The organism is Nocardioides jiangxiensis, from assembly GCF_030580915.1.
Taxonomy (GTDB): domain Bacteria; phylum Actinomycetota; class Actinomycetes; order Propionibacteriales; family Nocardioidaceae; genus Nocardioides; species Nocardioides jiangxiensis.
On the sequence record NZ_JAUQTA010000002.1, the window covers coordinates 279400 to 391353 of the forward strand.

Sequence of the window (111954 nt, forward strand, 5' to 3'; positions counted from 1 at the left end):
CCTCCTGCGTCGCGGCGAGCCAGAAGTTCTGGATCGAGCAGACCGCCGAGTAGAGGCCCGCGTCCGCGATCGCGTGGCGACCGAGGGGGTTGGTGCCGCCGCGGGTCGGGTCGTAGCCGACGACGACACCGAGGGTCGACTCGAGGATGCCCTCGACCTTGATCTTGCTGAAGGTCTCCGAGCGCTCGCCCTCGAGGGAGCTGGCGAAGACCTCGCGCTCGGCCATCACGTGCTCGCGGAAGGCGCGACGGGTCTCGTCGGAGCGGACCAGGATGTAGTCCCACGGCTGGGTCATGCCCACGCTGGGAGCGGCGTGCGCCGCGGAGAGGACCCGGGTCAGCACCTCGTCGTCGATCGGCGCGCCGTTGAACTCGGCACGGGTGTCCCGGCGACGGTTGATGGCGTCGTACAGCTCCACGGTCTATCCCTCCAGCGTTTGCGCCGCGCAACCAGGTGCGTCGACGCGGCGGCACAACCTACCTCGCAGACGGTCCTCATCCGGCACCGGGCGCGGGTGGCGGACCGTCCCGCCACACGCCCTAGGCTCCTCCCGTGGCCACCCGCACTGACCTGACCTGGTTCCGCGCGCCCAGCGCCGACCGCCCCGGCACGACCAACCTCTGCTACCACGCGCTCGACCGCCGCGTGATCCGTGGAGAGGCGTCGGAGATCGCGCTCACCACCGCCGGCCAGGCCTACGACGTCGCGGCCCTGCTCGCCGAGGTCGGCGCGCTCGGAGGCGTGATGCGCAGCTTCGACCTGGCGCCCGGGCAGGTCGTGGCGATCGGGCTCGGTGATCCCGTGACGCGCGCGCTCGCCGTCCTGGCGACCCTGCGCCTCGGTGCGGTCGTCGCCGACACCACGGACGACGCAGCGATGGTGCTGACCGACGGCTCGCTGGAGCCGCTCGCGGGCGTGCCCGCGCTGCTCCACGGCACCGCCTCGCAGGACCCTGTCTGGCAGCTGGAGTGGGAGTTCGCGCTCAGCGCCGGCCGCACCGACCCGGCCGCCGTGGTCGACGTGGCCGGGGACGCTCCCGCGCTCCGGCTCGACGGGATGACGGTGCTGACCCGCGACGTCCTCGACGACGGCTCGGAGCCGGCACGGCTCGTCGCGGCACTCGGTGCCGGAGAGGTCGTCGTGCTGTGACCCGGCGCGACATCGTCGTCCTCGGTTCCACGGGCTCGATTGGCACCCAGGCGTTGGACCTGGTGCGGGCCAACCCCGACCGCTTCCGGGTCGTGGCGCTGACGGCCGGCGGGTCCAGCGTCGAGCTCTTCGAGCAGCAGGTCGCCGAGTTCGCCCCGGCGTTCAGCGGGCTGGGGGAGGAGGCCTCGACCGAGGCCGCGGCCCTGCCCTGCGACGTCGTCCTCAACGGCATCACCGGCGCCGTCGGGCTGCGCCCGACCCTGGCCGCGCTCGAGGCGGGCAACACCCTCGCGCTGGCGAACAAGGAGTCCCTGATCATCGGTGGTCCGCTCGTCCTCGAGCGCGCCAGGCCGGGCCAGATCGTGCCGGTCGACTCCGAGCACTCCGCCATCGCCCAGTGCCTCCGGGCCGGTCGTGCGCACGAGGTACGTCGCCTGGTCCTGACGGCGAGCGGCGGCCCGTTCCGCGGGAAGACCCGCGAGGAGCTGGCCGGCGTCACCCGGGAGCAGGCACTCAACCACCCGACGTGGGACATGGGCCCGGTGATCACGGTCAACTCCGCCACCCTGGTCAACAAGGGCCTCGAGGTGATCGAGGCACACCTGCTCTTCGGCCTGCCCTTCGACCGGATCGACGTGGTGGTGCACCCGACGAGCGTCGTGCACTCGATGGTCGAGTTCGTCGACGGCTCGACGATCCTGCAGGCGAGCCCGCCGACCATGATGATCCCGATCGCCCTCGGCATGGAGTGGCCCGACCGGGTGCCGGACGCAGCGCCGGGATGCGACTGGACCCGCCCCGAGACATGGCAGTTCTTCCCGCTCGACGACGAGGCGTTCCCCGCGGTGTCCCTCGCCCGGGACGCGGGCCAGCGCGGGAGCACGGCTCCCGCGGTCTACAACGCCGCCAACGAGGTCGCCGTCGACGCGTTCCTCAGCGGTCGCCTGCCGTTCGTCGACATCGTCCCGACGGTCGCCCGCGTGCTGACCGCCCACGACGTACCCTCGAAGAGCGCCCTCACCGTCGACGACGTGCTCGCTGCCGACGCGTGGGCCCGGACGACGGCGCGCACGCTCATCGAAGGATCCTGATGGCCCTGCTCTACTACACGCTCGGCGTCCTCGTCTTCGTGGTCGCCATGTTGGCGTCCATCGCGCTCCACGAGGTCGGCCACATGGTCCCGGCGCGCGCGTTCGGCGGCAAGGTCACCCAGTACTTCGTCGGGTTCGGCCCGACGGTGTGGAGCAAGCAGGTCGGCGAGACCGAGTACGGCGTCAAGGCGATCCCGCTCGGTGGCTACGTCAAGATCATCGGCATGCTGCCGCCCGGCGCCGCGCAGCTGGCCGACGCGGTGGAGACCGATGCCGACGGCAACCAGGTGCTGAAGGTCCGCAAGTCCAACACCGGCCTCTTCACCCAGCTGATCTCCGACGCGCGCGCCGCCGAGTGGGAGCTGGTGCAGCCCGAGGACGAGCCCCGCCTCTTCTACAAGATGACCTGGTGGAAGAAGGTCGTGGTCATGGCCGGCGGCCCGACCGTCAACCTGGCCATCGCTTTCTTCCTCTTCTGGGGTGTCTTCGCGACGGTGGGCAACGACGCGGACCGTGCCGTCAGCCCGGTCGTCGCGCAGGTCTCCGGCTGCGTCGTGCCTGCCGCCCAGGACCAGCGTGCGTGCACCAGGGCCGAGCTCCGCGAGCACCCCTCGCCGGCAGCAGCCGCGGGCCTGAAGGCGGGTGACCGCTTCCTCTCCTGGAACGGCGAGAGGATCACCTCCTGGGAGCAGGTGCAGGGCCTGATCCGCGGCAACGGCGCGAAGACCGCGACGCTGGTCGTCGAGCGTGACGGCGAACGGGTGGCGCTCCAGGTCACCACCCAGGTCACCCCGCGCCCGCTCGACGCGGAGCACCCGACGAAGCTCGAGCCCGTCGGCTTCCTCGGTGTCGTCCCGGTCAGCGAGGCCCGCCACGGCGGCCCGCTCTACACCCTCGGGCAGATGGGTGGCATGGTCCGCGACTCGGCCCACGCCATCGCCGTCCTCCCGGTCAAGGTCTGGCACGTCGGCATGGCCCTGGTCGGGCTCGAGGAGCGCGACCCCAACGGTCCGGTCAGCATCGTCGGCGGCGGCCGCTTCGCCGGTGAGGTCGCGGCACAGCAGGACTTCCCGCTGCAGGACAAGATCGTGTCGCTGATCTCCCTGGTGGCCGGCTTCAACTTCTTCGTCGGCATGTTCAACTTCGTGCCGCTGCTGCCGCTCGACGGCGGCCACATCGCGGGCGCCCTCTGGGAGGGCGTACGCCGGGGCTGGGCCCGGGTCTTCCACCGCCCCGACCCCGGCCACGTCGACGTCGCCCGACTGCTGCCCGTGGCCTACGTGATGACGCTGGCGTTCGTGCTCATGGGCGTCGTGCTCATCCTCGCGGACCTGATCATCCCCGTGAAGATCTACGGCTGACCGGCTGCAGCCGGTCAGCACGTGTTCCCGCGCGGGGCGGTGGTGCGGTGGTGGCTCGCGTGCGCGGCACGCCTTCCTCACCGGGGACGAATGTCCGCTCACGCACCGGGTGCTTCCGCCGTGGCGGACCACCCACTGCCCGTACGCACGCGGTGTGTGCGTCCTCCTAGACTGGCCCCATGACGTCGATCAGCCTCGGGATGCCCGAAGCCCCCGCGCCGGTGCTGGCGCCCCGCCGCCAGACCCGCCAGATCAAGGTGGGCAAGGTCGGAGTCGGCTCCGACTCGCCCGTGAGCGTGCAGTCGATGACCACGACGCTGACCTCCGACGTCAACTCGACGCTGCAGCAGATCGCCGAGCTCACCGCTGCCGGTTGCGACATCGTGCGCGTGGCGTGCCCGAGCCAGGACGACGCCGACGCGCTGCCGGCGATCGCACAGAAGGCGCAGATCCCCGTCATCGCCGACATCCACTTCCAGCCGAAGTACGTCTACGCGGCGATCGACGCCGGCTGTGCCGCCGTCCGCGTCAACCCCGGCAACATCCGAGCCTTCGACGACCAGGTCAAGCAGATCGCCCAGGCCGCCGCCGACCGCGGCACGAGCATCCGTATCGGCGTCAACGCCGGCTCGCTCGACAAGCGCCTGCTCGAGAAGTACGGCAAGGCCACCCCGGAGGCGCTCGTCGAGAGCGCGATCTGGGAGGCCAGCCTCTTCGAGGAGCACGGCTTCCGCGACTTCAAGATCTCGGTCAAGCACAACGACCCCGTCGTCATGGTCCGCGCCTACGAGCTGCTCGCCGAGAAGGGGGACTGGCCGCTGCACCTCGGCGTGACGGAGGCCGGCCCGGCGTTCCAGGGCACCATCAAGTCCGCCACCGCCTTCGGTGCCCTCCTCTCCAAGGGCATCGGCGACACGATCCGCGTCTCGCTCTCCGCGCCGCCGGTCGAGGAGGTCAAGGTCGGCATCTCGATCCTGCAGTCGCTCAACCTGCGCCCGCGCAAGCTCGAGATCGTCTCCTGCCCGTCCTGCGGCCGTGCCCAGGTCGACGTCTACAAGCTCGCCGAGCAGGTCACGGCGGGCCTGGAGGGCCTCGAGGTCCCGCTGCGCGTGGCCGTCATGGGCTGTGTCGTCAACGGTCCGGGCGAGGCCCGTGAAGCGGACCTCGGTGTCGCGTCGGGCAACGGCAAGGGCCAGATCTTCGTCCGTGGCGAGGTCATCAAGACCGTCCCGGAGGCCAGGATCGTCGAGACGCTCATCGAGGAGGCCATGCGCCTGGCCGAGGAGATGGAGCCCGTCGAGGGCGCGGAGGCCTCCGTCACCGTTTCGTGATCCCGGCGGGTTCGTGTGCCGGATACAGTCACATCGTGTTGTCCACGACTGCCCAGGTGCGCGTGCTCGGGTCGGCCGATGTCCCGGCCTTCCTCGCGCTCGCCGAGCGCGACCCGGTCGTCAACGTCTTCGTGGACTACCGCGCCCGGATGACCCGGCTCGACCCGGCCTGGCTCGGTGGTGAGGTCGTCGGCCGGTTCGTCGACGGCGCGCTTGTCTCGGCCCTGCACGTCGGTGCCAACCTCGTACCCGTCGAGGCGGGGCCGGTCGACCTGGACGACTTCGCCCGCCACCTGCGGCGCCTGCCGGCGACGTGGTCGACGCTGGTCGGCCCGCATCCCGCGGTGGAGCGCCTGTGGGGCCTGCTGCAGGACGACTACGCTCCGCCGCGCGAGGAGCGGTGGCGCCAGCCTCACCTCGAGCTGCGCGGCGCTCCGGCGGTCGCCGGCGACCCGCTGGTCCGGCGTACGACGGAGGCCGACATGGCCGCGCTCTACCCGGCCTGCGTGGCGATGTACACCGAGGAGGTGGGTGTCTCGCCGGAGACCGGGGGAGGCGGGCCGCTGTATCGGGCCCGCGTGCGGCAGCTCGTCAGCCGTGGCTGGTCGTTCGCGCGCTTCGACGACGCGGGCCGGGTCCTCTTCAAGGCCGAGGTCGCGAGCGTGACCCCGCACGCCGCCCAGGTCCAGGGTGTCTGGGTCGCTCCCGAGGCGCGTGGCCGTGGCCTCGCGGCGGCGGGGATGGCGCGGGTGGCGGAGATCGTCCTGGCGGAGATCGCGCCGACGGTCTCCCTCTACGTCAACGAGTGGAACCGGCCGGCCCGCGCGGCCTACGCCCGTGCCGGCTTCGTGGAGACCGCGCGCTTCTCGACGATCATGTTCTGACCGTTCCCACCGGCCCGGGCGCAGCAGTAGCGTTGACCCATGGCCTCCCTCCCGCTCGGCGCCAAGCTCGTCTCCGGCGCCTTCCTCGCCTCCGGCACGCTGCACCTCGTCAAGCCCAACGTGTTCGAGCCGCTCATGCCGGACTTCGTCCCGGCTCACCGCGAGATCATCATCGGCTCGGGCGTCGCCGAGATCGCGTGTGCGCTGGGGATGCTGTTCCCGCCGACCCGTCGTGTCGCGGGCCTCGCGAGCGCTGCGCTGCTCGTCGGGGTCTTCCCGGGCAACCTGAAGATGGCCGACGACGCCCGACGCCTGGGGAGCCCGACGTTCCGGGCGGTCGCCTACGGCCGGCTGCCGCTCCAGGTGCCGATGATCAAGGCCGCGCTCAACGCGGCGAAGTCCTGATCGCGGGTCAGGTCAGGAACCGGCCGCGGGTCCGCTGCCACCACTCGCGCTGGCGTCCGTAGGCCTCGAGCACCGAGGTCATCGACGGTGCCAGTGACGTCCGGCGCTGCTTCTCGGGCCGGGCCTCGTACGACGGCCGGTCGCCGTCCCACCAGACGGGCGCCGTGAGCGCGGTCAGCAGCGGGTCGAGCGCGGCCATCGAGGCCTCGCCCCAGCCGATCGCGCGGTCCATGCCGGCCCGGTTGGGTGCGAGCGTCACCGGGCTCAGGGTGGGCTCCATGCGCTCGAGGTGGTCGGCGTACGGCGCGTTGCCGATCATCTGCACCGCCACCGCCTGGGTGACCGGGGTCATCCAGAGGTGCTTGGGGTCCCACCGCGGGTGCATCGAGTCGAGCGCGATCACGACCCCGTTGCGGGTGCCGATCCGGCCGTCGCGCAGCCGGCGGTAGGCAAGCTCGATCGGCACGTTGGCCGCGGCGACGCCGTCGACGAGGGCCGCGACCTTCTTCTGCTCCAGCCAGGCGTCGACGAGCCCGATCATCCGCTCGCTCTTCACCTCGTGGTGGAGCACGCCGGGGATCGCGGCGGAGAACGACTGCGCATCGACCACGTCGAACTGACGGGTGAGGTCGTCGGCGCCGATCACCATCGGCTTCACGACGCGGGAGTCGATGAACGACGCGATCTGCCAGAGCCGGCTGTTCATGACGGGGCCGATGCTGATCGGCCGGAGGGGGAGCGCGCGTCCCTGCACGTTGGCCAGCTGCTGGCGTCGGAAGCGGGCCGGAAGCCGGGAGAAGAGGTCCTGGTGGACGCCCGAGACGACGCAGTCGAACGGGATCGCCAGGTCCGCCATCCGCATCTGCTCCCCATCGGGGCGCCGGAAGAGGTCGGCGGCGAACTCGTCGTACCGGAGGGAGAAGAGGCTGGTCAGGCCGTGGCGGCGGTAGCGCGGTTCCGGGCCGAGGATGCCGCGGTAGCTCAGGCTGTGGGCGAAGTCGATGTACTGCTCGATCGGCACCGGCGTCTCCCGGGCGAAGATGCCGCCGAGGATGGCGCCCATCGAGCCGCCCATCATGTAGTCGGGGACGCGGCCGGACTCCACGAGCTGCTTGAGCGCACCGATGTAGACGAACCCCGCGCCGCCGCCTCCACCGAGCACGAGGACCAGGCTGCGCAGCCCCACCTCGGCGTCGAGCTCCGCGGCCGAGAAGTCGTTGCGGTGCCGGTCCAGCAGCGCCTGGCGCTGCGCGGTCTGCTCGTCCTCGAGGGAGCGCAGCACCTCGCGCGCGAGCTGGAGCCGTACGACGCGGTCGCGCTCGCGCCGCAGGGAGTGGGCGAAGGCGTCGATGACCTTGGCCCGCCAGGGATCGAGCTCCTCGCTCACGTCGACGTCGCCACGTCCCCGCGGTCCGCCGCCCGCAGCACCGGGCTCGAAGATCGTGAGGCGGGCGAAGCTGATGAGGTAGCGCAGCCGTCGCAACTCCTCGGCGGTGAGCACATCCGGGTGGGCCAGCGCGCTGCGGACCAGGCGACGCTCCATCCGCTGCAGGCGGTAGATCGGATCGTGGGCCCGCTCCGCGCTCGCCGCGGCCGCCTCGGCCGGGAGGTCGGCCAGCTCCGGGGGGAGGAAGGTGTCGCTGCGGCGGAGGGGGATGCGCATGGTCGGACCCTAGGGGCAAGGGGTCCGGCGCGGCATCCACTTCGGGGACGACCCGCCGTCGCGGATAACCTTGCGCCCATGCCCTCGTCGTCACACGCCGCTACCCGCGTCATGCGCATGTCCCAGACCTTCGTCCGCACGCTGCGGGACGACCCCAACGACGCCGAGGTCCCGAGCCACCGCCTGCTGGTCCGCGCCGGCTACATCCGCCGTGCTGCGCCGGGCATCTACACGTGGCTCCCGCTGGGGCTGAAGGTCTACCGCAACGTCGAGCGCATCGTCCGCGAGGAGATGGACGCGATGGGCGCGCAGGAGCTGCAGTTCCCGGCGCTGTTGCCCAAGGAGCCCTACGAGGCGACCAACCGCTGGGAGGAGTACGGCGACGGCATCTTCCGCGTGAAGGATCGCAAGGGTGCCGACTACCTGCTCGGTCCGACCCACGAGGAGATGTTCACCCTCGCGGTGAAGGACCTCTACTCGTCCTACAAGGACCTGCCGGTCTGGCTCTACCAGATCCAGACGAAGTACCGCGACGAGGCGCGTCCGCGCGCCGGTCTGATGCGCGGCCGCGAGTTCGTCATGAAGGACTCCTACTCCTTCGACACCACGCACGAGGGCCTCGAGGCGTCCTACGCCGCCCACCGCGCGGCGTACATCAAGACGTTCGACCGGCTCGGCTTCGACTACGTCATCGTGAAGGCGACCGCGGGTGCGATGGGTGGCTCGAAGTCCGAGGAGTTCCTCGCGCGGCTCGAGGTCGGCGAGGACACCTTCGTCCAGTGCACGGCGTGCGACTACGCCGCCAACGTCGAGGCGGTCAGCGTCCCGACTCCCGCGCCGGTCGCCTACGACGACGTGGCGCCCGCCCACGTCGAGCCGACGCCCGACGCGGCCACGATCGCGACGCTGGTCGACGCGCTCAACGCCGGCCACCCCCGCGCCGACCGTCCGTGGACCGCCGGCGACACGCTCAAGAACGTCCTGATGATGCTGGTCCACCCCGACGGCACGCGCGAGCCCCTGGCCATCGGCCTCCCGGGTGACCGCGAGGTCGACCAGAAGCGCCTCGAGGGCCAGCTCGAGCCGATCGGCGTCGAGCCCATGACGGAGGAGGAGCTCGCGCAGTTCCCCGACGTCGTCAAGGGCTACATCGGGCCCGGCGTCCTCGGTGAGGAGTCGAAGACCGGCATCCGCTTCCTGGTCGACCCGCGGGTCTCCGAGGGCACGGCATGGGTGGCCGGCGCCGACCTCCACGGCCACCACGTGGTCGACCTGGTCGTCGGCCGGGACTTCACTCCCGACGGCACGATCGAGGCCGCCGAGGTCCGTGCCGGCGACGCCTGCCCGAACTGCGCCGACGGGGTCCTCGAGACCGCCCGTGGCATCGAGATGGGCCACATCTTCCAGCTCGGTACGAAGTACGCCGAGGCGCTCGACCTCAAGGTCCTGGACGAGAACGGCAAGCTCGTCACGGTCACCATGGGTTCCTACGGCATCGGTGTCTCCCGCGCCGTGCCGGTCATCGCCGAGGGCAACCACGACGAGCTCGGCCTCTGCTGGCCGCGCGAGATCGCGCCGGCCGACGTGCACATCGTCGCCGCGGGCAAGGACGCGTCGCTCTTCGAGGCTGCCGAGGCGCTCAGCAACGAGCTCGCCGCCCAGGGCATCGAGGTCCTCTACGACGACCGCGCCGGCAAGGTCAGCCCCGGCGTGAAGTTCAAGGACGCCGAGCTCCTGGGGGTGCCGACGATCGTCACGGTCGGTCGCGGCCTGGCCGACGGCCTGGTCGAGATCAAGGACCGCCGTACCGGCGACAAGCAGGACGTCGCGGTCGCCGACGCCGCCGCCACCATCGCCGCGATCGTCCGGGGCTGACGGGGCCGGCTGGGCGGGGGAGCGTGCCGTGTCGATCGAGGCGGTCATCTTCGACTGGGGCGGCACGCTGACGGCATGGCATGACGTCGACTTCCACGAGGAGTCACTCGCCCTGGCCGAGGCCGTCGTCGGTGCCCACGGCTCGCTCGACGTGCACGCTGCGCGCCTGCACGAGGCGGGTGCGCGGGTGTGGGGCTGGAGCCGGGACGAGCAGCGCAGCGCCACGGTCGCCGACCTCTTCACCGAGGCCGGGCTCGAGCACGACCCGTCGCTGCTGTCTGCCTACTACGACTTCTGGGCGCCGCACACGCTGACCGACCCCGAGGTCGGGCCTCTCTTCACGGCTCTGCGCGACCGCGGGGTCAAGGTCGGCGTGCTCTCCAACACGATCTGGCCGCGAGCCTGGCACCGCGGCTTCTTCGAGCGGGACGGGGTCGTCCACCTCATCGACGGCGACGTCTACACGAGCGAGATCGCGTGGACGAAGCCGTCGGCGCGGGCCTTCGCCGCGGCCATGGAGGCGGTCGGTGCGACCGACCCTGCACGCTGCGTCTACGTCGGCGACCGGCTGTACGACGACGTGTGGGGTGCCCAGTCGGCGGGGATGCGGGCGATCCACGTCCCCCACAGCACGATCCCGGCCGACCAGGTCGGTCACACCGACGGCGTACCGGATGCGGTCGTGCAGCGCATCGGCGAGGTCGTCGACGTGGTCGACGGGTGGCGCTGACCGGCTGGCAACACGTGTTGCAGGTTTGTGCATTGCAGAAACCTGCAATACATATCGCTGCGCAGGTTCAGGCCTGATGTTGCAGGATCTTCCCGTACCCCCTGCTCGGACAGGCGGTCAGCGGTTCGCCAGCTCGCTGGTTCCGGGGAAGATCTCGGGGCTCCCCCGGAACCGCAGCTGGCGGATCGAGCACTCGACGAGGGCGGTCACCGCCCAGCTCCGGTCGGAGCCCGTCGCATGTGCCACCAGGTCGGCGTAGACAGCGGCAGCCCGCTGCTCCACCTCGAGTGCGGCGGCGTAGGCGGCAGAGGTCGAGCTGACGTCGCCCAGCGTGTAGCCCGGCTCGGCCGGCACGGCCACGCCCCCCAGGGCGGTGATCCGGGCGACGAGGTGGTCCCGCTGGCTGCGGTGCACGCGGAAGGCGTCCGTCACCCGGTCGCGCAGGGTCGAGTCCTCGGGCGCCTGGGCGCCGATGACGCCCAGGACCCAGACGGCGGCGTGCTCCCCGGCGACGGCGGTCTGCAGGGGAGTGATCTCGGTGCTCACGCGGCACCGCCCTTCGGGGTCGGCGCGGCAGCCAGGTGCATGGCGACGCCGGCGGCCATCGAGGCGATCGCCCGGGCCAGTGGGCCGCTGGCCGCCCCCTGGGCCCCTGCGGTCAGGGAGCGCTGGAGGGTGGCCTCGCCGCGGCGTACGGCCGAGAGGGCGGCATCGGGGGAGGGCGCGACGGCGACGGCCGCGGCGGTGACCGGGTCCTTGGTCAGCACGGCGAGGTGGGCGCGGTGCATCGCGGTCAGCGGTGCCAGCGTCGTCGCGAGACCGACGTGCCTGGTGGCGGTGTCGGCGACGAGCTGCGCCTGGGCGGCGATGGCGGTCGTCAGCTGGTCGACCGTCGTCGCGTCGGCGTCGCGCTTCGCCGCGGGTGCCGCGACCGAGGTGGGGGGTCCCCACTGGCAGCCGGCGACGGTGGCGGCGACGGCGGCGCCTCCGAGGAGTGTCGCGCCCCGGACGGCCGACCGACGGGAGACGGTGATCACGGTGTCAGGCACGTCGGGAACCCTAGCGGCAGGTCGGCGCAGGGCCGTGGACCCGCTAAGGTTGGCGCCGACAACAGCACAAGGAGGTCGCACTGTGAGCAGTTCCGGACTGGACGCCACCAGGGCCCGCATCGAAGCAGGGCTCACCGACCCCCTGGCCGCTCTGGGCCTGGACCTGGAGGCCGTCGAGCTCTCCAAGGCCGGCCAGCGCCGCATCCTGCGCATCGCCGTCGACTCCGAGACCGGCGTGACGCTCGACGAGATCTCGGCGGCGACCAAGGAGGTCGACGACTTCCTGGAGTCCTCCGCCGTGATGGGCGAGGAGCCCTACATGCTCGAGGTCACCTCGCGCGGCGTCGACCGCCCGCTGACCCTGCCGCGCCACTGGCGCCGCAACGCCGGCCGTCTGGTCAAGGCGACGCTGGTCGAGGGTGGCGAGGTGGAGGCCCGCATCGGCGAGTCCGATGACGAGGGCGTCACGCTCCTCGAGGACAAGCGCGCCAGCAAGGGTGCCAAGCCCAAGATCGTGGAGACGCGCGTCGCCTACGCCGACATCAGCAAGGCGCGCGTGCAGATCGAGTTCAACCGCAAGGCCGCCTTCGAGGAGGCCGACGACGACACCGCCGACTTCGGCGACGAGGGAGACGACGACTGATGGACATCGACCTGAGCATCCTGCGGATGCTGGAGCGCGAGAAGGAGATCTCCTTCGACGTCCTCGTCGAGGCGATCGAGCAGGCGCTCCTGCAGGCGTACCACAAGACCCCCGGCGCCCAGCAGCGCGCGCGGGTCGTCGTCGACCGCAAGACCGGCCACGTCAACGTGCTGGTCCGCGAGCAGGAGGAGGACGGCACCTTCTCCGAGGAGTACGACGACACCCCCGACGGCTTCGGTCGCATCGCTGCCGGCACCGCCCGTCAGATCATGTTCCAGCGCCTCCGCGACGCCCAGGACGACATCACCTTCGGTGAGTTCTCGGGCAAGGAGGGCGACATCATCTCCGGCGTCATCCAGCAGGGGCGCAACCCCGACGACGTCATGGTCGACCTGGGCAAGCTCGAGGCGATCATCCCGCTCGGCGAGCGCGTCCCCGGCGAGAACTACGAGCACGGCACCCGCATCAAGGCGCTCGTCGTGTCGGTGCGCAAGGGCATGCGCGGCCCGCAGATCACCCTGTCGCGCACGCACCCCAACCTGGTGAAGAAGCTCTTCGCGCTGGAGGTCCCGGAGATCGCCGACGGCACCGTCGAGATCGCGGCGATCGCGCGCGAGGCCGGTCACCGCACCAAGATCGCGGTGAAGTCGACCGTCCCCGGCGTCAACGCCAAGGGCTCCTGCATCGGCCCCATGGGCAGCCGGGTGCGCAACATCATGAGCGAGCTGCACGGCGAGAAGATCGACATCGTCGACTGGTCCGACGACCCCGCGGAGCTGGTCGCCCACGCGCTCTCGCCGGCACGGGTCTCCTCGGTCGAGATCGTCGACGCGGCAGCCCGCGCCGCGCGCGTGATCGTCCCGGACTTCCAGCTGTCGCTCGCGATCGGCAAGGAGGGCCAGAACGCCCGTCTCGCCGCCCGCCTGACCGGCTGGCGCATCGACATCCGCTCGGACGAGGCCGCCCAGGCCTGACGGACACCGACAAGTGGTGGGTTCCTCGTCACCAGGTGACAGGGAACCCACCGCTTGTGTCGGGCGGAGTCGCCCGAGCCTCCAACGGAGACTTCTCGTCACCTGCTGACGACGAGTCTCCGTTGTCATCTCCGCGCATGGTTCAGTCCGCCATCGGCCGCACGACGGCCGTCGCTCCTGCGCCACGCAGCCTGGCGGCGATCAGTTCTGCCGCATCTTGGCTCCTGCCGCTCACGAGCGGGAAGTGTGGTTCGGCCGTCGCGTCCTTCGCCTCGCTGAGGGTCATGCCGGTGGCCTCGCGCAGTGTCTTGATCACGGATATCCATCGGTCACCGAGCACGGTCACGACGACCTCGTGACGACCGGGCTCCGCCAGCCCGCCTCGATCCGCCACGCCGGCGCGGCCACCTGGAGCGCGGGGCCGGGGATTCGCATGCGCTGACCACAGGCGTTGCCGGGGGAGCGGTACGCCGGTTCGCTCCGTCACACGCCGACCCGGTAGAGTTGCTCCTCGGTGGCTCGCGAACTGAATTCCCCTGCACGCACGGCAGCAGTGCCGGTGCGCACGTGCATCGGATGCCGCGAGCGGGCTGCCCGTCACGAGCTCCTGCGGATCGTCGCAGGGACCGGTGAGGACGGCCGCCCGGCCGTCGTACCGGATCCCTCGAAGTCCGCGGCCGGTCGTGGGGCGCATCTGCACCCGACGATCGCGTGCTACGACCTCGCGGTCCGGCGGCGAGCCTTCGCCCGAGCCCTTCGGCTCGAGCAGGGGCTGGGCGCTGAGCCGGTCCGGTCCTGGCTCGAGGCACACACGTCATGACCGACTACAGGAACTGGAGCATCCGCTCATGAGCACTCGATGAGTACTTCGCGATGAGCATGCACACCCACTGACGGTTCGACCCCACAACGCATTCCGGGGCGGGCCGAGAAGGAGTAACACAACCCCGTGGCCAAGCCCCGCGTACACGAGATCGCCAAGGAATTCGGCGTCGAGAGCAAGTTCGTTCTCGAGAAGCTGAAGGAGATGGGCGAGTTCGTCAAGTCCGCGTCCTCGACGGTGGAGCCCCCCGTCGCGATGCGTTTCAAGAAGCAGTTCGGCGACGAGCTGCGTGCTGCCGGTGGCGCTGCCGCCGAGGCGCCCGCCGCCGCTGCCCCGGCTGCCGCCCCCAAGGCGCCTGCCGCCAAGCCCGGCCCGAAGCCGGCTCCCAAGCCGGCCCCGGCTCCCGAGGCCCCGGCCCCGTCGGCCCCCGCCGCTGCTGCTCCCGCCGCTGCTGCGCCGGCCGCCCCGGCGCCCGCCGCGCCGAAGCCGGCTCCCGCCGCTCCGGCGCCGAAGGCTCCGACCCCTGGCCCCAAGCCGGCTGCGGCAGCCCCCGGCCCCCGTCCGGGCGGCGCTCGCCCCGGCGCCCCGCGTCCGGGCAACAACCCGTTCGCGTCTTCGCAGGGCATGGGCAAGCGCCCGACCGAGCGTCCGGCCCCGGCTGACCGTGGTCCGGCCCAGACCGGCGGCGGCGACAACCGTCCGCCGCGTCCGCCGGCCGCCGCCGGCGGCGCTGTGCCGCGTCCGGGCATGCCGCGCCCCAACCCGGCGATGATGCCCAAGTCCCCCAACGCCTTCGGTGCCCGCCCCGGCGGTGGCCCGGGTCGCCCCGGCGCTCCCGGCCGTCCCGGCCCGGGTGGTCGTCCCGGTGCTCCGGGTCGTCCCGGCCCCGGCGGTGCCGGCGCCGGTCGTCCCGGTGGTGGCCCCGGTGGTCCCGGCGGCGCTCCCGGCGGCTTCGCCGGCCGCCCCGGCGGCGGCGGTGGTCGTCCCGGTGGTCCGGGTGGTCGTGGCCAGACCCAGGGTGCCTTCGGTCGCCCGGGTGGCCCGTCGCGTCGTGGTCGCAAGTCGAAGCGGGCGCGTCGCCAGGAGTTCGAGCAGATGCAGGCGCCCACCATCGGTGGCGTGCGCGTCCGCAAGGGCAACGGCGAGACCGTGCGTCTTGCCCGTGGTGCGTCGCTGACGGACTTCGCCGAGAAGATCGGTGTCGACCCCGCCTCGCTGGTGCAGATGCTCTTCTCGCTCGGCGAGATGGTGACCGCCACCCAGTCCGTGGGTGACGAGACCCTCGAGCTGCTCGGCGAGGAGCTGAACTACGTCGTCCAGGTCGTCTCCCCGGAGGACGAGGACCGCGAGCTCCTCGAGACGTTCGACCTCGAGTTCGGTGCCGACGAGGGTGACGAGTCCGACCTCGTCGTGCGCCCGCCGGTCGTCACCGTCATGGGTCACGTCGACCACGGTAAGACGAAGCTCCTCGACGCGCTGCGCAACGCCAACGTGGTCGACAAGGAGGCCGGTGGCATCACGCAGCACATCGGCGCCTACCAGGTCTACACCGAGGTCGACGGCAACGAGCGTGCCATCACCCTCATCGACACCCCCGGTCACGAGGCGTTCACCGCCATGCGTGCCCGTGGTGCCCAGGCCACCGACATCGCGATCCTCGTGGTCGCGGCCGACGACGGTGTCATGCCGCAGACGGTCGAGGCGCTCAACCACGCCAAGGCCGCCGGCGTCCCGATCGTGGTCGCGGTCAACAAGATCGACAAGCCGGAGGCCGACCCGGTCAAGGTCCGTGGCCAGCTCACCGAGTACGGCCTGGTCCCCGAGGAGTACGGCGGCGACGTCATGTTCGTCGACGTCTCGGCCAAGTCCGGCCTCAACCTCGAGGGTCTCCTCGAGGCGGTCGTCCTGACGGCTGACGCGTCGCTCGACCTGCGCGCCAACCCGAACCAGGACGCTCAGGGTCTGGTCGTCGAGGCGCACCTCGACCGCGGTCGCGGTCCGGTCGCCACGATCCTCGTCCAGCGAGGCACGCTCCGCGTCGGCGACTCGATCGTCGCCGGTCCGGCCCACGGTCGCGTCCGCGCCATGCTCGACGAGCACGGCGAGCCGATCGAGGAGGCGTACCCGTCGCGTCCGGCCATGGTTCTCGGTCTCTCCGGCGTGCCGGGTGCGGGTCAGAACTTCCTCGTCGTCGAGGACGACCGGATGGCCCGCCAGATCGCCGAGAAGCGTGAGCACCGCGAGCGTGCGGCCATGCAGGCCCAGCGCCGCGTGCGTCGTACCCTCGAGGACTTCATGGCCTCCATGGAGAAGGGCGAGAGCCAGGAGCTCAACCTCATCCTCAAGGGCGACGTGTCCGGTTCCGTCGAGGCGCTCGAGGACTCGCTGTCCAAGATCGACGTCGGCGACGAGGTCTCGCTCCGGGTCATCGACCGCGGCGTCGGTGCCATCACCGAGACCAACGTCATGCTCGCTGCGGCCTCCGACGCGATCATCATCGGCTTCAACGTCCGCCCGCAGGGCAAGGCGACCGAGCTGGCCGACAAGGAAGGCGTGGAGATCCGCTACTACAGCGTCATCTACCAGGCCATCGAGGAGATCGAGGCGGCCCTCAAGGGCATGCTCAAGCCGATCTACGAGGAGCACACGCTGGGCCAGGCGGAGATCCGTGCGATCTTCCGCTCGTCCAAGATCGGCAACATCGCCGGTTGTATGGTCACCAGCGGCCTGCTCCGTCGCAACGCCAAGGTCCGCATCATCCGCGACGGCAACGTCATCGCGGACAACCTGGACCTGGCCGGCCTCAAGCGCGAGAAGGACGACGCCGCCGAGGTCCGGGAAGGCTTCGAGTGCGGTCTGTCGCTCAAGAACTTCCAGGACATCAAGGAAGGCGACATCGTCGAGGCGTTCGAGATGCGCGAGATCCCGCGCGGCTGATCGCCGTACGTCGGAAGCGGGGCTGGCCTTCGGGCCGGCCCCGCTTTCGTCTGGTCACGCGCCGGCCGGTGGCCGTGCGTACCCAACTAGACTCACCCACGCGGTGGCCCGAGCCGGGCGGCCGCATGCTTCAACGAACAGGAGACCGTGATGGCCAGCCCTCGCGTTCGCAAGGTCGCCGACCGGATCAAGGTCGTCGTCGCCGAGATGCTCGAGCGACGGATCAAGGACCCGCGCCTCGGCTTCGTCACGATCACCGACGTCCGCCTGACCGGCGACGGCCAGCAGGCGTCGATCTTCTACACCGTCCTCAACGGCGACCTCGACGAGACCGCGAAGGCGCTCGAGTCGGCCAAGGGCCTGATCCGCAGCGAGGTCTCCAAGCAGCTCGGCACCCGCATCGTGCCGACCCTGACCTTCATCGCCGACGCCCTGCCCGAGACCGCGCGCGTCCTCGACGAGGCGCTGGCGAAGGCGAAGGCGGCCGACGAGGAGCTCGCGGCAGCCCGTGCCGGTGCGCAGTACGCGGCCGGCGACGACCCGTACAAGAAGCCGCGTGAGGTCGACCTCGACGAGGACGACTGGGACGAGGACGAGTGACCCAGCCGGTCACCCCCGGTCTCGTCATCGTCGACAAGGCGGGCGGGATCACCTCCCACGGCGTCGTGGGTCGGGTCCGGCGACTGGCGGGCACCCGCAAGGTCGGCCACGCCGGCACCCTCGACCCGATGGCGACCGGCGTGCTGGTGCTCGGCGTCGACCGCGCCACGCGGCTCCTGGGACACCTGATGCTCACCGAGAAGGCGTACGACGCGACGATCCGCCTGGGTATCGCCACCACCACGGACGACGCCGAGGGCGAGATCACCGCGCGGGCCACCGCGGGGCACCTCGAGGAGGCGACGATCCGCGACGCCCTCGCCCGCTTCGTCGGTGACATCGAGCAGGTCCCGACCGCCGTGTCGGCGATCAAGGTCGACGGCAAGCGTGCCTATGCGATGGTGCGGGCAGGCGAGGAGGTCGAGCTCGCGGCACGTCCCGTCACGATCCACGAGCTGGTCGTCCACGACGTCCGGCCCGGTGAGCTCCACCCGGAGGAGACCGTCGACGTCGACATCTCGGTGCGCTGCTCCAGCGGCACCTACATCCGTGCCATCGCCCGCGACCTGGGCGCGGCGCTCGGTGTCGGTGGCCACCTGACGGCACTCCGGCGGACCGCCGTCGGCCCGTACACGCTCGACCACGCGAAGACCCTCGAGCAGCTCGAGGCCGGGTTCGCGGTGCTGCCGATCGCGGAGGCGGCGCGCGCGGCGTTCCCGTCGTACGAACTGGACGCGGGGCAGGCGCAGGAGGTCCGCTACGGGCGCCGGCTGGCGCTCGCGCTCGACGAGCTGACGGCCGTCTTCGCACCGGACGGCGAGTTCCTCGCGCTCTACGAGCCGGCGGGGGAGGCGGCACGTCCGGTGGCCGTCTTCACCGGCTGAACCGGGCCTGTGGGAAAGTAGCGCCGTGCGAGTGTGGCGTGACCTGAGCGACGTGCCGGCCGACCTGGGCCGCACGGTGGTGACCATCGGCAACTTCGACGGCGTCCACCTCGGGCACCAGCACGTCGTGGCCCGGGCGCGGGAGATCGCGGCTCTCCGGGGCGCCGACCAGGTCGTCGCGGTCACGTTCGACCCGCACCCGATGGCCGTGCTGCGTCCCGAGCACGCGCCGGTCATGCTCACGACCCTCGAGGAGCGGCTCGCCCTGCTCGACCGTGCGGGCGCAGACGACGTCCTCGTGCTGCCGTTCAGCCGCGAGATGGCAGCCTGGACACCGGAGGAGTTCGTCCAGCGGGTGCTCGTCGACGCGCTGCACGCGAAGGGCGTCGTCGTCGGTGCGAACTTCCGCTACGGCTGCAAGGCGGCCGGTGACGTGCACGACCTGTCCGCCTCGGGGGAGCAGCACGACTTCGTGGTCGATGCCGTCGCGCTCGACGGGGGACCGCAGGTGTGGTCGTCCACCTACGTCCGGAGCTGCCTGGCCGCCGGCGACGTGGCCGGTGCGGCCGAGGCCCTCGGCCGGCCGTTCACGGTCCGCGGTGTGGTGGTCAAGGGTGACCAGCGTGGCCGCGAGCTCGGCTTCCCGACCGCCAACGTGCCGACGCCGGTCGACGCCGCCGCTCCCTGCGACGGCGTCTACGCCGGCATCCTGACCCGCCACGACACGGGGGAGTCGTATCCCGCGGCGATCAGCGTCGGGACGAACCCGACCTTCGACGGCGTCGTCGGGCGCCGCGTCGAGTCCTACGTCATCGACCGCACCGGCCTCGACCTGTACGGCGTCGAGGTCACGGTCGAGTTCGTCGACCACCTGCGCGGCATGGTGAAGTTCGAGGGCGTCGAGAAGCTCGTCGAGACCATGCACGACGACGTACGCCGCGCCCGCGAGGTCCTCGGGGCCTGACCTTCGCGTCAGGCCTCGCGTCAGGCGTCGAGGTCCTGTTCGACGAGGGCCGCGATCGTGGCGACGGCTGCTGCGTCGTCGCCGGACACCTCGACGGTGTCGCCCTTCGCGGCGCCCAGGGTCATGATCATGAGGGCCGAGTCGGCGTCGACGGGCTCGTCGCCGGGCAGGGCGAGGTAGACCTCGACCCCGAGCTCCTCCGCCTTCTCGGCGATGAGGGCGGCGGGGCGGGCGTGGAGGCCGGCGGCGGAGCCGACGACGGCGGTCTGGACGGGCATCTGCTTCTCCTTCGGAGGGGTGGAGGTGGGGAACGGGCCGCCCGCCCGAGGTGCGGGCCGGGCGGGCGGACCGGGTCTGTCAGGCAGGGACGGCGGCCGGCTCCTCGGCAGGCTGTGTAGCGGCTCCGCCGAACGACTTCAGCGTGATCACGCAGGCGGCAGCGGCGACCACGCCGGCAGCGAGGGCGATGGCGAAGCCGAGGATCCCGTCGACGGCGAAGAGCACGAAGACGCCGCCGTGCGGGGCGCGGAGGCTGACGCCGAACGCCTCGGAGAGGCCGCCGGTGATCGCGCTGCCGACCATGATCGACGGGATCACCCGGAGCGGGTCGGCCGCCGCGAACGGAATCGCCCCCTCGGTGATGAACGAGGCACCCATCAGCCAGGCCGCCTTGCCGTTCTCGCGCTCGGCGGTCGAGAAGAGCCCCGGACGTACGACGGTCGCGAGCGCCAGGGCGATCGGCGGCACCATGCCGGCGAGCATGACCGCGGCCATGATCTTGAGCTGCGGCGCGTCGCTCGAGGTCGCCGCCGCACCGAGGCCCGCGGTGGCGAAGCCGTAGGCCACCTTGTTGAGCGGGCCGCCCATGTCGAAGGCCATCATCAGGCCCAGCACCACGCCGAGGACGACTGCCGAGCCGCCGCTCATGGAGGTCAGGCCGTCGTTGAGGTGGCTCATCAGCGACCCGAGCGGGCGGGCGAGGAGGACGAGCATCACCAGTCCGGCGACGACCGTCGTCAGCAGCGGGATGACCAGCACGGGCATGAGGCCGCGGGCCCAGGCCGGGACCTTGCGGCTGGCCAGCCAGTGGGCGACCAGGCCGGCCAGCACACCGCCGACGATGCCGCCGAGGAAGCCCGCGCCGATGACGCCGGACACGGCCCCCATCACGAAGCCGGGAGCGATGCCCGGACGGTCGGCGATCGCGAAGGCGATGTAGCCGGCGAGGGCCGGGACGAGGAACCCGAAGGACAGGGCGCCGAGCTTGAAGAGGAGCGCACCGAGGTAGAGGGCGAGGCCGCTGTCGCCCAGCGTGTGCACGCCGTAGTGGGCCACGTCGGGGAGGTTGGTGATGCTGTTGTTGGCGATCACGTCGTCCGCCGTGGAGGCGCTTCCCTTGGCGAACGGCAGGGCGACGTCGTAGCCGCCGAGGAGGAAGCCGATCGCGATCAGCAGGCCGCCGGCGGCGACGAACGGGATCATGTAGGAGACGCCGGTCATCAGGATCCGGCGGACGCGTGCGCCCCATGACTCCTCGGCGCCGGTCTGCGCCTGCGCGTCACCGGCGGTGCCGGTGACGCGCGGGGCAGCCGGGTCGTCGGCGTACCGGAGGGCTTCGGCGATCATCGCGTCGGCGTCGTCGACGGCGCGCTTGACGCCGGAGGCCACGACCGGGAGTCCAGCGAAGCGGCCCTTGTCACGGACGCCGACGTCCGTGGCGAGGATGACCGCCGAGGCGGCCGCGATGGTGGAGGCGGGGAGCGGGGTGCTGCCGGCGGACCCCTGCGTCTCGACGTCGATGCGGACGCCGGCGCGCTCGGCCGCCGCCTGCAGCGCCTCGGCGGCGAGGTAGGTGTGGGCGATGCCGGTCGGGCAGGCGGTGACGGCCACCAGTGTGCGCTGCGCGGGGGAGGCTGCAGGAGCCGCCTCGGCAGGGGCCGGTGCCGGCTCGAGGACCCCGCGGACCAGGTCGACGACCTCGGTGACCGAGGTCGCGGTGCGGAGCTCGGCGGCGAACTCCTTGCGGACCAGCGCGCGCGCGAGCTTGGTGAGGATGGTGAGGTGGTCGGCGTCGCCGCCGTCGGGGACGGCGATCAGGAAGGCCAGGTCGGCCGGCCCGTCCTTGGCCCCGAAGTCGACGGCCGGGTTGAGCCGGGCGAAGGCCAGCGTCGGCTCCGAGACCCCGGTGGTGCGGCAGTGGGGGATGGCGATGCCGCCCTTGAGGCCGGTCGGCGACGTGGCCTCGCGGGCGAGTACGTCGCCCTCGAGCTGTGCCTGGTCGGTGCTGCGTCCCGTGGCCGCGACGAGCCCGACGAGGGACCGGATCACGGCCTCCTTGTCGGGACCCGGGGCCACGTCCAGCACGACCAGGTCGTGGTTGATGAGCTGGTTCATGAGGGGCTTCCTTCTGCGATGTCGAGCTTCGTGACGTGCACGAGGCCGGGGCGCACCTGTGCGGGGGTGGGGATGGTCGTGCCGGGGAGCGCGGCCGCCGCACTGCCGTAGGCCACGGCGAGTGCGAGTCGTTGGTCGGCGCGCAGGCCCTGCTGCTCGCCGAGGAGGTAGCCGAAGAGGCTGCAGTCGCCGGCCCCGACGGTGGAGACCACCGTGGTCGGCGGGGGAGTGGCGTGGAGTGCGACGTCGCGTGTGACGAGGACGGCTCCCGCGCCGCCGAGGGTCGCCAGCACCGCGTCGACGCCGCGGTCGACGAGGGTCCGTGCGGCGCGCGCCGCTGCGGCCGGGTCGCCCTCGAGCCGAGTGGGGTCGGCCCCGGTGATCGAGGCGAGCTCGTCGGTGTTGGGCTTGAGGAGGTGCGGCGCGCTGGACTCCAGGTCCGCCACCAGTGCGGCAAGCGGGGCGTCGCTCGTGTCGACGGCGACCCTGGCCGGCGTACGACGCAGGGCGCGCGCCACCCGGGCGTACCAGTCGTCCGGCGCTCCCGGCGGTAGCGACCCGGCGAGGACGACCCAGCCGTCGTCGGCGTGCTGCAGCACCGCATCGGCCAGGGCGTCGAGGAGGGCGGGGCCGGCGGGCACGGCCGAGGCGTTGAGCTTCGTCGTCGTGCCGTCGGGCTCGGTGAGCGTGAGGTTGACGCGGATCGGTCCGCCCCCGGCGACCGGGACACAGGTGACGCCCGCGGCCGCGAGCTCACGCACGAAGGAGTCCTCGGCCTCTGCGGGGAAGACCGCGACGGTGGGCAGACCCGCGGACACCGCGGCCCGCGAGATGTTCACGCCCTTTCCTGCTGCCTGCGCGCCCGAGGAGGTGACGCGGAGGACGGTGCCGCGCTCGAGCGGACCGGCGAGGACGACCGTGCGGTCGAGGCTCGGATGCGGGGTCAGGGTGGTGATCATGCGATGACCACCTCGGGACCGGCAGCCGCGATCTCGGCCTGGTCGCGCGGGTCGATGGCGCCGTCGCTGATCACCACGTCGACGGCGTCGAGGTCGGCGAAGCTCTGCGCGGCCTCCTGGCCGATCTTGCTCGAGTCGGCGAGGACGACGACCCTGCGGGCTGCGCGGACGAGGGCGCGCTTGGCGGCGGCCTCCTCGAGATCGGGCGTCGACAGGCCGTGGCCCACGGTGAGGCCGTTGGTGCCGATGAAGACGACGTCGGCCCGGATCCGGGACAGCGCTGCGACGGTGTCGGCGCCGACCGCGGCCTGGGTGGAGGGGCGGACCCGGCCGGGCAGCAGATGGAGCTCGACGTTGGGCAGGCCGGCGAGCCGCGCCGCCACGGGCACCGCGTGGGTGACGACGACCAGGCGGCGGTCCGACGGGAGCAGCGAGGCGAGCCGTGCGGTGGTGGACCCGGCATCGATCACGATGGTGGCCTCGCCGCGGGGGAGGTGGGCCAGCGCGGCCCGGGCGATCTGCTCCTTCGCGCGCTGGTTGACCGTGTCGCGCTCGCTGAGCGCGGCCTCGATGCCGGCGAGCGCTCCAGCCGGAACGGCACCACCGTGGACCCGGTGGACGAGGCCCGCGCGCTCGAGCAGGGAGAGGTCGCGGCGGACCGTCTCGGTGGTCACGTCGAACTCGCTGGCGAGCTCGACCACGGCCACCCGCCCGCGTTCCCCGACGAGGCGGGCGATCGCCTGCTGGCGCTCCTCTGCGTACACGTTCCTGCTCCTCCGATGAATCTGTGTTTATGTTGTTTTACTCCCGAACCTGTTGACTGTCTAGGGGGTCGAGGGGTTAATTTGTGACCGTGGTCACGGAGACAGCGCAGCAGACGAAGATCGAGATCCAGGGCACCCCGGTCGTGCCCGGAGTCGCCTACGGCCCCGCCGTCCTGGCCCGGGAAGAGGTGCCGGCGGCGTCCATCGAGGCGTTCGCATCGGTGACGTTCCCGGACGCGGCGGCCGCCCTCGCGGCGTACGACGCGGCGGCTGCTGCGGTGGCCGACGGCTTCGCCGCCAAGGCGATGTCCGTGTCGGGCGCCGCGGCCGAGGTGCTCGCAGCGAGCGCCGGGCTGGCCCGGGACAAGGGCCTGCGCTCGGTGGTGCGCAAGCAGCTCAACGCCGGCGAGCCCGTGCTCCGGTCGCTCCAGGTCGCCGTCGAGCACTTCGCGGGCATGTTCACCCAGATGGGTGGGCTGATGGCCGAGCGGGTCGCCGACCTGCGCGACATCGAACGACGGATCACCGCGCGCCTCGTCGGCGTCCCGGAGCCCGGGGTGCCGGTGCCCGCGGAGCCATCGGTGCTGCTGGCGAAGGACCTCGCGCCGTCCGACACCGCGCTGCTCGACCCCTCACGCGTCCTCGCGCTCGTCACGGGCCTGGGTGGTCCCACCAGCCACACGGCGATCATCGCCCGGCAGCTCGGCATCCCCTGCGTGGTCGGTGCGAGCGGTGCCGGTCGGATCGCCGACGGCACGTGGGTGCTGGTCGACGGCGCTGCCGGCCTGGTCGTGACGGGTGCGGACCCGGAGGAGGCGCGCCGCCTCGCGGCAGCCGACGCCGCCGAGCGTGCGACGGTCGCGGCCTGGACCGGCCCCGCCACGACCGCCGACGGCGTCCACGTGAAGCTGCTGGCCAATGTCGCCGACGTCCCGACGGCCGAGAGCGCGGCCCAGGCGCCCGTCGAGGGAGTCGGGCTCTTCCGCACCGAGCTCTCCTTCCTCAACCGCGCAGACGAGCCGTCGGTCGAGGAGCAGGCCGGCATCTACGCCGGGGTGCTCGCTGCCTTCGGCGCGGGGCGCCACGTGGTCGCGCGCACGCTCGATGCGGGCTCGGACAAGCCGATCGCCTTCGCCACGCACAAGGGGGAGGAGAACCCTGCCCTCGGGGTGCGGGGTCTCCGGCTCTCGTTCGACAACCCGGGTCTGCTGGACCGCCAGCTCGACGCGATCGCGGCCGCGGCCGCCTCCTCGGGCATCGAGACCTGGGTGATGGCGCCGATGGTGGCCACCGTCGCGGAAGCGGCGGCGTTCGCCCGGAAGGTGCGCGACCGCGGCCTGAGGCCGGGCGTGATGATCGAGGTGCCGAGTGCCGCCCTCCAGGCGGCTCGCATGCTCGCCGTCGTCGACTTCCTCTCGATCGGCACCAACGACCTGACCCAGTACACGATGGCCGCCGACCGGATGGCGACGGACCTCGCTCACCTCACCGACGCGTGGCAGCCGGCGGTCCTGCAGCTGATCGCGCTCACCGCGGACGCGGGCGTGACCGCACGCAAGCCGGTCGGCATCTGTGGCGAGGCTGCGGCCGACCCGCTCCTGGCGTGCGTGCTCGTCGGCCTGGGGATCACCTCGCTGTCGATGGCGCCCGCGGCGGTCCGCCCCGTCGGGGCGCAGCTCGGCCGCGTGACCATGGCGGACTGCCGCCGGGCCGCGGAGGCGGCGCTCGCCGCTCTCGACCCGGAGGCGGCGCGCGCCGCCGCCCGCGCGGCTCTCGCCCGCTGACCCTGACTTCTCCGTTCCTGACGGATCGGAGATCTCAGGGTATTTCCTGATGCGGTTGTCGGTGCGAAGCGGCAATGTGTGCCTCATGCATCGACACGTAGCGGGCGCCCTGACCGGGCGCTACACCAAGTGGGCGGTCCTGGTCTTCTGGATCGTCGCCGTCATGGGCCTCGGAGGCTTCGCCGGCAAGCTGACCTCGGTCCAGAACAACGAGGCCTCGTCCTGGCTCCCCGCATCCGCGGAGTCCACGGCGGGCTTCAAGAAGATGGAGCCGTTCCAGGACCCCAACACGATCCCGACGGTCATCGTCTACGAGCGCACGACCGGCCTCACCGCCGACGACAAGGCGGCGGCGGCGGCCGACGTCGCGTCGTTCGCGAAGCTCGACGGAGTCGAGGGCGAGATCACCGGGCCGATCCCGTCCAAGGACGGCCAGGCCCTCGAGACGATCATCAAGTTCAACCTGGGCAAGGACGGGTGGAACAAGATGCCCGACACGGTCAAGGAGATCCGCAAGATCGCCGAGACCGACGGCATGAGCGTCCACGTCGCCGGCGCTGGCGGACAGGCTGCTGACGCGGTCGAGGCCTTCGGAGGCCTCGACTCGACGCTGCTCTTCGCCGCACTCGGCATCGTCATCCTGATCCTGCTGGTCGTCTACCGCAGCCCCACCCTGTGGTTCCTGCCGATCTTCTCCGCCGTCGTCTCGCTCGGCACCACGATGGGCCTGGTCTACTTCCTGGCGAAGTACGCCGGGCTCACCGTCAACGGCCAGAGCCAGGCGATCCTGAGCATCCTCTGCATCGGCGCGGGCACCGACTACGCGCTGTTGCTGGTCGCCCGTTACCGCGAGGAGCTCCGCAACTACGCCGACCGCCACGAGGCGATGGCGCACGCGCTGCACCGGGCGGCTCCCGCCATCCTGGCGAGCGCTGCGACCGTCATCCTGGGCATGCTGTGCCTGACCTTCGCGGACATGAGCTCGACCGCTGGCATGGGCCCGGTCGTCGCGATCGGCGTCGCCATGACCTACCTGGTCATGGTCACCCTGCTGCCGGCGCTCCTGGTCATCACCGGCCGCTGGATGTTCTGGCCCATGCGGCCGACCTTCGGGTCGGTCGAGCCGACCCAGTCGGGCATGTGGGCACGCATCGGCAAGCGGATCGCGATCCGTCCCCGCACGGTGTGGGTGGGCACGACGGTCGTCCTGGCGATCGCCTGCCTCGGTCTCTTCCGGCTGGACGCCAACGGCCTCTCGACCGAGGACACGTACACGAAGGAGTTCGACTCCATCAAGGGCCAGAAGGTGCTGGCCGCCCACGACCTGGTCGACCAGTCCAACCAGCTCCTCGTCGTGGCCAACGCCGACAAGCTGCCGGCGGTGGCGACGGCGCTCGAGGGTGTCGACGGCATCGTCGACCAGAAGCTGCCGGGTGGCGGCACCGTGAAGGTGGTTCCCCTCGGGCAGCCGAAGGACGGGGTCGGTGCGCTGAGCGTCGTCATCGGGTCGGACGTCAGCTCGCAGGCGTCGTTCGACGTCGTCAACCGGACGCGTGACGCCGTCCACGCCGTGAAGGGCGCCGACGCCCTCGTCACCGGTGGATCCGCGATCTACCTCGACACCAAGGTCGCGTCCCAGCGCGACGACAAGGTGATCATCCCGCTCGTGCTGGCTGTGGTCCTGCTCGTGCTGATCGCCCTGCTGCGGGCTGTCGCGGCGCCGCTCATCCTGCTGGGCACGGTGATCCTGTCCTTCGGAGCCGCACTCGGCATCTCCGTGCTGCTGTTCGAGTACGTCTTCGGCTTCGCCGGATCGGACCCGAGCTTCCCGCTGTTCGCGTTCGTCTTCCTGGTCGCCCTGGGCATCGACTACAACATCTTCCTGATGACCCGGGTCCGCGAGGAAGCGGCCAGCCACGGCACCCGCCGGGGAGCGCTCGTCGGCCTCACCTCGACCGGCGGCGTGATCACCTCGGCCGGCGTGGTGCTGGCGGCGACCTTCATCGTGCTCGGCACGCTGCCGCTGGTCTTCCTGGCGGAAATGGGCATCGCGGTGGCACTCGGTGTCATGCTCGACACGATGATCGTCCGCTCGATCCTCGTCACGGCGATCAACATCGACCTGGGCGACAAGATCTGGTGGCCGAGCAAGCTGGGCCAGGGCAGGACAGACCCGGAGCCGACTCCGGAGCTGGTCGAGGCCTGACCTGCGAATTGGGGCACCGGGCAGGGCTGCGCTAGCCTTGCCCGGTTGCCCATTTCGGGCAGCACCGCCGTAAGAACGGCCGCGGAACCAGAGTGCCCCGGTGAACAGGCCCGGGCGCGCCGCGCAACGAGTAGAAGGAGGACCGCGCTATGTCGATCGGTACCGACGCGGAGACCAAGAAGAAGATCATCGCCGAGTACGGCAAGTCCGAGGGTGACACCGGTTCTCCGGAGGTCCAGATCGCGCTGCTCTCGCACCGCATCTCGCACCTCACCGAGCACCTCAAGCAGCACAAGCACGACCACCACTCGCGTCGTGGCCTGCTGCTCCTCGTCGGCCAGCGCCGTCGTCTGCTGAACTACCTGCAGAAGACCGAGATCGAGCGTTACCGCTCCATCATCGAGCGCCTCGGCCTCCGCCGATGACCTGAAGAGAGCCGTCGCCCGACACGGGCGGCGGCTCTCTTTCATCACGCCGGGCCTCATCGGTAGGCTCGGTCACGACAACTCCATACAGCCATTCACCCGGAGCGACCCGCGCACACGTCGGCACGGTCCTCGGTAGTGGCCTTCAGAACTGCCCTCGTGGGCATCGCTGCGGGCCTCGATCGAAGACCGGCCCCCTCACATGAGGGACCAGGCGGGACTCATTCGCAGCACCCCGCCGCATCGAGAGGCGGACGTGGATCGCTCCACGTACAGAAAGGGTTCGCCTTGTCCGAGGCAACCATCTCTGCCGTCGAGACCGTTCTCGACAACGGCAAGTTCGGCACCCGCACGATCAAGTTCGAGTCGGGTCTCCTCGCTCGTCAGGCCGCCGGTGCCGTCACCGCGTACCTCGACGACGACACGATGCTCCTCTCGGCGACGACCGCCGGCAAGACGCCGAAGGACCACTTCGACTTCTTCCCGCTGACGATCGACGTCGAGGAGCGCATGTACGCCGCGGGCAAGATCCCCGGCTCCTTCTTCCGCTCCGAGGGTCGTCCGGGTGAGGACGCGATCCTCACCTGCCGCCTCATCGACCGTCCGCTGCGCCCGACCTTCAAGAAGGGTCTCCGCAACGAGGTCCAGGTCGTCATCACCGTCATGGCGCTCAACCCCGACACGCCGTACGACGTGCTCGCGATCAACGCCGCGTCGGCCTCCACGCAGATCGCCGGCCTGCCGTTCTCCGGCCCGGTCGGTGGCGTCCGCGTCGCCCTCATCGACGGCCAGTGGGTCGCCTTCCCGCGCCACTCCGAGCTCGAGCGAGCGGTCTTCGACATGGTCGTCGCCGGCCGCGTCACCGAGACCGGCGACGTCGCGATCATGATGGTCGAGGCCGAGGCCACGGAGTCCACCTGGGACCTCGTCCAGTCGGGCGTCCAGGCTCCCTCCGAGGAGGTCGTCGCGACCGGCCTCGAGGCCGCCAAGCCGTTCATCAAGCAGCTCTGCGAGGCCCAGGTCGAGCTGGCCAAGGTCGCCGCGAAGCCCGTCGAGGACTTCCCGATCTTCCTCGACTACGAGGACGATGTCTTCGAGGCCGTGGAGGCCGCTGTCGGCGAGCAGGTCCGCGACCTGTACTCGGTCGGTGGCAAGCGCGAGAAGGTCCTCTCCAAGCAGGAGCGCCAGGAGGAGGACGACAAGATCAAGGCGTCCCTCCTCGAGCAGCTGAGCGAGCAGTTCGCCGGCCGCGAGAAGGAGATCGGCGCGGCGTACAAGTCCGTCACCAAGGCCGCCATCCGCCAGCAGGTGCTGCGCGACAAGGTCCGCATCGACGGCCGTGGGCTCGCCGACATCCGCGCCCTGAGCGCCGAGGTCGAGGTCATCCCGCGCGTCCACGGCTCGGCCCTCTTCGAGCGTGGCGAGACCCAGATCCTCGGTGTCACCACCCTCGACATGCTCAAGCTGGAGCAGCAGCTCGACACGCTCTCGCCGGAGACGTCGCGCCGCTACATGCACAAGTACATCTTCCCGCCGTTCTCCACCGGCGAGACGGGCCGCGTCGGCTCGCCGAAGCGCCGCGAGATCGGCCACGGTGCGCTCGCGCGTCGTGCCCTCCTCCCGGTCCTCCCGACCCGCGAGGAGTTCCCCTACGCGATCCGCCAGCTCTCCGAGGCCATGGGCTCCAACGGCTCCACCTCGATGGGCTCGGTCTGTGCCTCCACGCTGTCGCTGCTCCAGGCCGGTGTCCCGCTCCGCGCCTCGGTCGCCGGCATCGCGATGGGCCTGATCTCCGACACCGTCGACGGCAAGACCGAGTACGTCGCGCTGACCGACATCCTCGGCGCCGAGGACGCGTTCGGCGACATGGACTTCAAGGTCGCCGGCACGCGCGACTTCGTGACGGCCCTTCAGCTCGACACGAAGCTCGACGGCATCCCGGCCGAGGTCCTGGCTGCGGCCCTGACCCAGGCCCGCGACGCCCGCCACACGATCCTCGACGTCATGGCCGAGGCCATCGCCGAGCCGGAGGAGATGTCGCCGCACGCGCCGCGCATCATCACCGTCAAGGTCCCCGTCGACAAGATCGGTGAGGTCATCGGCCCGAAGGGCAAGATGATCAACCAGATCCAGGACGACACCGGCGCCTCGATCTCCATCGAGGACGACGGCACCGTCTACATCGGTGCGACCAACGGCGAGGCTGCCGAGGCCGCCCGATCGGCGATCAACGCGATCGCCAACCCGACGATGCCCGAGGTCGGCGAGCGCTACCTCGGCACCGTCGTGAAGACGACCAACTTCGGCGCCTTCGTGTCCCTGCTCCCGGGCAAGGACGGCCTGCTCCACATCACCAAGCTGCGTGCCCTCAACGACGGCAAGCGCGTGGAGTCGGTCGAGGACGTCGTGTCGGTCGGCCAGAAGATCCAGGTCCAGATCGCCGAGATCGACGACCGCGGCAAGCTCTCGCTCGTCCCGTTCATCGAGGACGAGGGCGAGTCGGCCGAGGCCGAGCGCGTCGAGGACGCCTCCGTCGAGGCAGACGCCTGAGCGTGATCCCGCGTCGCACGAAGACGACCGCCCGGCAGGAATCTGCCGGGCGGTTGTCCGTTCCCCAGAAGATCGGCTCCACCCGTACCGTCCTCGTGGAGAAGGACGACGCCGGCCGCGTCGTCTCCCGGGTCCGCCGCACGGTGCTGCCCGGCGGCCTGCGCGTCCTCACCGAGGAGATGGCAGGTGTCCGCTCCGCCAGCATCGGCGTGTGGGTGGGCGTCGGCTCCCGCCACGAGACGCCCAGGCTCCACGGTGCGTCGCACTTCCTCGAGCACCTGCTCTTCAAGGGCACGAAGGAGCGCTCCGCGCTCGAGGTCTCGATCGTCCTCGACGAGGTCGGCGGCGACTTCAACGCCTTCACCGCGAAGGAGTACACCTGCTTCCACGGCAGGGTGCTGGCTGAGGACCTGCCGCTGGCGATCGACGTCCTCGGCGACATGATGACCAGCTCGGTCATCACCGACGCCGACGTGGAGGCCGAGCGTGAGGTGATCCTCGACGAGATCGCCATGCACGACGACGACCCCGAGGACGTCGTCCACAACCTCTTCGCCGCCCAGGCCTGGGGCGACAGCCCCCTCGGGCGGGGCATCGCGGGCACGGAGGCCTCCATCGAGGGGCTGACCCGTGCGCAGATCAGCCGCTTCTACGCCAAGCACTACCGGCCGGCCAACATGGTCGTGTCGGTCGCCGGCAACGTCGACCACGCCACCGTGGTGCGGCAGATCCGCGCGGCGTTCGGTCGTGGTGGCTTCCTCGACGTCGTGGAGGAGCCGGTCGTGGCGCCGCGGGTCGCTGCGGCGAAGAAGGTCATCGCGGGGGAGTCGCGGGCAACGCGGCCGCTCGAGCAGGTCAACGTCGTGCTCGGGGTCCGCGGCGTGACCCGCAGCGACCCGCGGCGCTATGCGCTGGGCGTGCTCAACACCGTGCTCGGAGGTGGCGCGTCGTCGCGCCTCTTCCAGGAGGTGCGCGAGCTGCGAGGGCTGGCCTACTCGGTCTACTCCTTCGCCAGCCATCACGTCGACGCAGGCCTCGTGGGGGTGGCTGTCGGCTGTCTCCCGGCTAAGCTGGACGAGACGCTGGCCGTCGTCCGTGCCGAGCTGCGCAAGGTCGCGGCGGACGGGATCACCGCGGAGGAGCTCGCGCGTGGCAAGCGGCAGCTCGCGGGCAGCATGATCATGGGCCTGGAGGACTCCGGGGCACGGATGTCCCGCAACGGCAAGGCCGAGCTGATCTACGACGAGCTGATCGGTCTGGACGACGCGCTCACGCGCATCGACGCCGTTACCCTGGACGACGTCGCGGCCCTGGCCGCCGACCTCTTCAGCGGGCCGGAGATGCTCGCGGTGGTCGGTCCCTGACGGGCCCGCTATCTGGGTAGTTCTGCCCATTCGCAGCTGTGCCCGGGCGCCCTAGCGTTCCCACCGTCGGGTGGGCCCGCAGGGCGCCCGCCGCGTTGCAACGGAGGACTCGTCATGGTGGCTCTCGAGACCCGGTTCGGGCTCGCATCGGTACTCGCGACGGTCGTCGCGCCTGTCGGGCTCGCCGTCGGTGCTGCGACGCCGGCCCAGGCCTACCCGATCATCTGTGACCCGGGCTCCAGCTGGACCTCGGTGGGGACCCCGAGCAGGGTGAACCAGGTGACCCATGAGGTCATCAAGGAGAACTACACCGGCAGCAGCGCCACCCGCACCTACTCGGCCTCCCGCGTGAGCACCATCGAGGCGAGCGTGTCCACGAGCTACACGGTCTCGGCCGAGGTCTCGGCCAGCATCTTCAAGGCCTTCGCGGCCAAGGTCAGCTCGACGTTGAACGCGACGGTCGCGGCCAAGGGGTCGACGACCAAGACGACGGCGGAGTCGGTCACCTGGACGATGAAGTCGGGCGACACCTACGTCTTCTACGCCGGGAGCCGCAAGGTCACCGCGACCTGGGCGCGGAAGCGCTGCAACAGCAACGGCACCGTCATCTCCACCGTCGCCACCGGTACCGCGAAGTCGTTCTACAACACCGTCGAGGGCGGCGTCGGCTGCAAGCAGGACCCGCCTGCCGGCACGATGGCCTACACGGCCAGGCACAAGTACTGCTGAGCGCTACTTGCGGCCGATGATCCCGACCATCGCGGGCCGACGGCTCTGCACGGCGGAGACACGGAACCCGGCCTCCGCGAGGGCGTGCGAGGACTTCTCGACCATGAGCCGCACCTCGTCGAGCTTCGTGGCCTCGTAGAAGAGGTGCACGGTGCCGCCGGGGGAGAGCTTCTCGTGCAGCAGGGCGACCTCGTCGCGGCAGTCGCGGATCCAGAAGAGGTTCACGTTGACCGCGAACGCCTTGTCGAGCCGCTTCACCGGCACCCGCAGGGTGGCCAGGTCGATGTGGCGGACGGTGAGGCGCCCGGACTCGACATGGGCGGCGTTGACGCGCTTGGTCCGGTCGACGGCCGCCTCGGAGCGGTCGATGACCATCAGCTTGCCCTTGCCGAGCCTGCTCGCGACGAGGCCTGCCGCCTCGCCCGCTCCGCAGCCGATCTCCAGGACGTGATCGTCGGGCTGCACGTCGAGTACGTCGACAGCCCAGCGGATGCGCGCGGGGATGGTCTGGATGGACATGGGCACAAGAGTGCCAGTTGTCGTCCGCGAGGGCAGCAGGGACACCCTGTGATGTCTGCGTTGAAGTACGGTTGCGACCGTGGCTGAGTCGAAGATGAAGGTGGGCGTCCTCGGGGCGCGGGGCAAGGTCGGCGCCGAGATGTGCGCCGCTGTCGAGGCCGCAGCGGACCTGGAGCTGGTCGCCTCCATCGACGCGGGCGACGACATCAACGCCCTGGTCGAGTCGGGCACGCAGGTGGTCATCGACTTCACCCACCCCGACGTGGTCATGGGCAACCTCGAGTTCTGCATCAAGCACGGCATCCACGCTGTCGTCGGCACCACGGGCTTCGACGCCGGGCGCCTGGCGCAGCTGGAGGCGTGGCTCGCGGACTCGCCGCAGACCGGCGTGCTGATCGCCCCCAACTTCTCCATCGGCGCGATCCTGATGATGAAGTTCGCGACGATCGCCGCCCCGTTCTACGACTCCGTCGAGATCATCGAGCTGCACCACCCGACCAAGGCCGATGCCCCGTCGGGCACCGCGGCCCGCACGGCTGCGCTGGTCGCCGAGGCGCGCCGGGCGGCCGGTTCGCCGCCGTTCCCGGACGCCACCTCGCAGGAGATCGAGGGCGCGCGTGGCGCCGACGTCGACGGCGTGCGCGTCCACGCGCTGCGGATCCGCGGCATGATCGCCCACCAGGAGGTCGTCTGTGGTGGCCCCGGGGAGACGCTGACGATCCGCCACGACTCGATGGACCGCGCCTCGTTCGGACCCGGCGTCCTGACCGGCGTCCGCCAGATCGCGGCGCACCCCGGCCTCACCGTCGGACTCGAGCACTTCCTGGACCTCTGAGTCGACGTACCCGGTCGACGACGAAGGCCCGCTCCCTCCGGGGAGCGGGCCTTCGTGGTGTCGGTGGGTCAGCGGTAGACGTCGGGAAGCTGCTGACCGATCTTCACCTGCGGCTTGGGCAGGCGCAGGATGCGCAGCTGGAGCGAGCGGACGATCGCGTAGTAGGACACGCCCTTGAGCGGCTTGTCGGGCAGGCGGCGGCGCACCTCGCGCCGGACCTTGAAGCGGATCCACAGGATGTCGCAGACGACGAGGACGACGGCCATCAGCCACATGCCCTGGCCGAGGACCGGGTTGATCGCGCTCGTGACCAGGATCAGCACCAGCAGGGGAGCGAAGAGCTCGGCGAAGCCGATGCGGGAGTCGACGACGTCGCGGACCAGCCGCTTCACCGGACCCTTGTCGCGCTCGGGGAGCTTCGACTCGTCGGCCGTGCGGTAGCCCTCGCGCAGGTCGGCCATCGCCGCCTTGCGCTGCGACTTCTGCGCGGTGCGGCGGGCCTTCGGGTCCGCGGCGTTGCGGGCGCGGGCACGCGCAGCGGCCTCGGCCTCCTTGCGCGACGGGGTCGGCCGACCCTTGCCTTCAGTACTGCTGTTGCTCACGTGGCCAGCCTACCGGCCTCGGTACGCTCGCCCGCGTGACGATCACCATCGAGGAGATCCAGGTCGGGGACGATGCCGCAGCCTGGGCAGCAGCGGGCTTCGCCGTCGTCGGAGACACCTGCCGCGTCGGCGGTGTCGATCTCCGCCTGGTCGGTGCCGCGGGGCAGCGTGGCGTCCACACGTGGGTGCTGGCCGGGGCTGACGACGCGGCCGCCGGTGCCTTCGCCCGGGCCGAAGGAGTCCCCACCGTGGTCGCCGCTGCACGGGCCCAGCGCCCCGCGGGCGAGCACCCGCTCGGCGTCGCCCAGGTCGATCACCTGGTCCTGATGACCCCCAACGTCGACCGCACCACTGCCTCGCTCGAAGCCCTCGGCCTGCCCGTACGCCGGGTGCGCGATGCGGAGCTGGCCGGTTCACCGGTGCGTCAGGTGTTCTTCCGGCTCGGCGAGGTCATCCTCGAGGTGATCGGCGCTCCGACCGGTACGGGCGCGGGGCCGGCGACGTTCTGGGGGATCACGCACACGGTGTCCGACATCGACGCCGCGGCGGCGTACCTCGGGGAGAGGTGCGGCCGGGTGAAGGAGGCGGTGCAGCCGGGGCGCCGGATCGCGACGGTCCGCACGCGCGACCTGGGCCTGTCGGTCGCCACCGCCCTGATCTCGCCGCAGCCGCCGCGGGAATGACGAGAGGGCCGTCCCGCGGTCGCGGACGGCCCTCTCCGGGTGGCTCAGGCCTTCTTGACGACCGAGCTCTTCAGCTGCATGCGTCCGAAGCCCTCGACGGTGGCGTCGATGTCGTGGTCTCCGACGCCGTCGGAGATGAGCCGGATGCCCTTGACCTTGGTGCCGACCTTGATGGTGCCGCCGCCGGCGCCCTTGACCTTGAGGTCCTTGGCGATCACGACGTCGTCGCCGTCACTGAGCACGTTGCCGTTGACGTCGCGCACGAGCGCGGCATCGGCGGCCTCGGCCGCCTCCGAGGGCGACCACTCGTGGGCGCACTCGGGGCAGACGATGAGCTCGCCCATCTCGTAGGTGTACTCGGAGCCGCACTGGGGGCAGGGAGGCAGGGTGTCGCTCATTCGCTTTCCGATCTGATCATGTCTTCAAGTGGAGTGCGTGAGAAAGCGCTCCGGCCGATGACCGGAGCGCTTCGCTCAGTCCTTGTGGCTGCGACCCGGGAGGTCGAGCATCCGCTGGAGGGCGATCTTCGCCCAGTGCTCGGTGTCGGCGTCGACCTCGATCACGTTGGGCACCTCGCCGTCGACCAGCGACTCGAGCGCCCACACGAGGTGCGGCAGGTCGATGCGGTTCATCGTCGAGCAGTAGCAGACGTTGCGGTCCAGGAAGACGATGGTGAGGTCCGGGCGCGCGTCGGCCAGCCGCTTGACGAGGTTGAGCTCGGTGCCGATCGCCCAGCTGGTGCCCGCGGGGGCGGCCTCGATCTGCTTGATGATGAACTCGGTCGAGCCGACGAGGTCGGCCTTGGTCACCACCTCGTACTGACACTCGGGGTGCACGATGACGTTGAGGTCGGGAATCTTGGCGCGGAGCTCGTCGATGACGTCGGGGGAGAAGCGGCCGTGGACGGAGCAGTGGCCCTTCCACAGGATCATCTTCGCGTCGCGCAGCTGCTCGACGGTGAGGCCACCGTTGGGCTGGCGCGGGTCCCAGACGACGCACTGGTCGAGGGTGTAGCCCAGCTTGAGCACGGCGGTGTTGCGGCCGAGGTGCTGGTCGGGGAAGAAGAGGACCTTGGTGTCCTCGCCCTTCTGTGCGAACGCCCACTCCAGCGCGACATCGGCGTTGGACGACGTGCAGACCGCGCCGTCGTGCTTGCCGCAGAAGGCCTTGATGTCGGCCGAGGAGTTCATGTACGTGATCGGGACGACGACGTCGGCGACACCGGCGTCCTCGAGAGCGGCCCAGGCGTCCTCGACCTGCGAGAGGCGGGCCATGTCGGCCATCGAGCAGCCGGCGGCCAGGTCCGGAAGGATCACCTTCTGGTCCGGCGTGGTCAGGATGTCGGCCGACTCCGCCATGAAGTGCACGCCGCAGAAGACGATGAACTCGGCCTCCGGGCGGGCGGCGGCGTCGCGGGCGAGCTTGAAGGAGTCGCCCGTGACGTCCGCGAACTGGATGACCTCGTCGCGCTGGTAGTGGTGACCGAGGACGAAGACCCGCTCACCGAGGGCTGCCTTGGCGGCGGTCGCCCGCGCGACCAGGTCCGGGTCGGAGGGAGCGGGCAGGTCGCCCGGGCACTCGACACCGCGCTCGGCGTCCAGGTCCTTGCCGCGCCCGAGCGGGAGCAGGGGGAGGTCGACAGTCGTCATGCGTCCATCCTAGTGACCGCGGCGCCCCTCGACCGGGGCGCGTCCGAGCGGGCAACCGCACCCTCGGTGAGGTTGTTCCCGGCAGGATGCCCGCATGCGGATCCTGATCGCGCCCGACAAGTACGCCGGCACCCTGACCTCGGGCCAGGCGGCCGCGGCCATCGCCGCGGGCTGGCTCCGTACGGCGCCGGCGGACGAGCTCGACCTGGCCCCGCTCTCCGACGGCGGGCCCGGATTCGTCGAGACCATGCACGAAGCACTCGGCGGGTGCCTCGAGGCGGTCACGGTGCGCGGTCCCCTCGGTGAGCCGGCACCGGCGGCGCTCCTCGTCGTCGGCTCGGTGGCGTACGTCGAGTCGGCCCAGGCCTGCGGTCTGGCGCTGACCGGGCGTGAGGGTCCCCGCCGCGCCACCACCCACGGTGTCGGAGAGCTGCTCCTGGCCGCGATCGACGCCGGCGCCACCGAGGTCGTGGTCGGTCTCGGCGGCAGCGGCACCACGGACGGCGGTGCGGGCCTGCTCGCCGCCCTCGGCGCGACGGCCGACCGCCCGCTGGACGCGGGCCCCGACGGGCTCGCCGGCGTGACGGAGGTCGACCTGACCGCAGCTCGTGCCGCCGTGGCCGGCATCTCGCTGGTGGCGGCGAGCGACGTGGACAACCCGTTGACCGGCCTCTTCGGGGCCGCGAAGGTCTTCGGTCCGCAGAAGGGCCTCGCGGACGCGGACCTGCCCGCGGTCGACGGCGCCCTGCAGGACCTGGCCGCGGCGACGGACCGCAAGGCGGCCGCGGGGAAGGGCGCCGGCGCTGCCGGCGGACTCGGCTTCGCCCTGGCACTCCTGGGGGCCGTCCGCCGGCCCGGCTTCGAGGTCGTCGCGGAGGCGACGGGTCTGGCCGGCCGGGCAGCTGTTGCCGACCTGGTGGTCACGGGGGAGGGGGCGTTCGACTTCACCAGCCGCGGAGGCAAGGTCCCGGCCGGTGTCGCGGCGCTCGCCGGCGAGCACGCCAGGCCGTGTGTCGTGCTCGCGGGGCGCGTCGAGGTCGGCAGCCGTGAGATGCGCGCGCTCGGCGTGGAGTCGGCGTACGCGATGGTGGACCGGGCGGGGAGCCGCGCCCTGGACGAGCCCGCCGCGGTCCTGGAGGAGCTCGCCGCCCACGTCGCGACCCAGTGGTCACGGTGACGCATCACATGTGGGGAATAACCGCGCGTGTGCGACCATTGAGGACGTCGAACAACGACCAAGACTTCAAGGAGTGACCATGGGCGACGCTTGCTGCGGCGGCGGTGGCGGACACAGCCACGGCGCGCCGGCCGCGACCCTCAACATCGAGGCTCCCCGCGACTTCGAGACGCGTGCCGACCAGATCAACCTGAGCCCGGTTGCCGCGGGCAAGGTGAAGAGCCTGCTCGAGCAGGAGGGTCGCGACGACCTCGCGCTCCGCATCTCGGTGCAGCCCGGTGGCTGCTCGGGCCTGCGCTACCAGCTCTTCTTCGACGAGCGCACCCTCGACGGTGACGTGACGACGGACTTCGACGGCGTGACCGTCGTCGTCGACCGGATGTCGGTCCCGTACCTCAACGGCGCGGTCATCGACTTCGTCGACACGATCGAGAAGCAGGGCTTCACGATCGACAACCCCAACGCCTCCGGCTCCTGCGCCTGCGGCGACTCGTTCCACTGAGCCGACCTCGTCGGACAGACGAAGGCCCCCGCACCGAGTCACGGTGCGGGGGCCTTCGTGCGTCGTGGGTCAGGCGCGGTCGAAGAAGGCGTCGGCCATCTTCGCCAGACGGTCGGAGACCGCGATCGCCGGCGCCTTCACGCGCACCGGCGTGGCGGCGGAGAGCGCGGTGGTGATCGCCTGGGCGCGACGCGGCAGGGGCACGCGCAGGTTGCGCTTGGCCTCCTCGCAGTCACCGTGCATCTCGGTCGGGGAGGTGGCGTCCTCGTAGGGCACGTGGTCGGGCTGCTTGATCGTCATGCCCCGACGCTAAGTACTACTCATCGGTACCTGAACCCCTACCCGACGGTAGTGTTCCGCGCATGTCGCTGCTGATCACCGGTTCCATCGCCACGGACCACCTGATGACCTTCCCGGGCAAGTTCGCCGACTCGCTCGTCGCCGAGAAGCTGGACAAGATCTCGGTCTCGTTCCTCGCCTCCGACCTCGAGGTACGCCGCGGCGGCGTCGCGGCCAACATCGCCTTCGCGCTGGCCCGCCTCGGCGAGCGCCCGGTGCTCGTGGGTGCCGTCGGCGAGGACTTCGCGGAGTACCACTCCTGGCTCGACCGCCACGGCGTCGACTGCTCGTCGGTGCACTACTCGGAGACGCAGCACACCGCGCGCTTCACGTGCACGACCGACACCGAGATGAACCAGATCGCCTCGTTCTATCCCGGTGCGATGGGCGAGGCCCGCGAGATCGAGCTGCTCCCGATCGTGGAGCGGGTCGGCCACCCGACGTACGTCCTGATCGGTGCCAACGACCCCGACGGCATGCTGCGGCACACCGAGGAGTGCAAGCAGCGCGGCTACACGTTCGTCGCGGACCCGTCGCAGCAGCTCGCGTTCGCCGGCGGCGACCTGATCCGTCCGCTCGTCGAGGGCGCCGACATCCTCATCTCCAACGAGTACGAGGCCGAGCTGATCGTCTCCAAGACGGGCTGGAGCACCGACGAGGTGCTCGCCCGGGTCGGCACGTGGGTCACCACCCTGGGCAAGGACGGCGTCCGGATCCAGGACAAGGACGGCCTGCTGATCGAGGTCGGCGTGCTCGACGGCGTGACCCCGGTCGAGCCCACGGGCGTCGGCGACGCCTTCCGGGGCGGCTTCCTCGCAGCGCTGAGCCGCGGCCTGGGCTGGGAGCGTGCGGCTCAGCTCGGCTGCACCATCGCGGCGTACGTCGTCGAGACGGTCGGCACGCAGGAGTACACCGCCACGCGCGACGAGATGCTGAGCCGCCTCGGCGCCACCTACGGCGACGTCGCGGAGAAGGAGATCCGGGAGGCCCTCTCCGCCTGACCCGAGGCCCGGCCCCGGCAAGACGCCCTACAGGAGGCGGCGCACCACGTAGACCGGTGTGCCGTCTTCTGCCATCTCCGCGGCGACGTACTCCTGGCCACGCATGCGGCACCAGGCCTGGACGTCGACCCGCGCGGCGACGTCCGTCGCAGCCACCGCGATCTCGTCGCCGACCTCCACGGTCGGCAGCGCCTTCGCGAGGGCGATCACCGGAGCGGGGCAGCGCAGGCCGCGGCAGTCGAGCTCGTGCCTCACAACCCGACCTCGGCCCGGATGCCGTGCACGACCTGGGGCAGCACCGCGAGGAAGGAGTCGACCTCGGCGGCGGTCGTGGTGCGCGTCAGCGACAGGCGCACGTTGCCGTGGGTGAGGACGCCCATCGCCTCCAGCACGTGGCTCGGCGTGAGGGTCGAGGCGGTGCAGGCAGAGCCCGAGGCCACGCCGAAGCCCTTCTGTGCCAGCCGGGTCACCAGTGCCTCGCCGTCGACGTACAGGCAGGAGAAGGTGACCAGGTGGGGCAGGCGCGCGTCGGGTGCGCCCACGACCTCGACGTCGGGGAGGGCCGCGACCGCCTCGCGGACCCGGGCGACCATCGCGTGCTGGCGCTGCGCGAGCTCGGTCTGCTCGGCGACGACGGCCTGGAGCGCCGCCGCGGCAGCGAGGGCCGCGGGCACGTTCTCGAAGCCGCAGCCGCGCTCGTCGGCGCGGTCGTCGACCGGGTACGGGTTGCGCCACGCCGAGCCCTTGCGCACGAGGAGCACGCCGACACCGGCCGGACCACCCCACTTGTGCGCCGAGCCGGCCGCCGCCGCCCACCCGCCGGGGAGGGGAACCCGGCCCAGCGATGCGCACGCGTCGACGAAGAGGGGCGTGCCCCTCTCGGCCGCTCGTGCGGCGATCTCCTCGAGCGGCTGGAGCGTGCCCACCTCGTGGTTGGCCGACTGCACCGCGAGCATGGCCGTGCCGGTCGTCGCGGCGAGCGCCTCGCGCACCGTGGCGGGGGAGAGCCGGCCCTCACGATCCACCGGCAGGGACTGCGCGCGCGTGTCGAGCATCGTCGCTGCCCACGCGGCGGCGTGCAGGACCGAGGAGTGCTCGACGGCCGAGTGGAGGAGCGTCGACCCGCGCCTGCGTCCACCGAGGAGCCCGAGGACGCCGCGGTGCACCGCGTCCGTGCCCGAGGAGGTGAAGGTCAGCTCGTCACGTCGTACGCCCAGGGCGGCGGCTGCGGCTTCCCGGGCGTTGTCCAGGATCAGGCGTGCGTTGCGTGCCTCGGCGTGCAGGCGGCGTGGGTCCGCCCAGCCCTTGTCGAGCGCTGCGAGCAGCGCGTCACGGGCGGCCGGATGGAGCGGCTCGGACGACGCGGCGTCCAGGTACCCGGCGTACGGGTCGGAGGGCAATCTCACACCGTGAATCTATCGGGCGGGCTGGGGCGCAAGTGGCCCCGGTGTTCCGCTAGAGTCCGGCGTATCCGTGAAGTCTTAGAGGAAGGCTCGTTGTGGGTCTGCACATGACCAGGCGCGCTCGCCGTACGGCGCTGGGTGCGCTCGTCGGCGCCAGCTTCCTTCTCCTCGGGGCCTGTGACCCCGAGACCGAGAAGCAGTGGCACCACTGGGCCATGCCCAGCAACTCCCCGGGCACCGTCCAGGGCCAGGACATCTTCGAGCTGTGGAAGGGCGCGTGGATCGCTGCCCTGATCACCGGCGGCATCACCTGGGCGCTGATCTTCTACGCGTCGTGGCGTTTCCGTCGCCGCAGCGACGACGAGATCCCCGTGCAGACGAGGTACAACCTGCCGCTCGAGATCTTCTACACGATCGCGCCGATCATGATGGTGATCGTGTTCTTCGCGCACACCGTCCGCGTGCAGGAGGCCGTCCTCAACGAGACGCCGGCACCGGACAACTGCGTGCAGGTCGTCGGCCAGCAGTGGTCGTGGACCTTCAACTACAACGAGTCCTGCGACAACGACAACGGCCCGGTCGTCTACACCGCCGGCACCGGCTCGCAGATCCCGACGCTCGTCCTCGAGGAGGGCAAGACGACGGAGTTCAAGCTGTCGTCGCCCGACGTCATCCACTCCTTCTGGATCACGGGCTTCCTCATGAAGATGGACATCATCCCGGGCCAGACCGGCGATGACCGCAACCACTTCTCCGTCACCCCCGACAAGGTGGGCGACTACCGGGGCAAGTGCACCGAGCTCTGCGGCGTCTACCACTCGCGCATGCTCTTCAACGTGAAGGTCATGGACTCCGCGGACTACGACGCGTACATGGCGAAGCTCAAGGCTGACCCGGAGCACGTGTCCGACCACCCGCTCCTGGGTGGCTCGCACGCATCCACCACCGCCGGCCTCGCGGCCGACGAGACCGAGACCGGAGGCAACGAGTGAGCGCGGCAACTGCGCCCCTGACCGCCAGCGGCCGCAAGCCGCTCGGCACGAACATCTTCCGTCTCCTGACGACCACCGACCACAAGCTGATCGGCAAGATGTACCTCGCGACGTCGTTCGCGTGGTTCATGTTCGGTGGCCTCCTGGCGCTGCTCATGCGCTCGGAGCTGGCCTTCCCGGGCACCCAGGTCGTCAGCGACGAGACGTTCAACCAGCTCTTCACCATGCACGGCACGATCATGCTGCTGCTCTTCGCGACGCCGCTGTTCTTCGGCTTCGGCAACGTCGTGATGCCGCTCCAGATCGGTGCTCCCGACGTCGCGTTCCCGCGACTGAACATGCTGAGCTACTGGCTCTACCTGTTCGGTGGCCTCATCGCCGGCGCCGGCTTCCTGACGCCCGAGGGCGCGGCCGACTTCGGCTGGTTCGCCTACACCCCGCTCTCCAGCGCCGTCCGCTCGCCGGGCGTCGGTGGCGACATGTGGATCATGGGCCTCTGGATGGGTGGTCTCGGCACCATCCTCGGTTCGGTCAACTTCATCACGACGATCATCTGCATGCGTGCCCCCGGCATGACCATGTTCCGGATGCCGATCTTCGTGTGGAACACCCTCATCACCTCGATGCTGGCGCTCCTGGTCTTCCCGATCCTCGCCGGTGCGCTGCTCTCGCTCGAGGCCGACCGTGCACTCGGTGCGCATGTCTTCGACACCAACCACGGTGGCGCCATCCTGTGGCAGCACCTGTTCTGGTTCTTCGGCCACCCGGAGGTCTACATCATCGCGCTGCCGTTCTTCGGCATCGTGACCGAGATCCTGCCGGTCTTCAGCCGCAAGCCGATCTTCGGCTACGTCGGCCTCGTCGGCGCCACGCTGGGCATCGCGATCCTGTCCGTCGCCGTGTGGGCCCACCACATGTTCGTCACCGGTGCGGTCAACCTGGCGTTCTTCTCCGGCATGACGTTCCTCATCGCGGTCCCGACCGGCGTGAAGTTCTTCAACTGGATCGGCACGATGTGGGGTGGCTCGATCAGCTTCGACACCCCGATGCTCTGGTCGGTCGGCTTCCTGACGACCTTCCTCTTCGGTGGTCTCACCGGCATCATCCTCGCGTCGCCGCCGCTCGACTTCCACCTGTCCGACTCGTACTTCGTGGTGGCGCACTTCCACTACGTCGTCTTCGGCACGGTCGTCTTCGCCATGTTCGCGGGCTTCTACTTCTGGTGGCCCAAGATGACCGGCAAGATGCTCAACGAGACGCTCGGCAAGGTCCACTTCTGGATCCTGTTCATCGGCTTCCACCTGACCTTCCTCGTGCAGCACTGGCTGGGTGTCGAGGGCATGCCGCGCCGCTACGCCGACTACCTGCCGAACGACGGCTTCGAGACCCTCAACCAGGTCTCGACGGTCGGTGCCTTCCTGCTGGCGTCCTCCACGATCCCGTTCATCCTCAACGTCTGGCTGACCCGCAAGTCCACGCCGGTCGAGGTCGATGACCCGTGGGGCTGGGGTCGCTCGCTCGAGTGGGCCACGAGCTGCCCGCCGCCGCGGCACAACTTCCACACGATCCCGCGGATCCGTTCGGAGTCCCCGGCGTTCGACCTGCACCACCCTGAGATCGCGGCCCTCGAGGTCGAGGCCATCGAGCGTGAGGAGCTCACCAAGTGAAGGCAGAGGCCTGGGTCTTCGGATCCGTCACCGCGTTCTGCGCGCTGGTGACCCCCGCGTACTGGATCATCACGGACAACTCCGCCAAGGGTGGTGACTGGACCGGCACGTCGGCCCTCACCATGACGACGCTGCTGTTCGCCATGTGCACGCTCTACCTCGGCTTCCACGCCTCGCGCATGGATCCGCGTCCCGAGGACCGCAAGGACGGCGAGATCGCCGACGGCGCCGGCGAGCTGGGCTTCTTCCCGCCCTACTCGTGGTGGCCGCTGTGGTGCTCGCTCACCCTCTCGGTGATCGTGCTCGGCGTCGTCCTGGCCTGGTGGCTGTTCGCCATCGGCGTGATCCTCGGCCTCCTGGCCGTGCAGGGCTGGATCTTCGAGTACTACCGTGGAGAGCACGCTCACTGAGCCTCCCGGCACTCTCGACGAGGGCCCCGTCCCGCGGTGACATGCGACACCGCCGGGATGGGGCCTTCGGCGTTCCCGGACAAGTAATCTGGCTCCTGCACATCTTCTGCGATCCGGAGCCTGCCCCATGACCGTTGGCCTCTCCCTGTCCGCCCGCGTGGCGACGGGTCTCGGCGCCCTCGCGCTGCTCACCGCATGCAACGCGGTCCCTTCGGCCCTGGGGGGTGGCTCCTCCGACTCGGCCTCGCCCAGCAAGGACGTGCCGGTGCCGACCCTCACCACCACCGTCAGCGGCAGCTCCGTCCCGCTGGACGCGCGGGTTGCGACGAAGGTCGCCGACGGCACGCTGACGAAGGTCCGCATGCAGGCACGCTCGGGCGAGACCAAGGGCGCCTTCGTCGCCGGAAGGCTCGCCGAGGACGGCACCGGCTGGCGCGCCACCGGTCCGCTCGAGCCGGCCACGACGTACGTCATCTTCGCGAAGGCGACCGACGAGGGTGGCACGACCGTGCCCGTCCGCAGTCGCTTCACCACCGTGGCGCTGGACGACGCCCACGAGGCGTTCCCGTCGATCGCGCCGCTGGCCGGCGAGACCGTGGGCATCGGCATGCCGGTGATCGTCTCGTTCGACGCCCCGGTGGAGGACAAGGCCGCGTTCGAGAAGCGCATGAAGGTCACCAGCTCGCCGGCGCAGGACGGCGCCTGGCGCTGGCTGAGTGACCGCGAGGTGCACTGGCGCCCCGCGAAGTACTGGAAGCCGGGCACGGACGTGCACGTCGACCTCGACCTCAACAGTGTGCCGGCCGGCAACGGCATCTACGGCCAGGAGTCGCGGACGATCGACTTCCACATCGGCGACGCGCACGTCTACAGGGTCAACGCGAAGACCGACCAGATGCAGGTCTACTCCAACGGCGCCCTCCTGCGGACGCTCCCGATCACGACCGGCATGCCGGGCTTCACGACGCGATCGGGCACGAAGGTGATCATCGAGAAGGCTGCGAAGCACACGATGGACTCCGAGACCGTCGGCATCGGCAAGGACAACCCGCTCTACTACCACGTCGACGACGTCCAGTGGACGATGCGTCTGACCTACTCGGGTGAGTTCATCCACGCAGCCCCGTGGTCGGTCGCCTCGCAGGGCCACGCCAACGTCTCGCACGGGTGCACCGGCATGTCGACGGCGAACGCCGAGTGGCTGTTCAACATGAGCCGCCGCGGCGACGTCGTCGAGACCACCGGCACTGACCGGCCGATGGAGCTGACGAACGGCTATGGCGACTGGAACCTCTCCTTCGTCGACTGGAAGGCCGGCTCGGCGCTGCGCTGACGACGCCGCGAGGCCCTGTGCTCCCCCATGGGGAGTACAGGGCCTCCGCGTTCTGCGCCGAGACGGGGCTTGTGCCGCTCCGGGCCGTGTGAGCCATACGAGCGCTGGGGCTGGCGCTCAGGCGGCGCTCGGGGCCGTGCGGCGACGCTGCGCCCGTCGGATGCCTCGCCGGAGGACGTGTTCCCAATCCTGGTGTGCGCCGAAGAGGTTGTCGCGACGGAGCACATCGATGATCCATCCGTCAGCCGCGAACCACGCGCGTCGTTCGGCGTCGTGCTCAGCCTGCTCCGGTCCGTGGAACTCGCTGCCGTCGTACTCAGCGCCGTACTTGATGCTCGGTACGCCGAGGTCCAGGAATCGGAGGCCGTCCGGCGTCGTGACCGCTACCTGTGGTGTGGGTGCGGGCAGGTCTGCGCAGTCCTGCCAGCGCAGCCTGAGGATGCTCTCGGGCGTCGACTGAGACCGGCTGTCGATGCGCGGGGCCAGGTCCCGTAGCTGCCGTACGCCGCGGAACCCGCGGTAGCGGGATGTCAGCGCCATGACCTGCGTCGGCGTCACCATTCGGCTGGTAGCCGCGAGGCTGTCCAGGACGGCCATGGCCTGCTCACGCGGCAGGAGCCTGCCGACGTCGCAGGCCGTCCGGAGAGCCGTCGTCACGTGCAGTCCATCGATCAGCATCACGTCGTCGGCGGCGAGGGTGCGTGCACCACTGTGGGTGACCTTGTTGGTCAGGCGTGCGTTTCGCGGCAGGAAGACATCGACGGGTGGGGGAGCCAGCTGGCCGTTCGGCGGCAGTGCCATCTCGGCGCCGTGGAGCCAGGCCGCGCTGCGGTCGCAGACCACTGCATCGCAGGGCACGACGAGGCGCAGTGTGGCGATGCGCATGGCGAGGCTGTCGGTCGAGGAGGCCATCCGGTAGACGGACCTGACGTCACTGACGAGGAGGCCACGACGGTGGAGAGTGCTGACCGCGTGCCGGCCGCCTAGGGCGTCGCGCGCCTCGGCGTACGTGAAGGGCCTGTCATGGGGGAGAGGCAGGTCCGACGGGAGGAGATGGTCCAGGAAGGCGGGATGCATGCTCCCTTCATGCCCGCTGGTGCCGGTCAGCCGCGACTCCGGGTTCGCGCAGCTGTGGAGAACGTGCGGCACGGGCCCCGTCTCGGCACGGGCCCCGTCTCGGCACGGGCCCCGTCTCGGCGTAGAGAAATGAGGAAGGGCCGCCGTTCCCGGTGGGGGAGCGGCGGCCCTTCGTCAGAGCAGTGCCTCAGTGGCGGAGGGTGTCACCCTCGACCTCGTGGCGGCCGTCGTACTGGTGGCCGTCGGCGGCGTGGTCCAGGCCGGCCTCGAGCTCGTGCTCGTGCTCGGCGTGGTGGTGCGCCTCCTCGAGCTCCTCGGCGGTCGGCTTCTGGACGTTGTCAGCGAACATCCAGGTGGAGAGCTTGGCGCGGACGTTGTCGGCGCGCTCGCCCTTCCCCTTGACGTCGCCGGCCTGCGGAGCCTCGACGACCTGGTCGCGCGGACGCGCCGTGAGCGCGTACGCCGTGTCGTTGCTGATCGGCAGGTGGCGCTCGGAGTAGCCGCCCTCGGGGGACCGCATGATGATGCCGGTCTCGTAGCCGTGGAGCAGCTTCTCGCTGTCGTGACGCTGGAGCGCGATGCACCAGCGCTTCGTGATGAGGAAGACCAGGACCGGCACGACGAAGACCGCGACGCGCATGAAGCGGGTGATCCACTCCATGTCCATCGAGAGCTGCGTGGCCAGGAGGTCGTTGCCACCGGCGGCCCAGAGGAGGCCGTAGAGCGAGATCATCGCGGCCAGGAACGCGGTGCGCGTCGGGGCGTTGCGCGGGCGGTCGAGGATGTGGTGCTCGTTCTTGTCACCGGTCACCCAGGCCTCGAGGAACGGCCACGCCATCATGATGCCGAGCAGCACCATCGGTGCGACCTCGCCGGGCAGGAAGATGTTCCACGACCACGTCGTGCCGAAGATGTGCCACTCGGTGAAGTGGCCCGGCATGATGCGGAGGAGACCCTCGGCGATACCCATGTACCAGTCAGGCTGCGAGCCAGCGGTGACCTTCGACGGGTCGTAGGGGCCGTACTTCCAGATCGGGTTGATCGACAGCAGGCCACCCATGAGGGCCGTGACGCCGAAGACGATGAAGAAGAAGCCACCGGCCTTGGCGGCGTACACCGGCATCATCGGGTAGCCGACGACGTTCTGCTCGGTGCGGCCCGGACCGGCCCACTGCGTGTGCTTGTGGTAGACGACGAGCAGCATGTGCGCGGCGATCAGGGCCAGGATGAGGCCCGGGACCAGGAGCACGTGCGCGATGTACAGGCGGGGGATGATCGCCTCGCCCGGGAACTCGCCGTCGAACATGAAGAACGACATCCAGGTGCCCACGACCGGCGTGGACTTGACCAGGCCGTCGGCGATGCGGAGACCCGTGCCGGACAGCAGGTCGTCGGGGAGCGAGTAGCCCGCGAAGCCCTCGACGACACCGAGCAGGATCAGCACGCCACCGATGAGCCAGTTGACCTCACGCGGCTTGCGGAAGGCGCCGGTCACGAAGACACGCATCATGTGCACGAGCATCGCGGCGATGAAGATCATCGCGGCCCAGTGGTGCATCTGGCGGAGGAGGAGACCACCGCGGATGTCGAAGGAGATGTCGAGCGCCGAGGCGTAGGCCTGGGACATCTCGACGCCACGCAGGTGGTCGTAGGAGCCCTGGTACTGGACCTCGGTCATCGACGGGACGAACCAGAGGGTCAGGAAGACACCGGTGATCAGCAGGACCACGAAGGACCACAGCGCGATCTCACCGAGCATGAACGACCAGTGGTCCGGGAAGACCTTCCGGATCATCTTCTTCTGCGAGGTGGCGAGACCGAGGCGGTCATCGGCCCACTTCACGAGGGCGGAACCCTTGGCTGCGGCGCCCGACCTGGGGGCAGCCGCAGGCGTGGTGCCGTTGGACTTGGCGACGTTGTCGGTCACTTGGAATCACGCTCCCAGTAGCTCGGGCCGACCGGCTCGAGGAAGTCGCTCTTGGCAACGAGGTAACCCTCGGCGTCCACCTCGATCGGCAGCTGCGGCAGCGGCCGGGCGGCGGGACCGAAGACGACGCGGCCCTTGTCGGCCAGGTCGAAGGTGGACTGGTGGCACGGGCAGAGCAGGTGGTGCGTCTGCTGCTCCCACAGCGCGATCGGGCACCCGACGTGCGTGCAGATCTTGGAGTAGACCGCGATGCCCTGGTGGGCCCACGCGGCGGTGGCGGAGGACATGTCCTTCGGCTCCATGCGCACGACGATGACGGCGGCCTTGGTCTTGGCGACCTGCAGCTCGGCACCGTGCGGGGCGGAGGCCTGGATCTTCTCCTGCTGCTCCGGGGTGGCACGCGGGTCGAACGCGTCGACGAGGCCCTCGGGCTCGGCGTTGACGAGCTGGCCGATCTCCATGTCGGAGGCCTTGATCCAGCGGCCGGTGACGTCGTTGACGACGCGGGTGCCGGCCTTCCAGAAGGTCTTCTCGAGCGTCTTCTTGATGTTCGACGGGGTCGCGTCAGGACCGAGGTCGTTGAGGGCGACGACCGCCGGGACGCCGAGGAAGCCGAGCGCACCCAGGAGCGTGTTGCGGACCAGCGGGCGGCGGCCGATGCCGGACTCCTCGAGACCGAGGGCCAGGTCCGCGAGGACCTTCTCGCGGTCCGACTCGTCGGAGGCAGCGGGGTGACGCAGCTCGGAGATCTCGTGGTCGACCATGAGCTTGCGGCTCCACTGGATGACGCCGACTCCGATGAGGAGCAGCGCGCCACCCAGGGTCAGGCCCAGGAAGAGGTTCGACGAACCGAAGCCGAGGAACGTGTCCCAGCTGTCCTTGATGTCGAACGTGTAGTAGCTGACCACGAAGAGCACGGCGCAGATCATCGAGGCGATGAAGAGCGAGGCCACCTGGCGCTCGGCACGGCGCTCGGCCTTCGGGTCGACGTCGGTCGGCCGCGGGAGGTGGGCGGGGATGCCCGGGTCCGCGATCGGCTCGGCCGGCACGGCCGGCGAGAGGTCGGTGTGGTCGGTCACGCGTCTTCCTTCTTGTGCGAGCGGGCAGTGTGGGCCGCGATCCAGTAGGCGAACGCCACCAGACCACCGATGCCGACGAGCCACGCGATGAGGCCCTCGGCGACCGGGCCGAGGCCCTTCATGCCGAAGCCGCCGTACGCCGGGGTCTGCTCACGGTCGTTGACCGAGTAGATGTAGGCGATGATGTCGCGCTTGTCCTCGGGGGTGAGGACGTTGTTGGAGAAGACCGGCATCTGCTGCGGGCCGGTGAGCATGGCCTCGTAGATGTGCTGCTTCGCGACGCCCTTGAGCGGCGGGGCGTAACGACCCCACGGCATGGCGCCGCCGGAGCCCTCGAAGTTGTGGCACGCGGTGCAGTTGGTCAGGAACAGCTTGCCGCCGCGCACGATCGCCTCGCGCTGCTCGTCGGCCGAGAGGCCCTTGACGGCGTTGAGGTCGTACTCGGTGACGGTCGGAGCGGACGGGCCCGGGGCGAGCGAGGCGACGTACGCCGCGAGGGCGTCGACCTCGTCCTGCGTGAAGGCCTCCGGCTTGCGCGGGGCCTGCTTGCCGGTCTGCACCATCGGCATGCGGCCGGTCTCGAGCTGGAAGTGGGCAGCAGCCGCACCGACGCCGACGAGGGACGGGCCGAGGTTGGACTTGCCGTCCTCGGCGACGACGCCCTCGCCGTTCTGGCCGTGGCAGGTGGCACAGGAGAGGAGGAAGAGCTTGCGGCCCGCCTCGATCTTCTCGGCCTGGGTGAGGCTGTCCGCGCTCTTCTCCGCCGTTGCGGAGGACGAGAAGGCGGCGAAGAGGCCGCCGGCCATCAGCAGTCCGAGCAGGATGACGAGCAGGCCGGCGACCGGACCGCGGCGGTGCCGCGACAGTCGACCTGCGGAGCGATTCAGGAGTCGCACGTGATTCAGTCCTAGATCTGTCAGGGAGCTACTGGGGACTACTTGATGAGGTAGATGGTGGCGAAGAGGCCGATCCACACCACGTCGACGAAGTGCCAGTAGTAGGACACGACGATTGCGCTGACGGCCTGCTCGTGGGTGAAGCGGCGTGCCAGGTAGGTGCGGCCGAGCACGAACAGGAAGGCGATCAGACCGCCCGTCACGTGGAGGCCGTGGAAGCCGGTGGTCAGGTAGAAGACCGTGCCGTAGGCGTCGGACGGGATGGTCAGGCCCTCGTGCACCAGCTTGGTGTACTCGAGCGCCTGGCCGCCGACGAAGATCGCGCCCATGACGTACGTGAGGATGAACCACTCACGCAGGCCCCAGCCCTTGACGTTGAGAACCGAGCCGGTGCGCCCGACCTGGCCGCGCTCGGCGGCGAAGACGCCGAGCTGGCAGGTCAGCGACGACGCCACGAGGATCGCGGTGTTGGCGCTGGAGAAGGGGACGTTGAGCAGGGCCGTCTTCACAGCCCACAGGTCCACCTCCTGTGCGCGGATCGTGAAGTACGACGCGAAGAGGGCCGCGAAGAACATCAGCTCGCTGGAGAGCCAGATGATCGTGCCCACCGAGACCATGCTCGGACGGTCGTGATGCCCGTGCAGACGGGATGCCGGAATCGCTGTTGCAGTCGCCACGGACGGGATTATGCCGGTCCGCGGGCCGGAGGGCACCCCGACCCCCGCATGTTGGGCGTCATAAAGTTCACAGCGTGTTCTTCCCCCACGGCGTCGCGGCGCTGACGACTGCCCCCGACCTGCCCCGCTTCACGCTCGGCAAGGTCTTCACCGCCTGGTCCCTGGACCCCCTCCTGACCGTGGTGACGGTCTGGGTTGCCGGCCTCTACCTCTGCGGTGTGCTGGTCCTGCGCAGCCGCGGCGACCACTGGCCGCTCGGCCGCACCTTCTCGTTCGTGGTGCTCGGCATGGGCTCCTTCTTCGTCGCCACCTCGTCGGGCATCTCGACGTACGACACGACGCTGCTGAGCGTGCACATGGTCCAGCACATGGTCCTGTCGATGTTCGTGCCGCTCGCGCTGGCGCTCGGGGCGCCGGTCACGCTCGCGCTGCGCACGCTTCCGGGCACGAGCACCCGCGGACCGCGGCGCTGGCTGCTCGCCGTGCTGCACTCGAAGGTGGTGGCGGTGCTCTCGTTCCCGCCGCTCACGCTCGCCCTCTACGTGATCTCGCCGTGGGCGCTCTACTTCTCGGGCTGGTATGACGCGTCGCTGCGGTCGGCGTACGTGCACGAGATGATGCACGTGCACCTCGTGCTCGTCGGCTCGCTCTTCTTCTGGCCGCTCATGGGCATCGACCCGGTGCCCGGCCGCGTCGGCTGGCCCTTCCGCCTGGTGATGGTCTTCCTCACGCTGCCGTTCCACGCGTTCCTCGGCGTCACGATCATGGCGCAGGACTCGATCATCGGCGCGTCGCACTACGCCGCGCTGCGCGCGGGGCCGATGGGCGCGTGGCTGCCCACCATGGCCAGTGACCAGAAGCTGGCCGGCGGGATCCTCTGGGGTGCGGGCGACCTGGTGGCGCTCGTCTTCTTCGCGGTGCTCTTCGCCCAGTGGGTGCGCGACTCGATGAAGGAGGCCGCCCGCGAGGACCGGCGTCTCGACATGCTCGAGCGACGCGAATCGCTCGAGGCGCTCCGGCAGGCACAGCAGCCGGAGTAGGGTGCCTGCGTGACCGAGAACACACTGCGGGTGCTCGTCTACTCCGACGACGCGACGGTGCGGCGGCAGGTGCTGCTCGCACTCGGCTCGCGGCCCCACCCGGACCTTCCCGAGATCGAGTACGTCGAGGTCGCGACCGAGCCGGTCGTGATCCAGCAGATGGACGGCGGGCAGATCGACCTGGCGGTGCTCGACGGCGAGGCCGTCCCCGCAGGGGGGATGGGCATCGCACGCCAGCTCACCGACGAGCTGGCGCAGTGCCCGCCGCTCGTGGTGCTCACCGGGCGGCCGCAGGACGCCTGGCTCGCGACGTGGTCGCGCGCCGACGCCGCGGTCCCGCAGCCGATCGACCCGATCCAGCTCGCCTCCGTGGTCACCGGCCTGCTCCGCTCCCGCGTGCCGGCGGGCTCGTGACGGGAGCCGGCTGATGGACGCCGCGGCGCTGCGGGAGGCGCAGTCCGGGGTCAAGGCGCGCTACCGCAACGACCCGGCGTCCGCGTCGACCACGATCTCCGCGGTCGGCGACTGGAGCGAGCCGGGCATCACCGCCACCATCGAGGGCTTCGCCGGTCCGGTGCGGGCCGGGCTCCACACGGCCACCGGCGGCGACGGGTCCGACGCGTGCAGCGGCGACATGCTCATGCAGGCGCTGCTCGGCTGTGCCGGTGTCACGATGCGCAGCGTCGCGACCGCCATGGGCATCGTCGTACGCCGGGCGGAGCTGGTCGCGGAGAGCTCGTTCGACGCGCGGGGCACGCTCGGGCTGGACCGCTCCGTCCCTGTGGGGATCGGCCCGGTGACGGTGACGGCCGTCCTCGACACCGACGCCGACGAGGCCCAGCTGGCCAAGCTCGCCGAGCTGACCGGCCGCTACTGCGTGGTCGGCCGCAGCCTGGTCCAGGAGCCGACCATCGAAATCCGCCGCGCGGGCAGGCGCGCTGCCCGATAGCCTGCGGGCCATGACGCACACGTGGCCCGACGTCCTGACCGCCCTGGTCACCCGCACCGACCTCACGGCGGAGCAGGCTGCGTGGGCGATGGGGGAGATCCTCGCGGGCTCCGCGACGTCGGCGCAGGTCGCCGGTTTCGCGGTGGGGCTGCGGACCAAGGGCGAGACGCTGGTCGAGATCGACGGCCTGCTCTCGGCGATGTACCAGCACGCGACGCCGCTGGAGATCGGCGGGCGCACGCTCGACATCGTCGGCACGGGCGGTGACCGCTCGCACTCGGTCAACATCTCGACGATGGCCGCGATCGTCGCCGCTGGCGCGGGTGCTCCGGTCGTCAAGCACGGCAACCGGTCGGCCTCGTCGAAGGCCGGCTCGGCCGACGTCCTCGAGGTGCTCGGTGTGCGCCTCGACCTGACGCCGGCGCAGGTCGCTGCGGTCTTCGACCAGGCCGGCATCACGTTCGCGTTCGCCCCGACGTTCCACGGCGCGATGCGTCACACCGCCGAGGCGCGCCGCGAGCTCGGGATCGGCACGGTCTTCAACTTCCTCGGCCCCCTGGCCAACCCGGCCCGGCCCGCCGCGCAGGCGATCGGCTGTGCCGACGCGCGGATGGCGCCGCTCATGGCCGGCGTCTTCGTCGAGCGCGGCGTGGACGCGTGGGTCTTCCGGGGCGAGGACGGCCTCGACGAGATCACCACGACCACGACCACGTCGGTCTACCGCGCCCATGACGGCTTCCTGCAGACCACGACGCTCGACCCCGTCGAGCTGGGCCTCCCGCTGGCGACGGCCGAGGACCTGCGGGGCGGCGACGCGGCGCACAACGCCGACGTCGTGCGCCGGCTGCTGGTGGGTGACACCGGGCCGGTCCGTGACGCGGTCGTGCTCAACGCCGGCGCGGCGCTCGCCATCCACGACACCGAGGGCGGCGAGATCCTCGCCAAGATCGAGGCCGGCATGAAGCGCGCTGCCGACGCGATCGACTCGGGCGCTGCCCGGGACACGCTCGACCGCTGGGTCGCCGCCTGCCAGTCCGTCTGACCGCGCCCGGATAAACCGACGGGACCGACCGGGTCAGGCGTCGAGGACCCAGCTGTCGCCCTCGCGACGGAAGCCGACGTTGCCGTAGTAGGCGTTCACCATGCGCGGCGAGGTGATGACGTGGCGCACGCCCTTGGTGGCGAGCATGCCGCTGCGGCGCCAGACGAACTCGCCGGGGGAGAAGTCGCGGTACTTGGGTGTGACGTAGTCCAGGCGCACCTCGGCGGTGTCGCCCTGGATCTCGAGCACGACGACGCCGACGGTCTCGTCCGCCTTCTGGACCAGGTAGATCACGCACCCCGACGTCTGGCCGAGGGTGCTCGGGTCGAAGTCGGGCTGGAACCGGGCGATGTCGGCCGCGTGGACCTCCAGCACGTGCGCCAGGTAGCTGTCGTCGTGCTGGACCGGGAAGACCTCGAACGCCGCGGAGTCGCTCATCTCGCGGACCAGCCGCGCCACGAACCAGGTGTTGACGACGACCAGCAGGAGGTTCAGCGCAGCCATCGGCCACACCTGCAGCGCCGTGTTGAACGCGACCAGCACGGCACAGGCGACCAGGTTCAGGACGCGGAACCGCAGGACGCGGTGCTGGAGCAGGGAGACGACGACGAGCGCCGATCCCACCCAGCCTGCGATGTCCCACGTGTCCACGGGCGAAGGCTACGGCCTCGGGTCACCCGACGCGTAGCGACCACGACGTCGTCGCGAGACGGTTGCCGGCACGATCCGTGATCGACGACGTCAGCGTCACCACGTAGGTGGCCCCGCGGCGGAGGTTGTCGGTCGGGTTGAGGACCGCCTGCCTGCCGTCGCTGCTCAGCGAGACCGCCGCGCGCAGGTACGTGCTGGTGCCGCTGCGCCGAACCTTGAACGTCGACGTGGTCACCCCGCGCACCGGCTCGCTGAACCTGGCGGTGAACGACGACGTGCTCACCGGTGACTTCGGGGTCAGCGACGTGACGGTCGGGGCGGTCGAGTCGACGGTGAACGTGCGCCACGCGGAGGTGCCGAGCACGGCGGCCGGTGTGCCCGCGTCGAGCGCGACCACGCGCCATCGTGAGGTGCCGTCCGGGACGCGGGAGACGGTGGCCCACGCCGTGGCCGGCGTGGTCTTCGGCGTACCGCTCAGGGAGGTGCCCGAGGGGGTCGTCACCTCCACGCGGTACGCGGCAGCGCCCGGAGCGGGGGACCAGGAGAACAGTGGCCCGTTGGCGGGCTGGGCGGCACCGTCGGCGGGGGCGAGCAGCGCCGGCGCAGCCCCGCCGGCGTGGAACCGGCCCCACGTCGACCAGGCGCCGGGGTACCTGCCGGTCGTCGCGTCGCGGCGACGCACCCGCCAGACGTAGTCGGCCGCCGCGGCGGGGAGTGGAGAGGACGGAACCCAGGCGGGCTGCTTCGTCGACGCGGCGAGCACGCGGTTCACGGTGCTCGCCGCGGTGTCGGCGTCCTTGTACACCTCGATGTCGTAGCTCCCGGTCCACGGCTGGGGCGTCCAGCGGAAGACGGGGGTCGCACCGGCGGACGGCAGCAGGGACGGCGCGGCCGCGAGCTTCGTGACGCTGCGCGGGGCAGACCAGGTCAGGCCGTTGCCCTCCGCATCGATGGCCTGGACCCGCCAGAACAGCACGCCGTCGGGGTAGGTCCGGTCGGCCGCGGTGTAGGTGGGCTGGTCGACGACCACCGAGTCGAGGGGAGAGGTGAACGTGCTGTCGTCGTCCACCTGGACCCGGTACGCCGTCGCCGACTGGTGCGGGTGCTCACCCGTCGTCGGCCAGGTGGCCGCCAGGTTGGTGTCGAGGTAGTCGTGCCACGACAGCCTCAGCTCCGGCGTGGCGACGCTGGCACCGGCGGCCGGGCTGGTCAGCGCGATCGCCGGCGAAGCCTTCCGGAACTTGTTGGTGGCTGCGCCCGCCTGCGACACCGGGTTGTCCCCGCAGACCGTCCTGCTCTTGCAGGGACGCACGAACCAGTAGTAGGCGCCGCCGGCCTGGCTGTCGGGAAGGGCTGCCCGCAGCGACGACATCGTCGGCGTGTAGCGGGTCGAGATGGTGGCGCCGACGGAGCGGACCGGCTCGACCAGGTTGCTGAAGGAGGCGTCCTCGGACACGTAGACGATGTAGAAGCTCGCGCCCTCGACCGGGTCCCAGTCGAAGACCGGGGTCGCCGGGACGGCGTCACAGATGTCGTCCGCGTCGCCGATGCGGTGCGTGCAGGGCTCGCCGCCGTCGAGCGACGCGCCGTCGAGCGCGAGCCGCTGGCCGGTGGCGGCCGGGAGGTTGGCGATCGCGAACGTCGCGATCGGCCCGCTGCCGAGCGTCGCGCCGGCGGCGTCGTACGCCCGGACGAACCAGTCGTAGCTGCCCGGGGTGAGGAACCGGCTGCCGGTGTCGGTCACGGCCGGATAGGGCAGGGCCTTGCCGAGCGACTCGTCGGACGTGGGGGTGAAGAAGGCGTCGGCACCGTGCGGGCGGGCGAAGAGCTGGTAGGTCTTCGCGCCGGGCATCGGCACCCAGCTGAGCGCAGGCGCCCGGGTCGTCGGCGTACGCGTGTCGTTGCCGGTCAGGGGAGTGAGCGCGACACCGTCGACCGCAGCAGGGCTCGCGGAGACCTGGAACGTGCCCTGGTGGGTGACCGACCCGACGCGGTCGTTGGCGGTGATGGCCGAGATCCGCCACGTGAACGGTCCGGCTGCCGGGCTCAGGGCGGTGACGTCCACCGGCGTGTACGACGTCGACGCGGTCGTGATGCCCGTCTTCACGGACTTGCCCGCGGCGTTGTAGATGCTCAGCGAGTACTTCACCGCGCCCGCGACCGGTGTCCAGCGCAGCGTCGGGATGTCGACGGTCTCGCCGTCGGCCGGCGACATGCCCGCGTCGGTGAGCACTGGGTCGTCGTAGACGAACGTCTGCGGCTCCGAGTACAGGCCCTCGATGGCCGTGCTGGTGCCGAGCCGGTCGAGCGGGCGCACGCGCCAGTGGTAGACGGTGCCGGGGACGAGCCAGCAGCCCTCGTTGGTGCGGATCGTGCTGGTGCCGGTGACGTGGTCGATCCCGAACTCGCCGGGGACGTAGGTGGTGCCGGCCACCTGGCAGTTGGTCGTCGTGCCGGGCGAGAAGTCGGCGTCCGTGCCGACCTGCAGCTCGTAGGAGCTGGCATGGGGGACCGGCGTCCACTGGAAGTAGGGGTCGCCGCTGATGTGGCGGATCCGGTCCGGATCGGTGCTGGTGAGGGGATGGACAGGGGACGGCCGGTCGTTCCAGACGCGGTCGAACTGGGCCTGGATCTGCGACCACGGCGCTGGCTGGCCGGCGGTGTCGACGGCGCGCACGCGCCAGTAGTACTGGTTGTTGTCGTACGTCGTCGCCGGTGAGTAGCGGGTGCCGTAGACGCGGGTCACCGTCGCCGTGGACCGGGCGGGGTCGACCAGGGTGTTGAAGTCGGTGTCGGTGGAGACCTGCAGCTCGTAGTAGGCCGCTCCGGCGAGCGGCTCCCACTGCAGGACCACGTCGGTGACGGGGAAGTCCGGGTCGTCGGCGGGCGAGGTGATGGTGACCGCCGGCAGCTCGTCGACGCCGAACGCGGCGGGCGCGGACCAGGCCGAGGTGACGCCGCTGGCGCGCGTGGCCTTGACCCGCCAGAAGTAGCTGCCCTTCGGCAGCGGCCCGGCGACGTACGACGTGAGGTGGGTGTCGGCGGTGGTCAGCGGACTGATGAAGTCGTCGGTCTCGTCGACCTGGACGGTGTACCCGCTGGCGCCGGCGACCGGCTGCCAGGTGAGGAGCGGCACGTCGGCAGGCGGCTCGAGCACGTCGCCGAGCGGCGCGACCGGGGTCGGGACCGTGACGGCCTCGACGTCGATCTCGGCGGTCGACCAGCTCGAGGCCGTGCCGCTGGAGGTCACCGACCGCACGCGCCACCAGTGCGTGCGCTGCGGGAGGACCTTGTCGGCCACGAAGCGGGTGTTGGTCGTGCGCGTGTTGATCACCGGTGAGCCGAAGGCGCTGTCGTCGTCGACCTGGATGTCGTAGGTGGCGGCTCCGGACGCCCGCGACCAGGCAAGCGTCGGGGTGTTCGAGGCCGGGCCTCCGGTCGGAGAGAGCCCGGTCGGCGCGGCGACCGCTGCCGACGCGGGTGCCGCGGGCAGCACCGTGAGCGGTGCCGTCAGCACCGCGAGAAGGACGGCGGCAGCTCCCGAGCCGCGGCGCACACGACGTGCAATGCTCATGACGGTCCCCTCCCAGGCAGTCGCCTCGAACCTAGGTGGCGGACCGGCCTCCACGGGGCGGGACGAGGCGATCTGGCCTGACCCGACCATGGGAATCGAACCGATCGGGGGACACGGTCACCGTGCCGGGCGGTGCACGACCGTCAGCTCTCGCCGCTCGTCGAAGGGGACGAGCGACTCGCGTGAGCGCTGGACGGCGTCGTGCACTGCGAGGTGGCGGCCCGCGCCCGCGATCGGACAGGTCCACTCGCCGGCGACGTCGATCAGCCGGATGCCGTCGGACTCGAGCCAGCGCAGGACCTGCTCGGACTCCTCGGCCGTCGCTGCCGGAGTTGGGCCGTGCCCGGGCAGCACGGTCTCCGCCGAGGCCTGGAGGCCGGAGACCCAGGTCTGGGCGTCGGCCCCGGGCGGGATCACCCCGGCCGCCGCGAGTCGGCCGTGGCGCACGACGTGGACCTCCCAGCGCCCCGCGTCGTCGCGTCGTGCGGCGACGACCTCCGGGCAGCGGGTCAGGGCGGAGAGCCGTTGCGTGCGTGCGGCGGCGCGGAGGAACCCGGCCAGGCGGTCGCGGTGGACGGCTGCCTCCTCGAAGCGCTCGTCGGCGACGAGCCGCTCCATCCGCTCGTTGATCGTCTCCACGACCTCGTCGGGGTTGCGGAGCAGGGAGTCGCGGAGCTGGGCGACGAGGGCTGCGTAGACCTCCGGGCCGGTCGTGCCGTCGCAGGGCGCCACGCAGCGCGCCATCTCGGCCAGCACGCAGGCGGCCTTGGCGGGCACCCGTGGGAGCCGGTCGTTGCACTGCCGGATCGGGAACGCCTCGTGCAGGGCCGCCAGCGACCGCTCGGCCACCTTCTTCGAGGAGAAGGGCCCGAGGTAGTCGGCGTCGTCGTCGAGGACCTGCTTGACGAGGGAGAGCCGCGGCCACGGCTCACGCGTCAGCTTCAGGAAGTGCACCTTCTCGGGGAACCGCGAACGCCGGTTGTAGCGGGGCTTGTGCTCCGCGATCAGGCGCAGCTCGCGGACCGCCGCCTCGAGCGGGGTGGCGCACTCGATGCCCTGCACAGCGGTGGCGATCCCGACCATCTCGCCCATCCGTGAGCGCGTCTCCGAGGCGGTGAAGTAGGACCGGACCCGGGCCCGGAGGTCCTTCGAGGTGCCGACGTAGAGGACCCGGGCCTGGTCGTCGCGGAACAGGTAGACCCCGGGCGCGTGGGGCAAGGTCTCGGCGAGGTGGCGCTTCTTGCGCTGCGCCGTGGTGACGCGGGAGGAGAAGGTCTGCAGCTCCTCCAGCGTGTGGACGCCGACCCCGCCGAGGCGCTCCATCAACCCGTGCAGGACGTCGACCGTGGCCCGGGCATCGGACAGGGCACGGTGGTTGGGCGTCGTGGTCGCGCCGAAGGCCTGGGCCAGCGAGGAGAGCTTGCAGTTGGGGGCGTCGTCGCGGGTGATCACGCGGCGGGCGAGCTTCGCGGTGTCGAGCACCTCGAACGCGGGCCAGGCCCGTCCCTGCTGCGCGTTGAAGTGCTGCAGGAAGCCGATGTCGAAGGGGGCGTTGTGCGCGACCAGGACACAGCCGGCGGCGAACTCGAGGAACGCCGGCAGGGCGGACTCGATCGGGGGAGCGGTGGCCACCATCGAGTCGGTGATGCCGGTCAGCACCGCGATGAACGCCGGGATGTGCGCCTGGGGGTTGACCAGCGTCTGGAACTCTCCGAGCACCTCGCCGCCCCGCACCTTGACCGCGCCGATCTCCGTGATCATCGATCCGGCGGCCGCCGAGCCGCCCGTGGTCTCGAGGTCGACGACGCAGAACGTGATGTCGCGCAGCGGTCGCCCGAGCTCGTCGAAGCTCCGCTGGGACTCCCAGCGCGACACGGCTGCGGAGCCCTCTCTCCGGTGTGGGCGGATCGCGGTGCTGCTCATGGGAGTGACGCTAGGCCGGACCACCGACACGACCCGGGCGGCACGCGCACTAAGGTGGTCCCCGCATTCTTCTTTGAGACACCAGGAGCGAGACGTGACCGCACCCCTTCCCGACGCGACCAACCGCTGGCGCTGCGGAGGCTGTGGCAACCTCACGCGCTTCGACGTGACCCGCACCCGTCGTACGACGGAGTTCTGGCACTTCGACCTCCAGGGCGAGGCGACGGTCGAGCAGACCGAGCTGCGCGCCGAGACCGTCGAGTCGGTCACCTGCCGCTGGTGCGGTCGCGACGACGCCATCGAGCTCGTCGACCGCAACGCCGTCGAGGCCTGAGCGGGCCGAGCGCAGCCCGGGCCGGCTCTGCGGAGGTGGCGGGAGGCGGCAGCGTGCAGCGCGGCTGCCTGGTCGAGGTGCCTTCCCGGCCATCCGAGGGTTTCGTCGGTGGTGCCTGTCATGGTGCCCGCATGACGACTCGCATCGACTGTGACACCTGCGTGGTGCGCGGGCTCGCGTGCCACGACTGCGTGGTGACCGTGCTGCTCGGCCCGCCCCCTGAGCTCTCCTTCGACGACGACGAGCGACGGGCCCTCGACGTGCTCGCCGGCTCCGGCCTGGTGCCCCCGTTGCGCCTGGTGACTCCCGTGACGCAGCCCACCGTCGAATCCGCCTGAGGGCGAGTGTCGGGTTTGCCGGTCACGTGAGGCCCCACGTACTCTGAGGGCCGCTCAGAGTCCGGCTCGCGATGGGGAAGTCACGACCGGACTTCGTCCATGCAAAGGGAGTCCCAACCGTCGTGCGCCTCGGCCAGAAGCGAATCCTGACCGCCCTGACCGGCACCTGTGCCGCTCTCACCGTGTCCGTCGTGCCGCTGAACCCCGCGTTCGCGAAGCCCGACCTCAAGGACGTCCAGGCCAAGGTCGACCGCCTCTACCAGCAGGCCGAGGTCGCCTCCGAGCGCTACAACGACGCCCGGATCCTGCGGGACAAGCTCACCGACGACCTCGCCGCAGTCAAGGCCGACGAGGCCGCGCAGCGCAAGGTCACCGACGGCATCGAGTCGGCGGTCAACCAGGGCATCGCCGCGCAGTACGAGGGCCAGGCCCTCTCCGCGACGGGCCAGATGGCCATCACCGACGACCCGGGCGCCTTCCTCACCCAGCTCACCACGCTCAGCGCCTACAACGACATCCAGTCGGACAACCTCTCGTCGTACGACCGTGCGCAGAAGGCCCTGGAGATCCGCCACGACGCCGTCGCCGAGCGCCAGACGGAGCTCGCCAGCGTCACCAAGCGCCTCGCCGCGGACAAGGCCGAGGTCGAGTCGAAGCTCGACGAGGCCAAGAAGGTCCTCGACGGCCTCAAGGCCGACGAGATGAAGAAGTACCTCGCCGCGGTCAACGCCGGCCAGAACATCCCGATCCCCGACGTCCCCGCCTCGGGCCGCGCGGGCCTCGCGGTCAAGTACGCGCTCGCCCAGATCGGTGACCCCTACGTGTGGGGCGCTGCCGGCCCCAACGCCTTCGACTGCTCGGGCCTGACCATGATGGCCTGGGCCGCCGCGGGCGTCGCGCTCCCGCACTCCTCGCGCGCGCAGTCCACGATGGGCACGCCGGTCAGCATCAGCCAGCTGCAGCCCGGCGACCTGGTCTTCTACTACAGCCCGGTCAGCCACGTCGCGATGTACATCGGCGGCGGCAAGATCGTGCACGCCCCGCACTCGGGCGCCAACGTGGAGATCGCGGACCTCAACCGGATGCCGATCACCACGGCCCGCCGCTTCGGCTGAGTCCGGCTTGCCCCGGCTGCCGGTCCTCCTCGCCACCCTGGCGGTCCTCGCCGGCTGCGGGTCGCAGCAGCCGGTCAGGCCGCCGACCGTCTCCGCTATCGGCGACGGCGCGGCCATCCAGGCGCTGGCCGACCTCTCCGCAGCGCTTGCCACCGGCGACACCGCCGGCGCAGCGGCGGCCGACCGCGCCGTCGCGGGCGCCGAGTCGATGGGCGTCACCGTGGACGACGTCCGCTTCGTCGACGACGACCCGTCACTGACCGCGACGCTCCCGCGCGGCCGTGTGGCGGTCGTCGCCGACATGACGTGGCGGGTCGACGGCTTCGACGCCGCCGACGCGCACGCCGAGGTCACGGTGCTCATGGAGCGCGCAGGTGACGGCGCCCGGATCGTCGGCTTCGGCGGGGGCAAGCGCCCCGAGCCCCTCTGGCTGACCGGCCCTCTCGTCGTCCGGCGTACGCCGGGGGTGCTGGTCGCCGGCGCCGACCCCGCCACGGTCACCCGGGTCGACCGGCTCGCGCGCACGGCGCAGACCGAGGTACGGGACGCGCTCGGCACCGTCACGCCGCTCGTGGTCGAGGTGCCCGCGAGCAGCGAGGCGCTCGACGCCACGCTCGGCGCCGAATCGGGCCAGTACGCCGCGATCGCCGCCGTGACGACCTTCGAGGGTGCCGACACGGGCCGCCGCACGCCGGTGCACGTCTTCGTGAACCCCGGGGTCCTCGGCCGCCTGAAGCAGGACGGGGCCCAGCTGGTGATGACCCACGAGGTCACCCACCTCGCCACCGACGCGGTGCACGCGAAGGCGCCGCTCTGGCTCCTCGAGGGGTACGCCGACCACGTGGCCCTGCTCCACACCGCGCTGCCGCTGCGGCGTACCGCGGGCCAGATCGCCGCCCAGGTCCGCAAGGACGGTGTGCCCACCGCGTTGCCCGGCGCGACCGACTTCGACGCGCACGCGACGCATCTCGGTGCGGTCTACGAGTCCGCGTGGCGGGTGGTGGAGGTGCTCGCTGCCGCGGGCGGCGAGTCCGCCTTGCACGAGCTGTACCGTCGGACCGCGGCGGGGGAGCCCGTCGGCACCGCGCTCCGCGCGCTCTACGGCTTCGGCGAGGAGGAGTTGACCCGCAGATGGCAGGCAGACCTCCGCAGGATCTCGCACCTGAGCCCGACCGCCGGCTGACCGACCGCACGGTCGGTGCGGCCCTCGTCGTCGCTGGGCTGGTGCTGCTCGCGTGGCTGCTCACCGCGGTCGTCCCGTGGCACCCCGTGCCGGGCGGCCGGCCGCAGCCGGTGCCCGCCGACAGTGTCTTCACGCCGCGCGAGATCGACCGGGCCGAGGCGTGGGCGCGCCTGGGCCGGCTGATCTCGTGGAGCTCGCTGGCGATCTCGCTGGCGGTCTCGTCGTGGCTCGGCTTCACCAGCCGAGGTGCCCGTCTGCTCGGCCGGTCCCGGATGCCGTGGTGGGCGTCGGTGATGGCCCTGACCTTCCTCGTCAGTGGCATCGGCCAGCTGGCCACGCTGCCGGTCACCCTGATGGCCTGGCAGCAGCGCACCCGGGTCGGCCTGACGGAGCAGTCGCTGGCCGGTGTCCTCCGGGACCAGGCGGTCGGCTTCGCCTACACCGTGGTGATCTCCTCGATCGCGCTGCTGGCGATCATCGGCATCGCGCGCCGGCTGCCGCGGGCGTGGCCGGCTGTCGTCGCGCTCGCCGGCAGCGTGCTGGTGGTCGGCTCGAGCTACCTCTGGCCGGTCCTGGTCGAGCCCGCGTTCAACCACTTCACCCCGCTGCAGGACCCGCTGCTCGAGCGCGGGATCCAGCAGCTGGCCCAGCGCGAGGGCGTCCACGTCGACGAGGTTCTCGTATCGGATGCGTCCCGGCGCACGACCACGCTCAACGCCTACGTCTCCGGGTTCGGGGACAGCCGTCGCGTCGTCCTCTACGACACGCTGCTGAAGGACCTCGACCGTCGCGAGGTCCTGTCCGTCGTCGGCCACGAGCTGGCCCACGCCCGCCACGGCGACGTGGAGGCCGGCACGGTCCTCGGGGTCGGCGGGACGGTGGTCGGGGTCGGGCTGCTCGCCCTCGTGATCGGCGCCCCCGGCGTACGACGGAGGGCGGGCGTGTACGGCATCGGCGACCCTCGGGTGGTGGCGCTGCTCCTGGCGCTGGGCGCGTGGGGGACGCTGGCGACGATGCCGCTGCAGAACGGGGTCAGCCGGCAGTTCGAGACGAGGGCGGACGTGGACGCACTGAAGGCCACCGGTGACCCGGTGGCCTTCGTGAGGATGCAGCGCGCCCTGGCGGTGACATCCCTGGCGGACCCGACGCCTCCCGCGTGGTCGCAGTGGTGGTTCGGCTCGCACCCGACGGTGCTGCAGCGCATCGCGCTGGCCGGCGTCCGCTGATCAGCAGAGCGGGCTCGGGTCCGCGCAGATCGCGCTGAACAGACCGCCGGTCGTGCTGCCGAGCACGATGACCGTGCCGATGATGACCGCTGCGATGAGAGCGACGAGCAGCCCGTACTCCACGCTGCTCGCGCCGCACTCCTCGCGGATGCCCCGTGCCTCCATCGCTACCCCTCCTGAGAATGGGCGATGGCCGCGGAGGTGAACCCCCGCGGCCATCGCTGATGCCTCTCGGCGCTGGATCAGAGCTGGCTCGAGACCGCCGTGAACGCGTCGTTGATCTGCTGGCCGAGGGTGACGACGATGCCGACGATGACGGCGGCGATCAGGGCGACGAGCAGGCCGTACTCGACGGCGGTGGCGCCCTTCTCCTCCTCGCGCGGCATGGTCATGAAGTTCACGAGGCGAACGAAGTACTCAGTCATGGTTTTCCCTCCCAGGAATTAGAGCCGGACCCCTCGGTCCGACTTCCGGTTCTGCCGGCCCACCTCCCTTGCGGGCCTGACGAGTTGAACTCTGTCACGACGTGGCGAGCGTCACTATCGGGCGTTGCGTCGGACCGTAGTAGTCCTTTCGGGCCATCCTGCGGGTGGTCGATCCGGCAGCCGCGCGAGCCGACCGGCGAGCCCCCCGCGCGGACGGGCCACGGGCACCCCCGGCGTCCGCACCGGGAACGCCGAAGGGGGTCGTGGGCAGCTGCCCACGACCCCCTCCGGGGAGCGTGCGGTCAGGCGGTGAGCAGGCTCATCCGCATGGCCGTGACCAGCGCCTGGGCGCGGTTGGTCGCGCCGAGCTTCTGGTAGATGCGCGCGATGTGGGTCTTGGCGGTCGACTCCGACACGTAGAGCTGGCCGGCGATCGCCGCGGTACCCATGCCGTCGGCGAGGAGGTCGAGCACCTCCTGCTCGCGGGCCGAGAGGCGCGGGCGCTGGGCCGTCTGTGTGGCCCGACGCATCATGGCCGCCGCCAGCGAGGAGCACAGGAACGTGCGTGGAGCGACCACGGCGTGCCGGGCGGCCCCCAGGACCTCCGACGACGGCGAGTCCTTGCCCACGAAGCCGGACGCGCCGGCCTCCATGGCGGCGAAGACGTGGTCGTCGCCGGCGTGCATGGTGAGCACCACGAGACCGGTCCTGTCGTCGTTCTGGCGGATCGAGCGGACGATGTCCAGGCCGGTGCCGTCCGGCAGCTGCAGGTCCGTCACGATGACGTCGGGCCGCAGGGCGTCGTAGGCGGCGAGGGCCTGGCTGACGGTGCCCGCCTGGCCGACGATCTCCATCTGCGGGTCGCGCTCGAAGGCGCGTGCCAGTCCCTGTCGGATCAGCTCGTGGTCGTCCACGAGCAGGACACGGGTCTTCGGTGCGTCGGTGTGGATGTTCATGATGCGAGTTCCTCCCTCTCGCCCGGCCCCTCCAGCCGGGTCATGTCCCCGAGGGCGACCAGGAGCTCTGCTCCGGGTCCGTCCTCGCGGTTGTGCAGCTGCAGGCCCGCGCCGATGCGGCGAGCCCGTTCCTTCATGATCCGCACGCCGTGCGAGTCGTCCCGGCCGGTCTGCAGGCCGCGGCCGTCGTCAGCGACCCGGACAGAGGCGTCCGGGGCCTGGACGACGACCTCGACCGTGATCCGGCGGGCGTCCGCGTGGCGTGCGGCGTTGTTCATCCCTTCCTGGGCGATGCGGAGCAGCTCCGCCTCGACCTCCGGCCGTAGCCGCTTGGACCCTTCGGTGACCTCGACCTCCACCGAGATCCCCGAACGGCTTGCGATGTGGGCTGCCAGCGCCTCCAGGCGCTGGCCGAGGGTCTTGCCCTCGCCCTCGTTGCGGAGCAGGAAGACCGAACGCCGGAGCTCGGCGACGACCCTGCTCAGCTCGCCGCGCAGTGCGCGGCCCTGCTCGACGACCTCGGCCTCCGTGGAGACGTCGGTGATCTCGTCGATCAGGTAACCCAGACCGGCCAGGTCCTGCGCGACACCGTCGTGCAGGTCCCGGGCCAGGCGACGGCGTTCCTCGGCCGTGGCCTCGTCACGCAGCGCCGCGAAGATGAGCGCGGTGTCGAGCTGCAGCGCCTCCCTGCGCAGCAGCCGGACCAGGTGCTCGAGCGTGTGGTGCAGCTGTGCCGGCGTGAGCCGGTGGGGGAGCAGTGCTCCCGTGATCGCCCCGGCGAGGCCGGCGTCGGTCACCAGGGGAACGGCGACCCACGGACCGTCCACGACGGGACGGCCGGTGCGGAAGACCTCGTCGAGGACGGCCCCGTTGTCCGCCCCCGCGTCGGTCACGTCGCCCTCCAGCAGCGGCGTGTAGCCGTTGGCGGTCTGCACGTACACGACGGCGCCGGTGAACGGCAGCTCCTCGCGCGCGGTGTCGAGGATGCCGTGGCTGATCCGGACCGGGTCGAGCCCGGCGACCAGGCTGCCCGAGAGGTCGTGCAGCTGCGTGAGCAGGGCCCGGGCGTCGCGGTAGGACGAGCTCGTGTCGGAGCGGCTCTCCCGGGACTCGTGGAAGAACGCCGTCACCGAGCCCAGCCCGACCCCGGCTGCGAGGGCGCCGAAGAGCTGGGCGCCGATGGTGTCGGTGACCGGGATCTCCGCGCTGGTGGCGACGACCGCGATGGTGATCACCAGCTCGGCGCCGATCGTCTCCAGGGTGCCGCGGACGCCGCGCACCATGCCCCCGATGAACGGCGGGATCACCAGGGCGGGCAGCAGGACGGGGGACTGCTCCAGGGTGAGCACGGCGATGAACGCCGTGAGCGAGGCCTCGACGGTCAGCGCCGGCATCGCGGCCACGCGGGGCATCCCGTCGGCGAGGACGCAGCCGATCCAGAGCGTGGCCAGCAGGATCACGTTGATGATCGCTGCGTAGTCCTGGCCCAGGGCGACCGACGGCGCCAGGCAGACGAGCGCGAAGGCGCGCGCCACCGCGGTGACCGTGGCGTACCGTGCGCGCCGGTCGGCCGGGCTCACTTGAACGACCTCATGATGCCGAGGGCCGCGGGGCCCATCACGATGAGGAAGAGGCACGGCAGGATGAAGAGCACGACCGGGACCATGATCTTCACCGGCACCTGGGCGGCCTTCTCCTCGGCGCGCTGACGGCGCTTGGTGCGCATCTCCCGCGACTGGACGCGCAGCACCTGGCCGATCGGGATGCCGAAGGAGTCCGCCTGCACCATGGCGCTGACGAAGCCGCGGATCTCCGGGATGCTCGTGCGCTCCCCGAGGCCGCGGAGGGCCTCGCTGCGGCCGCGTCCGATCTGCATCTCCTGGAGCACGCGGGCGAACTCCATGGCCAGGGGCCCCTCGGTGTTGCGCGCCACCTGCTGCAGGGCCGCGTCGAAGCCGAGGCCGGCCTCCACGGAGATGGTCAGCAGGTCGATGGAGTCGGCGATCTCGTTGCGCATGACCTCGTCGCGCTTGAGCGCGACGTTGTAGAGGTGGATCGCGGGGGCGTTCCACCCGAAGACGCCGAGTCCGACGACCATCAGGACGGTCACCATCGCCGAGCGGTCGAGCATCTGCGCGAAGAGGAAGCCGAAGACAACGCCGATGACGACGCCGAGGACCTTGCCGGTGGCGACGCGCTCCACCGACCAGCCGGCAGGGTTGCCTGCCTTGTCGAGACGCTGCCGGATCCGCTCGACCTGGTCGGCGCCGGTGATGCGCTGCCCGATCTTCTGCAGGCGCGCGTAGAGCGGGGCCAGCACACGGTCGGCGAAGGGCCGGTCGAGCTCACCCTTGAGCTCGTCGGGAGCCTCCGTCATGGCCTGCAGCACCGCCAGCGAGCGGGAGACGCCCGCACGCTCGGGGCTGAGGCCACCGGAGGCCGAGAAGGCCAGGAACAGGGCGCCGAAGATCAGCAGCGCGCCGAGGAAGAGCACCATCTCAGACCTCCACCTTCACGATCTTGCTCATGGTGACCCAGCCCAGGGTGAGCAGGACGATGCAGCCCGCGATCATCAGGTAGCCGAGCCCGGTCGTGTAGAGCGGCGCGAGGAAGCTGCGTCGGGTCAGGAACAGGTACGCCGCCATGGCGATCGGCAGGGCGATCAGGATGTACGCCGAGAGCCGGCCCTCGGCCGACAGCGTCTGCACCTGGCGGCGCAGGTAGTCCCGCTCGCGCAGGGTCGCGGCGACGGTGGTGAGCAGCTCGGCCAGGTTGCCGCCGACCTCCCGCTGGATCCGGATGGCCATGACGACCCAGGCGAAGTCGACGCTCTCGATCCGCTGCGCGATGCCCTCGAGCGCGATCTCGAGCGGCACGCCGAGGCGGCTCTCGATGAGGACCCGCTTGAACTCGCCCGCGATCGGCTCGTTGCCCTCGTTGACGACGGCGTCGATCGCCTGGGCCAGCGACATGCCCGCCGAGAGGCTGCCGGCGATGAGCTGCAGGGTGTCGGCGAGTCCGGAGTTGAACGCCTGGACCCGCTTCTTCTGCTTGCGTCCCAGCCACCACCAGGGGAGTGCGACACCGAGGCCGAGGCCGACCAGCAGCAGCAGGAGGCTCCCGCCGCCGAGCATGAGGCCGACGAGGCCGGCCAGCATGGCGATCACGCCGTGCAGCAGCAGCCACTCGGCCGGCTTGAGCGCCGAGCCGCCGGCCTCGAGCCGCTGCTCGATGCGGGCCTCCAGTCCCTTGTTGCGGTGGAGCATGGAGGCGGCTGCCTCCTTGGCCTGGTCGAGGTTGAAGGCGGACTCGCTCTTCGCCTGCACCTTGTGCAGCACCGCGCCGGGGCCGTAGGCGGCGATCCGCTGCTCGACGCTGCGCAGCCCGCGGTCGCCGCCGGCCATCGACAGGACGCCGGCCAGCAGGACCGCGATGCCGAGGCCGAACGCCGCCAGGCCGCCGTAGAGCACGCCCGGCGGGAGCTGGAGCGCGTGGGTCGCCTCCTTGAGCTGGTACGCCGCCTTCGTGGGCGTCACGCCGCGGTCCCGCACGACGGCGTACGTCGTCGCGTGCAGCGTGCTGCCGCCGGAGACCGGGAGCGCCACCGCGACGTCGGCCTCCGTGGCCGTCACCGACGCGGGGACCTTCACGGTGACCTGCACCTGGCGGGCGAGCACGGCCGCCTCGGCGGCGAACGCCTTCCCCACGGCGGCGGCGTCGGCCGGCACGAGCTGTCCCTTGCCCGCGTGCGTGAGTGCACGGAGGGCGCCCAGGTCGCTCGCGGACTGGTCGAGGGCGACCGCGTCGAGCGAGACCTTCGCCGCGGAGACGGCGGAGGTGACCGAGGAGAGCGTGGTCCGGTTGGTGTTCCTGCCGTCGGAGAGGAGCAGGACGGTGCGCTGGCCCTCCGTGCCGAGCTGCTTCACGGCGGCCTTGATGCCGTCGTAGAGCACCGTGCCGTGGGCCAGCTCGAGGCCGTCGACGGCCCGGTTCGCGGCTGCGCGGTCGGTGGTCGGGGCGAGCAGGGCGTGGACGGAACGGTCGAAGGTCACGATGCCCACCGCGACGTCGGCGGGCACCGACGCGAGGTAGCTCTTCGCGGCCGCCCGTGCCGCCGCGAAGCGTGCGCCCTTCATCGACTCGCTGGTGTCCATCGCGAGCACCGTCGTACGCCGGATGGTCACGGCCGATGCCGACCCGGCGAGGCTGGCCTCGGTGTCGGCTGCCGCGCCGTCGACCGTGACGCTGACGCCGGGGAGGTCGATGTGCGCGCCGGCCGGGACGGAGACCAGCAGGTCCAGCGTGCCGTCGTGCGCCTCGATGTGGCTGACCGTCGCCGGGGCGTCGGCCGCCCGGGCCTGCCCCGGGGCCAGCACGGCGCAGCACGCGAGCGTGGCCAGCAGCACGCGCCTCATGCCACACCGTCCCGGGCGAAGACGAGCGGGTCGACCCGCACGTTGGCGTGCTCCATCTTCTCGAGGAACTTGGGGCGGAGTCCGGTCGAGCGGAGGCCGCCGAGGCTCTTGCCGTCGGCGTCGAAGCCGCGCGAGTGGTCGTAGACGAAGATGTCCTGGAGGGTGATGATGTCGCCCTCCATGCGCTCCACCTCGGTCACGTGGGTGATCCGGCGGGAGCCGTCCCGCAGGCGGGCCTGGTGGACGATCACGTCGACCGCCGAGGCGACCTGCTCGCGGATGGCGCGGATCGGCAGGTCCATGCCGGCCATCAGCACCAGCGTCTCCATGCGGGCGAGCGTGTCGCGCGGGCCGTTGGAGTGCAGGGTGGTGATCGAGCCGTCGTGGCCGGTGTTCATCGCCTGCAGCATGTCGAGCGCGGAGGCGTCGCGGACCTCGCCGACGACGATCCGGTCGGGACGCATGCGGAGGCTGTTCTTGACCAGGTCGCGGATCGTGATCGCGCCCTTGCCCTCGATGTTCGGCGGGCGGGACTCCAGGCGGACGACGTGCTCCTGCTTGAGCTGCAGCTCGGCGGCGTCCTCGATGGTGACGATGCGCTCGTCGTTGGGGATGAAGCTGGAGAGCACGTTGAGCGTCGTGGTCTTCCCGGCGCCGGTGGAGCCCGAGACGATGATGTTGAGCTTGCCGCGGACGCAGGCCTCGAGGAAGTCCGCCGTGCGCTGCGAGAGCGACCCGAAGCTGATCAGGTCCTGCACCGTGAACGGGTCGGTCGCGAACTTGCGGATCGTCAGCGCGGAGCCGTCGATGGCCAGCGGCGGGATGACGGCGTTGACACGCGACCCGTCGGGGAGACGGGCGTCCACCATGGGGGAGGACTCGTCCACGCGGCGGCCGATGCGCGACACGATCTTGTCGATGATGCGGCGCAGGTGCTGGTCGTCGTCGAACTGGACCGGGGTCTTGGTGAGCTTGCCCGCGCGCTCGACGAAGACCATCTGCGGTCCGTTGACCATGACCTCGGTGACCTCCGGGTCGGCCAGCAGCGCCTCGATCGGCCCGTAGCCGAGGATGTCGTCGGTGATCTCCTTGGTCACCTGGGCACGGTCGGCCGTCGACAGCGGACGGTCCTGCGCCGCGAGGACGTCCTTGAGCGTCGCACGGACCTTGGCGCCCAGCTCCTCCGACGGGACGTCGGCCTCGTAGAGCTGCGGTCCGAGCTGCTTGAGCATCTCGGAGTGCACCGCGGCCTTCAGCTCGGCGAACTTGTCCGCACCGCCGACGGCGGCACGGCGGGTGGCGAGGTTCGCGACCTCCGCACCCGGCGTCTCCTCGGGCGCCCGGCGGTGCGACGGCGCCACGGGGGCCGGCGGCAGCGGCGGCTGGACCGCTGCAGCCGGCACGACCGGCACGATCGGCGCCGGCTGCACGGCCGGCGCAGGCGGGGCGAGGGGCGCGGGCGGGGCCGCGTCGACGACGGGCACGGTCTCGACGGCGTCGGCTGCGGGCAGGCCCGCATCGATCGTCTCCACCTCGGGGACACCCGCGACCGCGGCAGCGGCGGCGGCAGCGGCTGCCTCGGCGGCCGCGGCGTCCTGGGCCGCCCTCAGGCGATCGGCGAGACTCATGCGCCGGCCCTCCTCAGTCGCAGCTTGCGGACCCGGCCAGCGCCGTCGGAGCCCTCGCCGACGACCGGGTGGTCGGTGTCGCCCGCAGCGAGCGCCATGTGCCCGGCGAGCTGGCGGAAGGCCCGGCTCGCGGCGTGGTCGGGGCTCGAGAGGACGATCGGCTTGCCGGCGTTCGTCGCCGCGGCGATGTCCGTCGAGGACGGGATCGGCGTGGTGACCGGCAGGCCGAGGATCGCCTCGACCTTGTCGTTGTCGAGGCCGACGGCGTCGTCCGCGCGGTTGAGGACGAGGTGCCGGTGGCCCTGCGCGATGTTGAGCAGGTCGAGCGTCTCGAGCGCCACCTTGACGTTCTTCAGGGTCGGCACGTCGAGCGTCGCGATGACGATGCACTCGTCGGTCTCGTCGAGCGCCTGCAGCGTCTGCTCGTCGAAGTTCGGCGCGGTGTCGACCACGACGTAGTCGAACTGCTGGCGCAGCGTGCGGAGCATCCGCGAGACGAGGCGGGCGGTGACCCGGTCGCGGCCGTCGGGCAGGTTCGGCGCCGCCAGCACCATGAGGGACTCCTCGTGACGCGTCAGCAGCGACGCGACGAGGGCGGGGTCGATGCCGTCCTCGGAGCCGATCGCCTCCTCGATGGTGTGCGTCGGGAAGAGCTGCATCGTGATCGCGACGTCGCCGAAGGCGAGGTCGAGGTCGACCAGGCAGACCTTGCGCGAGCCTCCGTCGGCGAGGGCCAGCGCGAGGTTGACGGACGTCGTGGTCTTCCCGACGCCGCCCTTGGGGGCGAAGACGGTGATCAGCGAGCCGTGCGGGCCCGAAGCGCTCTGGCCGCTGAAGGCCTCCCAGAGCTGGTGGGCACGGGCGGCCGCGGCGCGGATGCCGTCGGCGTCCGCGGTGCGTACGACGTCGCGGCAGCCGGCCTGCATGGCGCGGTACAGGACGTCGGTGTCGACCTCGTGGCGGACCAGCACGACGCTGGTCGTGGGACGGGTCAGCCGGAGGCTCTCGCAGGTGGCGATCGCCTCGGTGAGGTCCAGGCCGGGCCCGAGCACGACGACGTACTCGTCGGTGCGGTGCAGGAGCCAGGCGTTCAGCGGGACGGTGCCGTCGACGGCGTGGGTGCCGGGCGGAAGTGCCCGGGCCAGTGCCTCGACGGTGCCCGCGTCGGTTTCGACGATGACGGGCATGACGGCCTCAGCTCGTGAGGTTCTTCTCGGTGACCCGGGGGGTCGTCGAGAGGTCGGTGGTGTCGGTGATCAGCGCGAGCGACAGGGTCCCGAAGTTGGTGCCCCACATGAGCTGCTCCGCCTGCTTCTGCGTGACGGCCAGCGTGACGAGGGTCTGCGGCACCGCGTCCGTGGTGGACTCGCCGTCCTTGGTGGTCTTCGTCTTCGTGACCGTCGAGGTGTCGCCGACGCCGAGGACGGTGACCTTCTGCAGCAGCGTGTTCGCGTAGTAGGTGTCGGCCTTCTGGTCGTCGACCGCGACCATGACGGCGACCTGCGAGCCGGGCCGGACGAAGCCGGCGAGGCGCTGCGGGTCGGTCAGGTTGACCGTCACCGCCATCTTGCCCTTGGGGATCGCGATCACCTTCGAGGTGACGTCGACGGCACTGGAGCCGCCCCACTTGGCGGAGATGATCTGCTCGCCGGCGTAGACGGTGGTCAGCGCGACCTCACCGTCGAGCGCGGAGAGGTCAGTCTGTGCCCCGGAGAGCACGACGTTGGCGGGAACCGCCTTCTTCTCGAACTTGCCGGCCTGCGATGCGGCAGCGAACGTCTCGCCCGGCGCGATGTCCTGCGTCGCGACGAGGACGTTGACAGTCTCGTACTGCGCCTGTGCGCGGCCGTCAGCGCCGCGTACGTAGAGCCAGACGAGCATGGTTCCCAGCGCGGCGATGACCGCTGCCAGGACAAGCAGGATCTTCCTACGGTCCATGACACCCTCGATGAAATAGGTGACCATGACCGGACGACTCGGTTTCCCTCCCAGAACCGTCCCGTCAGCAACTCCCTCCCGAGTTGCATGCATCACAATGCCTCATCTGGAGAGGTTCGGTGACCATCCGACCGACATATGACCCATTTGGACTAGGACTTTGGTCCCGCCGGATGGCATCAGCGCCCGTACAGGGCGGCGACGTCGCGCCGGAACTCGCGCATCACGACGGTGCGCTTGAGCTTCAGTGACGGCGTCAGCTGGCCGCCCTCCTCGGTCCAGTCCTCGGGGAGGATCGTGAACTTCCGGATCGCCTCGGCCTGGCTCACCGCGCTGTTGGTGGCGTCGACGGCGCGCTGCACCTCCGCGCGCAGGTCGGGGTCGTCGACCAGCGATGCGATGCTGCCCGACCTGCCGGTGCTCTCGGCCCACTGGGCGAAGGCGTCGGCGTCGATGGTGACGAGGGCGCCGATGAACGGCTCGCCGTCGCCGACCACCATGCACTGGCTGACGATCGGGTGCGACCGGAGCCGGTTCTCCAGGATCGCGGGGGCGACGTTCTTGCCCCCGGCGGTGACCAGCAGCTCCTTCTTGCGGCCCGTGATCCGGACGAAGCCCTCGTCGTCGACCTCGCCGACGTCGCCGGTGTGGAACCAGCCGCCCTCGCTCGCCGGCTCGAGCACCTCGGAGCTGGCCTCGGCGTTGTGCCAGTAGCCACGGAAGACCTGGGGGCCGCGGAAGAGCAGCTCGCCGTCGTCGGCGACCCTGACCGCCGTCCCGGGCAGCGGGCGACCGACCGAGCCGACCTTCTGCGCTGACGTCGAGTTCACGGTGAGCGCGCCGGAGGTCTCGGTGAGGCCGTAGGCCTCGAGCACCGGGATCCCGATGCCGCGGTAGAAGTGGCCCAGCCGCTCGCCGAGCGGTGCCCCGGCGGAGAAGGCCCACGTGCAGCGGCCCCCGAGCCGCTCGTGGATCCGCCCGTAGACGAGGCGGGCGAAGAGCGCGTGCTGCGCGCGCAGGCGGACCGGCACCCGGCCGTGGGTGTCCTGGGCGCGCGACCAGGCGATCGCGGTCTCGACGGCCCGGTCGAAGATCCGGCCCTTGCCGTCGGCGGCCGCCTGCTGGGAGGCGGCGTTGAAGAGCTTCTCGAAGATCCGTGGCACCCCGAAGACGAACGACGGCTCCAGCTCGCCGAGGTACGTCGCGAGCCCGCGGATGTCGGAGGAGTGGGCGATCTTCACCCGCGCGCGCATGCAGCCCAGCTGCACGACGCGGGCGAAGACGTGGGCGAGGGGGAGGAAGAGGAGCGTGGTGCCGGCGTCCTCGGCGAAGATGTCGGGGAGCTCGTGGGTGGCCAGCGTGATCTCGCTCATCAGCGAGCCGTGGGTGAGCATGCAGCCCTTCGGTCGGCCGGTGGTGCCCGAGGTGTAGACCAGCGTCGCGAGGTCGCCGGGCCCGGCCTGCGTGCGACGCTCCTCGAGGTCGGCGTCGGTCACACCGGCACCCTTCGCGGCGAGGTCGGCGAGCGCGCCGTCGTCGATGACCAGGACCTGTGCCGTGGACCCGGTGGCCGCCACGCGCTCCGCGTGCGCGGCGTGCTCCACGAGGACGACGGTGGCCCCGGAGTCCTCGAGGATCCACGTGAGCTGGTCGACGGAGGAGGTCTCGTAGACGGGGACGCTGACGCCGCCGGCGAACCAGATGGCGTAGTCGAGGACGGTCCACTCCCAGCGCGTGCGCGCGAGGATCGCCACCCGGTCACCGGGCTGGACGCCGGTCGCGACCAGTCCCTTCGCGGTCGCCGTGACCTCGGCCCGGAAGGCGGCCGCGGAGACCTCGGTCCAGGCCCCGGCGCCGTCGCGGCGGACCACGACGGCGGTCTCGCCGTGCGCGGTGGCATTGACGACGACGTCGTCGGTCAGGTTGCCGAGGTCGCCCGCCTGGGGAAGCGCAGGCGCCGGGGGAGTCGAGAACTCGCGCACGGGCGGCACGTTACCGGCGTCCGGCGTACCGCGGGTATCCGGTACGGTTGCCGGACCCGCCAGCCCCACGGAGGTTGTCCTGATGGCCGAACAGACCACGTCGTCGATCGTCGTCGACGCGTCGCCGGGCGAGGTCATGGCGGTCATCGCCGACTTCGCGGCGTACCCCGTCTGGGCCAAGGGCGTGATGGCCGCCGAGGTGGTCGCGGGCGAGCCCGGGCAGCGTGCCGAGAAGGTGCACTTCGAGCTCGACGTGCCGCCGATCCGCGACGCGTACACGCTGGCCTACACCTGGCACGACCTCGAGGTCTCCTGGACGCTCGCCGAGGGCCGCATGCTGCACCGTCTCGACGGCTCCTACGTGCTGAAGCCCGTCGAGGAGGGCACCGAGGTGACCTACAGCCTCACCGCGGAGCTCGCGATCCCGATGATCGGCATGATCAAGCGCAAGGGCGAGAAGATCCTCATCGACACCGCGCTCAAGGGGCTCAAGAAGCGCGTCGAGTCGCTCTGACACGGGGTCCTGGAGCAGTGCGCATCCTGCTGTTCACCGGCAAGGGCGGCGTGGGCAAGTCCACGACGGCCTCCTCGACCGCGGTCGCCTCGGCTGCGTCCGGACGCCGCACGCTGATCCTGTCCACCGATGCCGCGCACTCCCTGGCCGACGCCTTCGGGTGCGCGATCGGCCCGACCCCGACGCGTGTCGCCGAGAACCTCTACGTCGAGCAGGTGGACGCCCAGCGCCTCTTCGAGGAGTCCTGGGCCGACATCCAGCGCTACCTGCTCTCCGTGCTCGACGCGGCCGGCGTCGACCCGGTGGCAGCCGAGGAGCTCACGGTCATCCCGGGCGCCGAGGAGGTGCTGGCGCTGCTGCAGCTGCGGCGCCACGTGCTCTCCGGCGACTGGGAGACGGTCGTCGTCGACTGCGCCCCCACCGCGGAGACGCTGCGGCTGCTCGCGCTGCCCGAGGCCCTCGCCTGGTACATGGAGCGGGTCTTCCCGGTCGGTCGCAAGGCGATCAAGGCGTTCCGTCCGCTGCTCACCAAGGCCGTCGGCGTCCCGCTGCCGGAGGACAACACGTTCGACGCGATGGAGCGGCTGCACGCCGAGCTCGACGAGGTCCGCCAGATCCTGTCGGGCCCCGAGGCCAGCGTGCGGATCGTGATGACGCCCGAGACGGTCGTGCTGGCAGAGGCACGGCGGTCCTTCACGACCCTCTCCCTCTTCGGCTACCGCGTCGACGGGGTGGTCGCCAACCGGATCTTCCCGGCGATCGGCCCCGACGAGGCGCCGGACGGCTGGCGAGCCGGCTGGGTGGATGCCCAGACGAAGGTGCTGGCCGAGACGGTGCAGTCCTTCGAGGGCCTCCAGCTGTGGCGTTCGGAGTACCACGCCGCCGAGCCGGTCGGGGTGGAGGCGCTGGGCGCGTTCGCCCGCGCGCTGTACGGCGACAGCGACCCGCTCGGCGTACCGACGGGGCCCGGGCCGCTCCAGGTGGCCCGCACGGAGACCGGTGCGGTGCTGCGGCTCGCCCTGCCGTTCGTCGAGCGCGGCGACGTCGACCTGGTCCGCCACGGCGACGAGCTGGTGCTGACCGTGGGCTCCTACCGTCGCCTCTTCACACTCCCGGCAGGCCTCGCCCGTTTGGACGTGAAGGGCGCGAGGGTCGACCATGGAGCGCTGCAGGTCCGTTTCGAGGAGAGGGGGCAGTGATGACCGACACCCACGGTGGTCAGCCGGAGGTCGGCTCCGTCGCCGAGGAGACCGCCAAGCTGCTCGGTGCCCTCTCGGGCTGGGCGAAGGAGCACGGCGCTGACGCCGGTGCGGGCCTCGGTGCCGGGCTCGGGGGCGCGTTCCACGAGGCCAGCGCCCACTTCGCGACCGGTGGCGACGACTGCAGGTACTGCCCGCTGTGCCGGGTGATCAACATCGTCCGCGAGAGCAGCCCCGAGGTGCGCACGCACCTCGCGATCGCCGCTGCCAGCGTCGCGCAGGCCGCCTCGGCGGTCCTCCAGGCCGCCGTTCCCGAGGAGGCCAAGGCCAGCGGCGGGCAGCACGCCCGGCGTGACCCGGTCGAGAAGATCGACCTCGAGGACGACGACTTCGGCCCCTTCGACGGTCCGTTCGGCTGATCCGGCCGGCTCGGCCACGGGTCACTGCACCAGGCGGACCCGGCGCAGGCCGCCGTCGCAGCCGGCGTCCCCGAGGCTGCACCCCGTCGCCTGGGTGGTTCCCGAGGCGAACAGCGTCCGGGAGACCAGCAGCAGGTAGTTCTTCTCGCTGTCGTCCGCCATCAGGGCTCCTGCGTCCGCGTTGGCCGGGGCGCACGCGCCGATCCCGCTGCTGTACCGCTTCTTGAGCTGCTTGCCGAAGTGGTAGCCGCAGACCGTCACGGCCACGACCCGCTGGACGGGGAAGACCGCGCTCGTGCCGGTCCCGGTGATCGTCGGGCCGCACGTCCCGGGAGCGCAGAAGACCGGCAGGCCCACCGTCGTGCCCGAGTCGATGAGCCCGGCCCAGGCGTTCTCGACCTGGCCGGCATCGGGCTGCCCCGGGTCGCCCGACAGGCACGCGTACGGCGGTGTGCTCGACGCGACGGGGCAGGCCGCGCGCAGACGGGCACCGAGCACCGTGCCGGTCAGGCCCTCCTGCCCGCTGACCGCGGTGATCGGGAGGGAGCAGCCGTTGCTGATCTCGTCGTAGAGCTGGGCCTGGCCGTTGCCGCCGTCGTCTGCGTTCTCCCCGGGGCAGTCGAGGGTCCACCAGTTGCCGGGGGTCGGCGGCAGGGGACAGCTCGCGGCGGAGGCGAGACCGTCGCCGGGGGCGTAGGTGCGCCAGACCGTGCCGGGAGCGGCCGATGCCGGCACGTCCGCACCGCAGATCCCGAGCGGACGCAGCCCGTCGCCTCCCGGTGCGACCTCGACCGCTGCGGTCGCGTGGGCGGAGGAGGTGAGTGTCTCGCCGGCACCAGCCAGCCGGCCCAGGTAGGTCGCGGTGTCGCCCTGCACGTCGAACCCGACCCGCACGGTGCCGTCGGCGCACCTGGCCGTGAACGTGCCGGTCGCCGTGGTGGTCAGCGCCGAGCGGTTGGCGGTGAGGTAGCGCTCGGCGGTCTGGCGCGCCGTGGCCTCGGGCACGGCCCCCAACAGGTCCGTGCAGCTGCGGCCGGCCGCGCCGGCGTACGTCGCCGCGGCGGCGAGGGCTCCGGCGTCCGCCGCGGTCTGGAGCGCCATCCGCGAGGTGTAGGCCATGCCGATGTCGACGCTGAAGGCCCCGACCACCAGCAGTGCCACACTCAGCAGGGCGGTCATGATCGCGATCGCGCCGCCCTCGTCGCGCTCGCGGCTCACGAGTACTCGCACCGGAACTCACCGTGCCCGCGGATCGTGTACGTCGACGGCACGCCCGGCACCGGTATCGGCACCAGCCACTGGTGCGTGTAGGTCAGGGTCACCGTCAGTGCCTGCCCCGGGACGGAGCCGGAGCACACCTCGCCGGAGGGACAGGGGGAGACCGTCGGGGTGACGGCGCTGCCGGTCATGCCGATCGAGGTCGCCGACGACTGTCCTGTGGCCTTGACCTGGGCACAGGTGAGGCCGGGCACCGCGCCCTGGCGCGCCGCTTCGCGGGCGGCGTTGTTGAGGGCGAGGGTCTGCCCGAAGAGGACCCCGAAGTCGATGAGGGCGAAGACGAGGGTGAGCAGCAGCGGCAGCACGAGCGCGAACTCGACTGCGGCGGCTCCCTCTTCCTCCCGACCGGCCATGACAACGAACGTAGGAGCCGGTGGCGCTGTGCGGGAGCGGTCCAGACCGGTTTGATCCGCTTGTGCAACCAAGTCTGACCGATTGGCCGACACGGCAGACTGTCCCCGTGACTGATCCGGTGTGGGTGGGCGTCGACGTCGGCGGCACCAAGGTGCTGGCGGGTGTGGTCGACGCGCAGGGTCGCGTGACGCGCACGGCGAGGCGCACGACGCCGGGGCGGCGCGTCGACGCCGCGATGGTCGAGGACGCGCTGACCGAGGCTGTCGTGGACGCGGCGGACGGCAGCCCGCTCGCCGGAGTCGGCGTGGCGGCCGCCGGGTTCGTCGACGCGGCGGGGGAGCGGGTCCGGTTCGCGCCCCACCTGCCGTGGCTCGACGAGCCGGTCCGCTCGCGGCTCGCCGCCCGCTGGGGCGCACCGGTACGTCTGGAGAACGATGCCACCGCCGCGACCTACGGTGAGCTCGTGCTCGGCGCCGCGCGCGGCTACCGGCACGTCGTGATGGTCAACCTCGGCACCGGACTCGGCGGAGGCATCGTCATCGATGGCCGGCTCTACCGCGGGCACAACGGGATGGCCGGGGAGTTCGGCCACATGCAGGTCGTGCCGGGCGGGGCGCCGTGCGAGTGCGGCTCACGCGGATGCTGGGAGCAGTACTGCTCGGGGCGGGCCCTCGAGCGCGTCGCGCGCGCGGGCCTCGGCAGCAGGCCGTCGATGCTCGAGGAGCTGTGCGCCGGCAACGCGGAGCTGCTGACCGGCCCCATGGTCTCTGACGCCGCAGCCGCGGGCGACCTGCTGGCACGCGCGGCGTTCGCGGAGGTCGGGGAGTGGCTGGGGGTCGGCCTGGCCAACCTGGTCGCGGCGTTCGACCCGGAGGTGGTGGTCGTCGGTGGCGGGGTCTCCGAGGCCGGCGACCGGCTGCTCGAGCCGGCACGCGTGGCGCTCGAGCGCTCGCTCGTGGGCGCCGGGCACCGGGAGGTGCCCGCGGTCGTCCCCGCACGGCTCGGCAACGCGGCCGGGCTCATCGGCGCGGCTGCCCTGGTCCGCGACGAGGTGCTCGCGGACGACGAGGCCTAGCGGTCGCTAGACCCGCGCGCCGTCGTCGTAGGGGTCACGGGGCTCGTTGCGCATGGTCGCCACCAGGAAGACGAAGCCGCCGAGGAACGACGCGACCAGCAGCGTGCTGGCCCACGAGGGCAGCGTCAGGCCGGCGACCAGGCAGACCAGGAAGACCGCGGGCGCGCCGATCACGCCGCACCACGCGATGAGCCGCGGCGGCTCGGGGAGCTGCACCTTCGGCGGCACCGGGGGCACGAACGCGCCCTCGTCCTCCGGCGTGAACGGAACCGGGTTCCAGGTGTCGGCCGGTTCGACCAGCGGGAGCGGCTCGAACACCGTGTCGGGTGCCTGCGCGACGGTCTCCGCCTCGGGGACGTCGGAGGCCGCGGGCGACTCGTCGTAGCGGGCGACGATGTCGGCCCAGAGCTTGTCCTCGTCTCCCTGTGTCACACCGAGAGCCTACGCAGGAACGCCAACGACTCCGCGAAGATGTGCGGGGCGTCGTTGTCCAGCGTGGCCACGTGGAAGCTGTTGGTGAGGATCTCCTCGCGGACGTCGCCCGACCCGACCGAGCCGAGGATGATCCGGGCCGAGCCCGGGTCCACGACGTGGTCGACCGACGAGCGGATGAGCAGCAGCGGTGCCTTCACCTGGCCCAGCCGCGGGCGCAGCGCGGCCCAGCCGGCGAGCATCGACGCGAGGGCCCGCAGCGGCACCTTGGCGTAGCCGTGCTCGTCGACGCCCTGCTTCTTGATGTCGTTTCCGATGCCGGGGAAGCCCTTCACCAGGCGCTTGAGCACCGGGACCGCCTTCAGGCGCGGGTCGGAGGAGCTGACGGCCGGGTTGACCAGCACCAGTCCGGCGACGTCGCCGGGACGGTCGGCCGCCAGGTTCAGTGCGAGGCCGCCTCCCATCGACAGGCCGAAGACGAAGACCTGGTCGCAGGTGAGCCGCAGGCGGGCGAACGCCGCCGTCAGCTCGGCGTACCAGTCGGCCCAGGTGGTGCCGTTCATCTCCTGCCACGTCGTGCCGTGGCCGGGCAGGCACGGCACCTCGACGGCGTAGCCGTGCTCGTGGAGGTACTCCGCCCAGGGCCGCATCGAGACCGGCGAGCCGGTGAAGCCGTGGCTGAGCAGGACGCCGATGCGCTTGCCTCCGGTGAGCTCCGGGTTCGCCGGCGCCGACCATGCGAGCGGGTGGGACTGGATGACCATGCCGATGATCCTGCCCTAAAGGACCTGCCGGGCGAACCCCCGCCCGCTGCGGGGCGCGCGGCACGGGTCCCGGCCGCGTCGTCGTCGGTCGCACGGCTCCCTCCTCCGCCGTGCCGGGCCACGTCCCGGGCGTCGCTCGCGACGGCGCTGGCCCGCCCGGCATGCCCTAGGCTTCGCGTGTGCGCGATTCCCTTCCGTTCTACTCGTTCCTGAAGTACGTCGCGGTCGGTCCCTGGCTGAAGCTCTTCTTCCTGCCCAAGGTCTCCGGCCAGCACAACGTGCCCCGGGAAGGCGGCGTCCTGCTCGCGGGCAACCACCTGTCGTACTTCGACTGGCTGTTCGTCCCGAACGCGCTTCCGCGCATGGTGCGCTTCGTCGCCAAGGCGGAGTACTTCGAGGGTGTCGGCATCCGGGGCAAGCTGAAGAAGTTCTTCTTCACCAACACCGGCAACGTCCCGATCGACCGCTCCGGCGCGTCGGCTGCCGAGGGTGCGCTGATCACCGCCAAGCGGATCCTCAACGAGGGCCACATCTTCGGCATCTACCCCGAGGGCACGCGCTCGCACGACGGCCGCCTCTACAAGGGCAAGGTCGGTGTGGCGGTCATCGCGATCGAGACCGGGGTCCCCGTCGTCCCGGTCGCCGTCATCGGCACGGACAAGCTGGCGCCGCAGGGCAAGCGCTTCGGCCGCTGGACCCGCCCGGTGATCAAGTTCGGCGAGCCGCTCGACTTCTCGGCGTACCAGGGCCAGCAGGGCGACCGCGAGGTGCTCCGCAAGGTGACCGACGAGATCATGGACGAGATCCAGAAGCTCTCCGGCCAGACCTACGTGAAGGACACCTACGCTGCGGACGCCAAGAAGGCGGCCAAGGCTGCCCGGGAGGCGCGCGAGACGGATGGCGGCTCGGCTGCCTGACCCCACGTCCGACCATGCCGTCGCCGACGGCATGTTCCGCGTGCTCTTCTGGCTGCGGCTCGTCGTCGTGGCCAACATGGTCGGCTTCGCCGCAGTCCGGTGGGAGACCTACGCGCACCCGGCCGCCGGAGCCGTCGTCCTCGGCCTGCTGGTCGTGTGGAGCGGCGTGGTCTCCTGGGCGTACGCCGACCACCGCCGGCGTACCCCGCTGGTGCTCGTGGCCGACCTCGCGGTCGCCGTCGGGTCCCTGCTGGTCACGCCGTGGCTGAAGGGAGAGCACTTCACCGCGACGGTGCCGGGCTTCTGGGTGATGGCCGTCGTGCTCGTGTGGGCTGCCGCCTGGGGTGCCCGCGGTGGCCTGGCAGCAGCGGTGGCGATCGCCGCGGCCGACCTCGGGATCCGGTGGCCGCACATCACCGAGTCCAACTACGGCAACGTCTTCCTGCTGCTGATCGGCGGACCCCTCCTGGGGCGCCTCGGATCGGCGCTCAAGGACATCGCCCGGCAGCGTGACCAGGCCCAGCGCGCCGCAGCCCTCGCGGAGGAGCGCGCCCGCCTGGCCCGGGCGGTGCACGACGGTGTGCTGCAGGTGCTGGCTCTCGTGCAGCGCCGCGGGCCGGAGCTCGGCGGCGACGGGGTGGAGCTGGGCCGGCTGGCGGGGGAACAGGAGTCGCGGCTGCGGGCGATGCTGCACGCCGGTGCGCAGACCGTGGCCGCGGACTCCGCGGTGCGTGACCTCGGTGCGGCCGTCTCGGCGCTGGCAGCCCGTCCAGCGCCGGTGGTCGCGGTCTCCGTGCCCGGTACGCCCGTGCTGCTGCCGACGCGGGTCGTGGACGAGCTGCTCGCCGCGGTCAACGCCTGCCTCGACAACGTCGCGCGCCACGTCGGTGACGCGGCGACCGCCTGGGTCCTTCTCGAGGACCTCGGCCCCGCGGTCCTCGTGAGCGTCCGCGACGAGGGAGCGGGGATCGCCGACGGACGCCTGCAGCGTGCCGCCGCCGAGGGCCGGCTGGGCGTGAGCCAGTCCATCCGTGGCCGTCTCGAGGACCTGGGCGGCACCGCGGAGCTGACGACCGGCGCGCACGGCACCGAGTGGGAGCTCGCCGTCCCGAGGGGATGACGCACGCGCCCTAGGCTGGAGCCGTGACCATCCACTCCTCCCACCCGTTCGCCATGCCGGAGGACGCGGCCCGGCGCCTGCGGGGCCGGCTCGGGGGCACGGTCTCCCTCTGGACCGCCGGCGCCGGGGCCACCCGCGCGGGCCTCACGGTGTCGAGCCTGATGGTGGCGACCGGCGACCCGGCGTACGTGCTGGCGCTGGTCGACCCGGACTCGGACCTCTTCGACGCCCTCGAGACCACCGGGCGGGCCGTGGTCCAGCTGCTGCGCCGCCCCCACCGTGAGCTGGCCGACATGTTCGCCGGCATGACCCCGGCACCGGGCGGGGTGTTCCGTCAGGCGGAGTTCGAGCAGGGCACGTGGGGGCCGGTCCTCGCCGACGCCACCACGTGGGCCGGCGTCGTGCTGGAGTCCGCGGTCGAGGTGGGCTGGTCGATGCAGGTCACGTGCCGGATCGAGCACGTCGTCCTGGGCGAGGAGCCCGACCCGCTCGTCCACCGCCGCGGGCGCTACGTCATGCCCTAGGTTGCTGCCATGGCAGAGCAGGCGGTCCGCGTGATGGTGGTCGACGACCACCCGATGTGGCGCGACGCGGTCGAGCGCGACCTGGCGGCCGCCGGCTTCGAGGTCGTTGCGGTCGCCGCGACCGGACGCGAGGCACTCGCCCGCTGTCCCGCCGCCCGGCCGGACGTGGTCGTCCTCGACCTGCAGATCCCCGAGCCCAACGGCGTCGAGGTGACCCGCGCGGTGGCCGTCGAGGGTGGGCCGCGTGTGCTGATCCTGTCGGCGTCGGGGGAGCAGGCCGACGTCCTGGAGGCGGTCAAGGCGGGAGCAACGGGCTACCTGGTGAAGTCGGCCTCGCGCGCCGAGCTGATCGACGCGGTCGGCAAGGTCGCGGCCGGGGAGGCGGTCTACACCGCCGGTCTGGCGGGCCTGGTGCTGGGCGAGTTCCGGCGGATCGAGGCGGCCGACGGTCCCCCCGACGAGGAGAACGTCCTCACCCCGCGCGAGACCGAGATCCTGCGGATGGTGGCGAAGGGCCTCTCCTCGACGCAGATCGCCGAGCGGCTCGTCCTCTCGCACCGCACCGTCCAGAACCACACCCAGAACACCCTGCGCAAGCTGCAGCTGCACAACCGCGTCGAGCTGACCCGCTACGCGATCGAGAAGGGCCTCGAGTGACCCTGCTGTCCGTGGCCGAGGAGCTCTACGGGCTGCCGCTCGCCGCCTTCACCGCGGCCCGCGACGAGCGGGCGAAGGCGCTCCGCGCCAAGGCACGGGAGGAGTCGGACGCGGTCAAGGCGCTGCGGAAGCCGTCCCTCGCCGCGTGGGTCCTCAACCTGCTGGTCCGCCGCGAGCCCGCCCAGATCGACCAGCTGGTCTCCGTCGGGGCCGCGCTGCGTGATGCCGCGTCCTCCCTCGACGCCACCCAGCTCCGGGCCCTGACGGCGCAGCGGCGCCAGCTCACGGCGGCGGTCACGACCGTCGCACGCCGGCACGCCCTGGCCGAGGGCCAGAAGGTGACGGAGGCCGTCGCCGCCGAGATCGAGGCCACCCTGACGGCCGCGATGGTCGACGCGGGCGCCGCTGCCGCACTGCAGTCGGGACTCCTGGTGAAGGCGTTTGCGACCACGGGCGTCGACGAGCTCGACCCGACGGCGTACGTCGCCGTCCCCGACGCGATCGGCCACGTGGCCTCGTCGGTGCCGGCGACCCTGCACGCCGTACCGGACCCCTCCGAGGCGGAGCGCAGGCGCGAGGCCAGGAAGGCCCTGGCCGTCGCCGACAAGGAGCTCCGGATCGCGCGCGAGGCGCTCTCCCGCGCGGAGGTGAGGCACCGAGGCGCCCAGGCCCAGGCGCTGCAGGTGGAGTCGGAGATCGACGAGCTCAGGCGTCGGCTGGCCGAGCTCGAGGAGCGTGAGGAAGCAGCGCAGACGGCCGTCGAGCGAGCCGCCGCTGCCGTGGCGGACGCCCGCGAGGAGGTCGCCGCAGCGGAGGAAGCACGCGAGGCCGCCGCACGCGGCGTGGACGGCGACTAGCCGGTCAGAGCAGTGCCCAGCCCTTGGAGCGCTCGACCGCCTGCTGCCAGCGCGCGTACGCGCGGTCGTCGCGGGCGCCGGGCTCGAAGCGGCGGTCGAGCTGCCACGTCTCGCGCAGGTCGTCGGTCGACCCCCACAGCCCGGTGCCCAGGCCGGCGAGGAACGCGGCCCCGAGCGCGGTCGTCTCGACGATGCGAGGACGCTCGACCGGCACGCCGACCTGGTCGGCCTGCACCTGGCAGAGCAGGTCGTTGGCTGCGGCACCGCCGTCGACCTTGAGACCGGCGAGGGTCTGCGGCACCGTCTCGAGGACGTCGCGGACCTCGAAGGCGATCGCCTCCAGGGTGGCGCGCACGAGGTGGCCGCGGGTCGTGCCGCGGGTGATGCCGAGGATGGTGCCACGGGCGTGCGGGTCCCAGTGGGGAGCGCCGAGGCCGGTCAGCGCCGGCACGAAGACCACGCCCTCGCTCGAGGCGACCGCGCCGGCGATGGCGGCGGTCTCGGCCGCCGTACCGACGATCTGGAGGCCGTCGCGCAGCCACTGCACCGCTGCGCCGGTCACGAAGATCGCCCCCTCGAGGGCGTACGTCGTCTCGCCGGCGGGCGAGCGCCAGGCGGCGGTGGTGAGGAGGCCCGCGTCCGAGCGCTCGATGGTCGTGCCGGTGTTGGTGAGCAGGAACGACCCGGTGCCGTAGGTGCACTTGGAGTCGCCGGGGTCGAAGCAGGTCTGTCCAAAGAGCGCCGACTGCTGGTCGCCCGCCACGCCCGCGATGGGCAGACTCAGGCCGCAGAACGTGCGGGGGTCCGTGGTGCCGATCGGGCCCCAGTTGGGCACCAGCTCGGGCAGGGCGTCGCGCGGGACGCCGAAGAGGGCGCAGAGCTCGTCGGACCAGTCGCCGGTGGTGAGGTCGAAGAGCAGCGTGCGACTGGCGTTCGACACGTCGGTGACGTGGTGCAGGCCGCGGGTCATCCGGGCGACCAGGTAGGAGTCGACCGTGCCGATCGCGTAGCGGCCGGACTCGACGAGCGCCCAGGTGTGCGGCTCGTTCTCCCGCAGCCAGGTCAGCTTGGTGCCCGAGAAGTACGGGTCGAGCCGCAACCCGGTCAGCTCACTGATGCGCTCCTCGTGGCCGGCCGCCTTGAGGCGGTCGCAGATCTCCGCCGTACGACGGTCCTGCCAGACGATCGCGCGCCGCGGAGATCCGAGGGTCTCGCGGTCCCAGAGCACGATCGTCTCGCGCTGGTTGGTGATGCCGACGCCCGTGAGGGCGCTCGCGTCGACCCTCGCGAGCACCTCGCGCGTCGCCTCGAGGGTGGCCTGCCAGATCTCCTCCGGCGTGTGCTCCACCCAGCCCGGCTGCGGGAAGTGCTGCGCGAACTCCTGGTAGCCCTTCGCGGCGATGCTGCCGTCGGGATCCACCACGACGGCCGTCACGCCCGTCGTGCCTGCGTCGATCGCGAGAACGCTCATGCCCGCGACCCTAGCGAGCCGCGGGCATGAGCGTGTGGATCAGCGCTGCTTCTCGGCCAGGCGGGCCTTCAACGCGTTGAGCGGGCTCGTCGGGCGGTACATCGAGCCGCTGACCGCACCCTTGGGGTTGTAGCACTGCGCGGTGGCAGTGAGGCCCGCATCAGGCGTGCCGTTCGGCACGGTGGCGTTGGCCGGTGCCGTGGACGACGAGACGCCCCAGGTGCCCGGGCCAACCGGCTCGCTCAGCCAGAGGGTGCCACCGGGGGTGTCGTCCTCGCCACCGCCGCCGGTCATCACCGTGCCGGTGGGGCAGGAGACGAAGGCGACCAGGGCGTCGGCGTAGCCGTCGTTGTCGAAGTCGAGCCACATGCCGCCGTTGCTGACCACGTTGCCGGTCTGGCCGGAGGTCCGCGCGAACGACGAGGAGTCGATGCCGTCGAGCCGGTCGGCGTTCAGGTTGGCGACCTTGGTGCCGCTGTTGACCTTGAGCGGCGCGTAGCCGGACTTCGCGGTCAGCGCGAGGGGGGTGCCGTTGGAGTTCGTCAGCGACGTGGTGGCGCCGGCGGAGTTCGACTTGCCGAGGATGAAGTTGCCACCGGTCGCGGCGTAGGCGGTGCCGCTCCCGAGGACGAGGGCGGCGACGGCGCCGGCGGCGAAACTGGCCTTGGAGAGCTTCATGGAGTGACCTTTCGGGTGGTCTGGACAGCTGACGGTACGTCCCGGTTGTGCGGTTTGGGTGCACAACGCACGGAAATGGACCGAACGGAGGGCAACCGCGTGCTTCCTCAGTCCGCCAGGCCTTGCAGGTCGAGGCCCATCGGCGACTTCGCCGGGATGTCACCCGCAGCCACCACGGCGCGGGTGAGCGGACGGAGCAGCTGCGTCAGCTCGTCGATCTCCGCGTCGGGCACCGCGGCGTACGCCGTCGCGGCGAGCTCGTCGGTGCGGTCCTCGACCCGCGTCTTGAGGGCTCGACCGGCGTCGGTGAGCAGTCCGCCGGCGACCAGTCCACGAGTGGCCAGGTCGTCGAGGATCGAAGCCCACTCCGCCGGGCCGAGCCGGCGGGCGGCGGCGTACACCTCGGCGGGGATGCCCGTGGTGAGGGCGTGGAGGACGTGGGCCGTGCGACCGTCGACGCCCTCGTCCACGAGCACCTTCACGTGACCGTCGCCGCGGTGCTCCCGGAGCAGGGTGGCGGCGTGCCAGAGGCGCGGGAGTGGCTCGGCCGGCACGGGCAGGGCGAGGTTGGCGGTGAAGAGGGCCCGTCCAGCGGTGGGGGCCGAGCACGCAGCGTCGTACGCAAGGTCCGCTGCCCGCCGGAGGCCCGGATCGTCGGCTGCCGGGCCGAGGATCCGCCGGAGTGCGGCGACCGAGCCCTCCAGGCGAGCGGAGAGCGCGTGCTCGGGCGGCGCGAAGGACCAGGCGTCAGGCAGGGCACGCGCGACGTGTGCGGGGGCGAAGTTGTGGAAGAGCGGCAGGACGACGTCGGGGCCGACCGGACCGAGCGGCGCCGCGCGACCTGCGAAGTAGCCCATCCAGAACCCGCGGTACCCGGCTGCCGTCAGGGCCGCGAGCGGCTCGGGGGAGAAGTAGGTGACGGCGTGGACCGGTTCCAGGAGCTGCCACAGCCGACGGGCCGCCCTCGGGCGGTCGGTCACCACCGGCCGCCGTTGATGCCCGACCAGGGGAAGAGGGTCCGGTCCGGGCGGGGCGGGTCGTCCTGCTGCAGGGGCGGCTGGTGCCGCATGCGCCACGCGGTCACCAGCCACGCGAAGACGATGAGCACCGCCACCCCGAGGCCGACCAGCATGACGATCGTGTCTGCTCCCATGGCTCGATCATCGGATGCCCGATGGCCCGAGGCAAGGCGTGGGTGGCCGCCGCTCGGACACGGGCTGGTCGGAAATTCGCTTGGCGGCGTGGCCGGCCCCGGGGGATGATCACGTCGTCCCCGCGAGCCGTCGCGTGTGTCAGGGGACGACGACAAGGACCCGTGTTGACCGGCATCCGGAGCAGCTCCGCCGCCCTCCTGCACTGACGCCTGCCCGGTGTCGGTGCCCACGCCGACTCTCCGGGAGAGACCTTGTCCCCGCGCTCCTCGGTCGTCCTCGACGACCTCACCTTCACCTGGCCCGACGGCGCCACCGTCCTCGACGGCGTCGTCGGCAGCTTCAGCTCCTCGCGTACGGGCCTCACCGGCGCCAACGGTGCCGGCAAGTCGACGCTGCTCAGGCTCATCGCCGGCATCCTGACGCCCACCCGCGGTCGGGTCGTCGTGTCGGGCGTCGTCGACCACCTGCCCCAGCACGCCGTACGCAGCTCCGGCACCGTGGCCGACCTGCTCGGCATCAGCCCGGTCCGCGCGGCCCTGCGGGAGGTCGAGGCCGGGTCCACCGAGCCCGCGGCCTTCACCACCATCGGGGACGACTGGGACGTCGAGGAGCGCGCAGCCGCCGAGCTGGCAGCACTCGGACTGCCGACCGACCTGGACCGTCCGGTCGTGACGCTGTCCGGCGGGGAGGCGATGCTGGCTGCGATCACCGGTGTGCGGCTGCGCCGCGCCGACATCACCCTGCTGGACGAGCCGACGAACAACCTCGACAGCGCCTCCCGCGAGCGGCTGTACGACGTCGTCCGGTCCTGGCGCGGCACGTTGATCGTGGTCAGCCACGACCTCGACCTCCTCGACCTCCTCGACGAGACCGCGGAGCTGCGCTCGGGCAGCCTCACCACCTTCGGTGGCAACCACAGCGCCTACCTGGACTGGGTCGCCGGCCGGCAGGCGGCAGCCCAGCAGTCACTGAGGACCGCCGAGCAACGGCTGCGTCGAGAGAAGCGCGAGCGGGTCAGGATGGAGCAGCGGATCTCCCACAGCGAGCAGAAGGGGCGCAAGGACCGCGAGAACCGCCGCTACCTCCCGGCCGTCGTCAACGACCGGCGCAACGCCGCCGAGAAGTCCCAGGGGGCGAGGCGAGGCGATGCCGCGGCCCGCGTGGACGCTGCACGTGCAGCGGTGGACGCCGCCGCCGCGCTGGTGAGGGACGACGACACCGTGCGCGTCGACCTTCCCGACCCGGGCCTGGCACGCGGCAGGCGGGTCGCCGAGCTGCCGAGCGCAGACGGGCGCGCCGTCGTGCTGCGCGGACCGGAACGCATCGGCCTGGTCGGCGCCAACGGCGTCGGCAAGACGACGTTGCTCCACTCCGTGCTGCCGCAGGTGCCGGTGCGGGCCGCCCTCCTGCCGCAGCGCATCGTGCTCGACGACGACCGCACGGTCCTCGAGACCGTGCGCGCGGCGGCTCCCCACGTGCCGCCGTCAGAGCTCCGCAACCGCCTGGCCCGACTGCTGGTCCGCGGCGCTGTCGTCGACCGCCGGGTGTCGACGCTCTCCGGCGGCGAGCGCTTCCGCGTCGCCCTGGCCCGGCTGGTCCTCGCCGACCCGCCACCGGAGCTGCTGGTGCTCGACGAGCCGACGAACGACCTGGACCTGAGCAGCGTCGACGAGCTCGTCGAGGCGCTCGTGGCGTACCGGGGCGCGCTCCTCGTGGTGAGCCACGACCACCGGTTCCTCGACCGGCTGCAGCTGGACGCGGTGCTCCGGCTCGACGCGTCGGGGACGCTCGGCACCGAGCGCTGAGGAGGCAGTGTCAGCCCACCAGGGGAAGCACCTCGCCCAGGCGTTCGATCGCCTCAGCGAGCTGCCCGTCGGCGAGGTACGGCGCCGGGCCGAAGCGGAGATGCCGGCCACGACTGTCGGTGAGCACCCCGCGCGCGGCGAGCAGCTCCTGCAGGCGTTCGGCGTGCGGGGTCTCCAGCGAGAGGAAGCCGCCGAACGCCGAGGGGTCGGCGGTGCGGTCGCGGGTGATCACACCGGGAGGTGCGTCGAGGTCGTCGAACGCCGACTCCAGCAGCGCACGCTGCCGGCCGTACGACGCCTCGAGGACGTCGGCGGTCAGTCCCTGCTCGGCGAAGAACGCGAGCACCCGTGCCGCGCGGTAGTGGCTGGTCGGGTCGTAGGTCGAGCCGGCGAAGCGGGCTGCCCCCGGGCCGTAGGCGACGACCGGCGCCGACGCCTCGTGGGCGAGTGCGCCGAACTCGGCGTACCAGCCGGTGACGACCGGACGCATCGCGGCGGCCTGCGGCGGCAGCCGCAGGAAGCAGCTGCCCTCGCCGAGCTGGAGGTACTTGTAGCCTCCGCCGACGACCCAGGCGTGCTCCAGGCCGGCTGTGGTCAGCGACAGCGCACGGACCCCGAGGTGGTGGTAGGCGTCGACGAGCAGCTCGACGCCGCGCTCCAGGCAGATGGCTGCGAGATCGCCCAGTCCCGGCACCATGCGCGAGGTCTCGAAGAGCACCGACGAGGTGAGGACCGCAGCGGTCCGTGCATCAGCAGCCGCAGCGAGGCGCTCGGCGAGCGTGTCGACCGGGGCGGCGGGCACGACGACGACCTCGAGGCCAGCCTCGCCCAGGCGCGCGAGCTGGCGGCGGGCCGAGTGGAACTCGCCGTCGGTGGTCACCAGCCGGCGGCGCGTGGACAGGTCGAGTGCGGACAGGAAGCGCACGAGCAGCTCGTGGGTGCTCGCGCCGAGGGCGATCGCGCCACCCGGATCCGCGAGGAGGCGGCGGAACCCGTCGCGCACGGCCTCGGCCTTCGCGAAGGCCCGGCCCCACTTCTCGTCGACGAGCTCGGCTGCGTCGGCGTACGCCTCGAGCTGGCCCTCCAGGGCGACGTCCGGCCAGGCCTGGTGGGAGTGCCCGGTCAGCAGCAGCCGCTCGGAGACGCGGAAGCGGGAGTAGTGCGGGGCCAGCTGCGACGCGAGGCTCACAGCGAGCTCCGGATCGCCCACAGGTCGGGGAACATCGGCCGGTCCAGCGTCGTCCGCAGGTACGCCGCTCCGGCCGAGCCGCCGGTGCCCGGCTTCATGCCGATGGTGCGCTCGACCATCTTCACGTGGCGGTAGCGCCACTCCATCAGCCCTTCGTCGAGATCGACCAGCCGTTCGGCGACGCGCGCGGCGTCGCCGTCGTCGGCGTACACGGTGAGGAGCGCGGCCTGCACGTCGTCGCGGGCCTCGACCGGTGCGGCGAGGTCGGCGCGCGGGGTGACGGCATACCCCTGGCGGGCGAGGTAGGCCAGGAACGAGTCGTAGACCGAGGGCCGGTCCATGGCAGCGGCGATGCGGTCGCGCTGCGTCCCCGCGGGATAGTGCGAGAAGACGCTCGGGTCACGTCGCCCGAGGACGGCCTCCAGCTCGCGGAACTGTGCGGACTGGAAGCCGCTCGACTGCGCCAGCCGCCCGCGGAAGCTGGTGAACTGCCGCGGCGTCATCGTCTCGAGCACGTCGACCTGGGCGACGATCGTCTTGAGGATGGTCAGGATCCGGCGCAGGGTGCTCTCCGCGTGGGCGGTGCTGCCGCCCTCGAGGTTGCGCTGGAGGTGGGCCAGCTCGTGCAGGAGCTGCTTGAACCACAGCTCGTAGGTCTGGTGGATGACGATGAAGAGCAGCTCGTCGTGCTCGTCGGAGCGCGGGTGCTGGGCGGCGAGCAGGTCGTCGAGGGCGAGGTAGGAGCTGTAGGTGACCGCGGGGTGGGCGGCACCGGGTTCGGTGTGGGATGTCACCTCGCCATCATGCATGGACGTCGGAGTACCGTGCACGGCATGGCCTGCCGCATCGGGGAGATAGTCCTGGACTGCCGTGACCCGGAGCTGCTCGCCCGGTTCTGGTGCGAGGTCCTCGACTTCGTGGTGCTGGGCACCGAGGACGACGGGAGCATCGAGATCGGCGCCCGCGACGGCTTCGGCGGCAGCCAGCCGACGATCTTCCTGAGCCGCTGCGCGGAGCCCGAGCCGAGCAAGCCGCGGCTGCACCTCGACCTCAACGCCACCGACCGCGACCAGGCCGACGAGCTCGAGCGGCTGCTCGCGCTCGGGGCCCGGAGGGCCGACATCGGCCAGACCGGCGAGGAGTCGTGGCACGTCCTCCAGGACCCGGAGGGCAACGAGTTCTGCCTGCTCCGGCAGCGGATCGCACCGCTGCGCGCCGCGGGAGCCTAGGGGGCGATCAGCTCGCACAGGTGGCGAGCGCGGTCGGCGTAGTCCCGGTACTCGTCGAACGACGGGGCGCCGGGGGAGAGCAGCACGACGTTCGCGGGGTTGGCGACCGAGAGGCCCCAGGCGACGGCGTCCGCCATCCGGGTGAACTCGATCGCCGCGTGCGGCAGGTCGATCGCGTGCTCGCGGCCGAAGCGTGCCCCGGCCGGGCCGATCAGCAGGAGGTGCACGGGGGAGTGCCGCCCGCGGAGGTACGCCGCCAGGGGTGACAGGTCGAGCCCACGGTCGGCGCCGCCGAGGATCAGGGCGACCGGCTCGTCGGGGAAGACCGAGAGGGCCGCGATCACGGCTTCGGGAGCCGTGGCCAGCGAGTCGTCGATCCACCGCCGGCCGTCGCGCGACGGCACGGTCTCCATGCGGTGGGCGAGTGGTGCGAAGGTGCGCACCGCGTCGAGCAGCTGGACCGCGCGTGGGTCTCCGGACGTGATGTCGAGCGCGACGGCGACCGCGAGGACGGCCAGGGCGAGGTTGTGGGCGTTGTGGACGCCGACCAGGGGGAGGTCTCCCGGAGCGATGGCGCCGACGCCGTCCCAGATGAGGCCGGACTGCTCGCGCGCCCCGATCGCGCGCCCCGGGTCCGTGCGGACGGCGAGGGCCGCGTCGCCCGCGGCGAGGACTCCCTGGCTGGGCAGGTGGGTCAGGTGCAGGGTCGCGCCCTCGGGCAGCGCGGCGATGATCCGGCCGACCAGCGCGCGGTCGTGTCCGGGAGCGACCACGAGCGAGGCGCCCTGCGAGACCAGCCGCAGCTTGTCGCTGAAGTACCGCTCCTCGGACCCGTGCCACGGCAGGTGCTCGGGGAAGAGGGAGGTCACGACCGCGACCCGCGGCGACACCGAGATCGACTGGGCCTGGTAGCTCGACACCTCCATGACGACGGTGCCGGTGGCGGCTGCGTCGAGCAGGGAGACGCCGATGTTGCCGCCCAGCGACACCTCCTCGCCGAGCGCGCCCAGGAGGTGCGCGATCGCCGAGGAGGTCGTCGACTTTCCCTTGGTGCCGGTGACGCCGATGGCACGGTCGGCGTTCTCGGAGAGCCAGAGGTCGGTGTTGGAGGTGAAGGCGACGCCGGCCGTGGCCAGCTCGGCGTAGAGCGGCGACGACACGGGCACGCCGGGCGACTTCACGACCACCTCGGCGGCACGGAGGACGTCGGCATCGGCGTCGGACTCGGCCACCGTGGCCTCGATGCCGCGGGCGCTCAGCGCGGCCAGGGCCGCACGGCCCTCGAGGCCGAGCCCCCAGACGGCGACCCGGCGGCCCTCGAGGTCAGAGAACCTCACGGGCGGCCTTCTCGAGGGCACCGGTCAGGAAGTGCTGGTCGGAGAAGGTGAAGAGGGCCTCCACCTCCGCGTCGGTCACCACCGCCTCGCGCAGCGCGCGGTCGGTGACGAACGGGTGGGTCGACCAGTCGGGGTGGTCCTGCAGCAGCGTGTACGCCGCGCGGCACTCGCTCGGCTCGCCCACGCACTCGAAGGGCTTGTGGCCGTCGCCGATCGCGAGCAGGTCCAGGAAGAGGTGACGCAGGGGCCCTCCGTCGACGCCGTCGGCGAAGAGGTCCTTGCCGAAGATCGCCAGCATCTGCGAGGCGGGCACGAAGGGGGAGAGCATCAGGAAGACGAAGGTGCACTTGGGGCACTCGCCACACCAGTTCCGCCGGCGCGAGGCGTCGAGGTGGAAAGCGCGGTTGCAGGAGGTGAAGACGTCCAGGTAGGGCAGCTGCGCGAAGCGGCGGACGATCGCCAGCTCGGTCAGGGGCCGCAGGAACGACACGTAGTCGACGCCGTACGGCGAGACCGCCTCGCGCAGCAGCCCCTCGAACCCGATGCCCTTGCTCCACTGGTGGTTGACCTCGACGCCGTGCCACTCGAGGTTGCCGTAGGACGAGGACGCCTCGTTGGCGAAGACGACCGTGTCCTGGCCGCCGCGCAGCGCCGTCAGGCAGGCGATGAGCGAGTTGACCGCCGTCACCGGGACGTGGCCGTTGTGGGCGCCCGCCTCGTTGAGGGCGAAGAGCGCCGGGTCGAGCTTGCGGGAGGCCTGAGCGATCGGCAGTCCCGATGCCTCGGCCGTGCGGGTGATCGGCTCGTAGGAGTTGACCGAGAAGAGCTCGACGTCGGCCATGCGGCGTACGGCCTCGAGGGTGACGATGGAGTCCTTGCCGCCGCCCACGGCGACCAGCGCCCGCGCGTGGGTGGGCGCGACCGCCGCGGCAGCCGGCGCCGGCCGCTCCGGAGCGGTGATGGTCGGGAAGAGCGCGTCGGGGAGGTCGTTGCGGAACGCGAACTCGGCGAGCCCGCCCTTCACGACCTCGGCGAGGAAGTGGCGCTCGGCGGGATCGAGGCCACCGGCCACGGAGATCGTCGCGGGCACCAGGGCCTTGTAGTACGACGTGCCGGCCGCGAGCGCGAGCAGGCGGGCCAGTGCGCGGAAGCCGTCGCCGACCGGGACCGGGGACTCGACCGCAGGCAGCGTCACGACCTCGGTGAACGCCGCCACCGGCCCGACCGTGGAGACGTGGGCGATCCGGTAGTCGAGCTCGATCACCGCTCCGTCCGGCGAGATCCGCGGCTCGTCGACGTGGAAGACGAGCTCGGCGGGGGCGACGTTCAGCAGGTCGGACACGCGGCAATCCTAGGGGAGCGTCCCGGAGCGTCCGGGGCGTGACAACCGGTTCGCGCACCGCGTGTCACGCCCCGTACCCTTGACCGTGTGACCAGCACCATTCCCGACCTGTCCGCGCTGCATGCGATGGGGGCTGCCCAGCAGCCGACCTATCCCGACGCGTCGGCCCTCGACCTCGCGGTCGACCGGCTCCGCACGTCGCCGCCGCTGGTCTTTGCGGGCGAGTGCGACGACCTGAAGGCGAAGATCGCCGACGTCGTGCGAGGTGAGGCGTTCATCCTCCAGGGTGGCGACTGCGCCGAGACGTTCGCCGGCGTCACTGCCGACAACGTGCGCAACAAGCTCCGCGTGCTGCTGCAGATGGCGGTCGTGCTCACGTACGCCGGGTCCGTGCCCGTCGTGAAGCTCGGCCGCATCGCCGGGCAGTACGCCAAGCCGCGCTCGAGCGACTTCGAGACCCGCACGGTCGACGGCGAGGCGGTGACCCTGCCGGCCTACCGCGGCGACGCGGTCAACGGCTACGACTTCACCGCGGAGTCGCGCATCCCCGACCCGCAGCGCCTGGTCGACGTCTACAACAACTCGGCCGCCACGCTGAACCTCGTGCGTGCCTTCACCACGGGCGGTTACGCCGACCTGCGCCAGGTGCACACGTGGAACACCGACTTCGTCCGCTCCTCGCCCGCGGGCCGCCGCTACGAGAAGATGGCCGGCGAGATCGAGAAGGCGCTCGAGTTCATGCAGGCCATCGGCGCCGACCCCAAGGAGTTCCACGGGGTCGACTTCTACAACAGCCACGAGGCCCTCGTGCTGGAGTACGAGCACGCCCTGACCCGCATCGACAGCCGCACCAACGCGCCGTACGACGTCTCCGCGCACATGGTGTGGATCGGCGAGCGCACGCGCCAGATCAGCGGTGCCCACGTCGAGCTGCTCAGCCACATCAAGAACCCGATCGGCGTGAAGCTCGGTCCGACGACGTCGCCTGACGACGCCATCGCGCTGGCCACGAAGCTCAACCCCGACAACGAGGCAGGCCGCCTCACCTTCATCACGCGCTTCGGTGCGGGCAGGATCCGCGAGGGCCTGCCGCCGCTGCTGGAGAAGGCGAAGGCCGAGGGCCTCAACGTCGCGTGGATCTGCGACCCGATGCACGGCAACACGTTCGAGGCGAGCTCGGGCTACAAGACCCGCAGCTTCGACGACGTCATCGACGAGGTCCAGGGGTTCTTCGACGCGCACCGCGCGGTCGGCACGTGGCCGGGCGGCCTCCACGTCGAGCTCACCGGTGACGACGTCACCGAGTGCGTCGGCGGTGGCGAGATGCTCTCCGACGAGGACCTCAACCAGCGCTACGAGTCGGTCTGCGACCCGCGTCTCAACCGCGTGCAGTCGCTGGAGATGGCGTTCCTCGTCGCGGACATGCTGGCGGCGGGCCGCACCAAGGCCTGACGCTCAGCTGCCGAGCAGCAGGACGTCACTGATCGCGGTGGTGTCCTTGCCACCGCGGCCGTCGCCGGGCTTGCTCACCTTGAGCAGGGTCAGCTCGACCCAGCCGGTCTTCTCGGGTGCGACCTGCATGGTCTGCAGGTCGTCGGTGTCGACCAGGTCCTGCTGGATCGTGGTGCCGTCCGCGAAGCGCCACTGCACCTGCTCGATGCGACGGTTCAGCGGGTACCAGTCGACGCCGCCGTCGGTCTTGGCATAGCCGTTGACCAGCCCGACCGCGGTCACCGTGCGCTCGCCGCTGAACGTGAAGCGGATGACCGTGCCCGTGGCGTCACCTGCGAGCCGGTAGGCGGAGTCGCGCGTGCCGTCGAGCATGTTGGTCGCCGGATAGGGGACGCGGTGGCCCGCGAGGTCGGTGCCCGGCCGGATCGGCGCGGGAGCGTCCACGGTGGCCCCGCGCGCCAGGTCGGTGCCGGCGCGTCCGCTGTCGGAGGGCAGGGGAGTGCTCGCCCCGGTCGTCGAGGAGGAGGTCGTCGTGCTCGCAGACGTCGTGGCGCTCGCGGACGCGTGTCGCGCGTCGTCTCCGCCGTGCGCCAGGCAGCTGCCCAGGATCACCGCGAGCACCACCCCGACGGTGAGGAGGACCCAGCCGGTCCAGTGCGGACGGTCGGAGGCCGGAGCGGCCGCCGGGGACGCGGCGTACGCCGGAGTGGGCCGGCCGGGGGACGCAGGTGCCTCCGGCGCAGTCGCAGCGGCAGCCGGTCCGACACCGACGACCGCAGGGGCAACGGAGAGGGCGTCGGCGTCGACCGGTGGCGTGGCGCTGCCGACCGGGGTACCGCAGTTGGTGCAGAACCGCCCCGCCCCGAGCTCGGCACCGCAGTTCATGCAGTACTTCACCCGGGGACCATAACCGACTCAGCTCGCGCGATGCCGTCCGGTCACCGCCCCGCTGCGCTTCTCGGCCTCGACCCGGATGTCCTCGAGGTCCTGGGCGAGCATCTTGCGGGTCGCGTTGTAGCTGTGGCCGCCGAAGGCGTTCCACAGGACCTTCTCGGCCGGCGAGCGACCCGAGACGTCCATGGTGGCCGTCACCAGCAGCCGGGTCGTGTCGTCGCGGTTCGGCTGGATCGACCAGGCCGTGCGGATCGCGTCGTGGCGCAGCTTCGTCTCGTGCAGGGTCCGGCGCGGGGCGTCGCTCTCGGTGACGTGCAGCTCCTCCTGCCCGTGGTGGCCGAAGAACGTGCGCTCCTCGGACCAGGTGGTGCCCACGTCGTAGCCGCCGTCGGTGAGGAGGCGGGTCGACTTCACGCTGCGCAGGATGTCGGGGTGGTGCGGGATGTCCGTGAGGACCTCCCAGACCGCCTCGGGCGAGGCGTGGATGCTCGTGTTGAGATGGATGACGTGCCCTGTCATGTCGGGTCTCCTGACGTCCGGCCCCCGCCGTTCCATCGTGCGCCCGGCCCGGGCAGGGATCAACCCCGGGAAGCGGCCTCTGCGCGCAGCTGCTGGAGCGTGGCGAGGTCCTCCGCCGACTCGCGCGAGCCCGGCGTCTCGAGGATGAACGGCACACCCTCGGTCGCCGGGTGCGCGAAGAGCTCGCGGAAGGCGTCGCGGCCGATGTGGCCGGCGCCGATGTTCTGGTGACGGTCCTTGAAGGCACCGCGCACGTCCATGGAGTCGTTGGCGTGGATCAGCCGCAGCCGGCCCTCGCCGCCGATCTCGACGATCCGGTCGAGCGTCGCCGCCGCGCCACCCTCCTCGTCGAGGGGCGCACCGGCCGCGAAGACATGGCAGGTGTCGAGGCAGATGCCCGCCTTCGGATGCAGGTCGAGCGCGTCGAGGTATGCGGTGAGGTCCTCGACACCGGCGCAGAGGCTCCGGCCCTGACCTGCAGTCGGCTCCAGGAGGAGCCACGGCGCGTCGTCTCCCTCGAGCGTCTCGAGGATCGGCAGCAGGCCCTCGCGGACCTGGCGCATCGCTGCGTCGTACCGCTCGGAGGAGTCGCTCGGGTCGACGAACGACCCCGTGTGGACCACGACGCCCTCGGCGCCGATCTGGGCGGCTCGTCTGAGGTTGTGCGCCACGACGGCGATCGAGTTCTCGTACGTCGCGGGCGTGGGCGACCCGAGGTTGACCAGGTACGGCGCGTGGATGAACGCACGCGTGCCGGACTGTTCCAGCTCGGTGCGGAACGCCTTGTCCTCGGCGGGCTTGCCCGCGGAGAGCTTCCAGCCACGGGGGTTGCCGACGAAGACCTGCAGCGTCTCGTGGCCGATCTCGCGCATCGTGGTGAGGGCACCGGCGACGAGGCCCTTGCCGACCGGGACGTGGGAGCCGATGGGACGGGACGCAGCGGGATCAGCGGGGGAGAGCACCCGCAGACCCTAGAGCACGCCTCAGACGAGGTAGATCGTCACGGTGCTGCCCTTGGGGGCCTTCTCGCCCTCGCCGGGCTTCACCGACGACACGTAGCCGAGGCCGAGGTAGAGGTCGCTGTGCTTGACGCTGACCTTGAAGCCGGCGTCCTCCAGCGTCTGCGTCGCCGCGTCGACCCCCATCGCGCGCACCCGCGGGATGGTGACCAGCTCGGGGCCCTTCGAGACGACGAAGGTGATCGTGTCGCCCTTGAAGGCGTCGCCCTCGGACGGATCCTGGGAGATGACGTCACCGGCGGCGACGTCGTCGCTGTACTCCTCGGACTTCTCGACCTTCAGCTTCTTCGACTTCGCCCACGCCGAGGCGTCCTTGAACGCCTTGCCGGTCCAGTCGACGACGGTGATCGGCTTCGGTCCCCGGCTGATGACCAGGTCGACCGCGGTGTCGCGCGGGACCATCTCGCCGGCCTCGGGCGTGCTCGTGATGACCCGTCCCTCGGGGACCGTCTCGTTGTACCGCTGGGTCGAGTGGCCGAAGTCGAGGTGGGTGTCGAGGAGCGCCTGCTGGGCGTCGTCCTCGGTCTTGCCGCGCAGCGTGGGGACGGCGTAGCGCTCCTTGCCCTTGGAGATCAAGGCGTGCACCGTGCCGCCGGGCAGGATCCGGTCCTGCGAGTTGGGGTCCGTGCTGATGACGTGCCCGGCAGCCACGGTCTCGCTGTACGCCGTGTCGCTGCCGTCGAACTCCAGGCCCGCGTCCTCGACCTTGGTCTCGGCCTGGCCGGCGGTCAGCCCGATCACGTCGGGTGTCGTCGTGTAGCGGGCGAAGCCGAACCACCACGCGCCGATGCCCAGCAGCAGTGCGAGGACCAGGGCCGCGACCAGGAGCACCGGCCCGCGGCGCGAGCCGTGCGCGTGGTGCTCCCAGGGCTGTGCGACCGCCGGCGTCGAGCGGGTCGCGGCGGACCCGACGACCGCGGTGCCCTCCCAGCCGTCGCCCTCCCAGCCCTCGTCGGTCGCCTGGTCGTAGAGCTCGTAGGCCGCGGACTCCTCCGTGGTGTGCTCGACGTCGTCGGGCTCCGCGTAGTCCTCGACGACCGGCACAGCGGCCGGCAGCGCGAGGTCGGCGAGCAGGTCCGGGTCCTCCTGGATGCCCGCGTCCACGGCGTTGCGGACGCGGCGCAGCTGCCGCAGCAGGATGCTGCCGTCGGCCGGGCGCAGGCTGCGGTCGCGCGCCGTCGCACGGGCGACCAGCGCGTCGACGTACGCCGGCAGGCCGGGGACCAGCTCCGAGGGCGCGGGGATGTCCTCGTGGACGTGCTTGTAGGCGACCTGGATCGGGCTCTCGCCCTGGTGCGGCTTCTGGCCGGTGAGCAGCTCGTAGAGGACGACGCCCGCGGCGTACACGTCGGCGCGGGCATCGGCGCGACCGTCGACGACGAGCTCGGGGGCGAGGTAGGAGACGGTGCCGATCAGCACACCGCCCGTGGCCGTGTGCTGGGTGTCGGCGCTGACCGCCTTGGCGAGGCCGAAGTCGGCGACCTTGACACTCTCCGCGGCCGCCCCTTCATTCGAGCGGGCGATGAGGACGTTCTCCGGCTTGATGTCGCGGTGGATCAGGCCCGCGCGGTGGGCCACGGCGAGCGCCTCGACGACCGGCTCGAGGAGGGCCAACGCCCGCCGCGGCGGCAGGGGAGCCTCGGCGCGGATGACGTCGCGCAGGGTCTGGCCCGGGACGTACTCCATGACCAGGAAGACCGTGTCTCCGTCGGTGCCCTGGTCGAAGACCGCCACCACGTGCGGGTGCGACAGGCGCGCGGCGGCGCGCGCCTCGCGGACGAAGCGCTTCGCGAAGTCGTCGTCGGCCGAGCCGTCGCCCATGCCGGGGTGCATCACCTTCACGGCGACGGTCCGGTCGAGGCGGACGTCGGTGGCCTCGTAGACGGACGCCATGCCACCGCGCGCCACACGGGCACCGATGCGGTAGCGACCGTCCAGCAGACGCCCGATCATCGGGTCGCTGGGGTCCCGTTCGACTCGAGGATCCACGGGCGTCATCGTACGGATGGCGGGTGGTCGCAGCCGTGCGGCGCGCTCAGGCCGGACGCCAGCCGTGCTCGAGACGCTTCTTCAGGTACTTCACGTTGGCCACGTAGCGCTCGGTGTCGGCGTAGAGCCCGTGCTCCCGCACCGCCCCGAGACCCTGGTAGTACGCCGCGATCTGCCCACGCGAGGTGTGGGTGCCCTGGTCGAGGACCTTGAGCAGCAGGACGCCGGCGAGCACGTTGTCGTGCAGCCGGGTGAGGCGCAGGGGGCGGTCGGCGTACATGCTCATCCAGGTGCCGGTGCTCGGCAGGACCTGCATGGCGCCGATCGCGGAGGCCCATGAGACGTGGTGCATCTGCCAGCCCGACTCCTGCCACGAGATCGCCAGCGCGAGCTCCGGGTCGACGCCGTGGGCCCGCGCGGTGCGGATGATCTCCGAGCGGACCTGGCCACGCGAGGGGTCGGCGTGCCGCCACGTCTTCCTCGTCGCCTTGGGCTGGCGGCTGGTGGGGCGGTGCGACGCCTTCTTCGGAGCGTGGTGGAGACGAGCGGTGACCTGGGGGATGACGATGTGCTGGCCGACGTACAGCTGGCCGTCCTGGCCGAGGTGGTTGTAGCGGATCAGCTCGTCGGTCCACGCGTGGTACCGCACCGCCAGCTCGGTGGCCGTCTCGCCCGCCCGCACCGTGTGCTTGGTGTAGGTCCGTCCCTGCGGGAGGTCGGCGTGTCGTGCCTCGGCCGGCGCCGCGAGGGCCAGCGTCGCGCCCGTCAGTGCGGTCGCGAGGAGGCCCGTCAGCAGGCGGTGGATCGTGCGGGTGGCAGTCATGTTTCCCCGAAAAGTAGTCCGAACGGCCGATTGACAGTAACCCGTGATTCTGCTGGGGCTCAAGGGTCTGGAGTGAAAATAGTGAGTGACGGTTGCCGTGGGAGACTGGGCCCGTGACTGACGCGAACACCGATCTCTCTGTCCTCGTCTCCGAGTGGCTCGACTGGCACGGAGCCGCCAAGGCGCTCGGCGTGAGCGTCAACCGGGTACGCACGATGATCCGCGAGCACGCGCTCGCCGGAGCCGTGCCGTCCGAGGGCGCGGGCCAGAAGGTGCCGGCCCTGTTCATCCAGGACGGAGAGGTCGTCAAGGGCCTGCCCGGCCTGCTCACGGTCCTCCACGACGGAGGCTGGACCGACCGCGACTGCATCGAGTGGATCTTCACCGACATGGACCTGCCCGGCCGCCCGATCGACGCGCTGCGGGAGAACCGCGGGTCCGAGGTGCAGCGCCGGGCCCGCGTCGAGGCCTTCAGCTGATGCGGCTGCCGCGCACGCGGAGCCAGTGGGTCGCGGCCGTCCTGGCCCTCGTCGTCGCGCTGGCGACGTACCTCTGGCAGCAGCACGGCACGACGGACACGTCGCGACCGACGTCGCAGCAGAGCGTGCGGGTGGACCCGGGCACCACGGTCGGCACGCCGTCACCCGACGCCCGGTCGTCCCGCGACGGCACGGACCCGACCTCGGGCCTGCCGCTGGTCCGGCTCTCCGGGCTGCCGGCAGAAGCCGGCGACACAGTCGCGCTGATCGACAGCGACGGTCCGTTCCCCTACGACCGTGACGGGGTCGTCTTCGGCAACTACGAGGGGATCCTTCCCGAGCACGAGCGCGGCTACTACCACGAGTACACCGTGCCGACGCCCGGAGAGAGCGACCGCGGCGCCCGCCGGATCATCGAGGGCGAGGCCCACGAGCTCTACTACACCGGCGACCACTACGCCTCGTTCGAACGGATCTCGCGATGAAGACCGTGCACCTCGACACCGCCGACACCGACTCGCGCGAGGAGGTGCTGGCCCGGCTTGGCGTCGCCCTCGGGTTCCCCGAGCACTACGGCCGCAACCTGGACGCCCTCGCCGACTGCCTCGCCGACCTCGCCGAGCCGACCGGACTGGAGTGGTCCGGCTGGCAGACGCTGCAGGCCGACGACCCCGCCGGGTTCGGCCGGATCATGCTGGTGCTGGACGACCGCACCGAGGCGCAGCCGGCGTTCGCCGTCTGGCTGCTCGACGACGAGGACTGACTCAGGTCGTACGCCGGGTGGCCGCGGCCGCGAGGTCGCGGAGCGTGCCCTTGGCGGCAGGATCGAGCGGCGCCGCGTCGAGGGCGGCGAGCGAGCGCTCGGTGAGCGCGTCGATGAGCTCCTCGACGCGGGTGTCGGCGCCGGCGTCGGTGATGATCCGGCGCAGCTCGTCGACCTGGCCGCCGGTCAGGGGCGTGCCGAGGGAGGTGTCGAGCACCGTGGCCTCGGGGGCAGCCGCGCCGTCGAGCGCGATCGCGACGAGGACCGTGCGCTTGCCCTCCACGAGGTCGTCGCCGGCGGGCTTGCCGGTGACCGCGGGGTCGCCGAAGACGCCGAGCTGGTCGTCGCGGAGCTGGAAGGCCTCGCCCAGCGGCAGGCCGAAGTCGGTCAGCGCCTGGATCTGGTCCTCGGTGGCCCCGGCCAGTGCGGCGCCGATGTGGAGCGGCCGCTCGACGGAGTACTTGGCGGACTTGTAGCGCAGCACGGTCATCGCGGTCTCGACGTCCGCGACCCCGCGTGCCTGGACCGAGACGTCGAGGAACTGGCCGGCCACGACCTCGGAGCGGCACAGGTCGAACATGTCGAGCGCCGGTGCGACCTCCGCGAGGGGGAGCCCGCAGCGGCGCAGCAGCTCGTCGGCCCAGGTCAGCAGCAGGTCGCCGAGCAGGATCGCGGCGGCGGCGCCGTACTGCTGCGGGTTGCCGTCCCATCCGGCGTCGGTGTGCGCGGTCTCGAAGATCCGGTGGCTCGCGGCCCTGCCCCGCCGTGTGTCGGAGGCGTCCATGTAGTCGTCGTGCACGAGGGCGCTGGCGTGGAGCAGCTCGAGGGAGGCGCAGGCGCGGAGCAGCGCGCGCTCGTCGGCGACCTCGGGCCGCACCGCGCGGTAGCCGGCGTGGCAGAACGCGGCACGCAGACGCTTGCCGCCGCTGACGGCGATCCGGGCCTCGGCGACGAGTGCCGCGGCGTCCGTGCCGAGCGGTGCGAGGCGCTCGGCCTGCTCGTCGAGGAACTCGTCCAGGACCGTCTGGACGTCCTCGCGGAAGCGCGCGGGATCGAAGACGTCGGAGCTGGACCCGGAGTTGGACGGCGGCACGGCCCGAGCCTAGCGATCCCTACGATGGAGCCATGACGCAGGCCACGGGCAGCATCGCCGAGCGCATCCGCTCCGGTGAGCGCAGCATCTCCTTCGAGTTCTTCCCGCCCAAGGACGAGGCGGGCGAGGCGCAGCTGTGGCAGGCGATCCGCGAGCTGGAGGACTACCGGCCGACGTTCGTCTCGGTGACCTACGGCGCGGGCGGCTCGACCCGCGACCGCACGGTGGACATCACGCGCCGCATCGTCGAGGAGACGAGCCTGCTCCCGATGGCGCACCTGACCTGCGTGGGCCACACCAAGGACGACCTCGACGAGATCCTGGCGGCGTACGCCGACGCGGGCGTCGCCAACGTCCTGGCCCTCCGGGGCGACCCCAAGGAGGGTCCGCGCGCCGAGTGGACCCCGACCGAGGGTGGCTTCGAGCACGCGGTCGAGCTGGTCCAGCTCGCGGCGGGCCGCGGCGGCTTCAGCATCGGGGTGGCGGCGTTTCCGGAGGGGCACCCGTCGGCGGCCTCGCTGGACCACGACGCCGAGGTCCTGGTCGAGAAGGCCCGGGCCGGTGCCGAGTTCGCGGTGACCCAGATGTTCTTCGACGCGAAGGACTACTTCGCCCTGGTCGAGCGCGTGCGTGCGCACGGCGTCGACCTGCCGATCCTGCCGGGCATCATGCCGATCCTGAACCTCAACGCGATCGCCAAGCAGGGCGAGCTGATCGGCACGTCCGTGCCGGAGCACGTGGTGGCGACCTTCGACGGGCTGACCGATCCTGCGGAGATCCGTGCCAACGGGATCCGCCTCGCCACCGAGCTCTGCCGTGAGCTGCTCGACGGCGGCGCGCCCGGCCTGCACTTCTACACGCTGAACCGGTCCAAGGCGACGCGTGAGATCTTCGAGGCGCTCGAGCAGACCCGCTGACGCTCGCGCGAGCGATCCCGCGGACGCCGGCGCACGGCTCAGGCGGGGCCGATCTCCTGGGCGACCAGTGACGCAGACAGGCCCACGAAGGGGAGCCCCGAACCGGGCGTGGCGCTGGCCCCGGCAGCGTAGACGCCCGGAATCGGCGTACGCGGGCCGAGGCGGTGGCGGAGCGTGTCGCGGCCCTGCCACAGCACGCCGAGCGGGGAGTTCGCGAGGGCGGAGACCTGGTCGCGAGGGGTGCGGTCGACACGCGTGACGACGTTGGCCCGGATGTTGGCGCCCATCCGCGAGAGGGCGAGGACCATGTCCTCCGAGAGGTGGCCGCGGCCGTAGAGCGTCCAGGCGTGGCAGCCCGCGGGTGCGGTTCCGCCGGTGCGGACCACGATCGTCGGGTCGCCGTGGAACACGGTCTCCGGCCCGAGGTCCGGCACCTCGCCGTCCAGTCCGACGTGGACGGCGTACGCCGGGATGGCCGGCGTCGTCCGCACGACGTAGGGCGCCAGCGCGGGGACCAGGCGCGGGTCGATCGCGCAGACGACGGCGTCGGCGTCGACCTCGCCCGCGTCCGTGGCGACGGCGACGGCGCGGCCCTCGCGCTGGACGATGTCGGTCACCGTCGTGCCGAGGCGGACGTCCACGCGACGCGTGCGGAGCCGGTCGGCCATCGCCTCCGCGAGCGCGGCCATGCCGCCCGGTGTCGTCCAGGTGCCGAAGTTCTGCTCGACGTAGGCGTTGACGCCCATCCAGGCAGGGACGTTGCGCAGGTCGTGGCCGTCCATGAAGAAGGGGTGACCGGCGACCAGGCGCAGTCGCTCGTCGCGGAAGTCCTTCTTGAGCCGCTTGGCCAGCATGGTGCGCGACTGCAGGCGGGCGACGACCTCCTTGCTCGCGATCTCGGGGCGCCACGGCCGCTCGAGGTACTCGCGGCGGACCACCTCCCAGTCATCGGCGTACGACGCGACGTGGTCGCACCACTGGGCGCCGAGGCCGGCGCCGAGCTCCTCGAAGGCGTCGTACTGCACGCCGCGGGACCCGCCGCGGAGCGTCACGACGGAGCCGTCGGCGAACCAGTGCTCGCGGATGACGTCGCGCGCGACGAGCTCGAGCTCCTTCTCCAGCGGCCGCCCGGACTTGCGGAACAGGTCGCGGATGACGGCCGGGAGGAGCGTCATCGTCGGGCCGGCGTCCCAGGTGAACCCGTCTGCCTCGACCGTGCCGAGGGCGCCGCCGAGGCGCCCGGACCTCTCGAGGACGGTGACGTCGTGGCCGAGCTTGGCCAGGCGGGCCGCTGCGGCCGTGCCACCGAAGCCGCCGCCGATCACTGCGATGCGTGCCATGGGCGTTGAACCTAGCGGTCAGGCCACGGCCGCGGGGAGGCGGTCCTTCCCCTTCCACCGGCGCCAGCCCCGACGGATGTACTTCAGCGCCACGTAGAGCACCGCGAGACCGACGACGAGCAGCACCGCCGCGATGGACGCCGCGATGACGGGGTGGTGCAGGGCGACCACGGCGACCCCCAGCACGGTGACGTCCTCGCCCAGGCTCGCGACCACGTTGGTCACCGGCTCCGGTGAGGTGTTGATCGCGAGCCTGCTCCCGCTCTTCACCGTGTGGGAGGCGAGGGCCGTGCCGCCTCCGAGCACGCCACCCAGTGCGGCCTGGAGCGAGGTCGCGTCGCCGGCCAGCAGGACGCCGAGCACCGCCCCCACCGTGGGCCGGATCGCTGTGGAGACCGCGTCCCAGGTCGAGTCGACGTACGGGATCTTGTCGGCGACGAACTCGGTCACGTAGAGGCCAGCGGCGACGGCCAGCACCTCCCACCGGCCCAGGACCGCAGGGATGCCGTCGACGCCGGCCCGCTCGGCGATGCCGAGCACGAGGACGACCAGGTAGCTGTTGACGCCACTGGCCCAGCCGCTGGTGAAGGTCATCGCGAGAGAGTCCACCCGAGCAACCTAAGCCCAGCAGGGCCGGGAGCGGGTCAGCCGGCGGAGATGACCTTCGCCAGGCTGTCGGCATCGCGGCCGACCACGGTGGTGCCGTCGGAGGCGGTGAGGATCGGCCGCTGGATGAGGCGGGGGTGCTCCGCGAGGACCTGCACCCACGCCTGACGCTGCTCTGGCGTGCGCTCGGGAAGCGTGACGCCGAGACCCCTCGCGTCCGCCGTGCGGGCGATGTGCCACGGCTCCACGCCGAGTCGGGAGAGGACGTCCTCGATGTCGGCGACCGTCGGCGGCTGCTCGAGGTAGCGCCGCACGGTGTACTCCGCGCCGGCCGCGTCGAGCTCGGACACGGCGGTCCGGCACTTCGAGCACGCAGGGTTCAGCCAGATCTCGATCATGACCACGACCCTAGGGGCCGTCGGAGCGGCCATCTGTCGGGGGACGGGTGTAGCGTGAGATCCATCGAACAGGTGTTCGAACAGATGAGGGTCGACGCCACCGAAGGAGCCCCGCCGATGATGCTGTTGCCCGCCACCACGCACTCCTACCTCGAGCGCTCTGCCGAGTCGCTCCGGGAGGCGATCATGACCACGGACGCGCCGGCGCGCTACGCGCACGCCCACGTCGCCGCACTCCGCGCGGCAGCAGCGCTGCTCGCCGCGCGGGCGCATCCGGACCCGCGCCTGCGGAAGCAGAAGAACGCCTGGGTGCTGCTGGCCACCGTGGCGCCGGAGCTGGGGGAGTGGGCGACCTTCTTCGCTGCGGGCGCATCGAAGCGTGCGGCGGCCGAAGCCGGCTCCGCACGGTCGGTGACGGAGCGCGAGGCCGACGACCTGGTCCGCGAGTCCGACCGGTTCCTGGCCGTGGTCGAGCAGGCCCTGGGCCTCGCGCCCCACACCTCGGTGGAGGAGGAGATCGTCTTCCGGCCCGCCCTGCGCGCCGGGGCGTGAGCCGGGCGCGGGCCACCACTACTGTGGGCGCCATGGCTGGCACTGATCGCCGCGCGACCGTCCTCTGGGCGGCCCTCGAAGACATCCTCGACGAGTTCCCGGGTGCGACCGTGCTCGACATCGGCGGAGGCACGGGTGGCTTCGCCGTGCGCCTGGCCGAGCAGGGGCACCGGGTGCGGGTGATCGATCCGAGCCCCGACGCCCTGGCGGCGCTCGGTCGCCGTGCGGGCGATGCCGGTGTCGCCGACCTCGTGTCGGGAGAGCAGGGAGACCTCGCCGACCTGGCGGCCCTCGTGCCGACCGGGAGCGTCGACGTCGTGCTGTGTCACGGGGTCATCGAGATGGTGCCCGACCCGGCCGCTGCCCTCGCGTCGATCGCTGCCGTGCTGCGTCCGGGTGGCGTGCTCAGCCTCCTGGTCGCGCAGCGTCACGCGGCGGTGATCGCGCGGGCGATGGCCGGACAGTTCCAGCAGGCGCGCGACCTGCTCGTGGGCGGCCCCGGTGCTGTGCCGTCGAGTGCTCGCAGCGCGGGCCGCCGGTTCACGGCTGCGGAGGTCGAGGAGCTCCTCAAGGGTGCAGGATTCACGCCGTCGGCACGCCAGGCGATCCGCGTGTTCAGCGACCTCGTGCCGGGGGCGCTGCACGACAACGAGCCGGGCTCCGCGGAGGCACTGGCGGACCTCGAGCGGGCGGTTTCCTCGCTTCCCGAGTTCCTGCCGCTCGCCAGCCAGGTGCACCTGGTCGCGCGCCGCTGAAAAAATGCCCGGAGCGGGTACCCCGACTGCGGTGACCTGCCTAGACTGGAGACGAACGATCACACGCAGGGAGGAGGGCCCGTGCCACTCTCGGAAGAAGAGCTGAGGCTCCTGGAGCAGATGGAGCGCGCCCTCAGCGAGGAGGACCCCAAGTTCGCCTCGACCCTGCGCGGCAGCTCCTTCCGCCGTGCCGCTCGGCAGCGTGCGATCCTCGCGGGCGTCGTCTTCGTCGCCGGTGTGGCGCTGCTGATGTCGGGTGCGGTGACGGAGATGGTGCCCGTCGCGGTCGGCGGGTTCCTCGTGATGCTCGCCAGTGCGACCTACGCGCTGTCGGCCTTGCGCAGCCGTCCGTCGCCGCGCTGACCCCCGAGGACTGACCGCGGCCACCAGGTGGCGCGTCGCGCGACCCGTCGTTCGGACGCGGAGCGGAGGGCGTCGCTGCACGTCGCGACGTCGTCGCTGGTCGCCGTGCCGGTCCCGGCGGAGGCGTAGCGGCGCAGCTCGAGCGTCGTGACCACACGGTCCAGCGCCTCGTGCGCCGCGGTCTGCTGCCCGGCCCCGAGGTGCGGAGCGATGGCGTGCGCCGTCGCACGGGGCGAGCGCCCTGCCGGCCAGGCGAGGCCGAGGTCGGTCGCCGTGGCGTGCAGCTCGGCCCACCACGCCTCGACGTCGGGTGAGCCGAGCCGCCGTGCCCGCTGCCGGCGCCGGACGAACCACGGTGTGGCTGCCAGTCCGGCCACGAGCACCAGCCCGGTCCCGAGGACCAGCGGGAGCGGGACGCCACCGTCGTGGGACCTCGTGGAGACCGGCCCCTCGTCCGGCAGCTTGTTGCCCGGCCGGGGAGCCGCCGACGGGGTCGCCGTCGACGTTGCGCTGGTGCTGGGCGAGGGCTGGGTGCGCGGCCGTGACCAGGCGGGGAGCGTCCCGGTGTGGCTGGTCGGCGTCGGCTCGAAGCCGACCCACCCCACGCCACGGAACCAGATCTCGGGCCATGCGTGCAGGTCGTGTGCGCTGAACTCGTAGGTGAGTCCCGTGACGTGACGGGGGCGCAGGAAGCCGACGGAGACCCGCGCCGGCATGTCGAGCTCCCGGGCGAGAAGCGCCATCGAGGCCGCGAACTGCTCGCAGTAGCCGCTGCGGGAGTGGTTGAGGAAGTCCCCGAGCGCGGCGAAGCCACTCCCGGCCGCCGTGTCGGTCGAGTACGTGAAGTCGTGCTGGAACCACTCCTGCAGGTCGACGGCCCGCTGGTAGTTGGTCCTCGCTCCTGCGGTGATCTTCCGGGCGAGCGTGCGGACCCAGGCGGGACGCGCGGACGGCAGGGCGGTGTCGGCGGCGGGCCGGGTCGGGTCGGGTGGCGTGCTCGCCAGCCGGGCGGCGTCGATCCGGGGGCGGTACTCGTCGACGATGTAGTGCAGCCCCGCCGTGGTGCCGGGGGTGCCGGCCCGGTGCACGTCGAGCTGGTTGCTGTCGTAGCGCCAGCTGTCGCCCGTGACCACCTTGACCGTCCAGGTGGGAAGCGGAAGCCAGTCCGACGCGAAGGCCGGCGAGATCGTGACGTGCCAGGGAACGCGCCGCCCCGGCAGTCCGAGGGCGGGCGCGGCCGGGAACGTGCCGTCGACCCCGTTGTCCGGCGGCCAGGAGCGGGGCCCGGCCCGCCAGGCCTTCCCGTCGAACTCGTCGAGCACCGTCAGTCGCACGTACGACGGGGGTGCCGCGTCGCCGCCGAGCGTGACGCGCATCAGGTCGATGTCGGTGCCGCGCGTGAGGTTGCGCCGGAGGTCCGCGACGGGGTCGGCGACGCGGACCGTGCCGGAGGGACCGTCCCCGTCAAGGCGGTAGGGCTCGCGGTGGGGGAGTACGCCGGGCAGCAGGGTGGCGAGCACGAGTGCCGCGCCGCCGACGACGACGAGCTGCCGCAGCGAGCGGAACGTCGCCGAGCGGCCGTGGGCGGCCACGTGCCCCCAGCGCCCGCGCTCGACCTGCTCGTGGGTCGCGATCAGCGCCACCCATGCGGC

At 71.6% G+C, this 111954-nt stretch carries 114 protein-coding genes and 1 pseudogene (2 of these 115 cut by a window edge); 58 read left to right on the forward strand and 57 right to left on the reverse strand.

Going from position 1 to position 111954, the window contains the following annotated elements; translation table 11 throughout:
• Window positions 1-418, reverse strand: the 5' portion of a protein-coding gene (gene bluB, locus Q5722_RS12695; RefSeq protein ID WP_305028626.1) for a 5,6-dimethylbenzimidazole synthase. The gene continues 206 nt to the left of window position 1, outside the view; only the first 418 of its 624 coding nucleotides appear in the window; the start codon lies at window positions 416-418; its stop codon lies off the left edge, out of view.
• Between the two features lie 134 nt (window positions 419-552).
• Here bluB and Q5722_RS12700 point away from each other — a divergent pair, with 134 nt between their 5' ends.
• From Q5722_RS12700 to Q5722_RS12725, 6 genes are all read left to right on the forward strand, one after another.
• Complete coding sequence (locus tag Q5722_RS12700; protein WP_305028627.1) at window positions 553-1149, forward strand: hypothetical protein; 597 nt, start codon at window positions 553-555, stop codon at window positions 1147-1149.
• Window positions 1146-2240 carry a 1-deoxy-D-xylulose-5-phosphate reductoisomerase gene (gene dxr, locus Q5722_RS12705; RefSeq protein WP_305028628.1) on the forward strand — a complete coding sequence of 365 codons (1095 nt, stop codon included), beginning with the start codon at window positions 1146-1148 and terminating at the stop codon, window positions 2238-2240. The genes Q5722_RS12700 and dxr overlap by 4 nt, the downstream gene beginning before the upstream one ends.
• Window positions 2240-3601, forward strand: a complete 1362-nt coding sequence (locus Q5722_RS12710; RefSeq protein WP_305028629.1) for a M50 family metallopeptidase — start codon at window positions 2240-2242, stop codon at window positions 3599-3601. Before dxr ends, Q5722_RS12710 begins: the two co-directional genes overlap by 1 nt.
• Window positions 3602-3780: 179 nt before the next feature.
• Window positions 3781-4932, forward strand: coding sequence for a flavodoxin-dependent (E)-4-hydroxy-3-methylbut-2-enyl-diphosphate synthase (ispG, locus tag Q5722_RS12715; protein ID WP_305028630.1), 1152 nt, complete (start codon window positions 3781-3783; stop codon window positions 4930-4932).
• A gap of 35 nt (window positions 4933-4967) precedes the next feature.
• Window positions 4968-5816, forward strand: a complete 849-nt coding sequence (locus Q5722_RS12720; protein WP_305028631.1) for a GNAT family N-acetyltransferase — start codon at window positions 4968-4970, stop codon at window positions 5814-5816.
• Window positions 5817-5855: 39 nt separating this feature from the next.
• Window positions 5856-6221, forward strand: a complete 366-nt coding sequence (locus tag Q5722_RS12725; RefSeq protein WP_305028632.1) for a DoxX family protein — start codon at window positions 5856-5858, stop codon at window positions 6219-6221.
• Between the two features lie 7 nt (window positions 6222-6228).
• Here Q5722_RS12725 and Q5722_RS12730 read toward each other — a convergent pair whose 3' ends face one another.
• Window positions 6229-7884: a patatin-like phospholipase family protein gene (locus Q5722_RS12730; RefSeq protein ID WP_305028633.1), complete on the reverse strand. Its 1656-nt coding sequence runs from the start codon at window positions 7882-7884 to the stop codon at window positions 6229-6231.
• A 111-nt stretch (window positions 7885-7995) separates the two neighbouring features.
• On the opposite strand from Q5722_RS12730, the gene Q5722_RS12735 reads away from it, so the two are divergent.
• Both Q5722_RS12735 and Q5722_RS12740 read left to right on the forward strand, forming a co-directional pair.
• Window positions 7996-9759 carry a proline--tRNA ligase gene (locus tag Q5722_RS12735; protein WP_305029072.1) on the forward strand — a complete coding sequence of 588 codons (1764 nt, stop codon included), beginning with the start codon at window positions 7996-7998 and terminating at the stop codon, window positions 9757-9759.
• A gap of 28 nt (window positions 9760-9787) precedes the next feature.
• Window positions 9788-10489 carry an HAD family hydrolase gene (locus tag Q5722_RS12740; RefSeq protein WP_305028634.1) on the forward strand — a complete coding sequence of 234 codons (702 nt, stop codon included), beginning with the start codon at window positions 9788-9790 and terminating at the stop codon, window positions 10487-10489.
• Window positions 10490-10606: 117 nt separating this feature from the next.
• On the opposite strand, the gene Q5722_RS12745 is transcribed toward Q5722_RS12740, so the two are convergent.
• Window positions 10607-11035, reverse strand: a complete 429-nt coding sequence (locus tag Q5722_RS12745; protein WP_305028635.1) for a ferritin-like domain-containing protein — start codon at window positions 11033-11035, stop codon at window positions 10607-10609.
• Complete coding sequence (locus tag Q5722_RS12750; RefSeq protein ID WP_305028636.1) at window positions 11032-11538, reverse strand: hypothetical protein; 507 nt, start codon at window positions 11536-11538, stop codon at window positions 11032-11034. Before Q5722_RS12750 ends, Q5722_RS12745 begins: the two co-directional genes overlap by 4 nt.
• Window positions 11539-11620: 82 nt before the next feature.
• Here Q5722_RS12750 and rimP point away from each other — a divergent pair, with 82 nt between their 5' ends.
• Together rimP and nusA are read left to right on the forward strand one after the other, a co-directional pair.
• Window positions 11621-12181 carry a ribosome maturation factor RimP gene (rimP, locus tag Q5722_RS12755; protein WP_305028637.1) on the forward strand — a complete coding sequence of 187 codons (561 nt, stop codon included), beginning with the start codon at window positions 11621-11623 and terminating at the stop codon, window positions 12179-12181.
• On the forward strand, window positions 12181-13155 hold the full coding sequence (nusA, locus tag Q5722_RS12760) for a transcription termination factor NusA (RefSeq protein WP_305028638.1): 975 nt from the start codon (window positions 12181-12183) through the stop codon (window positions 13153-13155). The genes rimP and nusA overlap by 1 nt, the downstream gene beginning before the upstream one ends.
• A gap of 142 nt (window positions 13156-13297) precedes the next feature.
• On the opposite strand, the gene Q5722_RS12765 is transcribed toward nusA, so the two are convergent.
• Complete coding sequence (locus tag Q5722_RS12765) at window positions 13298-13501, reverse strand: ribosomal protein L7/L12 (protein ID WP_305028639.1); 204 nt, start codon at window positions 13499-13501, stop codon at window positions 13298-13300.
• 213 nt (window positions 13502-13714) lie between these two features.
• On the opposite strand from Q5722_RS12765, the gene Q5722_RS12770 reads away from it, so the two are divergent.
• The 5 genes from Q5722_RS12770 (at window position 13715) to Q5722_RS12790 (ending at window position 19363) form a co-directional block, all read left to right on the forward strand.
• Window positions 13715-13975 (forward strand): YlxR family protein, encoded by a 261-nt coding sequence (locus Q5722_RS12770; RefSeq protein WP_305028640.1) that lies wholly within the window; start codon window positions 13715-13717, stop codon window positions 13973-13975.
• 129 nt (window positions 13976-14104) lie between these two features.
• Entirely contained in the window at window positions 14105-16915 is a 2811-nt protein-coding gene (infB, locus tag Q5722_RS12775) for a translation initiation factor IF-2 (protein ID WP_305028641.1), read from the forward strand.
• A 150-nt stretch (window positions 16916-17065) separates the two neighbouring features.
• Complete coding sequence (gene rbfA, locus Q5722_RS12780; protein ID WP_305028642.1) at window positions 17066-17515, forward strand: 30S ribosome-binding factor RbfA; 450 nt, start codon at window positions 17066-17068, stop codon at window positions 17513-17515.
• Window positions 17512-18399 (forward strand): tRNA pseudouridine(55) synthase TruB, encoded by an 888-nt coding sequence (gene truB / locus Q5722_RS12785; RefSeq protein WP_305028643.1) that lies wholly within the window; start codon window positions 17512-17514, stop codon window positions 18397-18399. Before rbfA ends, truB begins: the two co-directional genes overlap by 4 nt.
• A gap of 25 nt (window positions 18400-18424) precedes the next feature.
• Entirely contained in the window at window positions 18425-19363 is a 939-nt protein-coding gene (locus tag Q5722_RS12790; protein ID WP_305028644.1) for a bifunctional riboflavin kinase/FAD synthetase, read from the forward strand.
• A 20-nt stretch (window positions 19364-19383) separates the two neighbouring features.
• On the opposite strand, the gene Q5722_RS12795 is transcribed toward Q5722_RS12790, so the two are convergent.
• The 4 genes from Q5722_RS12795 to Q5722_RS12810 all read right to left on the reverse strand — a co-directional run bounded on the left by Q5722_RS12795 (window position 19384) and on the right by Q5722_RS12810 (window position 23480).
• Complete coding sequence (locus Q5722_RS12795) at window positions 19384-19641, reverse strand: HPr family phosphocarrier protein (protein WP_305028645.1); 258 nt, start codon at window positions 19639-19641, stop codon at window positions 19384-19386.
• 79 nt (window positions 19642-19720) lie between these two features.
• Window positions 19721-21757, reverse strand: a complete 2037-nt coding sequence (locus Q5722_RS12800; protein WP_305028646.1) for a PTS fructose transporter subunit IIABC — start codon at window positions 21755-21757, stop codon at window positions 19721-19723.
• Window positions 21754-22716: a 1-phosphofructokinase family hexose kinase gene (locus Q5722_RS12805; protein WP_305028647.1), complete on the reverse strand. Its 963-nt coding sequence runs from the start codon at window positions 22714-22716 to the stop codon at window positions 21754-21756. Before Q5722_RS12805 ends, Q5722_RS12800 begins: the two co-directional genes overlap by 4 nt.
• The gene (locus Q5722_RS12810) at window positions 22713-23480 is read right to left on the reverse strand and encodes a DeoR/GlpR family DNA-binding transcription regulator (RefSeq protein ID WP_305028648.1); all 768 of its coding nucleotides are present in this window, start codon (window positions 23478-23480) and stop codon (window positions 22713-22715) included. The genes Q5722_RS12805 and Q5722_RS12810 overlap by 4 nt, the downstream gene beginning before the upstream one ends.
• 89 nt (window positions 23481-23569) lie before the next feature.
• Here Q5722_RS12810 and ptsP point away from each other — a divergent pair, with 89 nt between their 5' ends.
• The 6 genes from ptsP (at window position 23570) to Q5722_RS12840 (ending at window position 32538) form a co-directional block, all read left to right on the forward strand.
• Window positions 23570-25264 (forward strand): phosphoenolpyruvate--protein phosphotransferase, encoded by a 1695-nt coding sequence (ptsP, locus tag Q5722_RS12815; RefSeq protein WP_305028649.1) that lies wholly within the window; start codon window positions 23570-23572, stop codon window positions 25262-25264.
• 85 nt (window positions 25265-25349) lie between these two features.
• Window positions 25350-27470 carry an MMPL family transporter gene (locus tag Q5722_RS12820; RefSeq protein WP_305028650.1) on the forward strand — a complete coding sequence of 707 codons (2121 nt, stop codon included), beginning with the start codon at window positions 25350-25352 and terminating at the stop codon, window positions 27468-27470.
• 149 nt (window positions 27471-27619) lie between these two features.
• On the forward strand, window positions 27620-27895 hold the full coding sequence (gene rpsO / locus Q5722_RS12825; RefSeq protein WP_107700106.1) for a 30S ribosomal protein S15: 276 nt from the start codon (window positions 27620-27622) through the stop codon (window positions 27893-27895).
• A 288-nt stretch (window positions 27896-28183) separates the two neighbouring features.
• The gene (locus Q5722_RS12830; protein WP_305028651.1) at window positions 28184-30445 is read left to right on the forward strand and encodes a polyribonucleotide nucleotidyltransferase; all 2262 of its coding nucleotides are present in this window, start codon (window positions 28184-28186) and stop codon (window positions 30443-30445) included.
• A 53-nt stretch (window positions 30446-30498) separates the two neighbouring features.
• Window positions 30499-31809, forward strand: coding sequence for a M16 family metallopeptidase (locus Q5722_RS12835; RefSeq protein ID WP_305028652.1), 1311 nt, complete (start codon window positions 30499-30501; stop codon window positions 31807-31809).
• A 114-nt stretch (window positions 31810-31923) separates the two neighbouring features.
• Complete coding sequence (locus Q5722_RS12840) at window positions 31924-32538, forward strand: hypothetical protein (RefSeq protein WP_305028653.1); 615 nt, start codon at window positions 31924-31926, stop codon at window positions 32536-32538.
• 3 nt (window positions 32539-32541) lie between these two features.
• Here the strand turns inward: Q5722_RS12840 and Q5722_RS12845 are convergent, their stop codons facing one another.
• Window positions 32542-33057, reverse strand: coding sequence for an SAM-dependent methyltransferase (locus Q5722_RS12845; protein WP_305028654.1), 516 nt, complete (start codon window positions 33055-33057; stop codon window positions 32542-32544).
• Between the two features lie 94 nt (window positions 33058-33151).
• On the opposite strand from Q5722_RS12845, the gene dapB reads away from it, so the two are divergent.
• Window positions 33152-33892, forward strand: a complete 741-nt coding sequence (gene dapB, locus Q5722_RS12850) for a 4-hydroxy-tetrahydrodipicolinate reductase (RefSeq protein ID WP_305029073.1) — start codon at window positions 33152-33154, stop codon at window positions 33890-33892.
• Between the two features lie 68 nt (window positions 33893-33960).
• Here the strand turns inward: dapB and Q5722_RS12855 are convergent, their stop codons facing one another.
• Window positions 33961-34494 (reverse strand): DUF3043 domain-containing protein, encoded by a 534-nt coding sequence (locus tag Q5722_RS12855; RefSeq protein ID WP_305028655.1) that lies wholly within the window; start codon window positions 34492-34494, stop codon window positions 33961-33963.
• Between the two features lie 35 nt (window positions 34495-34529).
• On the opposite strand from Q5722_RS12855, the gene Q5722_RS12860 reads away from it, so the two are divergent.
• A complete protein-coding gene (locus Q5722_RS12860) occupies window positions 34530-35177 on the forward strand; it encodes a VOC family protein (protein WP_305028656.1) in 648 nt (215 codons plus the stop codon).
• Between the two features lie 44 nt (window positions 35178-35221).
• Here Q5722_RS12860 and Q5722_RS12865 read toward each other — a convergent pair whose 3' ends face one another.
• Both Q5722_RS12865 and nadA read right to left on the reverse strand, forming a co-directional pair.
• Window positions 35222-35575, reverse strand: coding sequence for a zinc ribbon domain-containing protein YjdM (locus Q5722_RS12865; RefSeq protein WP_305028657.1), 354 nt, complete (start codon window positions 35573-35575; stop codon window positions 35222-35224).
• A gap of 75 nt (window positions 35576-35650) precedes the next feature.
• On the reverse strand, window positions 35651-36826 hold the full coding sequence (gene nadA / locus Q5722_RS12870; RefSeq protein ID WP_305028658.1) for a quinolinate synthase NadA: 1176 nt from the start codon (window positions 36824-36826) through the stop codon (window positions 35651-35653).
• Between the two features lie 94 nt (window positions 36827-36920).
• On the opposite strand from nadA, the gene Q5722_RS12875 reads away from it, so the two are divergent.
• Together Q5722_RS12875 and Q5722_RS12880 are read left to right on the forward strand one after the other, a co-directional pair.
• The gene (locus Q5722_RS12875) at window positions 36921-38003 is read left to right on the forward strand and encodes a glycerate kinase family protein (RefSeq protein ID WP_305028659.1); all 1083 of its coding nucleotides are present in this window, start codon (window positions 36921-36923) and stop codon (window positions 38001-38003) included.
• Window positions 38004-38082: 79 nt separating this feature from the next.
• The gene (locus Q5722_RS12880; protein ID WP_229662661.1) at window positions 38083-38505 is read left to right on the forward strand and encodes a HesB/IscA family protein; all 423 of its coding nucleotides are present in this window, start codon (window positions 38083-38085) and stop codon (window positions 38503-38505) included.
• Window positions 38506-38574: 69 nt separating this feature from the next.
• On the opposite strand, the gene Q5722_RS12885 is transcribed toward Q5722_RS12880, so the two are convergent.
• Window positions 38575-38805, reverse strand: a complete 231-nt coding sequence (locus tag Q5722_RS12885) for a hypothetical protein (RefSeq protein WP_305028660.1) — start codon at window positions 38803-38805, stop codon at window positions 38575-38577.
• 62 nt (window positions 38806-38867) lie between these two features.
• Between Q5722_RS12885 and Q5722_RS12890 the strand changes: the two genes are divergently transcribed.
• A complete protein-coding gene (locus tag Q5722_RS12890) occupies window positions 38868-39845 on the forward strand; it encodes a carbohydrate kinase family protein (RefSeq protein WP_305028661.1) in 978 nt (325 codons plus the stop codon).
• 27 nt (window positions 39846-39872) lie between these two features.
• Here Q5722_RS12890 and Q5722_RS12895 read toward each other — a convergent pair whose 3' ends face one another.
• Both Q5722_RS12895 and Q5722_RS12900 read right to left on the reverse strand, forming a co-directional pair.
• Window positions 39873-40100 (reverse strand): sulfurtransferase TusA family protein, encoded by a 228-nt coding sequence (locus Q5722_RS12895; protein WP_305028662.1) that lies wholly within the window; start codon window positions 40098-40100, stop codon window positions 39873-39875.
• A complete protein-coding gene (locus tag Q5722_RS12900) occupies window positions 40097-41251 on the reverse strand; it encodes a cysteine desulfurase family protein (RefSeq protein WP_305028663.1) in 1155 nt (384 codons plus the stop codon). Before Q5722_RS12900 ends, Q5722_RS12895 begins: the two co-directional genes overlap by 4 nt.
• A 104-nt stretch (window positions 41252-41355) precedes the next feature.
• Here Q5722_RS12900 and ctaC point away from each other — a divergent pair, with 104 nt between their 5' ends.
• From ctaC to Q5722_RS12920, 4 genes are all read left to right on the forward strand, one after another.
• Window positions 41356-42240: an aa3-type cytochrome oxidase subunit II gene (gene ctaC / locus Q5722_RS12905; RefSeq protein ID WP_305028664.1), complete on the forward strand. Its 885-nt coding sequence runs from the start codon at window positions 41356-41358 to the stop codon at window positions 42238-42240.
• Complete coding sequence (gene ctaD / locus Q5722_RS12910; RefSeq protein ID WP_439652495.1) at window positions 42237-43907, forward strand: aa3-type cytochrome oxidase subunit I; 1671 nt, start codon at window positions 42237-42239, stop codon at window positions 43905-43907. Before ctaC ends, ctaD begins: the two co-directional genes overlap by 4 nt.
• A complete protein-coding gene (locus Q5722_RS12915) occupies window positions 43904-44317 on the forward strand; it encodes a cytochrome c oxidase subunit 4 (protein ID WP_305028665.1) in 414 nt (137 codons plus the stop codon). The genes ctaD and Q5722_RS12915 overlap by 4 nt, the downstream gene beginning before the upstream one ends.
• Window positions 44318-44444: 127 nt before the next feature.
• Window positions 44445-45650, forward strand: coding sequence for a L,D-transpeptidase (locus Q5722_RS12920; protein WP_305028666.1), 1206 nt, complete (start codon window positions 44445-44447; stop codon window positions 45648-45650).
• A 117-nt stretch (window positions 45651-45767) separates the two neighbouring features.
• On the opposite strand, the gene Q5722_RS12925 is transcribed toward Q5722_RS12920, so the two are convergent.
• The 5 genes from Q5722_RS12925 to ctaE form a co-directional block, all read right to left on the reverse strand.
• Window positions 45768-46727 carry a type IV toxin-antitoxin system AbiEi family antitoxin gene (locus Q5722_RS12925; RefSeq protein ID WP_305028667.1) on the reverse strand — a complete coding sequence of 320 codons (960 nt, stop codon included), beginning with the start codon at window positions 46725-46727 and terminating at the stop codon, window positions 45768-45770.
• A gap of 187 nt (window positions 46728-46914) precedes the next feature.
• Window positions 46915-48654 carry a cytochrome bc1 complex cytochrome b subunit gene (qcrB, locus tag Q5722_RS12930; protein WP_439652496.1) on the reverse strand — a complete coding sequence of 580 codons (1740 nt, stop codon included), beginning with the start codon at window positions 48652-48654 and terminating at the stop codon, window positions 46915-46917.
• On the reverse strand, window positions 48651-49733 hold the full coding sequence (gene qcrA / locus Q5722_RS12935; RefSeq protein ID WP_305028668.1) for a cytochrome bc1 complex Rieske iron-sulfur subunit: 1083 nt from the start codon (window positions 49731-49733) through the stop codon (window positions 48651-48653). The genes qcrB and qcrA overlap by 4 nt, the downstream gene beginning before the upstream one ends.
• A complete protein-coding gene (qcrC, locus tag Q5722_RS12940; protein WP_305028669.1) occupies window positions 49730-50629 on the reverse strand; it encodes a cytochrome bc1 complex diheme cytochrome c subunit in 900 nt (299 codons plus the stop codon). Before qcrC ends, qcrA begins: the two co-directional genes overlap by 4 nt.
• A 38-nt stretch (window positions 50630-50667) precedes the next feature.
• Window positions 50668-51342, reverse strand: coding sequence for an aa3-type cytochrome oxidase subunit III (gene ctaE, locus Q5722_RS12945; protein WP_439652497.1), 675 nt, complete (start codon window positions 51340-51342; stop codon window positions 50668-50670).
• Between the two features lie 38 nt (window positions 51343-51380).
• Here ctaE and Q5722_RS12950 point away from each other — a divergent pair, with 38 nt between their 5' ends.
• The 4 genes from Q5722_RS12950 to trpD are packed head-to-tail and all read left to right on the forward strand — an operon-like array spanning window position 51381 to window position 54337.
• Entirely contained in the window at window positions 51381-52346 is a 966-nt protein-coding gene (locus tag Q5722_RS12950; protein ID WP_305028670.1) for a cytochrome c oxidase assembly protein, read from the forward strand.
• 9 nt (window positions 52347-52355) lie between these two features.
• Window positions 52356-52760 carry an Rv3143 family two-component system response regulator gene (locus Q5722_RS12955; protein ID WP_305028671.1) on the forward strand — a complete coding sequence of 135 codons (405 nt, stop codon included), beginning with the start codon at window positions 52356-52358 and terminating at the stop codon, window positions 52758-52760.
• A gap of 13 nt (window positions 52761-52773) precedes the next feature.
• Complete coding sequence (locus Q5722_RS12960) at window positions 52774-53295, forward strand: OsmC family protein (protein WP_305028672.1); 522 nt, start codon at window positions 52774-52776, stop codon at window positions 53293-53295.
• Between the two features lie 10 nt (window positions 53296-53305).
• Window positions 53306-54337 (forward strand): anthranilate phosphoribosyltransferase, encoded by a 1032-nt coding sequence (trpD, locus tag Q5722_RS12965; protein WP_305028673.1) that lies wholly within the window; start codon window positions 53306-53308, stop codon window positions 54335-54337.
• A gap of 33 nt (window positions 54338-54370) precedes the next feature.
• On the opposite strand, the gene Q5722_RS12970 is transcribed toward trpD, so the two are convergent.
• From Q5722_RS12970 to Q5722_RS12980, 3 genes are all read right to left on the reverse strand, one after another.
• Complete coding sequence (locus Q5722_RS12970; protein ID WP_305028674.1) at window positions 54371-54988, reverse strand: hypothetical protein; 618 nt, start codon at window positions 54986-54988, stop codon at window positions 54371-54373.
• A gap of 22 nt (window positions 54989-55010) precedes the next feature.
• Entirely contained in the window at window positions 55011-58562 is a 3552-nt protein-coding gene (locus tag Q5722_RS12975) for an Ig-like domain-containing protein (protein WP_305028675.1), read from the reverse strand.
• A gap of 117 nt (window positions 58563-58679) precedes the next feature.
• Window positions 58680-60485, reverse strand: a complete 1806-nt coding sequence (locus Q5722_RS12980; RefSeq protein WP_305028676.1) for a DEDD exonuclease domain-containing protein — start codon at window positions 60483-60485, stop codon at window positions 58680-58682.
• Window positions 60486-60579: 94 nt separating this feature from the next.
• Between Q5722_RS12980 and Q5722_RS12985 the strand changes: the two genes are divergently transcribed.
• From Q5722_RS12985 to Q5722_RS13005, 5 genes are all read left to right on the forward strand, one after another.
• Complete coding sequence (locus tag Q5722_RS12985; RefSeq protein WP_305028677.1) at window positions 60580-60819, forward strand: hypothetical protein; 240 nt, start codon at window positions 60580-60582, stop codon at window positions 60817-60819.
• A 131-nt stretch (window positions 60820-60950) separates the two neighbouring features.
• Window positions 60951-61157 (forward strand): hypothetical protein, encoded by a 207-nt coding sequence (locus Q5722_RS12990; RefSeq protein WP_305028678.1) that lies wholly within the window; start codon window positions 60951-60953, stop codon window positions 61155-61157.
• Window positions 61158-61279: 122 nt separating this feature from the next.
• Window positions 61280-62272 (forward strand): C40 family peptidase, encoded by a 993-nt coding sequence (locus tag Q5722_RS12995; RefSeq protein WP_305028679.1) that lies wholly within the window; start codon window positions 61280-61282, stop codon window positions 62270-62272.
• Between the two features lie 7 nt (window positions 62273-62279).
• Entirely contained in the window at window positions 62280-63455 is a 1176-nt protein-coding gene (locus Q5722_RS13000) for a gluzincin family metallopeptidase (protein WP_305028680.1), read from the forward strand.
• Window positions 63404-64681 (forward strand): M48 family metallopeptidase, encoded by a 1278-nt coding sequence (locus tag Q5722_RS13005; RefSeq protein WP_305028681.1) that lies wholly within the window; start codon window positions 63404-63406, stop codon window positions 64679-64681. Before Q5722_RS13000 ends, Q5722_RS13005 begins: the two co-directional genes overlap by 52 nt.
• Here the strand turns inward: Q5722_RS13005 and Q5722_RS13010 are convergent, their stop codons facing one another.
• From Q5722_RS13010 to Q5722_RS13055, 10 genes are all read right to left on the reverse strand, one after another.
• Complete coding sequence (locus Q5722_RS13010; protein WP_305028682.1) at window positions 64682-64846, reverse strand: Flp family type IVb pilin; 165 nt, start codon at window positions 64844-64846, stop codon at window positions 64682-64684.
• A 77-nt stretch (window positions 64847-64923) separates the two neighbouring features.
• Window positions 64924-65106: a Flp family type IVb pilin gene (locus Q5722_RS13015; RefSeq protein WP_305028683.1), complete on the reverse strand. Its 183-nt coding sequence runs from the start codon at window positions 65104-65106 to the stop codon at window positions 64924-64926.
• A 302-nt stretch (window positions 65107-65408) separates the two neighbouring features.
• Complete coding sequence (locus Q5722_RS13020; protein WP_305028684.1) at window positions 65409-66062, reverse strand: response regulator transcription factor; 654 nt, start codon at window positions 66060-66062, stop codon at window positions 65409-65411.
• The gene (locus Q5722_RS13025; protein WP_305028685.1) at window positions 66059-67642 is read right to left on the reverse strand and encodes a sensor histidine kinase; all 1584 of its coding nucleotides are present in this window, start codon (window positions 67640-67642) and stop codon (window positions 66059-66061) included. Before Q5722_RS13025 ends, Q5722_RS13020 begins: the two co-directional genes overlap by 4 nt.
• Window positions 67639-68559 carry a type II secretion system F family protein gene (locus Q5722_RS13030; RefSeq protein WP_305028686.1) on the reverse strand — a complete coding sequence of 307 codons (921 nt, stop codon included), beginning with the start codon at window positions 68557-68559 and terminating at the stop codon, window positions 67639-67641. Before Q5722_RS13030 ends, Q5722_RS13025 begins: the two co-directional genes overlap by 4 nt.
• Before the next feature lies 1 nt (window position 68560).
• Window positions 68561-70477 (reverse strand): type II secretion system F family protein, encoded by a 1917-nt coding sequence (locus tag Q5722_RS13035; protein WP_305028687.1) that lies wholly within the window; start codon window positions 70475-70477, stop codon window positions 68561-68563.
• Window positions 70474-72105, reverse strand: a complete 1632-nt coding sequence (locus Q5722_RS13040) for a TadA family conjugal transfer-associated ATPase (protein ID WP_305028688.1) — start codon at window positions 72103-72105, stop codon at window positions 70474-70476. Before Q5722_RS13040 ends, Q5722_RS13035 begins: the two co-directional genes overlap by 4 nt.
• Window positions 72102-73292, reverse strand: a complete 1191-nt coding sequence (locus tag Q5722_RS13045) for a CpaE/TadZ family protein (protein WP_305028689.1) — start codon at window positions 73290-73292, stop codon at window positions 72102-72104. The genes Q5722_RS13040 and Q5722_RS13045 overlap by 4 nt, the downstream gene beginning before the upstream one ends.
• 7 nt (window positions 73293-73299) lie before the next feature.
• Entirely contained in the window at window positions 73300-74043 is a 744-nt protein-coding gene (cpaB, locus tag Q5722_RS13050) for a Flp pilus assembly protein CpaB (protein ID WP_305028690.1), read from the reverse strand.
• A 179-nt stretch (window positions 74044-74222) separates the two neighbouring features.
• A complete protein-coding gene (locus Q5722_RS13055; RefSeq protein WP_305028691.1) occupies window positions 74223-76025 on the reverse strand; it encodes an AMP-dependent synthetase/ligase in 1803 nt (600 codons plus the stop codon).
• Between the two features lie 82 nt (window positions 76026-76107).
• Here Q5722_RS13055 and Q5722_RS13060 point away from each other — a divergent pair, with 82 nt between their 5' ends.
• From Q5722_RS13060 to Q5722_RS13070, 3 genes are read left to right on the forward strand one after another with little or no spacing between them, the layout of a single operon-like run.
• Window positions 76108-76539, forward strand: a complete 432-nt coding sequence (locus Q5722_RS13060; protein WP_305028692.1) for an SRPBCC family protein — start codon at window positions 76108-76110, stop codon at window positions 76537-76539.
• Window positions 76540-76556: 17 nt separating this feature from the next.
• Window positions 76557-77738: an ArsA family ATPase gene (locus Q5722_RS13065; RefSeq protein ID WP_305028693.1), complete on the forward strand. Its 1182-nt coding sequence runs from the start codon at window positions 76557-76559 to the stop codon at window positions 77736-77738.
• On the forward strand, window positions 77738-78157 hold the full coding sequence (locus Q5722_RS13070; protein ID WP_305028694.1) for a hypothetical protein: 420 nt from the start codon (window positions 77738-77740) through the stop codon (window positions 78155-78157). Before Q5722_RS13065 ends, Q5722_RS13070 begins: the two co-directional genes overlap by 1 nt.
• 21 nt (window positions 78158-78178) lie before the next feature.
• Here the strand turns inward: Q5722_RS13070 and Q5722_RS13075 are convergent, their stop codons facing one another.
• Together Q5722_RS13075 and Q5722_RS13080 are read right to left on the reverse strand one after the other, a co-directional pair.
• Window positions 78179-79375 (reverse strand): pilus assembly protein TadG-related protein, encoded by a 1197-nt coding sequence (locus Q5722_RS13075; RefSeq protein WP_305028695.1) that lies wholly within the window; start codon window positions 79373-79375, stop codon window positions 78179-78181.
• Window positions 79372-79788 carry a TadE/TadG family type IV pilus assembly protein gene (locus Q5722_RS13080; protein ID WP_305028696.1) on the reverse strand — a complete coding sequence of 139 codons (417 nt, stop codon included), beginning with the start codon at window positions 79786-79788 and terminating at the stop codon, window positions 79372-79374. Before Q5722_RS13080 ends, Q5722_RS13075 begins: the two co-directional genes overlap by 4 nt.
• Window positions 79789-79895: 107 nt before the next feature.
• Between Q5722_RS13080 and Q5722_RS13085 the strand changes: the two genes are divergently transcribed.
• Window positions 79896-80864 (forward strand): ROK family protein, encoded by a 969-nt coding sequence (locus tag Q5722_RS13085; protein WP_305028697.1) that lies wholly within the window; start codon window positions 79896-79898, stop codon window positions 80862-80864.
• 6 nt (window positions 80865-80870) lie between these two features.
• Here Q5722_RS13085 and Q5722_RS13090 read toward each other — a convergent pair whose 3' ends face one another.
• On the reverse strand, window positions 80871-81296 hold the full coding sequence (locus tag Q5722_RS13090; RefSeq protein ID WP_305028698.1) for a hypothetical protein: 426 nt from the start codon (window positions 81294-81296) through the stop codon (window positions 80871-80873).
• Complete coding sequence (locus Q5722_RS13095) at window positions 81293-82060, reverse strand: alpha/beta hydrolase (protein ID WP_305028699.1); 768 nt, start codon at window positions 82058-82060, stop codon at window positions 81293-81295. The genes Q5722_RS13090 and Q5722_RS13095 overlap by 4 nt, the downstream gene beginning before the upstream one ends.
• 179 nt (window positions 82061-82239) lie before the next feature.
• Here Q5722_RS13095 and Q5722_RS13100 point away from each other — a divergent pair, with 179 nt between their 5' ends.
• Genes Q5722_RS13100 through Q5722_RS13120 form a run of 5 tightly spaced genes read left to right on the forward strand, consistent with a single transcriptional unit; the run spans window position 82240 to window position 86135 of the window.
• The gene (locus Q5722_RS13100) at window positions 82240-82977 is read left to right on the forward strand and encodes a lysophospholipid acyltransferase family protein (RefSeq protein WP_305028700.1); all 738 of its coding nucleotides are present in this window, start codon (window positions 82240-82242) and stop codon (window positions 82975-82977) included.
• Window positions 82958-84097, forward strand: a complete 1140-nt coding sequence (macS, locus tag Q5722_RS13105; RefSeq protein ID WP_305028701.1) for a MacS family sensor histidine kinase — start codon at window positions 82958-82960, stop codon at window positions 84095-84097. Before Q5722_RS13100 ends, macS begins: the two co-directional genes overlap by 20 nt.
• Before the next feature lie 23 nt (window positions 84098-84120).
• On the forward strand, window positions 84121-84621 hold the full coding sequence (locus Q5722_RS13110) for a flavin reductase family protein (protein ID WP_305028702.1): 501 nt from the start codon (window positions 84121-84123) through the stop codon (window positions 84619-84621).
• Window positions 84622-84630: 9 nt separating this feature from the next.
• On the forward strand, window positions 84631-85278 hold the full coding sequence (locus Q5722_RS13115; RefSeq protein WP_305028703.1) for a response regulator: 648 nt from the start codon (window positions 84631-84633) through the stop codon (window positions 85276-85278).
• Complete coding sequence (locus Q5722_RS13120) at window positions 85275-86135, forward strand: hypothetical protein (RefSeq protein WP_305028704.1); 861 nt, start codon at window positions 85275-85277, stop codon at window positions 86133-86135. The genes Q5722_RS13115 and Q5722_RS13120 overlap by 4 nt, the downstream gene beginning before the upstream one ends.
• Window positions 86136-86139: 4 nt before the next feature.
• Here Q5722_RS13120 and glpK read toward each other — a convergent pair whose 3' ends face one another.
• From glpK to Q5722_RS13140, 4 genes are all read right to left on the reverse strand, one after another.
• The gene (gene glpK, locus Q5722_RS13125; RefSeq protein ID WP_305028705.1) at window positions 86140-87606 is read right to left on the reverse strand and encodes a glycerol kinase GlpK; all 1467 of its coding nucleotides are present in this window, start codon (window positions 87604-87606) and stop codon (window positions 86140-86142) included.
• 39 nt (window positions 87607-87645) lie between these two features.
• Window positions 87646-88284: a hypothetical protein gene (locus tag Q5722_RS13130; RefSeq protein WP_305028706.1), complete on the reverse strand. Its 639-nt coding sequence runs from the start codon at window positions 88282-88284 to the stop codon at window positions 87646-87648.
• Window positions 88285-88391: 107 nt separating this feature from the next.
• A complete protein-coding gene (locus Q5722_RS13135) occupies window positions 88392-89264 on the reverse strand; it encodes an SCO6745 family protein (protein WP_305028707.1) in 873 nt (290 codons plus the stop codon).
• Window positions 89261-89437 carry a hypothetical protein gene (locus Q5722_RS13140; protein WP_305028708.1) on the reverse strand — a complete coding sequence of 59 codons (177 nt, stop codon included), beginning with the start codon at window positions 89435-89437 and terminating at the stop codon, window positions 89261-89263. Before Q5722_RS13140 ends, Q5722_RS13135 begins: the two co-directional genes overlap by 4 nt.
• 252 nt (window positions 89438-89689) lie before the next feature.
• On the opposite strand from Q5722_RS13140, the gene Q5722_RS13145 reads away from it, so the two are divergent.
• A complete protein-coding gene (locus Q5722_RS13145) occupies window positions 89690-91243 on the forward strand; it encodes an ATP-binding cassette domain-containing protein (protein WP_305028709.1) in 1554 nt (517 codons plus the stop codon).
• A gap of 10 nt (window positions 91244-91253) precedes the next feature.
• On the opposite strand, the gene Q5722_RS13150 is transcribed toward Q5722_RS13145, so the two are convergent.
• Together Q5722_RS13150 and Q5722_RS13155 are read right to left on the reverse strand one after the other, a co-directional pair.
• Window positions 91254-92432: a hypothetical protein gene (locus Q5722_RS13150; RefSeq protein ID WP_305028710.1), complete on the reverse strand. Its 1179-nt coding sequence runs from the start codon at window positions 92430-92432 to the stop codon at window positions 91254-91256.
• On the reverse strand, window positions 92429-93226 hold the full coding sequence (locus Q5722_RS13155) for a tryptophan 2,3-dioxygenase (RefSeq protein WP_305028711.1): 798 nt from the start codon (window positions 93224-93226) through the stop codon (window positions 92429-92431). Before Q5722_RS13155 ends, Q5722_RS13150 begins: the two co-directional genes overlap by 4 nt.
• Before the next feature lie 39 nt (window positions 93227-93265).
• On the opposite strand from Q5722_RS13155, the gene Q5722_RS13160 reads away from it, so the two are divergent.
• Entirely contained in the window at window positions 93266-93661 is a 396-nt protein-coding gene (locus tag Q5722_RS13160; RefSeq protein WP_305028712.1) for a VOC family protein, read from the forward strand.
• On the opposite strand, the gene murD is transcribed toward Q5722_RS13160, so the two are convergent.
• Window positions 93658-94998 carry a UDP-N-acetylmuramoyl-L-alanine--D-glutamate ligase gene (gene murD / locus Q5722_RS13165; RefSeq protein ID WP_305028713.1) on the reverse strand — a complete coding sequence of 447 codons (1341 nt, stop codon included), beginning with the start codon at window positions 94996-94998 and terminating at the stop codon, window positions 93658-93660. The two genes, Q5722_RS13160 and murD, sit on opposite strands and share 4 nt — an antisense overlap.
• Window positions 94985-96340 carry a MurL-like N-terminal domain-containing gene (locus Q5722_RS13170; protein WP_305028714.1) on the reverse strand — a complete coding sequence of 452 codons (1356 nt, stop codon included), beginning with the start codon at window positions 96338-96340 and terminating at the stop codon, window positions 94985-94987. Before Q5722_RS13170 ends, murD begins: the two co-directional genes overlap by 14 nt.
• Window positions 96341-96466: 126 nt before the next feature.
• Here Q5722_RS13170 and Q5722_RS13175 point away from each other — a divergent pair, with 126 nt between their 5' ends.
• On the forward strand, window positions 96467-97792 hold the full coding sequence (locus Q5722_RS13175) for a class II 3-deoxy-7-phosphoheptulonate synthase (RefSeq protein ID WP_305029077.1): 1326 nt from the start codon (window positions 96467-96469) through the stop codon (window positions 97790-97792).
• Between the two features lie 3 nt (window positions 97793-97795).
• Here Q5722_RS13175 and Q5722_RS13180 read toward each other — a convergent pair whose 3' ends face one another.
• The 6 genes and pseudogenes from Q5722_RS13180 to Q5722_RS13200 all read right to left on the reverse strand — a co-directional run bounded on the left by Q5722_RS13180 (window position 97796) and on the right by Q5722_RS13200 (window position 103036).
• Window positions 97796-98689 (reverse strand): NADase-type glycan-binding domain-containing protein, encoded by an 894-nt coding sequence (locus Q5722_RS13180; protein WP_305028715.1) that lies wholly within the window; start codon window positions 98687-98689, stop codon window positions 97796-97798.
• Window positions 98690-98707: 18 nt separating this feature from the next.
• Window positions 98708-99205: an SRPBCC family protein gene (locus Q5722_RS13185; RefSeq protein WP_305028716.1), complete on the reverse strand. Its 498-nt coding sequence runs from the start codon at window positions 99203-99205 to the stop codon at window positions 98708-98710.
• Window positions 99206-99264: 59 nt separating this feature from the next.
• The gene (locus Q5722_RS13190; RefSeq protein WP_305028717.1) at window positions 99265-100167 is read right to left on the reverse strand and encodes a deoxyribonuclease IV; all 903 of its coding nucleotides are present in this window, start codon (window positions 100165-100167) and stop codon (window positions 99265-99267) included.
• A gap of 21 nt (window positions 100168-100188) precedes the next feature.
• Window positions 100189-100407 (reverse strand): PASTA domain-containing protein, encoded by a 219-nt coding sequence (locus Q5722_RS14980; RefSeq protein WP_439652500.1) that lies wholly within the window; start codon window positions 100405-100407, stop codon window positions 100189-100191.
• Window positions 100399-102222: pseudogene (gene pknB, locus Q5722_RS13195) on the reverse strand (Stk1 family PASTA domain-containing Ser/Thr kinase); the annotation flags it as partial. The gene Q5722_RS14980 and the pseudogene pknB, both read right to left, overlap by 9 nt.
• Window positions 102223-102259: 37 nt before the next feature.
• On the reverse strand, window positions 102260-103036 hold the full coding sequence (locus Q5722_RS13200; protein ID WP_305028719.1) for a lytic transglycosylase: 777 nt from the start codon (window positions 103034-103036) through the stop codon (window positions 102260-102262).
• A 113-nt stretch (window positions 103037-103149) separates the two neighbouring features.
• On the opposite strand from Q5722_RS13200, the gene Q5722_RS13205 reads away from it, so the two are divergent.
• The 3 genes from Q5722_RS13205 to Q5722_RS13215 are packed head-to-tail and all read left to right on the forward strand — an operon-like array spanning window position 103150 to window position 104278.
• Window positions 103150-103515 carry an Rv2175c family DNA-binding protein gene (locus Q5722_RS13205; protein ID WP_305028720.1) on the forward strand — a complete coding sequence of 122 codons (366 nt, stop codon included), beginning with the start codon at window positions 103150-103152 and terminating at the stop codon, window positions 103513-103515.
• Complete coding sequence (locus Q5722_RS13210; RefSeq protein WP_305028721.1) at window positions 103515-104000, forward strand: guanyl-specific ribonuclease; 486 nt, start codon at window positions 103515-103517, stop codon at window positions 103998-104000. Before Q5722_RS13205 ends, Q5722_RS13210 begins: the two co-directional genes overlap by 1 nt.
• A complete protein-coding gene (locus Q5722_RS13215) occupies window positions 103997-104278 on the forward strand; it encodes a barstar family protein (RefSeq protein WP_305028722.1) in 282 nt (93 codons plus the stop codon). The genes Q5722_RS13210 and Q5722_RS13215 overlap by 4 nt, the downstream gene beginning before the upstream one ends.
• A 1-nt stretch (window position 104279) precedes the next feature.
• On the opposite strand, the gene Q5722_RS13220 is transcribed toward Q5722_RS13215, so the two are convergent.
• The gene (locus Q5722_RS13220; RefSeq protein WP_305028723.1) at window positions 104280-105371 is read right to left on the reverse strand and encodes a polyprenyl synthetase family protein; all 1092 of its coding nucleotides are present in this window, start codon (window positions 105369-105371) and stop codon (window positions 104280-104282) included.
• Between the two features lie 32 nt (window positions 105372-105403).
• Between Q5722_RS13220 and metF the strand changes: the two genes are divergently transcribed.
• Entirely contained in the window at window positions 105404-106288 is an 885-nt protein-coding gene (gene metF / locus Q5722_RS13225) for a methylenetetrahydrofolate reductase [NAD(P)H] (protein WP_305028724.1), read from the forward strand.
• 38 nt (window positions 106289-106326) lie between these two features.
• On the opposite strand, the gene Q5722_RS13230 is transcribed toward metF, so the two are convergent.
• From Q5722_RS13230 to Q5722_RS13240, 3 genes are read right to left on the reverse strand one after another with little or no spacing between them, the layout of a single operon-like run.
• Window positions 106327-107628, reverse strand: coding sequence for a phytoene desaturase family protein (locus tag Q5722_RS13230; protein ID WP_305028725.1), 1302 nt, complete (start codon window positions 107626-107628; stop codon window positions 106327-106329).
• Window positions 107629-107646: 18 nt separating this feature from the next.
• Window positions 107647-108237: a DUF4126 domain-containing protein gene (locus Q5722_RS13235; protein WP_305028726.1), complete on the reverse strand. Its 591-nt coding sequence runs from the start codon at window positions 108235-108237 to the stop codon at window positions 107647-107649.
• Window positions 108238-108272: 35 nt separating this feature from the next.
• Window positions 108273-108632 (reverse strand): ArsC/Spx/MgsR family protein, encoded by a 360-nt coding sequence (locus Q5722_RS13240; protein ID WP_305028727.1) that lies wholly within the window; start codon window positions 108630-108632, stop codon window positions 108273-108275.
• A 117-nt stretch (window positions 108633-108749) separates the two neighbouring features.
• Here Q5722_RS13240 and Q5722_RS13245 point away from each other — a divergent pair, with 117 nt between their 5' ends.
• The 3 genes from Q5722_RS13245 to Q5722_RS13255 all read left to right on the forward strand — a co-directional run bounded on the left by Q5722_RS13245 (window position 108750) and on the right by Q5722_RS13255 (window position 110302).
• Window positions 108750-109184 carry an SAV_6107 family HEPN domain-containing protein gene (locus Q5722_RS13245; protein WP_305028728.1) on the forward strand — a complete coding sequence of 145 codons (435 nt, stop codon included), beginning with the start codon at window positions 108750-108752 and terminating at the stop codon, window positions 109182-109184.
• A 32-nt stretch (window positions 109185-109216) separates the two neighbouring features.
• The gene (locus Q5722_RS13250; RefSeq protein WP_305028729.1) at window positions 109217-109939 is read left to right on the forward strand and encodes a class I SAM-dependent methyltransferase; all 723 of its coding nucleotides are present in this window, start codon (window positions 109217-109219) and stop codon (window positions 109937-109939) included.
• 81 nt (window positions 109940-110020) lie between these two features.
• Window positions 110021-110302, forward strand: coding sequence for an SCO2097 family morphological protein (locus Q5722_RS13255; RefSeq protein WP_305028730.1), 282 nt, complete (start codon window positions 110021-110023; stop codon window positions 110300-110302).
• Here Q5722_RS13255 and Q5722_RS13260 read toward each other — a convergent pair.
• A protein-coding gene (locus Q5722_RS13260; protein ID WP_305028731.1) for a transglutaminase TgpA family protein crosses the window boundary here: on the reverse strand, window positions 110260-111954 show its 3' portion. The gene runs 519 nt beyond the window's last position; 1695 of the gene's 2214 nt are visible here — the last part of the coding sequence; its start codon lies beyond the right edge, outside the window; it ends in the stop codon at window positions 110260-110262. The genes Q5722_RS13255 and Q5722_RS13260 overlap by 43 nt on opposite strands.

Excerpts from the sequence above, each read along its gene's own strand:
- Q5722_RS13005 (WP_305028681.1), top strand. The coding sequence starts at position 63,404 with ATGGCAGGCAGACCTCCGCAGGATCTCGCACCTGAGCCCGACCGCCGG.
- Q5722_RS13250 (WP_305028729.1), top strand. The coding sequence starts at position 109,217 with ATGGCTGGCACTGATCGCCGCGCGACCGTCCTCTGGGCGGCCCTCGAA.
- Q5722_RS13160 (WP_305028712.1), top strand. The coding sequence starts at position 93,266 with ATGGCCTGCCGCATCGGGGAGATAGTCCTGGACTGCCGTGACCCGGAG.
- Q5722_RS12885 (WP_305028660.1), bottom strand. The coding sequence starts at position 38,805 with ATGACGATCAAGCAGCCCGACCACGTGCCCTACGAGGACGCCACCTCC.
- Q5722_RS12800 (WP_305028646.1), bottom strand. The coding sequence starts at position 21,757 with ATGAACCAGCTCATCAACCACGACCTGGTCGTGCTGGACGTGGCCCCG.
- nusA (WP_305028638.1), top strand. The coding sequence starts at position 12,181 with ATGGACATCGACCTGAGCATCCTGCGGATGCTGGAGCGCGAGAAGGAG.
- Q5722_RS13185 (WP_305028716.1), bottom strand. The coding sequence starts at position 99,205 with ATGACAGGGCACGTCATCCATCTCAACACGAGCATCCACGCCTCGCCC.
- Q5722_RS12730 (WP_305028633.1), bottom strand. The coding sequence starts at position 7,884 with ATGCGCATCCCCCTCCGCCGCAGCGACACCTTCCTCCCCCCGGAGCTG.
- Q5722_RS13175 (WP_305029077.1), top strand. The coding sequence starts at position 96,467 with ATGGGGGCTGCCCAGCAGCCGACCTATCCCGACGCGTCGGCCCTCGAC.
- Q5722_RS13200 (WP_305028719.1), bottom strand. The coding sequence starts at position 103,036 with ATGACTGCCACCCGCACGATCCACCGCCTGCTGACGGGCCTCCTCGCG.
- nadA (WP_305028658.1), bottom strand. The coding sequence starts at position 36,826 with ATGACGACTGTCGACCTCCCCCTGCTCCCGCTCGGGCGCGGCAAGGAC.
- Q5722_RS13060 (WP_305028692.1), top strand. The coding sequence starts at position 76,108 with ATGGCCGAACAGACCACGTCGTCGATCGTCGTCGACGCGTCGCCGGGC.
- Q5722_RS13020 (WP_305028684.1), bottom strand. The coding sequence starts at position 66,062 with ATGAACATCCACACCGACGCACCGAAGACCCGTGTCCTGCTCGTGGAC.
- Q5722_RS13010 (WP_305028682.1), bottom strand. The coding sequence starts at position 64,846 with ATGGAGGCACGGGGCATCCGCGAGGAGTGCGGCGCGAGCAGCGTGGAG.
- Q5722_RS13215 (WP_305028722.1), top strand. The coding sequence starts at position 103,997 with ATGAAGACCGTGCACCTCGACACCGCCGACACCGACTCGCGCGAGGAG.
- Q5722_RS12980 (WP_305028676.1), bottom strand. The coding sequence starts at position 60,485 with ATGAGCAGCACCGCGATCCGCCCACACCGGAGAGAGGGCTCCGCAGCC.
- Q5722_RS13030 (WP_305028686.1), bottom strand. The coding sequence starts at position 68,559 with ATGGTGCTCTTCCTCGGCGCGCTGCTGATCTTCGGCGCCCTGTTCCTG.
- Q5722_RS12975 (WP_305028675.1), bottom strand. The coding sequence starts at position 58,562 with ATGAGCATTGCACGTCGTGTGCGCCGCGGCTCGGGAGCTGCCGCCGTC.
- Q5722_RS12710 (WP_305028629.1), top strand. The coding sequence starts at position 2,240 with ATGGCCCTGCTCTACTACACGCTCGGCGTCCTCGTCTTCGTGGTCGCC.
- trpD (WP_305028673.1), top strand. The coding sequence starts at position 53,306 with ATGACGCACACGTGGCCCGACGTCCTGACCGCCCTGGTCACCCGCACC.
- macS (WP_305028701.1), top strand. The coding sequence starts at position 82,958 with ATGGCGGCTCGGCTGCCTGACCCCACGTCCGACCATGCCGTCGCCGAC.
- Q5722_RS13230 (WP_305028725.1), bottom strand. The coding sequence starts at position 107,628 with ATGGCACGCATCGCAGTGATCGGCGGCGGCTTCGGTGGCACGGCCGCA.
- Q5722_RS12865 (WP_305028657.1), bottom strand. The coding sequence starts at position 35,575 with ATGAGCGACACCCTGCCTCCCTGCCCCCAGTGCGGCTCCGAGTACACC.
- cpaB (WP_305028690.1), bottom strand. The coding sequence starts at position 74,043 with ATGGACCGTAGGAAGATCCTGCTTGTCCTGGCAGCGGTCATCGCCGCG.
- Q5722_RS13080 (WP_305028696.1), bottom strand. The coding sequence starts at position 79,788 with ATGGCCGGTCGGGAGGAAGAGGGAGCCGCCGCAGTCGAGTTCGCGCTC.
- Q5722_RS13115 (WP_305028703.1), top strand. The coding sequence starts at position 84,631 with ATGGCAGAGCAGGCGGTCCGCGTGATGGTGGTCGACGACCACCCGATG.
- Q5722_RS12820 (WP_305028650.1), top strand. The coding sequence starts at position 25,350 with ATGCATCGACACGTAGCGGGCGCCCTGACCGGGCGCTACACCAAGTGG.
- Q5722_RS12920 (WP_305028666.1), top strand. The coding sequence starts at position 44,445 with ATGACCGTTGGCCTCTCCCTGTCCGCCCGCGTGGCGACGGGTCTCGGC.
- Q5722_RS12805 (WP_305028647.1), bottom strand. The coding sequence starts at position 22,716 with ATGATCACCACCCTGACCCCGCATCCGAGCCTCGACCGCACGGTCGTC.
- rpsO (WP_107700106.1), top strand. The coding sequence starts at position 27,620 with ATGTCGATCGGTACCGACGCGGAGACCAAGAAGAAGATCATCGCCGAG.
- Q5722_RS13210 (WP_305028721.1), top strand. The coding sequence starts at position 103,515 with ATGCGGCTGCCGCGCACGCGGAGCCAGTGGGTCGCGGCCGTCCTGGCC.
- Q5722_RS12725 (WP_305028632.1), top strand. The coding sequence starts at position 5,856 with ATGGCCTCCCTCCCGCTCGGCGCCAAGCTCGTCTCCGGCGCCTTCCTC.
- ispG (WP_305028630.1), top strand. The coding sequence starts at position 3,781 with ATGACGTCGATCAGCCTCGGGATGCCCGAAGCCCCCGCGCCGGTGCTG.
- Q5722_RS12840 (WP_305028653.1), top strand. The coding sequence starts at position 31,924 with ATGGTGGCTCTCGAGACCCGGTTCGGGCTCGCATCGGTACTCGCGACG.
- Q5722_RS13040 (WP_305028688.1), bottom strand. The coding sequence starts at position 72,105 with ATGAGTCTCGCCGATCGCCTGAGGGCGGCCCAGGACGCCGCGGCCGCC.
- Q5722_RS13095 (WP_305028699.1), bottom strand. The coding sequence starts at position 82,060 with ATGGTCATCCAGTCCCACCCGCTCGCATGGTCGGCGCCGGCGAACCCG.
- rbfA (WP_305028642.1), top strand. The coding sequence starts at position 17,066 with ATGGCCAGCCCTCGCGTTCGCAAGGTCGCCGACCGGATCAAGGTCGTC.
- Q5722_RS12795 (WP_305028645.1), bottom strand. The coding sequence starts at position 19,641 with ATGCCCGTCCAGACCGCCGTCGTCGGCTCCGCCGCCGGCCTCCACGCC.
- Q5722_RS12735 (WP_305029072.1), top strand. The coding sequence starts at position 7,996 with ATGCGCATGTCCCAGACCTTCGTCCGCACGCTGCGGGACGACCCCAAC.
- Q5722_RS12890 (WP_305028661.1), top strand. The coding sequence starts at position 38,868 with ATGTCGCTGCTGATCACCGGTTCCATCGCCACGGACCACCTGATGACC.
- Q5722_RS13245 (WP_305028728.1), top strand. The coding sequence starts at position 108,750 with ATGATGCTGTTGCCCGCCACCACGCACTCCTACCTCGAGCGCTCTGCC.
- Q5722_RS13035 (WP_305028687.1), bottom strand. The coding sequence starts at position 70,477 with ATGAGGCGCGTGCTGCTGGCCACGCTCGCGTGCTGCGCCGTGCTGGCC.
- Q5722_RS12845 (WP_305028654.1), bottom strand. The coding sequence starts at position 33,057 with ATGTCCATCCAGACCATCCCCGCGCGCATCCGCTGGGCTGTCGACGTA.
- metF (WP_305028724.1), top strand. The coding sequence starts at position 105,404 with ATGACGCAGGCCACGGGCAGCATCGCCGAGCGCATCCGCTCCGGTGAG.
- Q5722_RS13015 (WP_305028683.1), bottom strand. The coding sequence starts at position 65,106 with ATGACTGAGTACTTCGTTCGCCTCGTGAACTTCATGACCATGCCGCGC.
- Q5722_RS13070 (WP_305028694.1), top strand. The coding sequence starts at position 77,738 with ATGACCGACACCCACGGTGGTCAGCCGGAGGTCGGCTCCGTCGCCGAG.
- Q5722_RS12925 (WP_305028667.1), bottom strand. The coding sequence starts at position 46,727 with ATGCATCCCGCCTTCCTGGACCATCTCCTCCCGTCGGACCTGCCTCTC.
- dapB (WP_305029073.1), top strand. The coding sequence starts at position 33,152 with ATGAAGGTGGGCGTCCTCGGGGCGCGGGGCAAGGTCGGCGCCGAGATG.
- Q5722_RS13140 (WP_305028708.1), bottom strand. The coding sequence starts at position 89,437 with ATGGGAGCAGACACGATCGTCATGCTGGTCGGCCTCGGGGTGGCGGTG.
- Q5722_RS12875 (WP_305028659.1), top strand. The coding sequence starts at position 36,921 with ATGCGGATCCTGATCGCGCCCGACAAGTACGCCGGCACCCTGACCTCG.
- Q5722_RS12960 (WP_305028672.1), top strand. The coding sequence starts at position 52,774 with ATGGACGCCGCGGCGCTGCGGGAGGCGCAGTCCGGGGTCAAGGCGCGC.
- ctaC (WP_305028664.1), top strand. The coding sequence starts at position 41,356 with ATGACCAGGCGCGCTCGCCGTACGGCGCTGGGTGCGCTCGTCGGCGCC.
- glpK (WP_305028705.1), bottom strand. The coding sequence starts at position 87,606 with ATGAGCGTTCTCGCGATCGACGCAGGCACGACGGGCGTGACGGCCGTC.
- Q5722_RS13045 (WP_305028689.1), bottom strand. The coding sequence starts at position 73,292 with ATGCCCGTCATCGTCGAAACCGACGCGGGCACCGTCGAGGCACTGGCC.
- Q5722_RS12880 (WP_229662661.1), top strand. The coding sequence starts at position 38,083 with ATGGGCGACGCTTGCTGCGGCGGCGGTGGCGGACACAGCCACGGCGCG.
- Q5722_RS13240 (WP_305028727.1), bottom strand. The coding sequence starts at position 108,632 with ATGATCGAGATCTGGCTGAACCCTGCGTGCTCGAAGTGCCGGACCGCC.
- Q5722_RS13130 (WP_305028706.1), bottom strand. The coding sequence starts at position 88,284 with ATGAAGCTCTCCAAGGCCAGTTTCGCCGCCGGCGCCGTCGCCGCCCTC.
- Q5722_RS12990 (WP_305028678.1), top strand. The coding sequence starts at position 60,951 with ATGACGACTCGCATCGACTGTGACACCTGCGTGGTGCGCGGGCTCGCG.